The organism is Bacillus sp. FSL M8-0077, from assembly GCF_038050255.1.
In the GTDB taxonomy this organism is placed as follows: domain Bacteria; phylum Bacillota; class Bacilli; order Bacillales; family Bacillaceae; genus Bacillus; species Bacillus altitudinis.
Map to the genome: position 1 here is coordinate 1229478 of NZ_JBBPAF010000001.1, position 115343 is coordinate 1344820.

Annotated in this window: 135 protein-coding genes and 4 pseudogenes (2 of these 139 cut by a window edge); 114 read left to right on the plus strand and 25 right to left on the minus strand. The window is 39.4% G+C overall.

Features of this window, described 5'->3' with window-relative positions:
* On the minus strand, positions 1-57 hold the start of the coding sequence (locus NST57_RS06185; RefSeq protein ID WP_241218554.1) for a helix-turn-helix domain-containing protein. It extends 309 nt beyond the left edge of the window; only the first 57 of its 366 coding nucleotides appear in the window; it begins with the start codon at positions 55-57; the stop codon falls past the left edge of the window.
* Positions 58-224: 167 nt separating this feature from the next.
* On the opposite strand from NST57_RS06185, the gene NST57_RS06190 reads away from it, so the two are divergent.
* The 43 genes from NST57_RS06190 (at position 225) to NST57_RS06400 (ending at position 28200) form a co-directional block, all read left to right on the plus strand.
* Positions 225-422, plus strand: coding sequence for a helix-turn-helix domain-containing protein (locus NST57_RS06190; RefSeq protein WP_046343209.1), 198 nt, complete (start codon positions 225-227; stop codon positions 420-422).
* A gap of 45 nt (positions 423-467) precedes the next feature.
* Positions 468-662, plus strand: coding sequence for a helix-turn-helix domain-containing protein (locus tag NST57_RS06195; RefSeq protein WP_101677361.1), 195 nt, complete (start codon positions 468-470; stop codon positions 660-662).
* Between the two features lie 111 nt (positions 663-773).
* Positions 774-1016 carry a helix-turn-helix domain-containing protein gene (locus NST57_RS06200; RefSeq protein WP_223251388.1) on the plus strand — a complete coding sequence of 81 codons (243 nt, stop codon included), beginning with the start codon at positions 774-776 and terminating at the stop codon, positions 1014-1016.
* A gap of 2 nt (positions 1017-1018) precedes the next feature.
* Positions 1019-1288: a hypothetical protein gene (locus tag NST57_RS06205; RefSeq protein ID WP_101677360.1), complete on the plus strand. Its 270-nt coding sequence runs from the start codon at positions 1019-1021 to the stop codon at positions 1286-1288.
* On the plus strand, positions 1289-1459 hold the full coding sequence (locus NST57_RS06210; RefSeq protein WP_341298252.1) for a hypothetical protein: 171 nt from the start codon (positions 1289-1291) through the stop codon (positions 1457-1459).
* Positions 1460-1648: 189 nt separating this feature from the next.
* Positions 1649-1840 (plus strand): hypothetical protein, encoded by a 192-nt coding sequence (locus tag NST57_RS06215; protein WP_025092874.1) that lies wholly within the window; start codon positions 1649-1651, stop codon positions 1838-1840.
* A 32-nt stretch (positions 1841-1872) separates the two neighbouring features.
* Positions 1873-2094: a YqaI family protein gene (locus NST57_RS06220; protein ID WP_025092875.1), complete on the plus strand. Its 222-nt coding sequence runs from the start codon at positions 1873-1875 to the stop codon at positions 2092-2094.
* Positions 2095-2201: 107 nt separating this feature from the next.
* Positions 2202-3122, plus strand: coding sequence for a hypothetical protein (locus NST57_RS06225; RefSeq protein WP_321999392.1), 921 nt, complete (start codon positions 2202-2204; stop codon positions 3120-3122).
* The gene (locus NST57_RS06230) at positions 3082-3882 is read left to right on the plus strand and encodes a PD-(D/E)XK nuclease-like domain-containing protein (RefSeq protein WP_341299190.1); all 801 of its coding nucleotides are present in this window, start codon (positions 3082-3084) and stop codon (positions 3880-3882) included. The genes NST57_RS06225 and NST57_RS06230 overlap by 41 nt, the downstream gene beginning before the upstream one ends.
* 214 nt (positions 3883-4096) lie before the next feature.
* A complete protein-coding gene (locus NST57_RS06235; RefSeq protein WP_341298253.1) occupies positions 4097-4957 on the plus strand; it encodes a hypothetical protein in 861 nt (286 codons plus the stop codon).
* Positions 4958-4962: 5 nt separating this feature from the next.
* Positions 4963-5250 (plus strand): replicative helicase loader/inhibitor, encoded by a 288-nt coding sequence (locus NST57_RS06240; RefSeq protein ID WP_119124884.1) that lies wholly within the window; start codon positions 4963-4965, stop codon positions 5248-5250.
* Entirely contained in the window at positions 5222-6514 is a 1293-nt protein-coding gene (dnaB, locus tag NST57_RS06245) for a replicative DNA helicase (protein ID WP_341298254.1), read from the plus strand. Before NST57_RS06240 ends, dnaB begins: the two co-directional genes overlap by 29 nt.
* 14 nt (positions 6515-6528) lie before the next feature.
* Positions 6529-6723, plus strand: coding sequence for a hypothetical protein (locus NST57_RS06250; RefSeq protein ID WP_341298255.1), 195 nt, complete (start codon positions 6529-6531; stop codon positions 6721-6723).
* On the plus strand, positions 6720-7169 hold the full coding sequence (locus tag NST57_RS06255; protein WP_341298256.1) for a RusA family crossover junction endodeoxyribonuclease: 450 nt from the start codon (positions 6720-6722) through the stop codon (positions 7167-7169). Before NST57_RS06250 ends, NST57_RS06255 begins: the two co-directional genes overlap by 4 nt.
* Positions 7157-7828 (plus strand): hypothetical protein, encoded by a 672-nt coding sequence (locus NST57_RS06260; protein ID WP_341298257.1) that lies wholly within the window; start codon positions 7157-7159, stop codon positions 7826-7828. Before NST57_RS06255 ends, NST57_RS06260 begins: the two co-directional genes overlap by 13 nt.
* A gap of 131 nt (positions 7829-7959) precedes the next feature.
* Complete coding sequence (locus NST57_RS06265) at positions 7960-8244, plus strand: hypothetical protein (RefSeq protein WP_341298258.1); 285 nt, start codon at positions 7960-7962, stop codon at positions 8242-8244.
* Positions 8245-8315: 71 nt separating this feature from the next.
* Positions 8316-8516, plus strand: coding sequence for an XtrA/YqaO family protein (locus NST57_RS06270; protein WP_335365777.1), 201 nt, complete (start codon positions 8316-8318; stop codon positions 8514-8516).
* 50 nt (positions 8517-8566) lie between these two features.
* Positions 8567-9832: a putative phage abortive infection protein gene (locus NST57_RS06275; RefSeq protein WP_341298259.1), complete on the plus strand. Its 1266-nt coding sequence runs from the start codon at positions 8567-8569 to the stop codon at positions 9830-9832.
* Between the two features lie 21 nt (positions 9833-9853).
* A complete protein-coding gene (locus tag NST57_RS06280; protein ID WP_445818815.1) occupies positions 9854-10240 on the plus strand; it encodes an ArpU family phage packaging/lysis transcriptional regulator in 387 nt (128 codons plus the stop codon).
* 100 nt (positions 10241-10340) lie between these two features.
* Positions 10341-11309 (plus strand): HNH endonuclease signature motif containing protein, encoded by a 969-nt coding sequence (locus tag NST57_RS06285; protein WP_341298261.1) that lies wholly within the window; start codon positions 10341-10343, stop codon positions 11307-11309.
* Positions 11310-11320: 11 nt separating this feature from the next.
* Positions 11321-11806, plus strand: coding sequence for an SMI1/KNR4 family protein (locus NST57_RS06290; protein WP_341298262.1), 486 nt, complete (start codon positions 11321-11323; stop codon positions 11804-11806).
* Positions 11807-12286: 480 nt separating this feature from the next.
* Positions 12287-12469 carry a hypothetical protein gene (locus NST57_RS06295; RefSeq protein WP_341298263.1) on the plus strand — a complete coding sequence of 61 codons (183 nt, stop codon included), beginning with the start codon at positions 12287-12289 and terminating at the stop codon, positions 12467-12469.
* 91 nt (positions 12470-12560) lie between these two features.
* Complete coding sequence (locus tag NST57_RS06300) at positions 12561-12905, plus strand: structural protein (protein WP_341298264.1); 345 nt, start codon at positions 12561-12563, stop codon at positions 12903-12905.
* 228 nt (positions 12906-13133) lie between these two features.
* Positions 13134-14141 (plus strand): hypothetical protein, encoded by a 1008-nt coding sequence (locus NST57_RS06305; RefSeq protein ID WP_341298265.1) that lies wholly within the window; start codon positions 13134-13136, stop codon positions 14139-14141.
* Positions 14142-14310: 169 nt separating this feature from the next.
* Positions 14311-14709 (plus strand): hypothetical protein, encoded by a 399-nt coding sequence (locus NST57_RS06310; RefSeq protein WP_341298266.1) that lies wholly within the window; start codon positions 14311-14313, stop codon positions 14707-14709.
* A 172-nt stretch (positions 14710-14881) separates the two neighbouring features.
* Positions 14882-15208: a hypothetical protein gene (locus NST57_RS06315; RefSeq protein ID WP_341298267.1), complete on the plus strand. Its 327-nt coding sequence runs from the start codon at positions 14882-14884 to the stop codon at positions 15206-15208.
* An 83-nt stretch (positions 15209-15291) separates the two neighbouring features.
* Positions 15292-16035: a phage terminase small subunit gene (gene terS / locus NST57_RS06320; protein ID WP_341298268.1), complete on the plus strand. Its 744-nt coding sequence runs from the start codon at positions 15292-15294 to the stop codon at positions 16033-16035.
* Positions 16035-17330: a PBSX family phage terminase large subunit gene (locus NST57_RS06325; RefSeq protein WP_341298269.1), complete on the plus strand. Its 1296-nt coding sequence runs from the start codon at positions 16035-16037 to the stop codon at positions 17328-17330. The genes terS and NST57_RS06325 overlap by 1 nt, the downstream gene beginning before the upstream one ends.
* A complete protein-coding gene (locus NST57_RS06330; RefSeq protein WP_226803717.1) occupies positions 17330-18850 on the plus strand; it encodes a phage portal protein in 1521 nt (506 codons plus the stop codon). The genes NST57_RS06325 and NST57_RS06330 overlap by 1 nt, the downstream gene beginning before the upstream one ends.
* The gene (locus NST57_RS06335) at positions 18847-19761 is read left to right on the plus strand and encodes a phage minor head protein (RefSeq protein ID WP_226803716.1); all 915 of its coding nucleotides are present in this window, start codon (positions 18847-18849) and stop codon (positions 19759-19761) included. The genes NST57_RS06330 and NST57_RS06335 overlap by 4 nt, the downstream gene beginning before the upstream one ends.
* A gap of 90 nt (positions 19762-19851) precedes the next feature.
* Positions 19852-20931 carry a hypothetical protein gene (locus NST57_RS06340; protein WP_226803715.1) on the plus strand — a complete coding sequence of 360 codons (1080 nt, stop codon included), beginning with the start codon at positions 19852-19854 and terminating at the stop codon, positions 20929-20931.
* A 23-nt stretch (positions 20932-20954) separates the two neighbouring features.
* Positions 20955-21140, plus strand: coding sequence for a hypothetical protein (locus NST57_RS06345; RefSeq protein ID WP_135009293.1), 186 nt, complete (start codon positions 20955-20957; stop codon positions 21138-21140).
* Between the two features lie 5 nt (positions 21141-21145).
* Positions 21146-21931, plus strand: coding sequence for a hypothetical protein (locus NST57_RS06350; RefSeq protein ID WP_226803714.1), 786 nt, complete (start codon positions 21146-21148; stop codon positions 21929-21931).
* Positions 21932-21964: 33 nt separating this feature from the next.
* Complete coding sequence (locus NST57_RS06355; protein ID WP_226803713.1) at positions 21965-23125, plus strand: XkdF-like putative serine protease domain-containing protein; 1161 nt, start codon at positions 21965-21967, stop codon at positions 23123-23125.
* Between the two features lie 22 nt (positions 23126-23147).
* Positions 23148-24077 (plus strand): phage major capsid protein, encoded by a 930-nt coding sequence (locus NST57_RS06360; RefSeq protein ID WP_226803712.1) that lies wholly within the window; start codon positions 23148-23150, stop codon positions 24075-24077.
* A 5-nt stretch (positions 24078-24082) separates the two neighbouring features.
* On the plus strand, positions 24083-24484 hold the full coding sequence (locus NST57_RS06365; protein WP_226803711.1) for a YqbF domain-containing protein: 402 nt from the start codon (positions 24083-24085) through the stop codon (positions 24482-24484).
* A 5-nt stretch (positions 24485-24489) separates the two neighbouring features.
* Positions 24490-24882 (plus strand): protein YqbG, encoded by a 393-nt coding sequence (gene yqbG, locus NST57_RS06370; protein WP_224558622.1) that lies wholly within the window; start codon positions 24490-24492, stop codon positions 24880-24882.
* A complete protein-coding gene (locus NST57_RS06375; RefSeq protein ID WP_226803710.1) occupies positions 24879-25235 on the plus strand; it encodes a DUF3599 family protein in 357 nt (118 codons plus the stop codon). Before yqbG ends, NST57_RS06375 begins: the two co-directional genes overlap by 4 nt.
* Positions 25232-25738 (plus strand): HK97 gp10 family phage protein, encoded by a 507-nt coding sequence (locus tag NST57_RS06380; RefSeq protein WP_226803709.1) that lies wholly within the window; start codon positions 25232-25234, stop codon positions 25736-25738. Before NST57_RS06375 ends, NST57_RS06380 begins: the two co-directional genes overlap by 4 nt.
* A 4-nt stretch (positions 25739-25742) precedes the next feature.
* Positions 25743-26198 (plus strand): DUF6838 family protein, encoded by a 456-nt coding sequence (locus tag NST57_RS06385; RefSeq protein ID WP_341298270.1) that lies wholly within the window; start codon positions 25743-25745, stop codon positions 26196-26198.
* A complete protein-coding gene (locus tag NST57_RS06390) occupies positions 26191-26406 on the plus strand; it encodes a hypothetical protein (protein WP_341299191.1) in 216 nt (71 codons plus the stop codon). The genes NST57_RS06385 and NST57_RS06390 overlap by 8 nt, the downstream gene beginning before the upstream one ends.
* 2 nt (positions 26407-26408) lie before the next feature.
* Positions 26409-27755, plus strand: coding sequence for a phage tail sheath family protein (locus NST57_RS06395; RefSeq protein ID WP_226803707.1), 1347 nt, complete (start codon positions 26409-26411; stop codon positions 27753-27755).
* A gap of 1 nt (position 27756) precedes the next feature.
* Positions 27757-28200, plus strand: a complete 444-nt coding sequence (locus NST57_RS06400) for a phage tail tube protein (protein WP_106039776.1) — start codon at positions 27757-27759, stop codon at positions 28198-28200.
* A 337-nt stretch (positions 28201-28537) separates the two neighbouring features.
* Here the strand turns inward: NST57_RS06400 and NST57_RS06405 are convergent, their stop codons facing one another.
* Positions 28538-28627 carry a putative holin-like toxin gene (locus NST57_RS06405; RefSeq protein ID WP_074041930.1) on the minus strand — a complete coding sequence of 30 codons (90 nt, stop codon included), beginning with the start codon at positions 28625-28627 and terminating at the stop codon, positions 28538-28540.
* A gap of 150 nt (positions 28628-28777) precedes the next feature.
* Between NST57_RS06405 and NST57_RS06410 the strand changes: the two genes are divergently transcribed.
* The 18 genes from NST57_RS06410 to NST57_RS06495 all read left to right on the plus strand — a co-directional run bounded on the left by NST57_RS06410 (position 28778) and on the right by NST57_RS06495 (position 45306).
* Positions 28778-29227, plus strand: coding sequence for a phage tail assembly chaperone (locus NST57_RS06410; protein WP_106039777.1), 450 nt, complete (start codon positions 28778-28780; stop codon positions 29225-29227).
* Positions 29228-29250: 23 nt separating this feature from the next.
* Positions 29251-29403, plus strand: coding sequence for a hypothetical protein (locus NST57_RS06415; protein WP_226803705.1), 153 nt, complete (start codon positions 29251-29253; stop codon positions 29401-29403).
* A gap of 3 nt (positions 29404-29406) precedes the next feature.
* A complete protein-coding gene (locus tag NST57_RS06420; RefSeq protein ID WP_341298271.1) occupies positions 29407-34386 on the plus strand; it encodes a transglycosylase SLT domain-containing protein in 4980 nt (1659 codons plus the stop codon).
* Positions 34379-35041, plus strand: coding sequence for a LysM peptidoglycan-binding domain-containing protein (locus tag NST57_RS06425; protein ID WP_306011600.1), 663 nt, complete (start codon positions 34379-34381; stop codon positions 35039-35041). Before NST57_RS06420 ends, NST57_RS06425 begins: the two co-directional genes overlap by 8 nt.
* An 11-nt stretch (positions 35042-35052) precedes the next feature.
* A complete protein-coding gene (locus NST57_RS06430) occupies positions 35053-36150 on the plus strand; it encodes an XkdQ/YqbQ family protein (protein ID WP_306011601.1) in 1098 nt (365 codons plus the stop codon).
* The gene (locus NST57_RS06435) at positions 36147-36428 is read left to right on the plus strand and encodes a DUF2577 family protein (protein ID WP_306011602.1); all 282 of its coding nucleotides are present in this window, start codon (positions 36147-36149) and stop codon (positions 36426-36428) included. Before NST57_RS06430 ends, NST57_RS06435 begins: the two co-directional genes overlap by 4 nt.
* Positions 36428-36856, plus strand: coding sequence for a DUF2634 domain-containing protein (locus NST57_RS06440; RefSeq protein WP_341299192.1), 429 nt, complete (start codon positions 36428-36430; stop codon positions 36854-36856). Before NST57_RS06435 ends, NST57_RS06440 begins: the two co-directional genes overlap by 1 nt.
* Positions 36849-37892 (plus strand): baseplate J/gp47 family protein, encoded by a 1044-nt coding sequence (locus NST57_RS06445; protein ID WP_341298272.1) that lies wholly within the window; start codon positions 36849-36851, stop codon positions 37890-37892. Before NST57_RS06440 ends, NST57_RS06445 begins: the two co-directional genes overlap by 8 nt.
* Positions 37879-38802 carry a YmfQ family protein gene (locus tag NST57_RS06450; protein ID WP_341298273.1) on the plus strand — a complete coding sequence of 308 codons (924 nt, stop codon included), beginning with the start codon at positions 37879-37881 and terminating at the stop codon, positions 38800-38802. Before NST57_RS06445 ends, NST57_RS06450 begins: the two co-directional genes overlap by 14 nt.
* Before the next feature lie 12 nt (positions 38803-38814).
* A complete protein-coding gene (locus NST57_RS06455; protein ID WP_341298274.1) occupies positions 38815-39198 on the plus strand; it encodes a phage tail-collar fiber domain-containing protein in 384 nt (127 codons plus the stop codon).
* Positions 39199-39215: 17 nt separating this feature from the next.
* On the plus strand, positions 39216-40100 hold the full coding sequence (locus NST57_RS06460) for a hypothetical protein (protein WP_335356095.1): 885 nt from the start codon (positions 39216-39218) through the stop codon (positions 40098-40100).
* A 19-nt stretch (positions 40101-40119) separates the two neighbouring features.
* Positions 40120-40470, plus strand: coding sequence for an XkdW family protein (locus NST57_RS06465; RefSeq protein ID WP_335356094.1), 351 nt, complete (start codon positions 40120-40122; stop codon positions 40468-40470).
* Positions 40460-40651 (plus strand): XkdX family protein, encoded by a 192-nt coding sequence (locus NST57_RS06470; protein WP_335356093.1) that lies wholly within the window; start codon positions 40460-40462, stop codon positions 40649-40651. The genes NST57_RS06465 and NST57_RS06470 overlap by 11 nt, the downstream gene beginning before the upstream one ends.
* Before the next feature lie 60 nt (positions 40652-40711).
* Positions 40712-40924, plus strand: coding sequence for a BhlA/UviB family holin-like peptide (locus tag NST57_RS06475; protein WP_335356112.1), 213 nt, complete (start codon positions 40712-40714; stop codon positions 40922-40924).
* Between the two features lie 20 nt (positions 40925-40944).
* Positions 40945-41208: a phage holin gene (locus tag NST57_RS06480; protein WP_144483238.1), complete on the plus strand. Its 264-nt coding sequence runs from the start codon at positions 40945-40947 to the stop codon at positions 41206-41208.
* Between the two features lie 51 nt (positions 41209-41259).
* Positions 41260-42066: a peptidoglycan recognition protein family protein gene (locus NST57_RS06485; RefSeq protein WP_335356092.1), complete on the plus strand. Its 807-nt coding sequence runs from the start codon at positions 41260-41262 to the stop codon at positions 42064-42066.
* 167 nt (positions 42067-42233) lie between these two features.
* A complete protein-coding gene (locus tag NST57_RS06490; RefSeq protein ID WP_335356091.1) occupies positions 42234-42728 on the plus strand; it encodes a hypothetical protein in 495 nt (164 codons plus the stop codon).
* A 49-nt stretch (positions 42729-42777) separates the two neighbouring features.
* Entirely contained in the window at positions 42778-45306 is a 2529-nt protein-coding gene (locus tag NST57_RS06495; protein ID WP_341298275.1) for a P-loop NTPase fold protein, read from the plus strand.
* Positions 45307-45890: 584 nt separating this feature from the next.
* Here the strand turns inward: NST57_RS06495 and NST57_RS06500 are convergent.
* Complete coding sequence (locus NST57_RS06500) at positions 45891-47189, minus strand: hypothetical protein (protein WP_335356329.1); 1299 nt, start codon at positions 47187-47189, stop codon at positions 45891-45893.
* Between the two features lie 108 nt (positions 47190-47297).
* On the opposite strand from NST57_RS06500, the pseudogene NST57_RS20345 reads away from it, so the two are divergent.
* The 5 genes and pseudogenes from NST57_RS20345 to NST57_RS06525 all read left to right on the plus strand — a co-directional run.
* Positions 47298-47415 (plus strand): annotated as a pseudogene (locus NST57_RS20345) (SMI1/KNR4 family protein); the annotation flags it as partial.
* Positions 47416-47710: 295 nt separating this feature from the next.
* Positions 47711-49726, plus strand: a complete 2016-nt coding sequence (locus NST57_RS06505; RefSeq protein ID WP_341298276.1) for a hypothetical protein — start codon at positions 47711-47713, stop codon at positions 49724-49726.
* 233 nt (positions 49727-49959) lie between these two features.
* Positions 49960-50127 carry a hypothetical protein gene (locus tag NST57_RS06510; RefSeq protein ID WP_341298277.1) on the plus strand — a complete coding sequence of 56 codons (168 nt, stop codon included), beginning with the start codon at positions 49960-49962 and terminating at the stop codon, positions 50125-50127.
* A 553-nt stretch (positions 50128-50680) separates the two neighbouring features.
* Entirely contained in the window at positions 50681-50980 is a 300-nt protein-coding gene (locus tag NST57_RS06515; protein ID WP_341298278.1) for a hypothetical protein, read from the plus strand.
* A gap of 107 nt (positions 50981-51087) precedes the next feature.
* Positions 51088-51303 carry a hypothetical protein gene (locus tag NST57_RS06525; protein WP_341299193.1) on the plus strand — a complete coding sequence of 72 codons (216 nt, stop codon included), beginning with the start codon at positions 51088-51090 and terminating at the stop codon, positions 51301-51303.
* A gap of 106 nt (positions 51304-51409) precedes the next feature.
* Here NST57_RS06525 and NST57_RS06530 read toward each other — a convergent pair whose 3' ends face one another.
* Positions 51410-52354 (minus strand): acetyl-CoA carboxylase carboxyltransferase subunit alpha, encoded by a 945-nt coding sequence (locus NST57_RS06530; RefSeq protein ID WP_341298279.1) that lies wholly within the window; start codon positions 52352-52354, stop codon positions 51410-51412.
* Between the two features lie 32 nt (positions 52355-52386).
* Positions 52387-52833, minus strand: coding sequence for a MarR family winged helix-turn-helix transcriptional regulator (locus NST57_RS06535; RefSeq protein ID WP_046527485.1), 447 nt, complete (start codon positions 52831-52833; stop codon positions 52387-52389).
* 259 nt (positions 52834-53092) lie between these two features.
* Here NST57_RS06535 and NST57_RS06540 point away from each other — a divergent pair, with 259 nt between their 5' ends.
* From NST57_RS06540 to NST57_RS06555, 4 genes and pseudogenes are all read left to right on the plus strand, one after another.
* Positions 53093-53923: a sialate O-acetylesterase gene (locus NST57_RS06540; RefSeq protein WP_142154800.1), complete on the plus strand. Its 831-nt coding sequence runs from the start codon at positions 53093-53095 to the stop codon at positions 53921-53923.
* A 127-nt stretch (positions 53924-54050) separates the two neighbouring features.
* Positions 54051-54188, plus strand: a pseudogene (locus tag NST57_RS06545) (CatA-like O-acetyltransferase); the annotation flags it as partial.
* Between the two features lie 226 nt (positions 54189-54414).
* Positions 54415-55533: a Rap family tetratricopeptide repeat protein gene (locus NST57_RS06550; protein WP_341298280.1), complete on the plus strand. Its 1119-nt coding sequence runs from the start codon at positions 54415-54417 to the stop codon at positions 55531-55533.
* Entirely contained in the window at positions 55523-55684 is a 162-nt protein-coding gene (locus NST57_RS06555) for a RapH phosphatase inhibitor (protein WP_142154801.1), read from the plus strand. Before NST57_RS06550 ends, NST57_RS06555 begins: the two co-directional genes overlap by 11 nt.
* A 543-nt stretch (positions 55685-56227) precedes the next feature.
* Here the strand turns inward: NST57_RS06555 and NST57_RS06560 are convergent.
* Both NST57_RS06560 and NST57_RS06565 read right to left on the minus strand, forming a co-directional pair.
* Positions 56228-56416, minus strand: a complete 189-nt coding sequence (locus NST57_RS06560) for a hypothetical protein (protein WP_045035248.1) — start codon at positions 56414-56416, stop codon at positions 56228-56230.
* Positions 56417-56467: 51 nt separating this feature from the next.
* Positions 56468-56974 (minus strand): hypothetical protein, encoded by a 507-nt coding sequence (locus tag NST57_RS06565; protein ID WP_341298281.1) that lies wholly within the window; start codon positions 56972-56974, stop codon positions 56468-56470.
* Positions 56975-57380: 406 nt separating this feature from the next.
* On the opposite strand from NST57_RS06565, the gene catA reads away from it, so the two are divergent.
* The 4 genes and pseudogenes from catA (at position 57381) to NST57_RS06585 (ending at position 60469) form a co-directional block, all read left to right on the plus strand.
* Positions 57381-58043, plus strand: coding sequence for a type A chloramphenicol O-acetyltransferase (gene catA / locus NST57_RS06570; protein WP_341298282.1), 663 nt, complete (start codon positions 57381-57383; stop codon positions 58041-58043).
* Between the two features lie 206 nt (positions 58044-58249).
* A complete protein-coding gene (locus NST57_RS06575; protein ID WP_341298283.1) occupies positions 58250-59368 on the plus strand; it encodes a response regulator aspartate phosphatase in 1119 nt (372 codons plus the stop codon).
* A complete protein-coding gene (locus tag NST57_RS06580) occupies positions 59358-59531 on the plus strand; it encodes a hypothetical protein (RefSeq protein WP_012009624.1) in 174 nt (57 codons plus the stop codon). Before NST57_RS06575 ends, NST57_RS06580 begins: the two co-directional genes overlap by 11 nt.
* A gap of 108 nt (positions 59532-59639) precedes the next feature.
* A pseudogene (locus NST57_RS06585) lies at positions 59640-60469 on the plus strand (SMI1/KNR4 family protein).
* A gap of 41 nt (positions 60470-60510) precedes the next feature.
* Here the strand turns inward: NST57_RS06585 and NST57_RS06590 are convergent.
* From NST57_RS06590 to NST57_RS06605, 4 genes are all read right to left on the minus strand, one after another.
* On the minus strand, positions 60511-60759 hold the full coding sequence (locus tag NST57_RS06590; RefSeq protein WP_341298284.1) for a DUF2651 family protein: 249 nt from the start codon (positions 60757-60759) through the stop codon (positions 60511-60513).
* 19 nt (positions 60760-60778) lie between these two features.
* The gene (locus NST57_RS06595) at positions 60779-61963 is read right to left on the minus strand and encodes a hypothetical protein (protein ID WP_142154805.1); all 1185 of its coding nucleotides are present in this window, start codon (positions 61961-61963) and stop codon (positions 60779-60781) included.
* A gap of 113 nt (positions 61964-62076) precedes the next feature.
* Positions 62077-62640: a GNAT family N-acetyltransferase gene (locus NST57_RS06600; protein WP_341298285.1), complete on the minus strand. Its 564-nt coding sequence runs from the start codon at positions 62638-62640 to the stop codon at positions 62077-62079.
* Positions 62641-62656: 16 nt separating this feature from the next.
* A complete protein-coding gene (locus NST57_RS06605) occupies positions 62657-63562 on the minus strand; it encodes a LysR family transcriptional regulator (protein WP_341298286.1) in 906 nt (301 codons plus the stop codon).
* Positions 63563-63674: 112 nt separating this feature from the next.
* Here NST57_RS06605 and NST57_RS06610 point away from each other — a divergent pair, with 112 nt between their 5' ends.
* Entirely contained in the window at positions 63675-64829 is a 1155-nt protein-coding gene (locus tag NST57_RS06610; RefSeq protein ID WP_341298287.1) for an MFS transporter, read from the plus strand.
* Positions 64830-64943: 114 nt separating this feature from the next.
* On the opposite strand, the gene lpdA (NST57_RS06615) is transcribed toward NST57_RS06610, so the two are convergent.
* Entirely contained in the window at positions 64944-66338 is a 1395-nt protein-coding gene (lpdA, locus tag NST57_RS06615) for a dihydrolipoyl dehydrogenase (RefSeq protein ID WP_341298288.1), read from the minus strand.
* A gap of 184 nt (positions 66339-66522) precedes the next feature.
* Between lpdA (NST57_RS06615) and NST57_RS06620 the strand changes: the two genes are divergently transcribed.
* The 6 genes from NST57_RS06620 (at position 66523) to alr (ending at position 72087) form a co-directional block, all read left to right on the plus strand.
* Complete coding sequence (locus NST57_RS06620) at positions 66523-67101, plus strand: TetR/AcrR family transcriptional regulator (RefSeq protein ID WP_341298289.1); 579 nt, start codon at positions 66523-66525, stop codon at positions 67099-67101.
* A gap of 11 nt (positions 67102-67112) precedes the next feature.
* A complete protein-coding gene (locus NST57_RS06625; protein ID WP_073415605.1) occupies positions 67113-67532 on the plus strand; it encodes a GNAT family N-acetyltransferase in 420 nt (139 codons plus the stop codon).
* 128 nt (positions 67533-67660) lie between these two features.
* Positions 67661-68794 (plus strand): response regulator aspartate phosphatase, encoded by a 1134-nt coding sequence (locus NST57_RS06630; protein ID WP_073415607.1) that lies wholly within the window; start codon positions 67661-67663, stop codon positions 68792-68794.
* A 606-nt stretch (positions 68795-69400) separates the two neighbouring features.
* Positions 69401-69859 (plus strand): GyrI-like domain-containing protein, encoded by a 459-nt coding sequence (locus tag NST57_RS06635; protein WP_073415610.1) that lies wholly within the window; start codon positions 69401-69403, stop codon positions 69857-69859.
* A gap of 251 nt (positions 69860-70110) precedes the next feature.
* A complete protein-coding gene (locus NST57_RS06640) occupies positions 70111-70722 on the plus strand; it encodes a hypothetical protein (protein WP_073415612.1) in 612 nt (203 codons plus the stop codon).
* Between the two features lie 183 nt (positions 70723-70905).
* On the plus strand, positions 70906-72087 hold the full coding sequence (gene alr / locus NST57_RS06645) for an alanine racemase (protein ID WP_142154811.1): 1182 nt from the start codon (positions 70906-70908) through the stop codon (positions 72085-72087).
* 78 nt (positions 72088-72165) lie between these two features.
* Here the strand turns inward: alr and NST57_RS06650 are convergent, their stop codons facing one another.
* Positions 72166-73278 carry an NAD(P)-dependent alcohol dehydrogenase gene (locus NST57_RS06650; RefSeq protein WP_341298290.1) on the minus strand — a complete coding sequence of 371 codons (1113 nt, stop codon included), beginning with the start codon at positions 73276-73278 and terminating at the stop codon, positions 72166-72168.
* A gap of 212 nt (positions 73279-73490) precedes the next feature.
* Here NST57_RS06650 and NST57_RS06655 point away from each other — a divergent pair, with 212 nt between their 5' ends.
* The 4 genes from NST57_RS06655 to hag (NST57_RS06670) all read left to right on the plus strand — a co-directional run bounded on the left by NST57_RS06655 (position 73491) and on the right by hag (NST57_RS06670) (position 77916).
* Positions 73491-74105, plus strand: a complete 615-nt coding sequence (locus NST57_RS06655) for a TetR/AcrR family transcriptional regulator (protein ID WP_341298291.1) — start codon at positions 73491-73493, stop codon at positions 74103-74105.
* Positions 74106-74273: 168 nt separating this feature from the next.
* Positions 74274-75746: a Kelch repeat-containing protein gene (locus NST57_RS06660; RefSeq protein ID WP_341298292.1), complete on the plus strand. Its 1473-nt coding sequence runs from the start codon at positions 74274-74276 to the stop codon at positions 75744-75746.
* A 225-nt stretch (positions 75747-75971) separates the two neighbouring features.
* Entirely contained in the window at positions 75972-76805 is an 834-nt protein-coding gene (hag, locus tag NST57_RS06665; RefSeq protein ID WP_073414242.1) for a flagellin Hag, read from the plus strand.
* 289 nt (positions 76806-77094) lie between these two features.
* Entirely contained in the window at positions 77095-77916 is an 822-nt protein-coding gene (gene hag, locus NST57_RS06670) for a flagellin Hag (protein ID WP_025207195.1), read from the plus strand.
* 32 nt (positions 77917-77948) lie between these two features.
* Here hag (NST57_RS06670) and NST57_RS06675 read toward each other — a convergent pair whose 3' ends face one another.
* On the minus strand, positions 77949-79418 hold the full coding sequence (locus NST57_RS06675; protein WP_341298293.1) for an NAD(P)/FAD-dependent oxidoreductase: 1470 nt from the start codon (positions 79416-79418) through the stop codon (positions 77949-77951).
* A 221-nt stretch (positions 79419-79639) separates the two neighbouring features.
* On the opposite strand from NST57_RS06675, the gene NST57_RS06680 reads away from it, so the two are divergent.
* Positions 79640-80464: a methyl-accepting chemotaxis protein gene (locus NST57_RS06680; RefSeq protein WP_341298294.1), complete on the plus strand. Its 825-nt coding sequence runs from the start codon at positions 79640-79642 to the stop codon at positions 80462-80464.
* Between the two features lie 41 nt (positions 80465-80505).
* On the opposite strand, the gene NST57_RS06685 is transcribed toward NST57_RS06680, so the two are convergent.
* Positions 80506-80877: a DUF5412 domain-containing protein gene (locus NST57_RS06685; protein WP_341298295.1), complete on the minus strand. Its 372-nt coding sequence runs from the start codon at positions 80875-80877 to the stop codon at positions 80506-80508.
* A 244-nt stretch (positions 80878-81121) separates the two neighbouring features.
* Here NST57_RS06685 and NST57_RS06690 point away from each other — a divergent pair, with 244 nt between their 5' ends.
* Positions 81122-81745, plus strand: a complete 624-nt coding sequence (locus tag NST57_RS06690; protein ID WP_341298296.1) for a poly-gamma-glutamate hydrolase family protein — start codon at positions 81122-81124, stop codon at positions 81743-81745.
* Here NST57_RS06690 and NST57_RS06695 read toward each other — a convergent pair.
* Complete coding sequence (locus NST57_RS06695; protein WP_057079648.1) at positions 81736-82320, minus strand: ImmA/IrrE family metallo-endopeptidase; 585 nt, start codon at positions 82318-82320, stop codon at positions 81736-81738. The genes NST57_RS06690 and NST57_RS06695 overlap by 10 nt on opposite strands.
* A gap of 311 nt (positions 82321-82631) precedes the next feature.
* On the opposite strand from NST57_RS06695, the gene NST57_RS06700 reads away from it, so the two are divergent.
* Positions 82632-83531, plus strand: coding sequence for an N-acetylmuramoyl-L-alanine amidase (locus NST57_RS06700; RefSeq protein ID WP_035700416.1), 900 nt, complete (start codon positions 82632-82634; stop codon positions 83529-83531).
* On the opposite strand, the gene NST57_RS06705 is transcribed toward NST57_RS06700, so the two are convergent.
* The 6 genes and pseudogenes from NST57_RS06705 to NST57_RS06730 form a co-directional block, all read right to left on the minus strand.
* Complete coding sequence (locus NST57_RS06705) at positions 83520-83651, minus strand: hypothetical protein (protein ID WP_255201815.1); 132 nt, start codon at positions 83649-83651, stop codon at positions 83520-83522. The genes NST57_RS06700 and NST57_RS06705 overlap by 12 nt on opposite strands.
* Before the next feature lie 99 nt (positions 83652-83750).
* Positions 83751-83927 carry a type II toxin-antitoxin system SpoIISB family antitoxin gene (locus NST57_RS06710; protein ID WP_008346289.1) on the minus strand — a complete coding sequence of 59 codons (177 nt, stop codon included), beginning with the start codon at positions 83925-83927 and terminating at the stop codon, positions 83751-83753.
* Positions 83896-84666, minus strand: a complete 771-nt coding sequence (locus tag NST57_RS06715) for a type II toxin-antitoxin system SpoIISA family toxin (RefSeq protein WP_024719591.1) — start codon at positions 84664-84666, stop codon at positions 83896-83898. The genes NST57_RS06710 and NST57_RS06715 overlap by 32 nt, the downstream gene beginning before the upstream one ends.
* Before the next feature lie 343 nt (positions 84667-85009).
* Complete coding sequence (locus NST57_RS06720) at positions 85010-86008, minus strand: inorganic phosphate transporter (protein ID WP_142154819.1); 999 nt, start codon at positions 86006-86008, stop codon at positions 85010-85012.
* Between the two features lie 15 nt (positions 86009-86023).
* On the minus strand, positions 86024-86641 hold the full coding sequence (locus NST57_RS06725; protein WP_142154820.1) for a DUF47 family protein: 618 nt from the start codon (positions 86639-86641) through the stop codon (positions 86024-86026).
* A 206-nt stretch (positions 86642-86847) separates the two neighbouring features.
* Positions 86848-87162: pseudogene (locus tag NST57_RS06730) on the minus strand (ASCH domain-containing protein); the annotation flags it as partial.
* A gap of 81 nt (positions 87163-87243) precedes the next feature.
* On the opposite strand from NST57_RS06730, the gene NST57_RS06735 reads away from it, so the two are divergent.
* A protein-coding gene (locus NST57_RS06735) for an IS3 family transposase (RefSeq protein ID WP_341298297.1) occupies positions 87244-88406 on the plus strand; the annotation gives its coding sequence in 2 pieces (ribosomal slippage) (positions 87244-87520 and positions 87520-88406; 1164 coding nt in all).
* A 29-nt stretch (positions 88407-88435) separates the two neighbouring features.
* Here the strand turns inward: NST57_RS06735 and NST57_RS06740 are convergent.
* A complete protein-coding gene (locus tag NST57_RS06740) occupies positions 88436-88600 on the minus strand; it encodes a hypothetical protein (RefSeq protein ID WP_341298298.1) in 165 nt (54 codons plus the stop codon).
* A gap of 227 nt (positions 88601-88827) precedes the next feature.
* On the opposite strand from NST57_RS06740, the gene ggt reads away from it, so the two are divergent.
* The 18 genes from ggt to NST57_RS06830 all read left to right on the plus strand — a co-directional run bounded on the left by ggt (position 88828) and on the right by NST57_RS06830 (position 106163).
* On the plus strand, positions 88828-90582 hold the full coding sequence (gene ggt, locus NST57_RS06745) for a gamma-glutamyltransferase (RefSeq protein ID WP_142154822.1): 1755 nt from the start codon (positions 88828-88830) through the stop codon (positions 90580-90582).
* Positions 90583-90839: 257 nt separating this feature from the next.
* Complete coding sequence (locus tag NST57_RS06750; protein ID WP_341298299.1) at positions 90840-91871, plus strand: sulfate ABC transporter substrate-binding protein; 1032 nt, start codon at positions 90840-90842, stop codon at positions 91869-91871.
* Positions 91872-91882: 11 nt separating this feature from the next.
* Positions 91883-92728, plus strand: coding sequence for a sulfate ABC transporter permease subunit CysT (cysT, locus tag NST57_RS06755; RefSeq protein WP_142154824.1), 846 nt, complete (start codon positions 91883-91885; stop codon positions 92726-92728).
* Positions 92729-92733: 5 nt separating this feature from the next.
* Positions 92734-93603: a sulfate ABC transporter permease subunit CysW gene (gene cysW, locus NST57_RS06760; RefSeq protein ID WP_142156156.1), complete on the plus strand. Its 870-nt coding sequence runs from the start codon at positions 92734-92736 to the stop codon at positions 93601-93603.
* Positions 93604-93618: 15 nt separating this feature from the next.
* Positions 93619-94350, plus strand: a complete 732-nt coding sequence (locus NST57_RS06765) for a sulfate ABC transporter ATP-binding protein (RefSeq protein ID WP_200831214.1) — start codon at positions 93619-93621, stop codon at positions 94348-94350.
* 240 nt (positions 94351-94590) lie between these two features.
* Entirely contained in the window at positions 94591-95058 is a 468-nt protein-coding gene (locus NST57_RS06770; protein ID WP_008346265.1) for a PTS sugar transporter subunit IIA, read from the plus strand.
* A 50-nt stretch (positions 95059-95108) separates the two neighbouring features.
* Positions 95109-96482 carry a PTS galactitol transporter subunit IIC gene (locus NST57_RS06775; RefSeq protein ID WP_007498866.1) on the plus strand — a complete coding sequence of 458 codons (1374 nt, stop codon included), beginning with the start codon at positions 95109-95111 and terminating at the stop codon, positions 96480-96482.
* A 19-nt stretch (positions 96483-96501) separates the two neighbouring features.
* The gene (locus NST57_RS06780; protein WP_017367077.1) at positions 96502-96780 is read left to right on the plus strand and encodes a PTS sugar transporter subunit IIB; all 279 of its coding nucleotides are present in this window, start codon (positions 96502-96504) and stop codon (positions 96778-96780) included.
* Positions 96781-96844: 64 nt separating this feature from the next.
* Positions 96845-97291, plus strand: coding sequence for a hypothetical protein (locus NST57_RS06785; RefSeq protein WP_008346260.1), 447 nt, complete (start codon positions 96845-96847; stop codon positions 97289-97291).
* The gene (locus tag NST57_RS06790; RefSeq protein WP_341298300.1) at positions 97288-98319 is read left to right on the plus strand and encodes an alcohol dehydrogenase catalytic domain-containing protein; all 1032 of its coding nucleotides are present in this window, start codon (positions 97288-97290) and stop codon (positions 98317-98319) included. Before NST57_RS06785 ends, NST57_RS06790 begins: the two co-directional genes overlap by 4 nt.
* 180 nt (positions 98320-98499) lie before the next feature.
* Positions 98500-99483 carry a pyruvate dehydrogenase (acetyl-transferring) E1 component subunit alpha gene (gene pdhA / locus NST57_RS06795; protein ID WP_142154827.1) on the plus strand — a complete coding sequence of 328 codons (984 nt, stop codon included), beginning with the start codon at positions 98500-98502 and terminating at the stop codon, positions 99481-99483.
* Between the two features lie 31 nt (positions 99484-99514).
* Entirely contained in the window at positions 99515-100495 is a 981-nt protein-coding gene (locus NST57_RS06800; RefSeq protein ID WP_341299194.1) for an alpha-ketoacid dehydrogenase subunit beta, read from the plus strand.
* Positions 100496-100512: 17 nt separating this feature from the next.
* Positions 100513-101835, plus strand: a complete 1323-nt coding sequence (locus tag NST57_RS06805) for a dihydrolipoamide acetyltransferase family protein (RefSeq protein ID WP_341298301.1) — start codon at positions 100513-100515, stop codon at positions 101833-101835.
* Positions 101836-101847: 12 nt separating this feature from the next.
* Positions 101848-103230, plus strand: a complete 1383-nt coding sequence (gene lpdA, locus NST57_RS06810) for a dihydrolipoyl dehydrogenase (RefSeq protein ID WP_341298302.1) — start codon at positions 101848-101850, stop codon at positions 103228-103230.
* Positions 103231-103261: 31 nt separating this feature from the next.
* A complete protein-coding gene (locus tag NST57_RS06815) occupies positions 103262-103957 on the plus strand; it encodes an SDR family NAD(P)-dependent oxidoreductase (RefSeq protein WP_142154830.1) in 696 nt (231 codons plus the stop codon).
* The gene (locus NST57_RS06820; RefSeq protein WP_341299195.1) at positions 103935-104720 is read left to right on the plus strand and encodes an SDR family NAD(P)-dependent oxidoreductase; all 786 of its coding nucleotides are present in this window, start codon (positions 103935-103937) and stop codon (positions 104718-104720) included. The genes NST57_RS06815 and NST57_RS06820 overlap by 23 nt, the downstream gene beginning before the upstream one ends.
* A gap of 93 nt (positions 104721-104813) precedes the next feature.
* A complete protein-coding gene (locus NST57_RS06825; protein WP_017359143.1) occupies positions 104814-105770 on the plus strand; it encodes a sugar-binding transcriptional regulator in 957 nt (318 codons plus the stop codon).
* 63 nt (positions 105771-105833) lie between these two features.
* Positions 105834-106163 carry a bh protein gene (locus tag NST57_RS06830; protein WP_041092306.1) on the plus strand — a complete coding sequence of 110 codons (330 nt, stop codon included), beginning with the start codon at positions 105834-105836 and terminating at the stop codon, positions 106161-106163.
* 13 nt (positions 106164-106176) lie between these two features.
* Here NST57_RS06830 and NST57_RS06835 read toward each other — a convergent pair whose 3' ends face one another.
* A complete protein-coding gene (locus NST57_RS06835; RefSeq protein ID WP_142154831.1) occupies positions 106177-107502 on the minus strand; it encodes an amino acid permease in 1326 nt (441 codons plus the stop codon).
* Positions 107503-107831: 329 nt separating this feature from the next.
* Between NST57_RS06835 and NST57_RS06840 the strand changes: the two genes are divergently transcribed.
* Positions 107832-108782 carry a VOC family protein gene (locus tag NST57_RS06840; RefSeq protein ID WP_142154832.1) on the plus strand — a complete coding sequence of 317 codons (951 nt, stop codon included), beginning with the start codon at positions 107832-107834 and terminating at the stop codon, positions 108780-108782.
* A 237-nt stretch (positions 108783-109019) separates the two neighbouring features.
* Here the strand turns inward: NST57_RS06840 and NST57_RS06845 are convergent, their stop codons facing one another.
* Positions 109020-110339 carry a S1C family serine protease gene (locus NST57_RS06845; protein ID WP_341298303.1) on the minus strand — a complete coding sequence of 440 codons (1320 nt, stop codon included), beginning with the start codon at positions 110337-110339 and terminating at the stop codon, positions 109020-109022.
* 169 nt (positions 110340-110508) lie between these two features.
* Between NST57_RS06845 and proG the strand changes: the two genes are divergently transcribed.
* From proG to NST57_RS06875, 6 genes are all read left to right on the plus strand, one after another.
* The gene (proG, locus tag NST57_RS06850) at positions 110509-111333 is read left to right on the plus strand and encodes a pyrroline-5-carboxylate reductase ProG (RefSeq protein ID WP_341298304.1); all 825 of its coding nucleotides are present in this window, start codon (positions 110509-110511) and stop codon (positions 111331-111333) included.
* Between the two features lie 189 nt (positions 111334-111522).
* Complete coding sequence (locus tag NST57_RS06855; protein ID WP_142154835.1) at positions 111523-112347, plus strand: M55 family metallopeptidase; 825 nt, start codon at positions 111523-111525, stop codon at positions 112345-112347.
* A gap of 18 nt (positions 112348-112365) precedes the next feature.
* Complete coding sequence (locus NST57_RS06860; RefSeq protein WP_008346233.1) at positions 112366-113301, plus strand: ABC transporter permease; 936 nt, start codon at positions 112366-112368, stop codon at positions 113299-113301.
* Complete coding sequence (locus NST57_RS06865) at positions 113298-114260, plus strand: ABC transporter permease (RefSeq protein WP_142154836.1); 963 nt, start codon at positions 113298-113300, stop codon at positions 114258-114260. The genes NST57_RS06860 and NST57_RS06865 overlap by 4 nt, the downstream gene beginning before the upstream one ends.
* Before the next feature lie 7 nt (positions 114261-114267).
* Entirely contained in the window at positions 114268-115281 is a 1014-nt protein-coding gene (locus tag NST57_RS06870) for an oligopeptide/dipeptide ABC transporter ATP-binding protein (RefSeq protein ID WP_142154837.1), read from the plus strand.
* Positions 115278-115343, plus strand: partial view of a peptide ABC transporter substrate-binding protein gene (locus NST57_RS06875; RefSeq protein ID WP_341298305.1) — the beginning only. The gene runs 1554 nt beyond the window's last position; only the first 66 of its 1620 coding nucleotides appear in the window; the start codon lies at positions 115278-115280; its stop codon lies beyond the right edge, outside the window. The genes NST57_RS06870 and NST57_RS06875 overlap by 4 nt, the downstream gene beginning before the upstream one ends.

The window sequence follows — 115343 nt, forward strand, 5'->3', positions numbered from 1 at the left end:
TTGGTTCCACTGTTTTTGTTCTCTCAATTTAATTATTCTTTCGCCTACAGCCAGCATCTTTAATCACCAACTTTCTATATTAGCAATATAAATCTTAACATTTTTCCAATGTAGAAAAAAATAAATTGCTAAATTAGAAATAAAACAGTTGAAATTTCTTTTTTAGAAATGTATTATTAAATCAACAACAGGATTTCTAAAACAGAAATCGAGAGGAGGGAAATATGTTAGATTTAAAATTTGTCAAATCGAGACGTCATGTTAAACAAATTAATTTGCAACAAATGGCCAAGGCTCTAGGATTCAAAAATGCCTCAACATATATGAAATATGAGACAGGAGAATATGCCTTTAAAGCAAACCATCTCCCGATATTGGCTAAAGAATTAGACTGTGACATAAGGGATTTCTTCCGGAAATGAATTTCTAAAATAGAAATATAATTAAATGACTAGGAGAGATAAGATATGCCAACAAAATCAACTATGACTGTTCATGAAACAGCTGATTTTCTTGGGGTACATCACGACACTGTTTACACAATGGTTCGTGAAAGACAAATACCGTTCTTCCGAGTAAGAAAAAGAATTTTCTTTAAAAGAGAAGTTCTTGAAGAATGGCAATTAGCACAAATGGAATCCAATTTTCAGCCAGTTGAATGATTAATAATTTACCACCTTAGAATACAGCTGATTTTTAGGTTTTTCTGTTCCAATTCGCAACATGTTCTATATAGGAACAATAAGGGGGTGAGGAAGTTGAGGTTGGGGGTAGTGCTCCGACAAGCAAGGAAAAGAGCTGGGATGTCCCAAGAGAAGTTGGCTGAATTGTTAAGTCGCTCAAGGAGCTGCATATCAAAATTTGAGAATGATCAAAAGATGCTTGATGTTCCTACATATGTACGGTGGATGGAGGCGACAAATGCAAAAGAAGCCATGATCGCAACCTTATGTGGTGTCGATCCACTTGCGGTCACTCAGCAAATTACAGCCATCATGGCTTTGTTTGGAGGATGAAGATGAGAAAAGCGATTTTCAAGAGCATTGATCATGAAGGGATAACAGCTGAAATGATTTGTATTGAACAACTACAAAAAAGATTAATGAAGGCATTAGAGAGTGCGGATATAGATACGGCGTTAGCAGCTCACAAAGATATTGCGAAATCATTAAACCAAATTCAGCGTTACGAAAGCCAAGCTAAGGTTCATTTATTAAAACAGGCTGCGAGGATTACAAAAATCAAATATCCAAAATCACTAAAAAATAGATTGAGAGGATTGATCTAGATGAAGTATTTGTTCACAGCAAGTCGCTTAATGAAGGCGAAAGATATCGTGAAACAATGTCAGATGCGTCATACAGAGGAAGGGCTCATTTTATTAGCCGCTCTGGAATTACAGATCAGAACGGGAATAAAAAACAGAAAAAAGCAGCAAGCTCCGACACTTACTGCTTAAATCATTTCAAACCATGAATAACAAAATGATCGATCTCATTATAGCGTTATTTAGAGATCACGACAAGGCTTATACTTGTCGTCCGGCTTGCGGATGGGACAGTGCGCACCTACCCCCTCAAATCATGCTCCATCCGCGGTCGGACGATGCGAATAAGCATCAAATAATGTGTTAGGGAGGAAAGAAGTCTTGAGAACTAAACCAGTTATTAAACCTTTCAGTGAGAGACAGTCTGATCAGTTCTATCTATCACAAGTGAATGGATCAATTGTGATGACTAACAAAGGTAAGCCAATGTTCCAATTTCCTGATAAACAAGCCTTTGAGAAATTTCAACAACTAAAGGCTGATGCGATCCGCTCAAAATTAGAGATTTCTTGATGCTTACACCAAACAGAAGAGGAGGGAAGAAGATGAATATTGAGCATCCGATTATCACAGAGATTAATAGATATGGCTATCCAAAAGATATGGTGAGGCAAGAAGAACACTTTGGAATTGATTTTTATGGGTCAGAAATTTTGCTAGAAGATGACTATGTTGAGGATAAAAATTCGGGTGAACTGATCTTGAGAGAAAATCTAGAACGATATCTTGCAGAGGAGCTTGATTTTGAGTTTAAAACAGCAAAATAAAAGAGTCCACTCCCACAAGTGAACTCATCTAAATAACCAGACACAGAAAATGGTGTCAACCACTATTATAAGCAGGTTGGCACCTAAATTCAATGGGGGTTTCTTATATGAATGGATTGTCAAATGTTGATTACTCAAACTATATGGCGGCTTCACAGCCATCAGCAGGAACTTCAGTAACAACAGAAGCTATGGTTAGTCGGCAGGCACAAGAAGTACAAGCAGCTATGGTCATAGCAAAGAAGTTTCCAAGAGACGTTTATGCTGCCTTTGAACGAATTAAGAAAGCATGTGAGCGTAGGCTATTAGCTGAGAATGCTGTCTATGAATATCCACGAGGTGGCACAAAGGTATCAGGTCCTTCTATTCGTCTGGCTGAAGCTCTGGCACAGAATTGGGGGAACATTGATTACGGAATCATGGAACTTGAACAAAAAGCAGGAGAATCTTCTGTTATGGCTTATGCATGGGATCTTGAAACCAATACTCGTCAGACCAAAATATTTACGGTAAAGCATGAACGAAAAGCAAAAGGAACCATTACAAAGCTCAACGATCCAAGAGATATCTATGAACTGGTTGCAAACCAAGGTGCACGTCGAGTTCGTGCGTGCATTCTTGGAGTGATACCAGGAGACATTGTTGATGCCGCAGTTGATATGTGTCAAAGAACGCTAATTAGTGGTCATAAAGAGCCTTTAGAAGACCGCTTAAGGAAGGCATTAACAACATTTAAAGCTGATTTTGGTGTTACGAAGGAAATGGTCGAGGAATATGTCGGTAGCAAATTGGATGCATTTACTGAGCAGGATTACCTCAAAATAGGACGCATCTATACTTCACTTCGTGATGGAATGGCAAAGAAAGAGGACTATTTCAACGTCAAAACTTCAGGTGCTACTAATGCCACAAAATCCAAAATCGAAGAAGAGTTTCTAAAGCAGCAGGAGCAAAAAGAGAGTGATGCAAAGGCTGGTGAGCCAGCAAATGATGATCCCGACAATCAACAAGGAGAATTATTACTCTAACGAGATAGACCAAGTTTATATGTCAAATTCTCAATATAAGAGTTTCTTAGAGTGTGAGGCGGCTACAATGGCAAAACTCCACGGAGAATGGCAGCCGCCGTCCTCTGAGGCTCTTCTATTTGGACAATATGTTCATGCCTGGCTTGAAGGAGATCAGGCCTTTGATGAATTTAAGATGAACACACCTGCTCTATTTACACAAAAGGGCCAGCTTTATAAACAATATCAATTGGCTGATCTCATGATTGAAGCTATACAGAATGACGACTTGTGCATGTTTGTTCTTCAAGGAGATAAAGAAGTAATTATCACAGGTGAATTGTTCGGAATGCCCTGGAAAGGAAAACTCGATGTGTACAACCCTGCAGGTGGGCGCTTTGCTGATCTTAAAACGACTCGCTCTCTTAGGGAAAGGATATGGGATCAAGAGCTTGGCTATTGTTCATTTGTAGAAGCCTATGGATATATTGCTCAAATGGCCCTCTATGCGGAAATAGAAAGACAGGAAGCAGGACGTAGTGATTGGTTAGAGCCTTTGATTGTGGCCATATCAAAAGAAGATCCACCAGATAAAGCAGTTATCAATATTGATGAGTCAAGGATGGAAATTGAGTTAGAAGATATAGAAAAAAACATGGAGCGGATCGTTCAGGTTAAGCATGGCGGAGAAAGACCGAGAAGGTGTGAAAAGTGTAAGTATTGTCGTTCTACAAATCGTCTAAACCGCATCATCCATTTTTCTGAACTGGTAAACAGCTAATGAGGGAGAAGCTAATCATTAAAGTTCCTATTCCGTTTGTGTACCTGTCTTTATCTAAATCAAATCGTAATCAAGCTGCGTTATTTAGAGCGTATGTAAAGGGTTATATCCAAAGAAATGAACCAGGTCTTACTTTTATTAGGATCAGTGGAATGTACGCTCTATGTGAGGTTAAAAGGTCTTAATTTGACGTTGATGGAGAGGAGGAAGTTATTTGTCTACTGGATGGGTAAAGCTACACCGAAAAATATTAGAACACGAATTATGGAATGACGTGACTACTTTTAGACTGTTCACTTTATTAGTTATGAGAGCAAGTCATCAAGATGGCTTCAAAATGAATGGAGTTGTATTAAATAAGGGCCAGTACATAAGATCGTACTCAAAACTATGTGAGGACCTCGCTTATAAGGAAGGAAGAGGGCTAAAAAAGCTGTCTAAAAGTACAATTATGCGTTCAATTAAGAAACTTGTTACGAACAATATCATCACTGTTAGCGAAACGGAACTAGGAACACTATTCACCATTGTGAAATACGAGTTGTACCAAGAGTTTTCAAGTGATCACGAAACAGAACCCAGAACGGAAGAAGAACCTATCGCAGAACGAAGACGGAACGAAAGCGGTACGAAGTCGGAACTATATCAAGAATTAAAGAATTTAAGAATTAAAGAAGAAGAGGAAGAAGAAAAGAGAGCCTCAGTAGAAAATGATTTAACCCCTTTCCAGCAGATCGAAGAAAAGTACTTATCACGAAAAGGTGGGTTGATGTTAACACCAAAAGATTCAGCTGCCATTGAAAGGATTCTCAAGGAGCGAATCCCACTTGAAAACATATTGGTGTGGATCGACGAGGTATTTGATCTATATCAACCAAAGCATAGAGCAGACAGTATTAAATCATTTGCATACCTGGAATCAGCGATTCTTGATCGTTGGCATGCACAGCAGCACCAACCTCAGCCTCTTAAAAACAATGTTTCTGAATTTAAACCAAAGCAGCATAGGCAAAGTAATTTAGACGCACTAGCTCAATACGCAAAAGAAAATGGGATTAAATTTGGAGGAGGTTGATGAACATGGATCAAGAGCAAGCAATGTCTATCCTAACAAGGATTGCAGCTGCCTATCCAAGGTTTGAACTCACTACAGACGCGATCGGAAAAGAAAGAATTAAACTTTGGCTTGATCACCTAAAGGATCAACCCTATGAACAGGTTTTGAAAAAGATTGACCAGCACATTGCTGAAAAGAGATTCCCACCTGCTATCGCAGAGATCAAAATCAAACAACCAGAGCAAAATGAATTCTTAGCGAAACAGAAAGTGTGGGAACAAAATGCAAAATTTGCGAAACGTAGAGGCTGAACAGTTTTTATTAGGTTGTATCATCCTTGAGGGTGATCTGATTAAGGAAACGGCACTAGAGCCCAGACATTTTGCTGAAGAACGGCATAAGAGGATTTTCGAAGCGATGAGGGAAGTGGACAAGCTAGGTAAGCCTGTTGAATTGGCCAATATCGCTGCATCTATTGGAGACCTTTTAAATTCAATTGGAGGCTTTGAATACTTAACCAATCTTGCAAGTACTGTTCCCTCAAAACATGCTTTCGAGACCTATGAAACATTAATTTACGAGGCTTTTAGACTCAGAGATTTACAAAGTGCTGCTTTAGCTTTTGCCAATGCTCCATGCGATGAGGGGATTACTGAGCTTTATCAAAAGACCATTGAAGTGCAAGAAGTTGGAGTTAAAGCTACTCGGACGAAAATGGATGTTCTGACGGAGATATTCATGAGCATGGAAGAAGATCAAGGGGATCTTACAGGAGTCGACACCGGTCTTGCGGACTTGAACGCCATGACAGGTGGTTGGCAAAAAAGCGATTTGATTATTGTGGCTGCTCGTCCATCGATGGGAAAGACTGCTTTTGCTCTTAACCTAGGTTGTAATAACGCACTAAAGGGTGGAGTAACAGATATTTTTTCGCTTGAAATGTCAGATACACAGTTAACTCATCGAATGTTAAGCAGTCTTGGGAGAATTGAAGGCACCAAGTGGAGGAATCCAAAAAAGTACTTTAGCGATCAAGATTATGATAGAGCCAACAAAGCTATGGGTGAATACGAAAAATTAGATATCTACATTCATGACCAACCCACTCAAACAGTTGCAGATATACGGTCCCAGATCCGTAAAACAAAAAAGGATCACCCTGATCAAGATCATTTAGTGATCATTGATTATCTTCAGCTCATTACCCCGATCGGTAAGTTTGAGAGCAAAAACTATGAGGTTGGTGCCATCACCAAAGAGCTGAAGAATATGGCGAGAAGCTTTAATGTCCCAATCATTTTGCTATCACAGCTCTCACGTGGAGTTGAACAGCGGCAAGATAAACGTCCAATGATGTCTGATTTGCGTGATTCAGGAAGCATTGAACAAGACGCTGATATCGTTACGTTCCTCTATCGTGATGATTATTACAACAAAGATAGTGAGCAGAAAAATATAGTCGAAATCATTTTTGCTAAACAACGAAATGGTGAAGTGGGAACAATAAATGCTGCTTTTATGAAAGAGTACGGAAGGTTTGTAAACTTATCGCGGCAAATGGAAGCCGCTTTATGATACGGAGGATGAACATGTCAAATATTAATAGCAAACAGCGTCGTGAGTACCTTTTAAACGAATTAACTCGTATTGGGTATTTAGCTAGTTTGGACAAGAACCCTGAAAATTTATCACTCTATGAACTTGAAATGCTTGTCATTTCTCTCAAGAGTCAACGTGGCAGTAGGGTGTTAACATATAACGCCAGGATGGAGGCACCTGAATGAAGATAGCATTCACCGTCTACGGAGAGCCAGTTGCACAAGGGCGTCCAAGAGCTACTCATATGAATGGAATGACGAGATTATACGATCCCAAGAAGTCACGGGACTTTAAGCAATACGTGAAGTTGGCAGCAAGTGACCATCGTCCCGAGCAACTCCTTACAGGTCCGCTTGAATTGAGGGTTAAAGTTTACAAATCCCTACTAAAAAGCTTCAGCAAGAAAAAGGCCGCAGAAGCTGAAAGAGGCGAGCTGAGACCAGCTAAGAAGCCGGATGTTGATAACTACATTAAAGGGATAAAAGATGGCCTGAATAAAGTCATTTGGCAGGATGATAGCCAGATAGTCGATCTACATGTAAGCAAATTCTATAGCAGTTCACCGAGAATTGAAGTCGAAGTCTCAACTCTCACACCAACCCATGAGGAGGAACAAATATGTCTTTTGTAAATTTTGATGGAGCAGTCAAGAAAGTAAATCATAAGCCTAAAGGTGTTACAGAATTGGTCCTTGAAATCTCAACGAAGGATCTAGGAAACAGTATTCAAAACCTTGCTGAAATGATTGATAACGATGTGCGTGTTGAAATTGAGAGCGATGTTGTCCGCTATAACGTTCAAATCAATGCTCACACTGAGCGGCCTATTGTAAATTATCAAGTAGATCAAAGCGGCGTGGTTCACATTGCTGAGCCTGAGCCGGAACAGTTAGAGGCTGAATTGGGCTTACCAGCAGAAAAACCACAAATTGAAGAAAAGCCTATGGAAATTAAACGTGAAGTAGTGGATCGATTCATCCAAGAAGGTATGGCACCAGAGCAAGAAGGTTTCCCAGAGAATATGGCTGACATTGTGAAACGGCGCATTGAGGGTGAATCATACCGCAAATTGGCTTCAGAGCTTGAGATGTCATCCGGTGCTATCGTTGATCTAATCAATGATTACCGAGCTGCAGTGGCTCCACTCGCTGAAAAATGGTGGGATTGGAAAGAGGATCAAGCCAACGAAGCTGAACCGATGCAAAAAGATGATGATTTAGAATCCTCTCAAAGTGTGAAAGACGATTATGGCGGGAATGAACAAAAAGAAGAGGAAGACGGTGCTGCCTAAGATGGCACGCGAACGCTCAAAACGGTGGTTCTTGCTTATCGCAAAGAGGATGGACAACGTGTTCACCTCTATGAACCACTTAAAAAATATGAATTGCTTAGTCGGATCAGGAAAGGATGGAGGATTATCAGATGAAAAACAAATTCTTAGAAGGAGACTGGATCAAAGCATCAAGGAAAGGCAAAAGAGAACCACTTAACAAAGCAGGTTATGTACTTAAAGTATCTGAAGATGACATTTTAGTAAGGTTCCTTAGTGGTAATACCTTGGTTGTTCCAAAGTCTTGGGCTGAAAATTTGGATGAGGCGCTTACTGAAGAGGATCTGAAGGCTTTGATTGACCTGTCTTTAGATTTAAGGGACGAACACTTCTTTAGGATGTGTGTACGTGATTTGCAAGCTATTCAGGCCAAATAAAAAGAACCGAAGCACAAGGCCCCAGTTCTATTGAATCTGCACAATTCATTATAACATGGGAGGCCTTGTGCATGAACTTACCTATTGAAATTCTAACTACAAAGAAAATTGAAGAGCATATTGAGTTTGGCAAAGTAAAACTACTCATCCTAGACGGAGTTAACCACAAAGCCTACTTATCAGATATTCCTGATTACGGGAAGACTAGTATTCATTCAAAAGACGGCTTACCTATAAGGGTACAGTATGATTATGGATATAAAATAATGTGAACATTGTTATATTATGGATTACATGTTACGATTTATAGGATTTTTGGATGATGGGAGATAATTTAATGAAAGAATCGTTTAAATTTAAAGAAAACAAATGGACATTTTTTGGATGGAGTGTGATTGGACTAGCAATATTAGCCCCTACCTTTTTATTATTATTTAGGGATTCAATTGTAATAGATTTTAATAATTTAGGTCCAATAGGAGATTTTTTTGGTGGAACAACTGTTGGCTTATTAACATTAGCAAGTATGTTGTTTGTTATTTCCAGTATTTCGATGCAAAAGAAGCAATTGGGTATGCAACAAGAGGAACTTAAAATGCAGAGAGAAGAACTAGCTAAAACGAGAGAAGAGTTTGAGCTTACAAACAGGACATTAACTAAACAACAATTCGAGAGTACTTTTTTTAATATGATTAATCTACATCATAACTTACTGAAAGATTTAGAAGGAGGTCGTAAACATATAAGTGTAATGTATGAAAACCTTTATCCAGAATATAAATTTGCAGTAAGCAAGCATTGGGAAGGAAAACTACACTCACTAAGAAAGGTTGATCCGGATAGACTTTTTGATTTTTTAGAATCGATGTTTTGGTTTGACAAAAGTCATAATCTTTTTTTAGAAGAGTTTGAAAAAATGCTTAGAAATGATGTCCATAATACAATAACTTGGGATGATGAACTTATAAAAAATATGCAAAGAAGCTCTTTGGATGCTGTATGCAAAGACGAAAATTTTAAGAAAGAACTAGATATAAAACTTAAAAGAGATATAAACAGCCTAATAGAAAAGTATGCAAATGATCACCAAATACGTTTATTTTTTAAAGAAAGGCATAAAAACCTTTCTATATCAGCATATTCAAGACATGCTTTTAAGTTAGAGGAAATTTACAATGATTTAAAAGATGATTGGTCAATTTTTCTACTAAATAAAACTAGAGAGCAAACTTTACTGAACCCTTGGTTTTCCCTTAAAAGAAAGGCTTATGAAAAAATGTATAAAGAAATGGAGGAGGAAATAGGACATTATTATAGGAATCTTTATCGAATTATGAAGTTTATACACGATGAACAATTTAGCAATAATTCGAAAGAAAATGAACTAGAAAAAAAGAAATATAGAGGTATACTAAGAGCACAGCTTTCTTCAATGGAATTATTAATGTTGTTTTATAATGTTGTCTATTCAGAAAAAGGAGAGAAATTTAAAGATATCTTAAAGGGTACTAATTTTTTTGATGATCATTTAATAGAGTCTAATTTTCTATGGGCAAATGATAAAGAAGAGTTAGCCGCTTTAAAATAGATGTGATATGCGTGGTGAATAATCTTGACTGTTGAAGTACTTCACCTTTTACCAGAGGTAAATGAAAAGCAGGTCCGTCAGACATTAATAAATGAATTGAATCTTTATAAAGCATTAAAAGTTAAACAAGAGAACTTAGATGAGCAAAAAGCAAATGGCATCTTAACTTTGTTTCCAAGATTAAAAGATCAAAATGTTTGTTCGGAGCTCAAGGTGCGGCAAATAGAAAGAGCACTAGAGTACAGCTTGGATGAAATTGAACAAGACATTATTCGTATGAAGTACCTTAATTCACGAATGGTTAAAGATCTTGAGGTATGCGAAGAACTAGGATTAAAGAAAGATCGATATTACAAATTGAAAAAGCAAGCTACGTTTAAACTTTCGACAGCACTCGGAATTATATGAGTGCTGTTTTTGTATATATGGTATTTTAGGATCATTTATAAATAGATACATATATTGTATATTGGATTTGTTGTAAATAAATTGGAAAAGGAGTATCAGAATGAAGAAATTAGCTTATTCGATTTTCTTTATGGTTTTTCTGTTGGCGGCATGGTTATGGACAAGTGATGTTGAAGCTAGTCAATCAAAGGACGGTATCAAAACATACAAAGAGACACATGTACTAGAAGTTGACGAAAATGGACATGCAAAAGAAATACAGAGTAAATCTGATATTATTGATCAAGCAAGACAACAATTTAAAAACCAACCTCATGATCCACCTCAAAGAAATATGCCACAGGGTGACACCGTAGTGCTGCAACCATCCACCAAGAATAAGAATACTAATAAAACTCCAGACGCAAATACTAAAGTCGCAAACACAATTGTCATCGATACATTGTTTAAGTTAGATCAATCGAAAAAGTCAATTACTCATAGTTCTACAATTCGTAGCATGATAGGCAAATCGAAGCCGGTTATTGTAATTGTAGGTAGCACTCTATTTGTAGGAGATAATTATGCGGGGAAATATAACGCAATTTCAACTTATACTAAAGAATTTACAGGTTCTCAGATAAAAGTTGGTGCTACAAAATCTAAAACGTATAAGATGGTTGCAACGAAATTTGTGTACAAATCCGATATACTGACAGCCGGTTGGGTCGGAAGTGCCCCAGGTACTAAACAGAGTACAACTGAAACATATTTAGTTAATAAAAATGCTTATCAATATCCGCAAATTCATAATAGTCATAGTGGTAAATCATTGCCGGCACCAACAAAAGCAAATATGAAATGGTATAAGCCTGAAGATAGAGTTAAGAGAGATAAGGATATCCGTAATAAATATATCAGATGGTATATTGGTAAATACGGCGATCCTAAATGGAATTGGTCTGATTTAGACGTTCACCATGTTATTCCTTTAGAATATGGTGGAGATAATAAAATGGGTAATTTATATGGACTTACAAGAACGATACATCAACAAGATGTTTCTCCTTGGTGGAGAGGATATAGATAGAAGGTGAAAGATTGAGTAGGATCATGCAAATATTAGAAAAGCTTGAAAATCAATTAGATGAGAAGAACATCATCAAATTCTCGGTAGATGGTGAAGTCTATGAAAAGTGCTGTACCTTCAACGCCCCAGCCGATCAAGAAAATATAAAACAATTTGAAAAGAAACATCACGCATTGCCTGACGATCTCAAAGAGTTTTTATGTCTACATAATGGAGCAAGAATATTTGAAGACATAGTTTTTGGGAACAAGGTGGGTGGAGGATTACACGTTTTCAGTTTAGAAGAAATCGAATCCGAGTTGTCTAATGATTTTTTTGATCAGGTTGATGGAATAGCTATTGCCGCTCTTTTTGAAGGGTGCTACTTGATACTAAATAAGGAAAATCCCAACCTTTATCTATTTGAAGACGGTTTAGAGTATAGGCTGCTTGATGTAGATTTTGAAACTTTCCTTCAGAAGTATATTGATTCTGAAGGCGATGCGTTTTGGGAATAATAGAACCAAAGTGTCCATGTTTATGGGCACTTTTTTTATTTGCCTTGCCGAGAAAAAACCGAAAAAAAGCCGACAAAAAGGGGGATAAAAAGGGGACCTTTTTTCCTAAGTGGATCATCGTATGATAGAGACAAGCAAAACGAACGTGAATATTTTGTCCAGAAGGAAGAACCTGCGGACGCTGATCATTGAGCACTTTAAGTGCCTTGATTGGTGTCCGCTTTTTTTATTGGGAGACGCGTCTTTCCCTTATCAATGGCGTATCTGGATACGGAACAAAGGTGTTGAGGAATGTGGCCATGCGAGAGGGACATTCTGAGCCTGGATAGCAGCTGGTCTGCGGCGGCCGTATCGAGGACAGTTTTTCATTTTATTTGATGATTGACTGTACTTGGCATCCTCTCGGAGTGTAGTCATCATTTCAAAATCTATTTAAGCGAATAGCGTAAGGTGGTGCTTATTCGGCAAGGAGCGAGTGAAATGAAGATCAGAGATTCTTTATCTGTAGAAACAACGAAGCAATTAAATCGCATTGCTCCTGGTTCTAATCGAAAGAAGAAGAGCAATGCTGATCCGATAACAAAGCGAGATTGGGAAGAAATCATGGGAACGAGACGCGAAACGTATCAAAGACAAGGCGGCCGTATCCGCAGGAAACGATGATTTGATGGGAACAGTCGTCTTTTGGGTGTATGGCTGCACGTGCTTTGGTGAGGGATAGGAGCGCAAAAATATAAAAAGGGAGATGATAAGCATGGCATCAAAATTTGGTGTATCTGCTAATCCAAAAAAAGCGAATCATATTTTAGGAAAGGAGAAGGTTGTGGTTGTTGCGATCCAGAATCACAATGATTACATTTGTGGACCAAACCTTATTCCGCAACGTAAAGTTGATGGTAAATGGGTCACAATCAAAACGAATTCACCTAACCCGCTGAACCCAGCAGAGAAACAGTACGATGAATTCGACATCAAGGGATCACTTGATAACAAGAAAGGCACGTATCGATTTAGAGTTGATGTAGAACGTTACGACAAACATGGCAACTATGTTGAAACTGTTGGTACGTTCTACACATCTGAATTTTACGTTAGATAAACGTACTATCTTGTTCTAAATATTAAATAATCACCTCCGATATAAATTTAGAGGTGATTATTTAATCAAACAAAAAATTGGCTTTGATTTGATAATAGACCTGAAATCGTATTTGCAATAAGTTGAAATTCATACATAATTAGGACTGATAAATAATGCTGAACGATTGGGTGAGGGCTCAAGAATTAACAGTATTATTGGTTTAAATAAGATTTTAAGGAGATTAAAATGCTATATTATTTCACAGCCAGTGATAAAGCAGCACAAAAACATTTTTATGATACTATCCAAAATCCTTATCATATTAAACCCTTTTTGAATTTAATTGATGTGGATGTTGCAGAGAAACTAAAAGACCACGAGTTAGCAGAGTATGTTCATATGTGGGGTTCAACACCTGGAACAAGTAATATAAAGCGTTGGAGTAAGTTAAAAGAAGGTGATAAAGTTTTAGCTTATTCTAAGGGTATTTTCTATTATTATGGTACGATCTTTGCAAAAACTCGGAATTCAACATTGGCAGAGAAAGTATGGGGTAAAGACAAACATAATCAGACATATGAATATATTTATTTTATTAAAGATCTTAAGTCAGTAAATTTTGAAACGAAAAAATTTGCTCGATTTTTTGGTTATAAGCAGAATTTTACTCCACAAGGATTCAGTAATATTAGAGAAGATTTGCTTAATATAAAATTAAATAAATATCAAGATTTAGATGAATTGATTAATGACCTTAATAGCAACTTTTTACTTCCAGAAGAGGATGAACTGGTTGACAGTTATCAGGAAGCCTTAGATTCTAATTATTCTGATGTTATAGTTGAACCAGAAGATACTCCACATTCAAGAAAAAAACCTCAAAAAGTAAATGGAAAGCAAGTTTGGCCTAGAAATTCAAAGTTTGCTAAAGCAGCAATAAAAAAAGCTGATTTCAAATGTGAAATTGATAACTCTCATCAGACCTTCTTATCTGAAACGAGCAAAGAACCATTTATGGAAGCACATCATTTAGTTCCAATGCATATGCAACATGAATTTGAAGTTAGCTTAGATAGAACATGTAACATTGTTTCTTTATGCCCGACCTGTCATAGGAGAATTCATCATGCTAATTCGAAAGATAAGAAATTGCTCTTAGAGCATTTATTTAACTCAAGACAAGGTGAATTAAAGTTAGTTGGTATAAATATTGAACTTGATTATCTACTTAACTCTTATAACATCATTAGTTAGGGGTAATTTAAAAGAAGCTATACTTAAGTCATGCGCTGTTTTTAAAGGCAGGATGGGGATGAATAATTTTCCCTCGTCACCACAAATTAATATATTTTCACTTGCTCTTGAGAGCTGAAATAAAAAAACTCTCCCCTTCTGCCGATAAAAAGGAGGGAGGTGAATATTAATGTGGAAGACGAAATTATTTAAACAGATAGAACAAGAATATAGTTATATCGAATTGAACAGTGTTAATAAAGCATACGAATTTATAATAAAAAAGTTTAATGAAGAGTTGCTTAAACCAATAAATAGCATACATCCAGAATATGCTGATATCAACATAGTGGATGAAAATAAAACTGAGTTACATATTGGTGAAAAATTGTTAATTATTCGATCTAACAAGGAATTTAAAGTCATTGAATTCACATTTAATAACAATCGTATTAAAGTTTCATTTAAATCTGATAATTATGGAATTGTACAAAATATATCAGAAATTAAAGAACTTGATAATGATATGAAATATTTCAATAAGCACTATGTAGAAAAAGTATTTGAATATGTTTTTTCTGTAGCCTAAGGCATCCTCCGGGGTGCTTTTTTTGTTCCCTGTAAAATGCTTCCGATAAGTCTTTACACCAAGCATCGGCTTAAAGATAGAGTGCGGCGGCAGCAGTTTAGAGCGAATGAAAAAGTTTTGTATAAACAAAAAAGAAATAGCAATAATAAATTTTGAATAGGAGGTGTTAGAAATGGAATGCCAACCAAATAATGATCCTCAGCTTTTACGAGATAACGGAAATCAACCTATTATAAAACAGGTTGAAAATATATATCTACGATACCCTCATGAGCAAAATGATAAAGTGCCAGAGGCATGTAGACAAGCTGCTGAAGGAGAGGCAAAAAAATTAATTGATGCCTACAATACTTTTCTTACTCCAAAAGTGGGATTGCACCATGTGCATGTAACGAATTTCTCTGGCCAAACGCATACAACCGTGGATCCATGGACCAATATAAGTCATTGGGAATGGAAGGGAAGTTGTGAATTCGAAACATTTGTAACTTGTAACTAATTAAAACTAAGAAGAGCCTCTTTGAAGGTTCTTCTTTTTATTTTTACAAAACAACACAAAGAAAGGAGTGGCGGTGATGTGACATGGCAAGGGCAAGAAATCCGAATCGAGACAAAGCATTTCAGTTGTGGAAGGAAAGTGACGGAAGACGCTTATTAAAAGACATTGCAGAAGAATTAGGAGTCACTGCAAACACAATTAGAAAGTGGAAAGCGAACGACAAATGGGATGAAGAATTGAAAGGTAGCGCTCCGAGTGAGAAAAGGAGCGTTCCTATTCGTGGTGCTCCAAAAGGGAACAAAAACGCTGTAGGGAATAGCGGCGGTGCTCCTGCAAGAAATCAAAACGCAAAGACACACGGCTTTTACTCAAAGCACATGCCAGCTGAAGCGTTTGAGATCATGCAGGACATTCAAAAGTTTTCACCCGTTGATCTGCTGTGGGAACAAATACAGATTCAATTCATCGCTATTGTGCGAGCGCAGAAAATAATGTTTGTTGAAAACAAAGACGAAATGATCAAAGAGTTGAAAAAGAAAAAATCAGTCGTTTCAGATTCTACTGATATTGAGGAAGTAGAATACGAGTTTCAATTTGCTTGGGATCGTCATGCTACATTCCTAAACGCTCAATCTCGTGCAATGGCAGAGCTCAGGAGTTTGATAAAACAGTTTGAGGGGTTAGCGCATGAGAAAGACGAAAGACGGCTTAAATTGAAGCAGATGAGGCTTAATATTGATAGGACAAAAGCTGAAGTGGAACATCTTACAAATAATAAAGAAGATTCAACGTTTGAAATCATTATTAAGGATAAGGGGGATCGTTGATGGAAAAAGAAGTGAACCCCCACTTTAGAAAATTTCTTTTTGACTGGGATCAGAAGTTTCAATTCCTAGTGGGTGGTTACGGTTCATCTAAGAGCTATCACATTGCCCTGAAGCTCATTCTGAAGCTGCTAGATGAAAAGCGAACCGCTCTTGTGATTCGTGAAGTCTATGACACACATAGAGATTCCACTTTCTCTTTATTTGAAGAGATCGTGAATGACCTTGGACTCGATCATGTCATTCAGTGCCGGACATCACCGCTCATGCTTAAGTTTCACAACGGCAGCCGGATCATCTTCAAAGGGTTGGACAAGCCAGCCAAATTAAAGTCGATTAACAACATCTCGATCATATGGATTGAGGAATGTTCCGAGGTTAAGTATGAGGGATTCAAGGAGCTGCTTGGTCGTTTGCGTCATCCAACGCTGCAACTACACATGATCCTATCGACGAATCCTGTCGGGCAGGATAATTGGACATATCGTCACTTCTTTAAGGATGATCAGAACAATCGCTTCATCCTGGATGATGAAAGATTATACAAAGAGCGAACGATCGCTATCAACGATACGTACTATCATCATTCTACAGCTGAAGACAACTTATTCCTTCCGGTCAGCTATATTAAGCAGCTGGACGAACTAAAGGAATACGATCCCGACCTTTATCGAATAGCCCGAAAAGGTCATTTTGGCATTAACGGTATTCGTGTTCTTCCTCAATTCGAGGTACAGCCACATGAAGATGTGATGCTGGCCATCTCAAAGATCAATCGGCCTTTGCTTAGAGCGGGAATGGACTTTGGTTTCGTAGAGTCATATAACGCTTTGATCCGATTGGCCGTCGATCATGAGAAGAAATATCTATACATCTATTGGGAGTATTACGATCGTGGCAAGACTGATGATGTCACAGTTGAGGACTTGAAAGAGTTCGTCGAAACAAAAGAGCTGATCAAGGCTGATAATGAACAGAAGACAATCGCATATTTCCGCAAGATGGGATACAACATGGTGGCCGCTCATAAGTTCCAGGGATCACGCTTGCAGTACACCAAGAAGATCAAGCGGTTTAAGAAAATCATTTGTTCCGACTCATGCAAAAACACGATCTATGAACTTCAGCCGCTCACGTACAAGACAGACAAGCGCGGCAATATCATAGAGGACGAGTTTCTGATTGACCCTCATACTTTTTCAGCCATTTGGTATGCGTTAGATGATTATGAGGTAACGGACCTGAAAGAGAAACCAAAAGAGCGGACACGCCCGAACAGAGAAAGGAGGTCACGCTGATGAAAACGGTCAGAGCAACAGTGATGAAAGCAAATGTGTCTGAAACCACTAAGCAGATTTATGAGGATGGATTTAATTACGAGGCTGATGATGTGATCGAGCCGCCATACAATATCAAAGAGCTCAAACAAATGGCCGAGTATTCTACCATTCTTCAGCAATGCATCGATGCTTATAAAACGAATATTCTAGGTTTCGGCTTAGGAATCGAGTATACTTTCGATTTCAACGCAGAGAACGCACCGAAAGAAAAGAAAGCTGCAGCTGAGAAAGAATGGACCCAACTTGAAGAGTTCGCCAGATATATGAACTATGATGAGTCAGCCGAAGTGGTTCTTGGTTATGTAATAGAAGACCGAGAGAAAACAGGTAATGGATTTGTGGAAGTGCTTCGAGAAGGAACAGGAAAGCCTGCAGGCATTGAATATCTGGATGCACAATACTTACGTGTTTGTAAGCTGGGTGATCCCGTTGAGATCGACTTTAAATATACAGATCATGGTGAAGTTAAGACCATGAAAAGAATGAAGCGGTTCAGAAAGTATGTTCAGAAAATCAACACAAAAAAAGTTTTCTTCAAGGAGTACGGCGATCCAAGGACAATGAACGCTGCTACGGGAGAATATAGCGAAAAAACTCCCCCTGAACTTGTAGCAAGCGAAGTCATTCACTTCAAGATTGGCAGCGATACATATGGTGTTCCTCGTTGGATTGGTAACATCGTTAATATGTATGGAGCGCGCAAAGCTGAAGAGCTGAACTATCTGTACTTTAAACAAGGGCGGCATGTGCCGGCTGCAATTACTGTAGAGAATGGGATGCTTTCTGAATCCTCATATGAACAGCTTCAGGAATACATGAACGGCATTGAGGGTTCAGACAATGCACATAAGTTCCTGTTACTTGAAGTTGAAGGGATTCCAAAGAAGGATGAAATATCGAACGATGAAGAGCCGGCTAATGTAAAGGTGGATATAAAATCACTGGCCGAGATTCTCCAGGAGGATGCGCTGTTCCTTGAATATGATGAGAAAACGAGAAACAAGATACGTTCCTCATTCCGTCTGCCGCCAATCTACACAGGCGAATCACAGGACTATAACAAGGCGACAGCTGACACTGCTCGTAAGACAACTGAAGAGCAGGTATTTCAGCCGGAGAGAATGATCATCACTGGCAAGCTCAATACACTCTTCCTTCCTGATCTCGATCTCTGGCATGTGCGACTCATATTAAATGGTCCTGATTTTCGTGATCCGCTCGAAATTGCAAAGGTTCTTACACCGTTTATTCAAGCAGGAGCGGTTTCACCGAATGACCTGCGTGATCTGGCTGGCCGTATTCTTGGTAAGACACTTGAAGAATGGCCAGAGGAAGAATATCACCGACCAATTGAAGCGAAGCCAAAGGCATCAACTAGCTTGCTTGATACGATTCTTCAAAAGTCTGCGGGTTCCCAGGAAGATCTGATCCATCTCTTAAAAGATGTTAGGGATGAACTAGAGGAGATCCGCAAATGAGCAAGGTGGCTCAGCTGATAAAAAACATCAATACCTTTGTGCAAAAAGCGGAGGCAGATGAGGTCAAGGAACTCAAAGCGGCGGTGGCTGATTTCCCCGAACTGCAAGACATTCCCTCTTTGGTAGAAGAGTACGAGAAAACCACCGCAAAACTTCTCAGATTGCAACGCAGGACGTTTTTAAATGCTCTGAATGGTTTTATATCCAAGGACGATTCGGAAACGTTAGAATCAATTCTAGCGTTCTTTCAAAATGACTTGTTTGCAGCTGACGAATTTGGGGAGCTGTTTGGAAAAGAAACGGCCATATTTTTGACATTGACCGTCACGCAGCTGGCCGAGAAGATTATGCATTCCATTGATGCAGATATTCCGTTCAAGGTGTTATCTGAAAGAACCGCAGAGTGGATTGAATCGTGGTCGCAGGAGTTGGCTCAGCTGATGCAGCTGAATACTCATACAGCCATTGAGCAAACGCTGAAAGAAGGTATAAAAGAAGGCCGCTCTATTCAAGAAATTGAATTGGAGCTGAAGGACCTTCCTGAATTCAGCCGCAAGCGCGCACGTGTGACAGCTGTAACTGAGGTGTTGACCGCTTCTTCCGTCGCTCAACATGAATCCTATGTCCAATCCCCAGCGGTTACGGGGAAGAAGTGGAAGCACAGCGGCGGGAAAAAGAATCAGTCGAGAGAAAGTCACGTGCAGCTAGATGGAACTATCATCCCGCTTGATGAAGAGTTTGAGATACCAGGCAGCGGAGAGCGGTGCATGTTTCCGAGAGATACACAGCTCACGCCAAAAGAGCGAGTAAATTGTCATTGTGCGGTTGGTCCTGTGGTTGATCCTGTTATTCTAGGATTGTCAGCTGAGGAAAAAGAAGAGATTAGAATGAAAGCTCTCAAAAAATATTAACAGATTATTTAAATGGTTCTTTTTGGTTTATTTGTTGTATAATGTTGGCATGTGAAAATTGGATAATACTTTTTTGGAGGAGAATGTAAAATGCTAGACCTATTTACCTTAAAACATGCCATGAGAAAATCGAATAAACATGATTTAACGGAACTTGCAGCTCAGTATAGACCTGATAGAAGAATTGCTCCTAATGAAACTAGAATAGAATTAATTGAAGATTTAGCATCAAGAATTCCTGAAAGAGATAGGGAAGAAATTATTTATAATAAGTTTGGTATTCCTAAAACAAGATATGTCGGCTATATAGGGATTATTGAGGAGCGGAATTTTAGTGAAGATCAAATTAGAGAGAATATTGACGATTATAACATTACTCGTGATTACAACAATGAGATACCAGAATTTGAGGCACAGACAAAGTATCAGTTGGAATTAAAAAGATATGAAGATGAAGAGCTATCAATCTATTATAGAAGGATTGTTAAAAAGCCCGAATATGATTTTGAAGAAATGAGATCAAAGGTTATTACTTATCCAACCCATGTTAGAATCTTAATAAAAAGAGCATCTGGTATTGTCACTGTCTTCACTGGTGATAAAGATTTAGCTAATGAAGCACTAAGTGCTCTAACTATTGTGTTCCAAAAAACTATTAAGCCATTAGATTCTAACTTATCAGGAATAACCGATGCAGATAGAGGAAGTTTTTCAGTGCATACCGTAAAATTTTTAGATTATATATATCATGGTTTATCTCAGGTAGGAAGAGTTGGAGTAATAAATCATATTGAGTTGGAAACCAATAAAGGTGATGAAATTCCGCAAACAGTAACTGTGAAAGGAGGAAATGATTTAATTGATGATAGATCTGTTTGTGAATATCTATTTATATACGGTAGAGAGTTAGTGGGTATAAAATTAAACTTGTTTATAACCCTAAATGATGAAGAACACAAAGTCTCTGTTCAAATTGGTATTCGAAATGGAAAAACAAAGGTTGGAATAATTAAAGAAAAATTCACTATGCAACAAATTAAATATTTTTATGAAACAATTGAAAATAATATATTTATAAATATTAAAGAATATGGGTTAATCGATTTAGAAGGAACTAAAGAAATTCTAGAGAAAATTCGTAACAGGGCACCAAGGGAAATATTAGGATAGTTTGAACGAAAGGAGTGTAGGAAGTGGCTTTGAAATATGGAGAATTTGATTTGTTGGATGAGACTGTAAATAATATTTTGAATACAAATGCACTTCTAATTATCTTAAATAAAAAAGGATTCATAACTAGTGATGAATTTATTCAAGCTAAGGAAGAAGCAATAGCAGATTTTAAAAATGATTTTCCTACATTAACGAAAAAAAGGTAGCCATTATGGAAGAAGTGTTAGATTTTATTAAACAACCAATTGTAACAAGTATAATCACTAGTTCAATTGTTACATTGATCGTTCAAACTTTAATTAAAGAGTTTTTCGCGAATTCTTTTAGAAAGAGTTTTGAAAAATATAAAGAACAACTAACAATACATGCTGAGAATAGAAAATTAGATTTTGACAGAAAATTACATGATTTCAGTCTGTATTCTAATAGGAGACATGAGATATATCCTGAAATCTATAAAAGGATATTTGAAATTAACAAAACTCTTCAAACTTATGAAGAAAAAGTTAAACTAAATAACCAAACAATTAAACAACCAGAGGATATTTTAGTTTATTACGATATTATTGGTATAGATCTCACGCCTGAAACTGTTGAAAAAATTCAAAAAAAATGTGATGAAAAATGGGCTGTAGATATAGCAATTTGTTTATTGCAAGTAAGTAGGTTAGTTAAAAATCAGCTTGCTGTGGAATTGAGAAAATATATTGAGGATTCATACAATTTTTTCTCTCATAACATGCTATTTCTATCTGATAATGTTAATACGAAAATTGATTATTTATTTGATTTGTTTGCAGAAGAGTTTGATAAAAGACAAGCAAATGCTTCGGCAACACAGGTAGAAGCAATACAAATCATTGATGAGAAGATAATTGAGTTAAAAGAATCATTATCTTCAGAGTTAAAACGTGGGGATTATGTAGAGTCTGTTGAATCAGAAAAAAATGAAAGTTTGTTTAAAAAGTTTTTAAACAAATTTAAAAGGAGCTATTAAAGCTTCTTTTTTTTATGAAAGGAGGTGAATGAATTGCCACGAGAATTGATAAATGCAAAAATCACGCACGTTTCATACGTGGATAAGGCTGCTAATCAAAAGCAGTTCTTTTTTATGAAGTCAGAAAAACAGCCAGACTTTCAAAAAGAGATCAAGGTTATTGCGAAGGCTGATGATGTGCAGCGTCTTGTGTACGGTATTGTATACGAACCCAACGTAGCTGATGCACATGGGGATTACATGACACCAGAAGAAATTGAAAAAGCCGCTCATGGTTTCCTGAAGGATGCACGTGAGATCGATAAGCAACATGATTTCCAAGGCGGTGTTGGGGAAGTCGTTGAATCGTACATTGCTCCGTCTGACTTTGAAATGGGCGGTGAGGTTATCAAGAAAGGATCGTGGGTTCTTGTGACAAAGGCTTCCGATGAAATTTGGGAACAGATTCAAAAGGGCGAGATCACCGGATATTCAATGGCCGGAACAGCAGACATAGGAAAACAAGAGCGTGAGCCAGCTTCTGAAGAGAAGGGGCTTTTTTCTTTGCTCAAAAACTTCTTTTTATCAAAAGGAGAAGTAAAGAACCGATACGACAAAGGCCGCATGCGTCGTGAGTTTTGGGCGGCACAAGATGCATTAAATTCCGTTTTGTTTAAATGGGATTCTTACGACGATGAAGACTTGGAGACTGATCCTGACAAGGTTAGATCAGCACTGGAAGACTTTGTGGAAATCACACAAGAGATATTGCTTACTGATGACTTGGCTGGGATCCAAACTGATCGACCTGAAGCTGTCGCAAAAGCTGGCCGAAAGTTTTCAGCTGCTAATTTAACTGAATTGAAAAATGCAAGAGCCGCTATCGACAATCTGTTGAGTCAAGCGGAAGAGAAGAAGGAGGAAGAAGACGTGAACAAAGAAGATTTGCAAAAGATGCTAGATGACACAATTGCACCGGTTGTAAAGCGTCTGGATGACCTTGAAAAAGGCGAAGGCGAGCAGCAACCTGATCCGCAAGAAAAACAAATTGATGAAGAGGTCGCAAAAGAAATGGCCGCAGCTGTAGAAAAGGCATTGGCTCCAGTTGTTGAAAGAGTCGAAGCCCTTGAAAAAGCACGTCCGCAAGGTAATGGAGTAGTAGATCAACAACAAGACTTACAAAAATCTGAAACGGTATGGGGCGGCTTGCTTTAAGCCGAAAAAAGGAGGAACTAGAGTGAGAAATCAAGAGGTAATTAACAAAGCGGAAGTGACGCTTGGTACATTAAAGACAGGCGGTCTCATGAATCCAACGCAAGCATCTACATTTATTCGTATGGTGCAAAACACACCAACCCTGCTGCAAGATGCACGTGTCATTCCAATGGACAGCGATTCGCAAAAGATCGAAAAAATCGGTTTTGGCCAACGTATCTTGCGTGCAGGAGAAGAAGGCAAAGCGCTTGATGCAAAAGACCGTGTTGCGCCAACAACAAGCACTGTTCAGCTAACTGCAAAAGAAGTGATCGCTGAAGTAAACATCACATATGACACGCTTGAAAATAACATCGAGGGTGATAATTTACAGAATACCATCATGCAAATGTTGGCGGAACGAGCGGCAGTAGACATTGAAGAGTTGATCCTAAACGGTGATACAAAATCTGAGGATACTTACCTTGCTCAACTTGATGGTATCCGCAAACAAGCGGAATCTCATATCGTAGATGTAGCTGGTGAACCACTTACACGCCAAGTATTCAAACAAGGATACAAAGCTGTTCCATCTAAATATTTGCGTATTCCACAAGAATTCCGTTTTTATACGTCTCCTGGCCAAGAAGTCGAGTGGAAGGACAAAGTGGCAGATCGTCAAACGAATCTAGGGGATGCAGCTGTACAAGGTGGACTTTCTTCCGCATTCGGTGTGCCGGTCAAAGGTATTGCAAACATGCAGCCATATGGAATGGGAGAGGACGGCACAGATGTTTCGGACATTTTATTGACTCATCCAAAAAACATCATCCTTGGCTTCTCACGCAATATTCGCATTGAGGTTGAAAAGGATATCCGCAGACGTAAATTTATTATTGTCCTCACAGCGAAGCTCGACAGCAAATTTGAGGAAGAGGATGCTGTTGCTAAGATCATCAAGGTCAAGGAGTGATCGATATGTATACAGCTGAATTGATCAAGGGAAAGACATACTCTGTGATGGGGCATGTCTTTCATTTAAATCAGGAGAAAGAGATTGAGAAAAAGGTTTTTCAATATCTCGATGGCAATGACTTTTTCGCTTGTAAGGAAGTAAAACCTCCTGCTGATGATCTGAAAACAGATGATCAATCAAAAGAAGATGTAGAGCCTGCGAAAGAGGAAGAACCAAAAGAGGAAGAAGAACCGACATCAGAAGTAAAAATCTACACTGAAACAGAACTGAAGGGCATGAACAAAACTGAACAAGAAGCCATTGTTATTGATCTTGGCGGCGATCCGACTCAGCTCAAAGATAAGAGTGAAAGAATTGCCTTCATCCTTGAGCATCAACAGAAACAAGAAAAAACAGGAGAGTAAGGCTGATGCTGATCTCTCCTGAAGATGTTAGGGCATATACAGTCTTTGAATCTGTTAAAAACCGCTCAGATGAACTATTGGAAAGTGACATCATCGAGGCTGAAGCTGAGGTATTTAAGATCGTAGGTCATGATTTCACAAGTGAAAAATATCAGCCACTTCCTGAAAAGGCGAAGATCGCATTGATTAAAATGGCGCAGTTCTTCGCGTTGATCAACGGTGATGAATCAATCATCAAAGGGTATAAGTCAGAAAAGATTGGCGACTACTCTTACACACTGGCAGACGGGAACGCCGTTACAAAGCCAGATGTGTATAACCTGTTGATAGATTTCATTGAGCCAATTGATCCACCGGAAGATCCGGCAAGTGTAAGAATGAGGTTGAGATCGCTATGAGCTATCAATCGTTATTAACGGATCGATGCGATATATATCACTTGCAAACAGAGCAGCTGTCAAAAGATCGCTATGGAATACCTGTCCAAGATGCGCAGCCGCTCTTTTCATATCCTGATGAGCCTGATCAAGTTGCGCAGCCATGTTATTTTACGGAGAAAAACCAATCCATCACACAGCAGGAGCCAAACGCAACCATTCATCAATCGTACCTTGTTCATTTTCCCGTTACCGCCGATATTCGCCTAAATGACAAAGTGGTATGGGAAGGTGTGACATTGAAACTCCAAAAGCCCAGACGGATCAAAAGTCATCACATTGAGGTGGTAGCGATGAGGAGTGAAAGCCTATGAGGATTGATGGTCTTGATCAATTCATAGAGGACTTGAATGCGGCTGTTGATGGCGGCTTGCAAGCTGAATATGAAGAGTGGCTTGAAGGAATGGGCTATGAGTTCTTAGATATTGTTCAAGATGAAATTATCCGTACAAAAACGGTGGATGCTCGCCGTTTGCTCAACTCATTCCAAAAAGGCGACCAAGAAAACGTCTTTTCAATGAGTAGCGGTGGTCTCACCCTAGATGTTGGGACCAACTTGGAATACGCATCATACACAAACGATGGTCACTTTACGATTGATCCCTCCAAGAATCAGGACAGACGTTGGGTTCCTGGCAGGTGGGTAGGCGACCGCTTTGAATATGATCCAAACGCTGAAACAGGTATGCTCTTGAAATTTCAATGGGTTGAGGGGAGCGGCTATTGGGACAATGCGTTGGCTATCTTTGAACAGATGTTTGAACAATCATTGGACCGCAAGCTGCAGCAATGGATTGATCAACAATTCGGGCGGTGATTAGATGAATCAAGAAGTCGGCGCCATCATGAATTATTGTTATAAGCGGTTTCCTGTGAAAGTCTACGAAAAGGAAATTCCTGAACAATTTCAAGTCCCATCGATGTACTTTCCTGCCGCATGGGTCAATACAAGAAACGATACTGTTTCAACGTTTCTTAAAACCTACACGCTGCATATTAAAGTGTTTCACAAGGAATCGGGGCAGGCTCATGATGCAGCTGAATCGATTGTAGATGCCTTGTCAGCTGATCGGAATATCATTCAGATGGTCAGTGAAGAAGGTGAACCGCTTGATGATTATGTTCGCATTAAGAGGGCAGAAACTAGGAATGGTGATCAAGGTGTGGCAACAATTGTCCTCACATGGGATAGTGCCTATTGGTACAACCGAGACGCGCAGCCAAGCCTAGACGACATAAATTTTTCAGATGGGGTGATAAAAAGTGGCCATGAATAAAAGCGAGCTGGTGAAAGAAGAGAAAGCCGCTCCGGTTCTTCCTAAAGAAGCAGCATTTTCATTTGAAGCCTTGAAAGAGCACAGCAAGGAATTGTTTGGCGTAAAGCCTGAAATCCTTGAAGGTGCTCTTTTTTATATCAAAGATCAACCAATTACAAAAACAGAAGCAAAGAAGCAGATTGATGCTTTTTTGTCTAAGGAGGTTTAAGCATGAATGGAGGTACTTTTACACCAGGTACAGAGAAAAAGCGTCCTGGTATCTACTTCAATTTTAAAACCACAGCACAGCAACGTATCACGCTAGGTAATCGCGGCACCGTTGCACTTCCGATTACGATGAGTTGGGGAGAGCCTAAGACGTTCATCTCCATTTCAGGAATCGAGGACTTAAATAAAAAAGTCGGATTAAACATCGATGACAAGTCACTGCTTCTTTTCCGAGAAGCGAAGAAAAAAGCACAAACAGTTCTTTTATATCGATTGAATGAGGGCGAACCTGCAAAGGCTCAGATCAGCGAGGATTTTAACGTTCTTGCCAATTATGGCGGGCAAAAAGGTAATGAGGTCACGATCCAAGTCACTGAAAACGTATTGGACAGCTCCAAGCGTGATGTGGTGACTTACGTGGGTACAGACATTGTTGATAAACAGGTTGTCACTGATGTCAAAGAGCTGCAGCAAAATAAATACGTTCAATTTTCAGGTGAAGGTGAAGTGACAATCACAGCTGGCGTAACACTAAGCGGTGGAAAAAACGGTGTGCCAAGTGTGGCAGATTACACCGCATTCCTTGAAGCTGCTGAAACAGAATACTTTGACGTAATCGCGCTGCCTAATAACACTAGCGAGCAGTTAAAAGCGACATTTGTGGCCTTCGTCAAGCGGCTGCGTGATGACCAAGGGCGTAAGGTCCAAGGTGTTTTACCGAACTACGTAGCTGATCATGAAGGTATCATCAATGTCACAAGTGGGGTTCTGTTAGAAGACGGTACAAAAATCACACCAGCCAGAGCTACTGCGTGGGTTGCCGGTGCATCAGCAGGCGCAAACTTCAATCAGTCACTGACCTTTGTGGAATATGAAGGGGCTGTGGACACGTTAGAGCGTCTTGATAATGATCAAGTCGAATACCGTTTATCACAAGGTGAATTCTTGTTTACGTTTGATGCGCGTGATCGCACAGTGAGCGTTGAGAAGGACATCAACTCTCTAACAAGCTATACAACGGAGAAAAACAAGACATTCGGGAAAAACAAAATTATCCGAGTGCTCGATGCGATCAACAACGATCTCACTCGTGAATTGAAGAATCTGATTAAATTACGCAAAGCCAACGGAAATGACATTCCGGCATCTGATGATGGTTTGCAGCTGGTGAAAACACTCATCACGCAATATCTCACGCAGCTCCAAGATGGATCTGGAATCACTGGCTTTGACTCTGAGACCGACATCATGATCGCTTTAAATGAAGATCGTGACGGTTTCTTGATTGATCTAGCTGTTCAACCTGTTGATGCAGCTGAAAAATTCTATTTCAATGTAGAGGTGAAATAAGATGGCTTTTAAAGCGCAGAATACCATTTCAGGTAAGGAAGGACGCTTATTCCTCGATGGTGAGGAAATGGCGTTCATTAAAACGTTTGAAGCGAACGTGGAGAAAAACAAATCAGAGGTCAATGTCATGGGCCGTCGTATGACCGGTCACAAGACAACAGGAGCAAAAGGAACAGGAACGGCAACATTTTATAAAGTGACGTCCCGTTTCGTTCAATTAATGCTCAACTATGTGAAGAAAGGGGAAGATCCTTACTTTACAATGCAAGCAGTTTTGGATGACAAATCATCCACCCGCGGCACAGAGCGTGTCACATTGTTTGATGTGAACTTTGATTCTGCAAAGATCGCAGGGCTTGATGTGGATTCAGAAGCGTTAGAAGAAGAGGTTCCTTTCACGTTTGAGGACTTTGATCTTCCTGAAAAGCTGAAGGATTCTTTTTAATGGAATTGGCATATAGTAAAGGGTAGATCCTCTAAGACAGTGTAACTAGCTGCTCTTTAATTGAGTAACTGGTTATTGTGAATAAATTAGAATTTCACTGTATAGAATATTATCGAAGGACATTCTGGTTTTAAGTTTCTTGGGACAAATTTGATATAATTGAAAGTGCTTGATATACTGTTATCAAAGGATGTATTAGTTATACACCAATACACAAAAAAGCCAGGATGTTGGAGCATCCCGGCAATGTACAATGAGGCCCTCAAGGGGCTGGCTTATCAATCTGATAGTATTAAGGATAGACTTTCCCTTTTACCTACCACAGCTCAAGGGGAGTCTATTTTTTATTTATATACGTCAACAAAGCAAGGATAAACATCCCGAATAAAAGCATTAGGGAAATCGCTTGGAACGTTGACATGAGCATCACCCCCTTCCTATCGGGGATGAGCCAGACACCCTTGAGCAAGCCGTTCAATTGTACGAATTATATTATACATGAAAAGATTGGAAAGCACATTCAAAAAATGGATGTGCTTTTTTGCATTCAAAAAACAAATCAAAGGGAGTTTTTAACATGAGCGAAAAACAAACAAACAACGTATATGATCTTTCATTCTTTATGCCAGGACAAACAGCAGATGCGGAAGAAGTCAAATCCAATATCTCAAAGCGTTTCGTTGATAAAGAAGGTAAAGTGATTCCATTCGTATTCAAAGCGATCACAACAGAGCGCATCGATGAACTGGAGAAAGAAAACACGACTTTCAAAAATGTTAAAGGTCGTGGACGTGTGAAAGACTTGGATTCCCAACGTTTCTATGCACGTATCGCGGTTGAATCAACCATTTACCCAGACTTCAAATCAAAAGAATTGCGTGAGGCATACAACACACAAGATCCAGTCGAAGTGGCAAAGCGTGTCCTTTCTGTCGGCGGTGAATATGCGAACTGGTTAAACAAAGCCATTGAAGTCAACGGGTTTGAAGATGAAATTGAAGACTTAGAAACAGAAGCAAAAAACTAATAAAGGACGGGAACAAAGAGGCTGTGTATTTGTATTACTGCATGCATGAGCTTCATTATTCCCCGTCCCAGCTTTTAGAGGTTTATAAAGCGCAAAGGCCATTCAAGGCCTTTTTGTTTGGGTTAATAGCCCACAAACTTGAAGTGTTAGAAAAAGAATCAAAGAAAGGGGGATAAGACATGGCTCGTTTAACCGCTCGGTTTGAATTACAAGACCGGATCACGCGTAAATTGCGTTTGATCAGAGGAGATATGGAACGCCTTGATAGATTGCGCCGCAGATCAGAGCGTCCAATCACATTGAGAGTACGAGACAATGCGACAATCGCATTAAGACGTGTTCAGCGTTTCATATTGCGTGACCTTGCTCGAACTTATCAACTTACACTGGATGTAAATGATCTAGCCACGAAAGCATTGAGAAAGTTTAATGGCTTCTTACAACGTAAGATGCCGCGTACTCATAGCGTGTTGATGCGTATTAAAGATCAGGCAACACCAGGGCTTGTCAGATTACGTCGTTATATCAATCGCAATTTAGGCAAAGTTCAGCAATTTACCATAGCTGTATATGATCGGGCATCCGCAAGCATTAGGCGCATTGCATCATATGCAGCTCGTCAACTAGGTCGTGGATACAGCTATACCATTAGAGCCGTCGATATGGTCCGGCGTACAGTCAGCCGAATAGCGTCATATACTCGGAATACCCTCGGTACTGAATACAGAGTGGCGATTAATGCGATTGATCGTTTCACCGCCCCAGTACGTGGGGCTGTCTCATTTGCAAATACTCATTTGGGACGGACTTACACAACCACAATTAAGGTCCTTGATCTTATCACAAAGCCATTGAGAGGGATCGTGTCAGCTGTCACCAGTACACTTGGGTTGCTTGGAGTCGGTGCCGGTGCAACAGGTGGTATTGTCGTGCCGCTCAAAATGGTAGCGGATCGACAAAACATGACCACGGCTTTCGAAACACTGCTCGGCAGCAAAGGGAAAGCTAATGCACGTCTGGACGAACTGACAGTCTTTGCTGGTCAAACGCCATTTACTCGTGATGAAATTTTCGAGTCAAGTCGTGTCCTTCAAGTATTTACGGGCAACGCTTTATCAACTACAGAAGGCTTGAAGCTGGTTGGGGACGTTGCCGCAGGTGTTCAGCGACCATTTTCCGAAGTTGCGCTATGGATGGGGCGTTTATATGACGGCATTAAATCGGGGCGTCCTATCGGTGACGCAACGGCAGCGCTGCAAGAAATGGGGGCGATCTCTGGTGATGCCAGAGGTAAGCTCGAAAAACTTGCAAAGAGCGGCAAGGACATAAATAAAACTTGGCCGGAAGTAACGAAGGAATTTGGCAAATACAACGACATGATGATCAAAATGTCCGACAACCTGGCCAACTTATTCCTGGGTGTTAAATCATTCATCAATAACAGCATCCTTATGCCTTGGGGTAAAGGACTAGCAGCTGCGTTCCAACCTGCACTAGAAGCATTTAGAACGTGGCGTGGGGAATATTCCTTCGTGCTGACTGATTTATCAAACAAAGCTGAAAAAGCGGGTAAGAAATTCGCTAATAGCTTTCTTGATCCGACTAAGAGTGTTTTCGGATTTATTGGTGATCAGTTCAAAATTTTGTTCCCTGGAGAAAAACTCTCCAAGAAGCAAATGAAAGAGCTCAAGGTGAAATTTAAGGATAACCCCAAATTGCAGAAACACTTTGAACAGCTTGAGAAATATCGAGATATGAGCTTTGAGACAAGATGGAAGCTCGTCTTAGATAATACAAAAGACGTCTTTGGCGAATGGTGGGAAAAGACAGGAAAGCCTGGTCTTTTCAAAATGGCCGAGAATGTCGGTAAGACTTATGGTGGCATCATAAACGGTGTGATCAACGGTCTACTTGGTATTGATGACAAATCGACGGATGATTCTTTCGTAGACGCCGGGGCAAAGGCAGGAAAGATATTCATTGAATCATTTTTAGAAGCTCTTGATCCTGCACAATTAGGCATTCGTATCACTAAGAAGATCGGTGAGATCAACTTGAATGCTCTTACTGGGGAAGGCTCAATAGCTGGTGCTTTGATCGCCAATGCATTTGCGCTCGCATTCCTTGGAAAAGTGGCCACATTATTAAAGCCGCTTAAATCCATCCTTTCAGGAGCCTTTGCACTCTTCAAATGGGGCAAAGGTTTAAACGGAGGATTAGGACCAGGAACAAGCGGCGGTATAATTGGCGGAATTGGTGGAGCAAGACCACCAAGGAACCCAAGACCACCTGAATATCGTCAGCCTTGGATCAATAGAGGAGAGCCAGTAAGACCAACCACACCAAACCAAGGGCGTGGCGGTGGTGGATTATTGGGGAGTATCGGTAAAGGTGCAAAGAGCATCGGAAAGCGTATTCCTATTCTCGGCACTCTTATTGCAGCCACCGAATTAATCGGCATGAATAATGACAACAAAGGCGAAAAGATCGGTGGGTTTGCTGGTAATCTAGGCGGTGGTATCGGTGGAGCTGCACTTGGTACATTAATCGCGCCTGGAATTGGTACAGCTATCGGTGGAGTATTAGGCAGCATCTTTGGCGGTGATCTCGGCAATTGGATAGGAAAGATGTTCGACAACGGAACCATCCAAAAGAAATGGGATGAGATTGTCAAAGGTGCAGAAAATGCAGTCCAATGGATTAAAGAAACATGGAGCACTGTTTCCGGTTGGTTCAATGATAATGTTCTAACACCTATTACAACGTTCTTCAGTGACACATGGACATGGATCACTGAGAAATGGGGTCAGCTTTCCTCTTGGTTTATGAATAACGTGTGGCTGCCTATTTATAACTTTGCAGTTCCAATCATCAACTTTGTAGTTGGTGTTTTTGTCGTTGCGTGGGAAGTGATTAGTACCGTATGGGGAGCTGCTTCAACTTGGTTTATGGACAACGTATGGACTCCGTACGGACAAGTGGCGGTCGCTGCTATCACCCTTGTCTGGAACAAAATCACCGAATTATGGAACTGGATACAAATCACCTGGTCCGTTTTCTCAGCATGGTTCATGACTTACGTCTGGGAACCATTTGGATCAGTGGCAATTGAAGCCATTGTCTGGGTGTGGACTAAGTTGACGGAGTTCTGGAATTGGATTCAATTCGTATGGGGCACATTTGCGGTATGGTTTGATACCTTCGTATGGCAGCCTTACATCAATGTTGGATTGCCAGCTATCATGTTTATTTGGAACCTGTTTAAAAGCACGTGGAACTGGATTAAATCATCATGGGTGCTGCTTGCCGCTTGGTTTGACGAGTACGTGTGGCAGCCATATAAAAAATACGCTGAACCAGCGATTACCTTTGTGTCAACAAAATTTGGTGAAGCTTGGGAAACGATCAAGGGTATATGGGACGGAGTTAGTGGATGGTTTGAAAAATATGTATTTTCCCCGTTGCAAAATTTTGCAAAAACTTTAAAAGAGACATGGGATGGTATCTTTAGCGTTGTAGGAAATGTAGTCGGTAAAATTAAAGAAGTTAGTGGGAATGTTGCTAGTTTCTTTATTGGAAAAGGTGAAGAGAAAACAGGTTGGAAACCTATACCTAAAGAGAAGGAAAAGAAACCAGCAAATAACGCCACCGGTGGTTATATCACAAAGCCAACACTTTCATGGATCGGCGAGGCGGGGAAAGAGTTCGTTATCCCGACTGAAAACAACAAAGGACGAGGAAAGATGCTTCTTGCTCAGGCTGCTTCACATCTTGGAATGTCTGTTATGCCAAACGGTGCATCATCAACCTCTCCAGCAAGCTCATCATCTCCAATGAGACCGGCAGCCGCTTCATCAGTTTCGACTTCTGCAAGTGGAGCGATATCAATTGGAGACGCAGGCAACGCATCAAAATACGGGGAACAATTTAGCACTGACTTTGAAAAAGGGTTAAACAGCAAAGTCGTTTCACTTGAACAGTGGAAACAAGCTAATATCAAGCAGCCATTTACTCAAATTCAGGCAGCGACTCCGCAGTATGGAGAGCAAACTGTTACCGGCTTTGCTGCAGGTCAAAACATGACACCAACTGGCACAGGTCAATTCTTAGATCAAAATGTAAGACAACCTTTCTTGAATGCTCGCCAAGAGTCGCCTACATGGGGCGCTGGACTAATTGACGCATTTAACAGCGGTATGAGGTCAAAAGGAAGCGAAGTGACACAAGCAGCCAAGGAAATGGCCAAGAAAGTGGAACAAGCCTTCCGCGAAGAATTAGACATTCATTCTCCTTCACGTGTCATGATGAGTCTTGGAAAATTCGCATCAATCGGTGTCGTCAAAGGTCTTGATTCAGTTGACGTGAAGAAATTCGCAGAGAATCAAGCTGGTTCATTAATCGCTGCGTTTAGCGGAATGGGTGCATCTAACCTGAGTGTTCAACAATGGCTCATGGCTGCTCTAATGGCAACCGGCACATCAATGAGCTGGCTACCTGGTTTGATGACGATCGCTCAGCACGAATCAAATGGAAATCCGAGAGCAATAAACTTATGGGATTCCAACGCCAAAAAGGGAACACCATCTAAAGGCTTAATGCAAACCATTGGGCCGACATTTAACTCTAATAAAGGCAAGGGTATGAATGACATTTGGAACCCAATTCATAATGCTGTTGCGGCCATTAACTACATTAAGGGAAGATATGGATCAGTCTTCAACACGCCTGGATTAAGAAGTATCAGAAACGGTGGACCATATAAGGGTTATGCAAACGGCGGTCTAATCACACAAGAACAAATCGCTAGAGTCGGTGAAGGAAACAAGCGTGAATGGATTATACCGGAAGAACGCGGCATACGTGGCCGCTACTTGTTGGCGCAAGCTGCACAGGCACTTGGAATGGATGTTTATGATCCATCCAACACTGCATCATCTGAGCTTTCACAAGATCAGGTGCAAACAGTAACAGCTGGCACAATGAATGCACCGTCTGCTTCTGGTGGATCAAAACAAGTCATTATCAATTTTAACGGTGATCAGCACTTCCATAATGGACAAGATGAAGATTCATTGGTTGAAAAAATCAAACGATCATTAGTCGAAGAACTAGAAGTAGAGATCAACACAGGAACGAAGGGAGTCGTGATCGATGGCTAAATCAAAATATCAATTGTGGATTTCGCAAGGGAAGGACAAATTACGATTCCCTGTCCTTCCAGAGAAATTAGAACTCAATAACAACGTACAAAATGAATCTATCAAAGTATCAAAATTTGGCGAGCTCACATTCTTGGATGTACCAGGGGCTCGTCAAATTTCATTTACAGCCTTTTTTCCGAAGAAGTATACACCGATCGCTGAGTATAAAAGCATTCCATCACCAGAGAATGCGATAGCGAAAATTGAACGAATGATGCGTTCAAAGAAGCCTGTACGCTTTATCGTTACTGGAACCAAAATCAATATGCAATGCAGCGTAGAAAGCTTCAATCACAATGAAGGTACTTATGATGTGGGTGATCGTGAATTCACGCTGCAGCTGAAAGAATACAAAACCGCATCACCTAGAAAAATCAAACGGAAAGCCAAAAAGAGCAGCAAAAAACGCAGCTCAAAAGGCGCACCAAAAGTGTACACCGTTAAAAAGGGTGATACATTGTGGGACATTTCTGGCCGCTTCTATGGTGATAGTACAAAATGGCGCCGCATTTGGAATGCGAATAAAGCCGCGATGATCAAACGAAGTAGACGCAATATTAGACAACCGGGGCATTGGATTTTCCCTGGTCAAAAATTAAAAATACCACAATAGGGAGGCTGACATTGATTGAGCTTTTTGCCATCAGAAGCGGCACCATGTACGAGCTTGTGACAGAAAGTGTGACACTTCGGGGGCAAAGGTATCAGGCCCCCCGCTCAATACAAGCAACGATCGTTACAAAACAAGGAAGTCAAAAGTATTACAGCATCAAAGAGGGTGACACTGTTCTTTTCAAATGGAAAGGAAAAGAACTCTTTCGAGGAACGGTGTTTGCAAGAACGCCCAAAGATGAAAAGCTCACTTTTACTGCTTATGACATGCTTCAGTATTTGGTGAAGAACCAGGATGTATATGTCTTTGCAAACAAACGGGCTGATCAAATAATGAAGCGGCTTGGTCAAGATTTTCAGATCCCGATGACGTCGATTGCTAACACTGGCCATGTCATTAAATCACTTGTATTCAAAAACGATACAAGCCTTTATGACATCATCTTGCAGGCTCTAAGAGAAACAAAGAAACAAACAGGACGTAACTATCAGATTTATTCTTCTAAAGGCAAAATGGGGCTGAGAGCTTGGCCTGATCCGTCCGAAATATGGGTCATTGAATCAGGCGTGAATCTCATTGATTATCAGTACAGCACCTCGATTGAGGAAACAGCCACACGTGTGAAGATGAGAGCGACACATGTGGAAAAAATTAAGGTGCTGAAGAAGGAAAAAAAGAAATCTAAGACTACTGACAAAGATAAAGAAAAAGATAAGAAAACGACCAAACCTACGAAGCCGAAAACTGTTACGCAAAAGAAAGAGATTGAGATGCTGGCTGTGGCGAATGATAGTGCTGCTAGAAGTAAATACGGCATCTTGCAGCACGTCGAAAGAGTGTCAGGGGAAATCAATCAGGCACAGCTGCAAAAGAGGGCTGATGTTCGTCTCTCACAGAAAAAGGGCGTGAAAAAAGAACTCAAAAGTATTCAAGCTCTAGGCATTCCTAGATTACAAAGTGGTATGCCAGTACGTATCATCATCCCTGATATCGGCATAAAAAAAACGTACTGGATCGATCAAGACAGTCACGAATTCAAAGGGGTTAAACACACCATGACGATCGATGTCGTTGAAAAGAATACAATCCCAACGGGGAATCAGTCATGAAACTAAGTGAGGCAATTAAGCGATTGGCCGTCAATGCTGTGGATGCACAATCGCCAACAGAATTGGTACTTGGTGATGTGGTGTCTGTTTCCCCTCTTAGCGTTCGACTCAATGAGAATGACAAACTCATCATTCCTGAAGAACTTCTCATCTGGCCTGCCCGCCTAGACGAGGGAGAAGATGATGAGCTAGAAGAAGGCGATAGTGTCATGGTCCTTGCGATGACAGGCGGCCAAACGTTTTACATCTTAGATAAAGTAGTAGGAGGTGGTTCATGATGGCACTCTCTCCAGAAGAAGAAATTGAAGATTTTGAGGAGGATGAAGAGGATATTGTTGAACCTTCGACCACCTACAGAATCGACTTTGAAACTGGCCGTCTAACCAATGAAAAGATTAATGGCCTCGATGCCATTCGCCAATTCGTCTATATGGCTTTGCGAACAGAACGATATTCGCATGCTGTTTATAGCCATGACGTAGGATGCGAAGTGCAGGAAGCTGTGTCTGATGAAGAATCAACGGACGAATACAAGGAGATGGAAATCCCGCGGCTCATTGAAGAAGCTCTTTTAGTAGATGAAAGAATTGAAAGTGTGCAAGATTTTAAAATCACTAAAGAGGGGGCAGCCTTTAAGGTGATATTTGAAGTGGTGACAGATGAGGGAACCTTGGAGATCGAGGAGGTGATTGGCGAAGATGTTTGAAGAACAGTCTTATGAAGCCATTATGGAGCGAATGTTGGAACGTATACCTGATGACATAGATAAAAGAGAAAACAGCGTCATATGGAACGCATTGGCTCCTGCAGCTGCGGAACTTGCTCAATCTTATATATGGCTAGATCAGGTATTCGATCTTGTCTTTGCGGATACAGCGCAGGGAGAATTTTTAGATAGACGAGCTGCTGAAGTTGGAATCACTCGTAAAGCGGCCACAAGTGCTGTATGGTCCGTTGAAGTCTCACCTGAAGGTATCAGAATACCAACAGGATCAAGATTCTATATCGACAATCTGTACTTTCAATATCAAGACGGCACGCTGAGATGTGAAACAGCAGGTTCTATAGGGAACGGGAATTTTGCAGAGCTGCCGCTCCTATCGCTCGATAACATACCAGGACTAGAGTCTGTCATCTTTGAAGAATTGAAGATACCAGGGCAAGAGGAAGAAGACGATGAAGCGCTGTATGAACGGTACTTGATGAGGGCAAGGCGTGAAGCTGTCAGTGCCAATAAAGCACATTATAAAAAGTGGGCTGAAGAAGTTGAAGGAGTTGGCAGGGCAAAGGTTTTTCCTCTTTGGAATGGTGAAGGCACAGTAAAAGTTGTCATCACTGACGGGAATTTTGATGTGGCGACGGATCTGCTCGTCAATAAGGTCCAAGAGTACATTGATCCGGTTCCAGGGGAAGGGGAAGGCCAAGCACCAATCGGGGCTACTGCCACTATTGAAAGCGCCAAGTGGAAAGATGTTGAGGTGTCCGTATCTGTGGAGCTTAAAATGGATTACTCCATTGAGGATGCACAAGAGGAAATTGAAGAGAAGGTCAAAGCGCTTCTAAAATCACTTGCCTTTGAAGAAAATGTGATCAGAATGTCAGCGATCAATGACATTTTATATCATGCGGATAGTGTGTCTGATTATGCGGATGTATTGATCAACGGTGAGGCAAAGAACTTACCGCTTCAGGACATTGAGATTCCACGTCTAGGGCAGGTGATCGTCAATGAGCAAGTATGATGATATGAAAGCCTATTTACCTTCCTATCTAACGGAGATCACTGAATTTGATGAATTAATGAAATCAGAGGCTCCTGAGATGGAAAGGCTAGATGATTCTATTTTTGATATGACAGATCAACTGTTTCCGCTCACTGCCACATGGGGGCTGAATCGATGGGAAAGAATGCTAAAGGTGCAGCGTGAGTCGGGTGATTCTATCGAGTTGCGAAGGGCACGTATTTTGAATCTCATGTCTAACATTCCACCAATCACTTATGCTTCTTTAGAGAGGGCAGTCAACCGCTTCCTGAAGAATCCTAGCGCGTTGGTTCGTCTAACGACAGGCCGCTATCATTTCTCCCTTCGTGTTAATTTGGATGACCTGCAGAACACCAGATACATTGTGGAGACGCTTGAAAACTTAAAGCCTGCACACTTGGCTTACAAATTCACAAGCGTTCATCATACTGATGTTCATGAAATCAAAGACTATCATAACCGGCTCACACTGCGCAGCAGAGTGGGCTTTTTTGATCACATTCCCATCTTACTCAATGGTGAATTTTTATTAAATGGTACGTTTTATCTTAGCGGATCGCGCAATTCAACAGATATTCCAGTGCGCTTCAGGCAATCTTTAAAGATGGCCATGAAGCTCAAAAAAGAAATGAAAGTTTCTGGCCGTACAAGATATGTCATGGTAGGAGCCAAACACGAAACGGATCAACAAGCAGCTCTCACACTTCGATCACGCTTCAATCATGTTAGGAAAGAAAAAAGGAAAGTAACATTCCGCATGGCTGCTCATGTATCAAATGATCAGAGTGGCAGTGTCATTATCAAACAGAAATATTGGACGCTTGATGGATCGGTACCGCTAGACGGTTCAAAATATCTAGCTGCTACGTCCAAAAAAATAGATTTATAAAGGAGGATCATAATGGCTGATCAATTAACCGTTACAACGCTTTATGCTCGCCAACAAATGGCGAAGGCTAGAGCGGAGGGAACTAGGCTCACGAAAGTGGTCAAGATGGCTTTTGGAAATGGCGGAACGAAGGACGGTAAACCAATCTCCTTGGATGGCACAGAACAAGAATTAAAGAGTGAACTTGTTCAAAAGGACATTGATTCCTATAAATTTATGGAACCAGCCAAAATTCGCTACACCTGCACCATTGCTGAAGGAGAGTTTGCTGGAGAAGTCATCAACGAATTGGCTCTTGTTGATGAAGATGGAAAGTTTACGGCCATCCGTACCATGACAGACAAGCAAAAAGATGGTGACATTGAATTCATCTTTGAGATTGATGATATTTACTAGGAAAGGAGTGCTCATCGATGGATATTAAATCTCCTAAAGTGTTTGAAACAAGCGACAAAGCTCATGCGAATCTTTTCAATGACATGGTGAAGGTATTACTTGAAAATGATGCCGGGCTGTTAGAACAATTCGTTGGCCATATTGAAGATACTAAGCCGCATGCATCTGAAGCAGAGAAGAAGAAATGGAATGAATCGCAGATATATAAGATCACAGCTGATGACGGCAAATACTTGATATCTGTTCCAGCTGACAAAAATATTTATGATGCAATAAAAGACAAAGGGACCTGTACTTTCATTGCATCCCCTGGTGTAGAAGATTCCCCAGCACCCAGCAATGCCTATTTGAGAGGAATACAGACTGTTGGCCAAAACAATATCGGAACTGGTTTTGCGGTAGATACGTCAGGTAATGCGTATTACTTCTACTATAATTCTAGCCATATATCTATCACATGGAAACAAGTTTTAACAGTTGAGGATATGGTAAAGAGCACTTTTGTTGATACTTATGATCAAGATAATTCATCTGTTTCAGCCGCTGAAAATGTCGCAACAAAGCTTGTTTTTGGGGCGACACGAGCGGACGACCTAGCCGAGTACAATCGAACACGTTCTGAGATTACTTTAAAAAATAACGGACTATATCTAATCAGGCTTTATGTCACTAGCAATAATATTACAGTCGGATCAGATAATATCTTAGCTTGTTATGTCAATGGGTCAGAGTATCAAAGGTTTGGAAACTGGAATCCGGCAACATCATCAAGTACATGCGTGCTTTATTTATTACAAAAATTTAAAGCTGGAGATAAGGTAACTTTCTATATAACACCAAAAGGGACCAAAAAAACAGTATCAATAAACACAGCTTATGTAACGATGTCTCAATTGAGATAGGTGAGATAGGAGGGAAAAGATGAATAAGGCACTTGCGATTAAATATTTATACCCGAATGCGGAGCTAGGTGAGGATTTCTCTGTTAGAGATGATGGTGAAGGACAATTCATAGACACCTGGGCATTAGAAGAGCCTATCCCCTCTGATGAAGAGTTGGAGTCTGCTTGGCAAGAGTACCTCAAACTAGACAATGAACAGCCTATGACTCAGGTTGAAAAACAATTACTTCTTATTGGAGAACAGTTAGCGAAAGAAAAAATCGCTCGTCAGCAATCAGAGAAAATGAATGAAATGTTAGGGCAACAACTGGCCGAAATGCGAATAGAAATCCTTAAACTAAAAGGAGGTTTTACAACAAATGAATCTTAATTTCTGGGTGTTAGCGTTGTTTTATAAATGGGCCACAACTTCAATGGTTAAACAAGCAATGTCATTTGATGACTGTACTATTGAAGATCTAGAAGAGGGTGTTCAGGAGGAGTATGTTTCTCATGATCAATACAAAGAAATAACCGGTGAAGTATATAAAGGAACGCCAGAAGCCGAGTAGAAAGGCTTTTTATTTTGCCTTCTTTAAGGGGGTGATCAAGTGAGGGAGTAGGTGAGTATGGTGGAAATGGATTTGGCGCAATATTTGATGACACAAGGACCCTTTGCGGTTCTTTTTTGTTGGGTGTTGTTTTATGTTCTCAACACAACAAAAGAAAGAGAAAGTAAACTCAACGAGCAAATAGATGCTCAAAACCAAGTGTTAGAAAAATTCAGTGAGAAATATGATGTTGTCATAGAAAAACTAGATCGCATTGAATTAAACCAAAAATAAAAAGAAAAGAGGATTTGAATATGAAAAACTTCGACAAAGGCACGGTGATCCGCACGGTGCTTCTATTTATGGCACTGATCAACCAAGCGTTAATTCTATTTGGCAAGCCAATCTTGCCGATCAGCGAGGATCAAGTCACTTCGTTGGCTGAGACATTGTACCTTGCTGGCTCAATGATCTTTACAATCGTAACAACCCTTGCTGCATGGTTCAAAAACAACTATGTGACTGACAAAGGCAAGTTACAAAAAGAAATTTTAAAAGAAAAAGGATTAACGAAGTAAGGAGCTGCCATGAGGTGGCTCTTTTTAATACATCAAAAGGAGACGATGAAAGTGGTTAAAATCATTAAAGATTTTATTCCAAAGGGTAACCGCAACAGACCAGGAAATAGGATGAAGCCTTTATATATTACGGTTCATAACACAGCTAACACAGCAAAAGGGGCAAACGCAGCGAGTCATGCATCGTTTGTGAAACGATCTAGTACAGGTGTAAGCTGGCACTACACGGTGGATGAAAATTGTATCTATCAGCATTTGCCACTAAACGAAAACGGATGGCATGCAGGAGATGGACGAGGAACCGGAAACATGAAGTCGATCGGCATTGAAATTTGTGAAAATGCAGACGGCAATTTTGAGAAGGCAGTCGAGAACGTTCAATGGTTAATTTGTCAGCTGATGCAGGATCAGGGTATTCCGCTGGCCAACGTTGTACCGCATAAGCGCTGGAGCGGAAAGAATTGCCCTCGAAAGTTGCTGAATCGTTGGGACAGCTTCAAGGCGGGTATTGCAACCGCTCATACGAGTAAAAAGGCAACAGCGAAGCCGACGAAAGCGACACCTGTCAAAAATACAAAGCCAAAAGCGAGTAAACCTAAAAAATCATTTAACTTACCATCTGGCATTATTAAAGTAACCAAGCCTTTGACAAAGGGTGCTGGAGTAAAAGCATTGCAGGAAGCTCTGGCTGCTGTGTATTATTACCCGGACAAAGGCGCAAAAAATAACGGTATTGACGGATACTATGGTCCAAAGACAGCGAATGCGGTTAAACGATTCCAACTTATGCATGGACTTAGCGCTGACGGTATATATGGTCCAAAGACTAAAGCGACTCTTCAAAAAGCATTCAAATAAAACGTGTCTTACTGATGCCACCTATAATTGAATTCATAATACCGTTATGGTCAGGTGTAAAATCCAATTTATTGAAAAAAAGTTTCGGAAAGAAACATTTTGTTTCTTTTTCGAGTGTTCTTGGATATAATATAATTTAACTATGTGCTTTGGGAGGGGTAATGCAAATGAATACACAATATTTATCAGTTCACTTAATTCATGAATTTGTAGTGGATCGTCCACCTTCTGTTCAAAGCCTTGATGATCGTATTATAGCTCAAAAAGTTGTTTATCTTGCTAATCAATTTGGTATACATTGTGGAGATTATCAGTTTACTTGGTATAAGAAAGGTCCTTATTCTCCATCATTAACTAAAGTTCTTTACAATGAAAAAGAGCAAATAAACCAATTTGATTATTCTCAATACAAAATTAGAGAAGATATCCAAAGGACTTTAACTCCTCTAAAGGATGCTATAAAATTTAACTCTTTAAACTTATCTGAAGCAGACTGGGTTGAACTCTTGGCGTCTGTTCACTATTTATATGAAGAGTATTCATATTTAGGTGTTCAAACTGTTATGGATAGACTGGTGTTAGAAAAACCAAAATATACAAAAGAACAAGGATTTCAGGCATTGGATATACTTGCTAAAATTGGAATAATTCAATATCATTAGATTAAGACATTAGTCTTAATCTTTTTTTATTTTGGAGGCACTGAGTTGAATGACTTTGAATGATTCGATAAAGAAATGGAATGAATTTTCTGAAGAAGCAGATTTCCAAGATAATTTAATACAAAGTGAAACTGATATCAGGTGTAAAATTATAGATCATTTACTAACTAAAGTTCTTTTTTGGAAGGAAAGAAATATACAAAGAGAGCCAAAAATAAAAGCAGGTTTTATCGATTATTTTTGTAAGACGGAAAATAATAATTTTGTTTTGGAAGCTAAGAGTAATAAGGTTGATTTTAATCTTCCAAAACATAGTAAGTTACAACGTTACAGTTCTTCTGCAATAAAGAAAACTAAGCCAGATTTATGGAATGCCATTGATCAGGCAAGAGCTTATGCTAAAGAGAAGGAATCGTCACTATGCGTTATTAGCAATGGTCTAAATTTAATTTTTTGTACAACTTATCCTGCCGATCGGGCTTATGATACACTTGCACTGTCAGGTGTAGACGCATTTAATAAGAATTTTCACCATATTTATGAACTGATTAGCCCTTATAAAAATGGTTTTAATAATATTGAGGAAATTTTAGAATTAAAAGTATATAGACAAGCTCCTCTTTTTAGAAAATCCATCGCAGATGAGGCATACAGAAATGATAATGTTGGAAACAATCCATTGTCAGCTCCTCTGACAACTATACTTACAACTTATTTTTCTGATATAAGTCATGATAAGCAACTTTTGAAGCAACTATATTGTAATAATGTAAAATTAGATTCCTATGGTAATGATTTGAAAAATTTCATAAAGGGCAGAATACCGTTACTAGGTCTTCCTTTCGAATCTAATCACTCATTAGAGGTATCGGATGAATCAGCTGGAGGGTTTCACAATGATATATTTAGGAGGATGCAAGAAAAAAAGCATCTAAAGCAAGGGCATGTATTTGTTTTATTTGGTAATTTAGGAGCTGGTAAAAGTACCTTTATCCATAGATTCTATAATCATTTTCTGAAAGGTTATACAAGTAAAATAGTTTGGTGTCAGGTTGATTTTCGTTCTTTTTATAATACTGACGAAGATATTCAAAAGAAGATTGAAGATAAAATACTTCAAGATTTAGAAAAATCATTAGAAGATATTGACCAAATTGATATATATGATTATGATTTTTTGGTAGATCTTTATAAAAGTGATATTGATAAAAAAACTAGAGGTGCATGGAAGTATTTAACAGAGGTCGCAAAAAACGAAAACATTAGTAAATTGATTGATGAATTACAAAATGACAGAAAATCACATATCGAGAAAATTATATCTTATTTGGTGGAAAAAGATTATGAATTGTTCTTAGTTCTTGACAATCTAGATCAACAGACCACTGAAGTACAAGAAAAGGCTAGCTTTTATGGATTGGCTAAAAGTACAGAGTTAAGAATTACAACTATCCTATCTTTAAGAGATGAAACATATTGGTCAATGAAAACAAAGCCTCCGATGGACGCTTATGGAAACATAACTGCTTATCAGATTGTACCTCCAAGTGTAAGAGAAGTACTAATGAAACGGATCAATTACGTTAAAGAAATTACAGGTAATGAAGAAGTGCATTTTGACTTCTACAATGTATCGGTTAGGCTGAAATATAAAGATTTACTCAATTTGTTGTCACAGACATTAAGAAGAGAAGAAGTTGAAGATTTATTAGTGTACCTTTCAAGCGGAAATTTGAGATACTCATTAGAGTTATTTAGAGATATTGTTACATCTGGTCATAGTAAACTTGTACAATTACTTAATTATAAATATGAAGAAGAGAAACCTCAAAATCAAACTATTCCTTTTAACAGATTGGTGAGAAGTGTAGGTCTCTCAACAGGGCTATATTATGATACTCATAAATCAAAATTGTTAAATCTATTTCAGAGCAATACTTTTGATGGTTTTGGTAGTCACTTTATAAACATAAGGATTCTCGACATATTAATGTCATATAAAGATAAACAAATAAGATTAGGAACAGTCAAAGGTTTCGTGCCATTGGAGGATATTTTAAAGGATCTGTCCATTTATTGCAATAATATGGACTCTCTGAAGGCGCTGCTGTCTCCAATGTTAGAAAGACATATAATCGAAAGTGATATTGGTGCTAGAAGAATGGGAGAGGACAACTTCTTAGATAAAATTAGTTTAGTACGTATTGCTCCTCCTGCTCAATTTCATTTAGAAACTTTATTAAAGAGTCATGAATATTTAGAAATGATTTTATATGATACTAAATTTGAAGATGAAGATGTATTTAACAAAATTTATTACAACTTTAAAATAATTAATCATAAAAATACTGATTTTAAAGTGAAATGGGATCTGAGATTTAAAAGTGTTGAGCTATTCCTTAAGTACTTAAAGGACAGAGAAGATGAAGATTTTAAATATTTAGGTGAAGATCATAAACACAAATTTAAAAAAATAAGTTCTGAATTAATAAGTAACTATAGTGAAACAAAAAGAAAAATTATGTCTACAAATTCTTTACAAGCTGCAAAAAAACAACAAAGTTTTGCTGTTAAATGAATTGATTTTATACTCAAAATTTTTAGATTACAAGCTAAATTACGGCATGTGAAGAACGGAAAGATACAAAGGGTAACTTCAGATTTGGAAGTAGCCCTTTTAGTTCTGTATTCGGGCGATTGGATAAAGAAAATATGGCTAAACTAAAATTGAAGAGGACAGAATCTCTAAAATAGTACAAAATCTAAATGGTTTCTGAGGAAAGGTAGTTCTGGTGGAGTTTATGGAATTGATATTCTAGGCTATGATTTTGGAGACACATCAGTTGTTGAATATACCAACGAATTTTAAGAACACTATAACTTAACCAAAAGACTTGTTGTAATAGAGGATGTTGAATACTTTGCATTATTGCTAGATACGTAGGACAGAGTAATTGGTTACCAAGAAGTTATTGCGGATAATTCCATTGAATTTTTCTTCGATAAGCTCCAAACGATGAAAGAAAACTAGTACGAGGATAAAGAGTGGGGAGAAGCTAAGCTTACTCAAAAATTTTGGGTTTAAGCTGGTTACGAGCAAAAGAGCTTGAGGGAATCCCAAGCTCTTTAGTATTTAATGATGTTAAAATTTACAAGCATATTTTATGTTTCTAGGGAGTCAATACCAACAAGTGCTTCAGAGTAGGTTATTCCATGAATTGACTGACTTTTTATAGTCATCAAACTAGGCATCGGATCTTTGCCAGTGATAATTCTGTATCTTTTTCTAAACCCTTCGTCATCGATTGCACCTGTTACATAAGATTCTTGTAATTTTTTTATTAATCGCTCTTGTCTCTCTGCTTCAATTTTTAGCCGTGCTTGTAGTGTATCTATCTTCTTTTGTGTAATACAAGGCTGATTTGTTACAGCTAGATCCTTAAAGTACATTGCTGTTTGTTCATTACAATTGACAGCTAATGTCATTGATGCCGGGATATCTAATTTAAACCTACCCGTATAGGAAATTGTTTGTTCAAAGTGTATGTTTTGTTTAATGTCTATCGTCATATATGAAGCATTGATTGAAACATTCCAACCCCAACTGAAAACGCCAGTAACATTCACTTCTTCAATGTTTGGAACCGGTTCGAATTTAAAAAAATCTCCTTGTGTATCAAGTGATGTGAATAGTGTTTTTCCAAGTTCGAAAATTTGTCGTCCGTATGTTTCTGTATCTAGGGAGCCTTCTGTAAACTCCAATTTCAAAATTTTATCTCTTTCCATTTCTATTATGGTTTGTTGGAAATCTAAGCTTGCTACTGTAAACCAACCGACGCTTCCTCTACCTGAAAACTTTTGTTTAATATAACTCCAGACTTGGCTAAGATCAGCTGATGCTTTAACAATCCAAGGATCGCCTAGAAATTCAGCTTTAGCCTCCATAGTTATAGCAAAAGAAGGATTTGGATTAATTCCTGATTCAGATTCTGTTGCTACATAAGAGGCAAATACTGAATTTTGTGGACATCCGAGTTGATAATGAAACGCTGTACCAAATTGAATTGTATCTGGGAAGTTTTTGTCCCCTCCTTCGATCATAAGCGCTTTTTCGAAATAGGGTTTTACGCGAACATCAGTTAATAATATTGGTTGTAATTTTGGATCAGCAATTTCATAATCTTTCTTTATTTGATCAATAATTTGAGTCCTTTGTTCACTTGTAAGGTCGATGGTTGCTTTTCCAGAAAGAGTCGCACCAATGCTGTCAAAGTATTTTTCGCCTACTCTTGCATAATAAGCTTCACCTATCCCCCAGTATGTCACATTAAATTCAGCAAGATTTTCATTTAGTTTACATACAGCATTTTGCGGATAGTAATGAAAAACAGAACTGTCCTGATCATCTTGATAAGCCACAACACCTCTTACTGAGGTGGCAGCACTAATTTTTGGTGCCATATTTTATATTCCTCCTATAGTTTGATTAGTAATACAAGTATTACGATTCCATATCTACTCAGACTTATTCTACTTTTAATAAATTTCTAAATATTAGAGTTATTTTTGGTGAAATCGTTTTGGGAAATAGACGAGGAAAGTTACTATACGTTAAAAAAGACAACGAAGCAGAAATAACTAAAGCTGAAAAAAACTTGGAGTCACTTTGCCAGATACATATAAAAAATCTCATTTTAAAAACAGATTGGTGAGTATACGGTTTTTACCATCAAGTAATTCTTGAGGCGGGCAGATAATATGTTGGGAAGTGCTAATATAAAAAATTTGAAATTAGATGAAATCATCATTCTTAAAGGATATAATGGGTATTGATGTAAAAAACACGTTGGTGATAGATCTACTGAATTATACTCAACTTTCACTAGTATGAATATAAATATTAAAGAGACGAATTTTATTATTAGGTTTTTCATCTTCAACTTTCTGTAAATTTGAAATATTAAGAGTTTGGAGTGTGTTCAATGTTATTTTGGGACTTCTATGAAATAGAAAATCTATCGAAAAAACAAGATGGCTTTTTATTATTTATTCGAAATTTCATGAAAAATCATTCACTAGAGAAAACTCTAGAGGTTTTAAGAATCTCTGGAATTTGCTTTAATCCCTATAATATAAATGATGTAAACAATGATTTTTTTAGTCAAGTTATAACAGAAATTGAAATACACTTTAGTGAAAGTAATGATAAAACGACTATTAAACATTTTAAAAATAATATAGACACTTTAAAAAATGTTTTTCAAGAATTTAATTCCGAGAGAAAGTTAAGAAATTTAGATAAGTTGAAAGCCAATAGAAGGTTAGCCTCATTTATTATTTCTGTGGAAATGCTATTAGGTTCAATTATTGAGGAGGAAAAAGTAGGTAAAGAACAAGTATATCCTGATTTTGGTTATTTCGATTACTACAAACGACATTATAATACCAAAAAATACAAACAAGTATTATCTAATGTTGGCGATAGTATAGTCGAGTATGCCAGTAATATATATAAATTTTTGTTATATGAAAATGGTGATTTAGATAAACTGGAAACTTTAAAAATGAGTGATATTAAATTAGCTGGAAATCACATTGAACTATTTGACAAGTTTTCAGCTTTATTAAATGTGGAACAAATATGGCGTTTTACTGGAGCGAGTATTACTGAGCAAAACAATCAATTTAAAATAAATTTGGATAATGAACAATTTTTAAAGGGTGTTGAAACAGCAAAAATACGATTTGATAGTCAAAAAATTAAGTGGTTTATGGGTTTTAATAAATTAGTGATTGAAAGGCCAATCAATCCCGATTCAATAAAATTAGCTCCACAAGAATACTTGTCTAAAGAGGAAGTGTATTCTTCAATTGCATTAAGTGAATATCTAAACATCCGAATTATGAATATAAAATGTTTAGATATAACTATTGCTGAGTGGATTCGAGCCTATACTTTAATCATAATGGAAGCAAAAAAAGAGTTGAATGAAAGGCTAAGTAAACGAGTAGTACCACCAACTAATTTAAATAATTGGATTATTTATAAACAAAAATCAGAGTGGATTAGATTGTTTTCTTCAAAAGGGATATCAGAAGAAAATAGTGAGTCTATTATTAATAAACTTACTTTTAGTAAAGATTCGAGGGATCTGTTAGATTGCCCATTTATAGAACATTCAGATTCTTTAGGTGTTATTCCATCAATTTCAAGTGTTATAGACCCTTCTTTATCGATCATTTCTTTATTGACAAAAAATGGTTCTGATGTCTCGTTTAAGGGAGCGGGATTTGAAAATGACGTACTAGCTGACTTAAAAAAGGTAGGTTTAAAAGCATCAATGATAAAAATAATGGATAAAGGAGAAGAGTATCAGTGTGATGCAGCATTCACATTAGAAAATAATCTTTTTCTTATAGAGGCTAAGGCGTTTAGTCAATCCACTTCACTAAAAGATTACTATAATTTACAATTGAAGCTAATAGGACCAAATGAACGATTGGGCAAAAAAAATAATGAAAAAAGTGCAGTAGAACAATTGTCGCGAATTGCTGATTTTTATAAGAATCATATGGATTTAGTTAAAACAAAAATGGGGATTTCAAACGATTGGGTTTGTGAAAAGGTTTATAAAGTCGTGCTAACTACTGCAATGCTAGGAGAACCAATATTTATTAACGACACCCATATTGTTGATTACTCATCTTTTAAAAGGTTCTTAGATAGGAATCCATTAAGGATTATGTTAGGAGAAAAAGAGTATGTTTTTAAGATGAAAGACTATAAAGGGGAAATTACATCTGAAAAGCTTTTGAATTTCTTAAGAAATCCTGCTCCAATAAATTTGCAACACCTTAGACTTTCAACTGAAAATAGAGTTATTAGGTTAAACCATAAGGAACTACTTTATCCAAATTTTATAGATAATTTAGGACATTTTATATTATTAAATCAAAGGGAAAAAGAAGAGATTGAACGTATTCTTGAAGAAGAGTAGTAATAGAACAACAAACATAATTTTATATAGTATGTTTCAAGTTAATTAAAATGCGAAAAATAAGAACAAATGTTCATTTTGTGATTCCATTTAAATTATAATAATAATCAGATTGACCCCTTCATGAACCTGGCTGAAACTCAGTCAGGTCTTTTTTATATCTACTTGTGAACTCGTTTTCTTTTTATATAGGGACAGTTAATGCTGCGTAATCTTGCAGGAGGTGATTTGAGATGGAAGTCAAAATCATTGAAGGGCCAAATGTTGATAAGCGTCTTAATGATTGTTACCACTATTTGATTAAGTGTTGGAGAAAGGAGTTGAAACGTGATAATAATTTACACGAGGGGATTTCTCAAGGTGTAACCAATAAAATGACAGAGGATGGACAGCACGATTAAAGCAAGAGCTGAACTACAAAGTTATGTGCAGATAAGGTTTCTCATTAGATATATTAAATTAAAAACAGACCTTTAAGGGTCTGTTTTTTTATGGGGACGGATTGGGGACGAACCCTTTCAGTTTTCTTCAGAAATGCACATTTTTTATCAGAAAGGCTCATCATAGAACCTTATTAAATCAGTCTTTTTCAGGGAAGGTCTGTTTGCTTCGGATGAGGTCATTCACCTTGACAGGGTAGAGGTCGCTGGTTTGAGCCCAGTCGGAATCATCGTTTAAACCCTTGCCTAGCAAGGGTTTTTTTGTTTTGTGGGTAATGAATATTTGTTCAGTTTTTATCCATCAGGTTGTTTCTAAGTATTCTTAGGACCAAAACGATGAAAGTGTTCTGCAAAGTGGATCGTTACGTCTGTTAAGGTTTAAGTCAGCAATTAAAGGTACTATATCGACAGGAGAAAGTTAATTCCAGCCGAAAATCGGGATTTTTGTTTAAAGTCGGTATATAATTGAGCAATAATAAAACCACTAGGTAAAAAACAGTAGGAGATGATATCGATGGAGAGTTTTCCGTCCATTCGGATGAGAAGAAATCGAAACAATGACTGGAGCCGCAGATTGGTCGCCGAAAATCGATTGTCGGCTGATGATTTTATTTGGCCAGTTTTTGTTCGGGAACAACCGGGAGAGGAAGAAATTGTTTCGCTGCCAGGGCAGTTGCGAGTCGGACTAGATCGTCTTATTGAGCACGTGGGACAGGCAGTAGAATTGGGAATTCCAGCAGTTGCGCTATTTCCTGTTATCGATCCAGAAAAAAAGATGCTGATGGGAGTGAGGCGACAAATCCGGATAATTTGATTTGTCGGGCTGCCCGCGAGCTTAAGAGGGCATTTCCGGAACTGGGATTAATCGGTGATGTTGCATTAGATCCTTACACCACTCATGGGCAAGATGGAATTTTACGTATGAAATCTGAATTTAAAGTTCCTACTTTTGCCTACCAGGTTAGTGGAGAATATTCAATGTTGATGGCAGCTATTCAGAATGGCTGGCTTGATGCAAATGTTGTAATTGAAGAATCATTAATGGCGTTCAAACGCGCCGGATGCGATGGTATTTTGACATATTTTGCTTTAGATATGGCGCAGCGATTGAGAGATGGAGAATCTCAAAACATATAGGCAAAATGAAAACAGACCCTGCATGGTCTGTTTTTTATGAGGAGGATTTGAGAACCTTCAGAAAAAGTATTGATGGAAGATAATCCGATACGGATTTTAAATATTTTCATTTATAATTCTCTATTTGTCTATACTTTTCATATCGCTGTTGTATAAGCTCTTCCGAGGATAATCGTATCAATTTTTTTAGAGATGATTCAATCACAGATTCAATCAATTTTGCCTGTGATTTTATATCATTTTGTGCTCCACCCTTAATTTCAGGAATGATTTCATCAATAATTCCTAAATGCTTTAAATCTTTTGCTGAAATTTTCATATGTTCAGCAGCTTCTGGAGCATACTTAGCGTCCTTCCATAGGATAGATGCTGCTCCTTCTGGCGAAATGACCGAGTACCATGAATACTCTAACATATGGATATGGTTACCGACACTAATGCCAAGAGCTCCACCACTTGATGCCTCTCCAATTACAATACAAACAATTGGCACTTTAAGTGTAGCCATTTCCAATAGATTTCGAGCTATCGCTTCAGAAATTCCACGTTCTTCAGACCCTTTGCCTGGATAGGCGCCAATTGTATCAATAAATGTAATAATAGGGCGATTAAATTTATCAGCTTGTTTCATCAGTCTTAGCGCTTTTCTATATCCTTCTGGATGTGACATTCCAAAATTTCTTTCTATATTTTCCTTTGTACTTCTCCCTCTTTGATGACCAATAACCGTAACGGGCATTCCTTTAAATTTTGCAATACCACCTATCATTGCTTTATCATCACCATATAATCGATCACCATGAAGTTCGAAAAAGTTTGTAAACAATAAAGGTATATAATCCAATGTCGTGGGCCGGTTACGTAGCCTTGCAATTTGAACTCGTTGAAAAGGTGTAAGATTAGAATAAATTTCATCTTGCATTTTATTTAAACGTTTTTCTAATTCTTGAATTTCTGATGATAAATCTACATTATGTTCTTTCATCATTTTCTTTAATTCATCAAATTTCTCTTTTAGTTCAATAATAGGACGTTCAAAATCCAAACTCATTTTATCCTCCAAAGGGTATGATTTACCTCACTCTAATCAAAAGACTTAGAAATAGAATCAATAAATAATTCAAAACCATCCACAACTATTTTTTGTTCTGATTCTGATAAATTACTGAGGATACGTTGATAAAATGTAAGGGATTGTTCTCTTAAGCGATTAACAGTAATGTGACCTTTTTCTGTGAGGTGCAGAAAAAGTTCTCTTCTGTTTTTTTCATTTACTTCACGATAAACAAGTCCCTTTTTTACTAACTTATCTACCAATCTACTTACAGTTGAAGTCTCTAATCTAAGTTTATTGGATAGTTGCCAAACAGTTAATTTTTCCATCTCTAGTTCCTCTAACGCCATCATTTGAGAGGTTGGTAGAGGTTTTTCAAATGGTCCATTGGGCAAATTTTGAGATTCAAAAACCCCAGTTATTATAATCATTTTCTTAATATCTGATCTTAGTTTTAAGGCATCTTCTCTTTTCAAAAAGGTCACCCTCCTACAATTCATGTATGATACATAAATTGTATTATACATGAATATGTTTTTTGCACAAGTTTAACGTAAGCCAATATGACAACATGGGCAAGAGATTTCTTCTTGTTAAAATGGTTTAAGTGGATTGATCCATAGTCGATCCACCTGATTGATAGATGCATCAGGATCTTACCCTAAGTAATTGCTGTTTACTATTCTTTCAACAAAAATAGGAAAATATGAAAAATAAAGAGAGGGGGAGAAAAATATGAAGTCATTTTTACTAATTGGACAATCAAATATGGCGGGGCGCGGCTTTAAGCATGAAGTGCCTCCGATTTATAATGATAGAATCATGATGCTGCGAAACGGTAGATGGCAAATGATGACTGAACCCGTTCATTTTGATAGACCGGTAGCTGGCGTAGGACTAGCGGCTTCTTTTGCGGAGGCTTGGTGTAAAGATCATGAGAGAGAGAAGATTGGTCTTATCCCATGTGCCGAAGGTGGCAGTACCATTGATGAGTGGTCACGAGATGGGGCATTATTTCGTCATGCAATAAATGAAGCTAAATTTGCAAGGGAAGATAGCGAATTGGCAGGGATATTATGGCATCAAGGAGAAAGTGACAGCCAAGATGGGAAATACAAAGAATACGATGAAAAAATACGAAGATTATTTCATGAACTGAGAACTGAATTATCTGTACCTAACATTCCGCTTGTGATAGGTGGTTTGGGCGATTTCTTAGGAAAGACAGCATTTGGCGCAGGATGTGTGGAATATCAACTGGTCAATGAGGAACTACAAAAATATGCACATGATCATGAAAATTGTTATTATGTTACTGCGAAAGGTCTTATACCTAACCCGGATGGAATTCACTTCAATGCGATGTCCCAGAGAATATTTGGTATAAGATACTATGAAGCATTTCGAAAAAAAGAACATATACATGAACCATTACCAAATGAACATGAGTTAGTGAATGAATGTCATAATAGAATGAATACCTCAGCGGAGAAAACATATATAGCACTAGAAAAATTCACGTTGGGCAAGATGACTTACGAAGAGTTGCTGCAGGCTTTAACGTAGGCAAAGCTCATGGTAGACTTTGAATAGACAGAAACATGATATATCTTTTGAAAGGATGATTGTGGTGGTAAAAACAGATAAAGCTTCCTCCTGAATACAGTAAATCACATTCAGGAGGAGATATAAAATGTTTAAACAGATAGTCGAAAGTTATCCATGAAAAGAGCACTTTCCTCATTATATGACGGTAACCCGATGCTCATATAGCTTGGTGATCAATCTAGACATCACAAAATTGTATGCAATATTAAAAGAAAAAAGGCTAGATTCAATGCAAATTACCTGCAGACAAAAGGTATTCTCATGGAAATCTAGAAGATGAAAGCAGACTGAAATGAGTCTGCCTTTTTGTTTTGTGAGGATAAAGACATGTGCCAAAGGTTTATTGATGTACAATGGTTCTTTTTGCGGTTTCTTTTCGGTGTCTTGTAAATTTTTGTATGTCATAATAAATGTAATATAAGGAAATATTGTAGAAGGGGAGTAAGGGGATGGAGAAAGTTCATTCTTCACATGTAGGTGTGAAAATCAATGAATGGTATAAAATGATTCGGCAATTCAGTGTACCTGATGCAGAGATTTTGAAAGCTGAGGTCGAACGAGAAATTGAACGAATGGAAGAAGACCAGGATTTACTGATTTACTATCAATTGATGTGCTTTCGTCATCAGCTTATGCTTGATTATATTAAACCCTCAGAGCAGCGCTCTTTATCTATTGCAGACTTAGTTGATAAAATAGAAAACTCAAATCATAAATTATCCGGCATGCTGCAGTATTACAACGCTTTTTTTCGTGGGATGTACGAGTTCAGTATAAAAGAATATGTACAGGCTATCCAATACTATAAAATGGCGGAGAAACATCTTACGCTAGTTATAGATGATATTGAACAAGCCGAGTTTCACTTCAAGGTGGCTGAAGCCTACTATATTATGAAACAAACCCATGTTTCCATGCATCATATTTTAAAAGCTCTGGAAATCTACGATCAATATGATCTGTATAAAGTAAGAAAAATTCAATGTTTGTTTGTCATAGCAGGAAATTATGATGATTTGGCTCGACACGATAAATCAATTCCTCATCTAAAGAATGCAATTAAAATAGCAGAGGAAATTGGTGATCAAAAAATCCTAACTAAAGCCTTTTTGAATATTGGCCATACATTTGATAGAGACGGTCAATGGGATGAGGCTATCAATTATTTTGAGAAGGCTATTCAAAAGGCAAATGATGATTCTGAGCTTCTTATCAAATTGTATTTTGCGATTAGCTGTACGCAATTTAAAGCAGGAAGACTTAAAGAAGGAGAAGCATCTTTAAAACAAGGAACTAATATACTTGAGGAAGCCCCTAATAAGCTTTATGAAAATCTATTTAACTTCTTAGAAGCGGTTTATGTTAATAATATAAATGAGGAGCAGCTGGCCGAGGTGTTTCAGTATTTCGAGCAGAAACAGCTTTTCGCTTACGCTGAGGCATGCTATATAGTGTATGCAGATGAGTATGGGAAAAAAGGTCAATTTGAAGAAGCAACAGCTGCTTATCAAAAGGTATTAGAAACACAACTCAAAATTCAGAGAGGGGATTGTTTGTATGAGTTTTAAGAAGGGTTTTACGATGATTGCTCTTACTGTGGTTGCAGCTGCAGGAGTGTACACTATTGCAACTGATCGAAACACAACATCGATACAAATACAAAAAATCGATCGAAACACGACTATGATCGATCGAAACACAACTTCTCAAAACGTATAGGCAAAATGAAAACAGACCCTGCATGGTCTGTTTTTTATGGAGACGGATTGGGGACCAACCCTTTCAGTTTTGTTCAGAAATGAAAATTTTTAATCAGAAAGGCTCATCATAGAATCTTATTAAATCAGTCTTTTTCAGAGAACTTACGTTTGCTTTGGATAAGACCATTCATCTTGACAGGATAGAGGTCGCTGGTTCGAGCCCAGTCGGAATCATAGATGTTGATACAGAGCCACTCTCGAGATAATCGAGAGTGGTTTTGTATTTTTAAAACCAAAAAGGTAACATTACCAAAATAAAAACCACACTGAAAATATAGTGTGGTTAATTTAAAATGACGTCCATTTGATCAGCTATCTGTTGGCTTGTTGAAGGTAGTACATGAGCATATGTTTGAAGCGTTACTTTTATACTTTTGTATCCTAGTCTTTCACTCATTGCTTTTACAGGTGCACCATTTAACAATAAATTTTTTATATGTGGTGGTTCGTCGACCTGTTTTTCTTAAACAGGGAGCTACATAAAGTGGCTCCCTGCACAGAATCAATCTTTCTTTTTTTTGTAGTCTTTTACTAAGCTTGAAACAGTTAAACCCATTACACCGAAAGCTACTACATAAAATAAAATATTTGTTACAGGTGTATCAATTTTCCCTAAAATCAAGACAACAGCTATAATAGCGATGGGTAAAGTAATTAACAAACTTTTGGATGCTTTATTTTCCTGTGTCATTAACCAAGAACCTCCTTTTTGTTTCAGCATTTAGGTATGTTTTAGTACATTTTAAAAAACGAACAACATTATGGTTTTAGCAACCCACCATGCTGCATTTTCACTTCCAGTAACTTTAAGAGCACCTAAATAAATACCATGTTCAAGAGTGCCTGTATAATGCTCAATAGTTATTAGAATTGTTTCTAACCCTGTAACACCGCCTATCATTACTTTCAGTTTTGTAGGTAATTGATCATAAGCTTCTTTTATTGCTTTTATAGCCCATGTGAATTTACCGTGTGTAATAGCTTCTCCATTTGTTTTTGATTGAGCTCCTTTAATTGCTTTTTTGAACTTTTCTGTTTCTACGTCATTTAAATTCCAATACTGTGTTATCTCATCTATTGTAGGCTCTTTTGCTTGATCAAAAGAAGATTTTACAAATGAATAAGAATAGAACTGTTCTTTCTCAAAAGCTTTAGATGCATTTGCTTCTGCAAAAGGTGAGAGTATAAAAACAGAAATTCCTGCAACCATTGATAATATTAAACCTTTGGAAGTACTTGATTTTCCCATAATAAGCTCCTGCTTTGGAATATTTTTTAGATTAATCTTTCAACTTAATTAATAATTCAATAATTGTTTTAGTTGTTAGAAATATTCTTCCTTCTCTAAATAATGTTATCATTTGTAAATAAATGAAGTAAATAGGTTATTTGTTATTGGATAGAATGGTACAATATACATATTAATTACGAAAAGACATGACTAACAAAGAATAAATTAGTCAAAATCACTTAAGAAGAGTTGCTGAAGGCTTTATCGTAGGCAAAGCTTATGGTAGCCATTGAATGAAAACGTTATAACTTAGAGTAGTGGTAGACAGAAACATAACCTACCGGTTGAAAGGATGATTGTGGTGGTGAAAACAGATAAAGTCTCCTCCTGAATACATGAAATAACATTCAGGAGGAGATAAAAAATGTTTAAACAAATAGATGAAAATTATCCGAGAAAAAAGCACTTTCATCATTATATGACGGTAACCCGATGCACATATAGTCTGGTGATCGATCTAGACATCACAAAATTGTATGCAATATTAAAAGAAAAAAGGCTAAAAGTATATCCTGTGCAAATTTATTTGTTAGCAAGAGCTGTGCAAAAAATACCGGAATTTCGGATGGATCAAGTGAACGGTGCACTTGGTAACTGGGAGATTCTCCATCCTAGTTATACGATTTTAAATAAAGAAACAAAGACGTTTTCAAGTATTTGGACGCCTTATGACGAAAACTTTGCTCGGTTTTATAAAAACTGTGTAGCGGACATGGACACTTACAGCAAAAGTAACAACCTATTTCCGAAACCTCATATGCCAGAAAACATGTTCAATATTTCAAGTCTGCCGTGGATTGATTTTACTTCTTTTAACCTTAATGTATCTACAGATGCAGCTTATTTACTACCAATATTTACGTTAGGTCAATTTAAGATGAAAGAAGGAAAAATCATCTTGCCAGTTGCGATTCAAGTCCATCATGCTGTTTGTGATGGCTATCATGTCGGTCAATATGTGGAATATATGAGGAGGCTTATTGAACATTGTGAAGAGTGGTTAAATGATTCAATGCAAATTACCTGAAGACAAAAGGTGTTCTCATGAAAATCTAGAAGATGAAGGCAGACTGAAATGAGTCTGCCTTTTTGTTTTGTGATGAGAATGAAAATGTTCCAAAGGTTTACTAAGGCTATATTTGTTCTTTTTGCGGTTTCTTTTCGGTGCTTTGTAAATTCTTGTATGTGATAATAAATGTCATATAAGGGAGTTCAGTGGAAGGGGGATAAGGGATGGAGATAGTTCTTTCTTCACATGTAGGTGTGAAAATCAATGAATGGTATAAAATGATTCGGCAATTCAGTGTACCTGATGCAGAGATTTTGAAAGCTGAGGTCGAACGAGAAATTGAACGAATGGAAGAGGATCAAGATCTGCTCATTTATTATCAATTGATGTGTTTTCGCCATCAGCTTATGCTCGATTATATTAAACCGTCAGAAAAACGATCGCCTTCTGTTTCTGAATTGGTTGATAAAATTGAGAATTCTAATCATCAACTTTCCGGTATGTTGCAATATTACAATGCTTTTTTTAGAGGAATGCATGAATTTAGTAAGAAAGAATATGTACAGGCTATTCAATATTACAAGATCGCTGAAAGGCAGCTTGCACTGGTTGTCGATGATATTGAGCAAGCGGAGTTTCACTTCAAGGTGGCTGAAGCCTACTATATTATGAAACAAACGCATGTGTCTATGCATCACATCATAAAGGCGCTAGATATTTATAAAGAACATGAGCAGTATAAAGTTCGCCAAATTCAAAGTCTAATTGTCATTGCAGGAAATTATGATGATTTCATGAGATATGAAAAATCGTTGCAACATTTAAAGACCGCTTATTCAATAGCTGTGTGCGCAAACGATCAACGTTTAGTAGCAAAAACATTATTAAATATTGGTAATACATATGATAGGCAATCAAAGTATACAGAGGCAATAAAGCATTATAAAGAAGTGTTAGATGTTATTTCTTCGGAAAAAAGTGACATAAGGCCAATCACTCTATTTAGTTTGTGTTGGTCGTTGTACAAGTCTAATCAAACTGATGAAGCGGATATGCTCGTTGAAGATGGACTTATATATTCCTCAAAGGTAAATGATTCGCTAAGTGGCTTGTTATTTAAAGCATTAAAAGCTATTTATATGGATACTAATGAACAAGCTTTGAAAGAAGTGTTTGATGTTTTTGAAGAAAAGAAACTACATGTCTATGTGGAAGCATTTGCTCAAAGTGTCGGGTTATTTTATGAAAAAAAAGGGGACTTTGAAAAAGCTGCCGAATATTACAGAAAGGCTCTTAAGGCTCAAAATGATATTCAAAAAGGAGAGTGTCTGTATGATTATTAAAAAATTACTAATCATTTTATCCATTGTATTGTTAAGTGTTTCAACAGCAGAAACTTTAAAAATCATTGAAACGAAATCAATTCGGAATACAACAATGGAGGAACAAAAATCAAATCGAAACACGACTATGATTGATCGAAATACAACTTCTGAAAACGTATAGACAAGATTAAAACAGACTTTATGGGTCTGTTTTTTTATGAAGTAGAATGAGCATATGAACAGTTGGTCAATGTTATACTTATCTCAATAAATACGAGGAGGCACCACTTTGAAATCATTCTGGGAGAAAGAAGAAGAGAGTCCTTTCACATTAGAAAAGATAGATGAGGAAAAAATTCGTGAAGCAGAGGCGAGACTTGGTGTCACTTTACCTGAAACATATAAAAGCTCATTTTAGAATGGAATGGTGGTTTTACAGTTTGTAATGCTTTTCCAACCGAAAGGCCGAATTCATGGGCAGAGGATCATGTTCAATTCGACCATCTAAGAGGAATCGCTAAAGATGATGGAATTATGAATAGTGTTCAGTTAAGTGATGAATTGGAGCTGCCAGAGGGACTTATTTTCATCAGCGGGGAAGAAGATACATGGATCGCCATGGATTATCGAGAAACGAAGGAACATCCTCCTATTCACTATTTCGATTTAGAGCTGGAAGTAGATTTTAAGCTGGCAGATACTTTCGATGAATTTGTTGAGAAGTTATATACAGCTGAAGATGTGATGGTCGAAGTAGTAGAGATTGAGGAGGAAGCTTCGGATTTATATATCAGTAAAGAAGAGCTTGAACACATTTTTGAGAGAGGAGACCTTCGTCAGCAGAATCTCTTCAAAATGGCGCATTATCCGATGGAAGACATTGAAGAGATCGCATGGTTTTTCTTGCGCATGAAACAGTGCATTCAACAGATAAAAGATCAACATGTCTTGTATGAAACAGCTACTGTTATTCACTCCAACCTTCTGTTAAACCCAGATATGCCAAGGAATGACCGTATCAATAAAGAGCTGCAAGAAATTGCTGAAATTCTAGAAAATAGTGGAGATCCGAATACCGCCTTTTTGGGAGAGGACATTCATCCAGTGAAAAAACGATAGTGAAAGATGAAAAGCCCTTTCTAGGGTTTTTCGAATGTAGTTTATGATCTCTTTTTATTTAAAATTTTCATAATGAATAATGCTATATATGAAGTAATGAATGAGCCTAAAGTGTAAACAACAGCCCAGCCAAAGAAAGAGACATTAAAAAGTGTAAATGTCAGAATGAGCAAAATGATAAAGCTCACAACTGGCATGAAATAAACCTTTTGTACAAACAATGTGACGCTTAATGAAGCGATCAAAATACTTAATGGAAGCAAGCCGAATGCGAATTCTAAATGAGTCATCTTCATTCTCCCTTTAGAATCACCTATTAAATATTTTGAGAACATCATTTCTATTTTGTTCTAACATGAAAAAGTCATATTCAGAAACATGATTCTTATCCAAAATTTTGTCGAGACCTTTTATCTTTAAAGAATTCAATCTTTCTCCCTTTTGGTATGAATAAGAAGATATTTCATATTCTCCGGTCTTTTTTTGGTTTAATGAGTATATATGATCAGAATTTAAATGAACGAACTTAACTTCAAGTCCTTCTTCTTGTTCTAAGGAAAAGGAACCTTCTGATTTCATTGTTTTTGTGTTAAATGTATAAATCTTAGAATGTGCAGTGAAATGATATAAAATATCGTCTTTTATATAGAAGTGCTTTTCATTTGGTGGTATTAGTTGATCTTCACTTTCATAACTACCAAGTAAATAGGTCCCCCTTAATTTGTTCTTTTCTATATCAAATACGGCTACTTTAAAAGACACATCTTTAGAATCTTCAGGAGTGTGATAGAGGACAAAATAAGCTAATTTGTCCTTAATGATGATATTTGAATAAACTTCCCAGTCTTCGTTGATGGGCTTAACATGACCACCTTTTTTAAGAGTCGGTCTGTTCTGTAAATTCAATTCATGAAATGTAGAATGATCAGTGTCCATATCTTGATTGATCACGTAAATTTTATCATCATCGTTTCCTGTACTAACAAAGTATCCATTTAAAATCTGCTCTTGAAATTTTTTACTGCTTCCCCATCTGATTAAACTTTGATAATCCTTTTCTCCAAAACCTTGGTTGTTTAATGTATAAAATATTTTTTTGTTTTTTAAATATCCATTAGCTTGGCCATAGCCAGTATGTACTTTATTTTTAAACTTAAAATGGGCAGTTTTTTTTCCAAGAATATTTATTTCAGAAGGGTTCTCTTTCATTAACATCTGTTCACCTTGAGCAATAGAACCTAATTCAATTGCGCCACCTTTTGAGGTAGTTATTTCCCCTTTTTTATTTATATATACTGTGTAGCTCCCTTCACGCTGATAATCAATTGATGCTGAAAGGTAGATAGTAGCTAATTTGTCATTTAGAAATGAAGGTTTGGATTCAGATACAGCTGTAGCATCTTCTTTGATGAATAAATGTTTAAGTGAATAATAGGAAGAAAACAAAACAAAAGCAATAAGAACGGTAATAACTAATTTTTTCTTGAATCTCATCGTCAAACAACCTTTCTAATTAGGACTGTATCATGAAAAAAATTTACTCAACTTTAGAGAGGATGTAGGCCCTTGGAGCGCTTATTTAGGTATTTTGAATAGGAAATAAATGTTTAATGACGCTTGGCGGCCCACTCGGATTGAAGAATGGCATATTGATACTCATCGACCCAATGTCCTTTTGACATATAATTTTGTAGCAAATGTCCTTCGCGCCTCATGTCTAAACGTTCTAGCACTCGAATGGATTTTTCGTTGCGCACATCAGTAAAGGCAATGATTTTATGCTTGTTCAGTGTAGTGAAAATATATTCGATCATTGAATTCAAGGCTTCGTGAATATAGCCCTTTCCTTGAAAGTCAGGCGCGAGTGTAAATCCTATTTCAACGATTCTAGGCTCGCTGTCAAGTGTATGAATGGCGCAATCTCCTATCAGCTGATTGGATTCAGATAAGGCAATCACGTATTGAAACCACGTCCCTGGTTGATTAGGTTGTTGCGTCATTTGGTGTTGAACAAATGATTCAGCGTCTTCGTGCGTGTAGTTTTCCCATGATTGAAATGTGGCAATAGAGGGATTTGATCGGTATTGATAAAATGCTTCAATATCCTGCTGATCAAACTGACGAATCACAACCCGGTTTGTTCTTGTAAATATGCTGTTTGCATTCTTCATGTGTTACCCTCACTTTTTAGTTTGTTCTTGATTTAAAAAAGTCTATTAGCCATTCAGATAGCTGTTTTTGCGCTTTGGTCACAAATCGATCGGCATAATACGTTAATTCAAGATGCCGAACAGGAGCAGGAGCAGAAATAGGGATAGAGACAATATTAGGCCATGCTGAATGTTGCTTTAATAGCCCTCTTGGCTGGATGGTGGCGCCGATCCCGGCTTCAACCAACTGCAATAATGAAGTGGCAGACCCAACATCCATGACCGTGTCCAATTCAAAACCGTGTTCTTTACATACGTCATCGACCAAATCTCTTCCTAGGTAGCCTTTTGGATACATGACCAGTGCATGCTTTGTCAGCTCTTTTAGCGTCACTTCACGCCTTTTTGCCAGTTCACTGTCTGAATGAACAAACAATTCGTAGGGCTCATCGCCAAGTGGAATTTGAATCAGGCGTTTATCCGCAGGCCCGTGCAGCCCAATTCCGATATCGACTTTATGTGAGAGCACCTCGTCACGAACAAAGATGGTCGAAAAAGCCTTTAGGTTGATCTCTGGATACAGCTTTTTAAATTCTACAAAAAGCGGAACAAGCTGAAAGTCAAGATCAGAGGGGAGGACGGCAAGTCGAACGGTACCTCGCTGTTCAGATAACAGTTCTTTCATGGCATTTTTTGCATCTCGTTCAGCCTGAAGCATTTTCATGCCATATTGATAAAGAAGCGTACCAGCTTCAGTTGCAACTACCTTTTTACCGATTCTGTCAAAGAGCGGCATCCCAACTTCAGCTTCAAGCAGTTGAATCTGTTGGCTTAATGTAGGCTGTGATATACCTAGTTGCTCTGCAGCCTTTGTGAAATGTAAATGATTGAAAACAGCCATAAAATAGGTAATGTGACGAGTATCCATATGCCATCCTTTCATTGATGATAGTATTTTCCTATCATCATAATACGAATTATTGTATTGATCAATGAATGAAGCGAATTTATACTCATAGTAACCTCAACAAGATGAGAGAGGAAGAAGAGTATTGATGAAAAAAGTATTTTATTTAGCCGCTTTATTTTTAGCTGCCTTAAACTTGCGCCCAATCATTACATCCGTAGCTTCTATGATGAGCATGATTCAATCAGACTTTGGCGTTAGTGCACTGACGGCAAGTCTTTTAACCACTTTGCCGGTCTTGTGTATGGGAGTGTTTGCACCTGTAGCAACGAAACTAAGTCGCCGGTTTGGATTAGAGAGAACTCTTTTTTTCTCGATTTTTCTTATCACAATTGCGACTGGACTGCGTGGTACAAGTCAAACGGTTACCATCCTTCTCATGACTGCTTTTGCAGGAGGAGTTGGAATTAGTTTTGCCGGACCATTGTTGTCTAGTTTTATTAAAAAGTATTTCCCGAAAAGTCCTGGGATTGTCAGTGTGTACTCTATATCGATGACAGTTGGAGCTGCACTTGCTTCGGGCTTGACCATTCCCATTTACCTTCGCAGTGAGCATAACCTTCCACTTGCCTTATCCTGCTGGGCAGTTTTAGGCGTTATTGCACTGATCTTATGGCTCGGTCTAGCTCGTCAAAACCAACAAGCGGATCTTGCAGACGTGCCGCTGAGATTACCGCTGCGAAACAAAAAAGCCATTCAATTCACCTTGTTCTTTGGCTTTATGTCTAGCATGTTCTATTCGTTAACAGCGTGGATTTCACCCATTGCGCTTGATTTTGGGAATAGTCCGCAGTATGCCGCCATGCTGCTTACGATATTTACACTCATTCAGATTCCAGTGGCATTACTCGTTCCAAACATCGTCAATCGTCTAGGAAAGCCGAAATTATTTCTGATCTTATGCAGTTTGTCAGAGCTGATTGGCCTCATATTCCTTCTACTGCCAATGCCGATCCTGCCAGCTGTTATTTTTCTAGGGATTGGAGCAGGTGGATTATTTCCTTTGGCGCTTATGCTGCCTATTATTGAAACGCGTACACCAGAAGAAGCCGGTACATGGTCAGCGATGTCACAGATGGGCGGGTACATCATGGGAGGATTTGGTCCATTTTTAATCGGTTTGATTTTCGATATCAGCGGACATTTTCAAGCTGCTATTGTCGCAATGCTCGCCATCGTGGTGCTGATGATTGGTGTTCAGTTATCGATGAAGTTAGGGAAAAAACGTGAGGTATCCAATTAAAGGTCAATATACCGCTGCTTTTATATCATGACTCAATTGAAATCGCCATAGCCTATTCCTAAGTAGGCTATGGCGATTATTTTGCTCAACCTTTAAAAGATGCACCTGAATGAATTATCGTGAAAGATATTTTTCAACTTTACGAGTGGCCATTTCTGCAGCCTCCATGATCATTTCACCTAATGTTGGGTGAGGATGAATCGTCATGGCTAAATCTTCTACTGTAGCACCAATTTCAATAGAGAGAGAAAGTTCTGATATAAGAGTAGATGCCTCTGCACCTACGATTTGTGCTCCTAAAATAAGGCCAGATTCAGCATGGGCCACAATCTTCACAAATCCTTCTGGTTCTTTTAATGCCAGCGCTCGACCATTAATAGAGAACATTGTTTTTCCAATAACAGTCGGAATGGATCTTTGTTTGCAATCCGTTTCGCTCAGTCCAACACTCGTCAATTCTGGGCTGGAAAACACAACAAGTGGGATCGCTTTATAATCGATCATCGAAGGTTTACCAGCGATTGCCTCTGCTGCCACCTTCGCTTCATAGGAAGCTTTATGAGCCAGAGCAGGAACCTCGGTGATATCACCAATCGCATATATGTGCGGAATGGAAGTTCTGCATTGTTCATCAATTTCAATACGTCCGTGAGGGGGAAAAGACAACCCGATAGAATCAAGACCTAATGTTCCATCTGTATTCGGTTTTCTTCCGACAGTAATCAGTGCATATTCCGCTTGCACCGTGTAACTTTCTTTCTGTTTCTCATAATGAAGATCAATTCCGCTCATATGCTGATCGGCACCTATGACGTTTGCTCCTGTAATCACGGTGATGTCATCTTCTTTCAATTGTCGAACAACAGGAGAGACAAGTTCACTTTCAAAACCAGGCAATACTTGATTGCCGCCTTCTAGAATGGTGACTTTTGATCCAAACCTTGCAAACATCTGTCCGAGTTCAACACCAATATATCCACCCCCAACTACGACAAGGCTTTTAGGGATTTCGGGAAGGGATAGTGCTTCAGTGGAAGACAATATACGACCTCCGAAAGGGAGTGATTTAATTTCAATTGGACGAGAGCCGGTTGCTAATATAAGGTGTTTGAAGTTGATTCGTTTTTCACCTTTTTCGGCATGTTGAATCACCGCTGTATGCTGATCGAACAAGCTTGCATCGCCTTCCAAAATGGTAACTCCCGCTGACTTTAACAAAAATTGGACGCCTCCAGCTTGTTTTTCCACAACCGCTTTTTTGAACGCTTGAGCTTCATTGAAAGAACCGCCATCTTGAAAACCACCCCATTGTGTGCGGAGTTTGAACCGCTCTGCTTCTGCTATTAGCGCTTTAGAAGGGATACAGCCTACATGGGTGCATACGCCACCTAATTGATCACGTTCTACAATCGCTGTCTTCATGCCGAGATGAGCTGAACGTAATGCCGCCACGTAGCCTCCCGGACCTGATCCAATCACTAATGTATCTACTGTTTCAAAATGAATCATTTCTTGCACCTCCAATTTCAAAATATGATGATCATAATATATTATAGTCATCATATTTTAGCGAAGTCAATCCCATCTGAGTGAGGAAAGATAGATTTCAGTCAATTGACACATGATAATATGATGAATATAATATTTTGATAAATATACTTAGACGAGTTAAAAGGAAGGAGGGGGAAAGAGGATGCCTTATCCGAAAGGTCATAAGTCAAAAGTGAGAGAGCAGATCATCGCAAGTGCTGCACGAGCATTTCGAACAAATGGCGTCCGTAGTATCAGTTTGCCATATATTATGAAAGGGGCAGGTCTAACTCATGGAGGGTTTTACGCTCACTTTAAGAACAAGGATCAGTTGGTGATAGAGACTTTTCATTTTGCTATTACTGATACGATCAAGCTGCTGCAAAGTGTTGCAGACAAGAAGGCAGATCAGCCCCGAATTCAGACGATCATTGACTTTTATTTAAGTTCCGTTCACCGTGATCAGACGGAAGTCGGCTGTATACTGCCTGCACTGGCAGGGGAGATTGCTCAATTATCGCAAGAGGTACGGAAAGCTTATACCGATGAATTGAAACGGTTTATGGCGTTTATAGCCGATACGGGAAACATAGATCTCTCTACCAGTTACGCACTAGTAAGCAGCATGATTGGTACAATTGCTCTTGCGCGTGCTGTCAATGACTCGCAGTTCAGTGATCAATTGTTATTTGCAGGCAGAACACAGGCAAAACACATTTTAGAGTGGAATGAACAAACATAGGGGATGTTGCGATGTTGATTAGAGAAGCAAGCATAGAAGATTATCCACAATTAAGACAAATCTATTTAGAATCCCGACGTCAGAGCTTTCACTGGCTCAATACAGAAGAAATCAATCTGCAAGATTTTGATCAAGATACGCAGGAAGAGCAAATTTTCTTAGCTGAGGAGAACAATAAAATCCTTGGATTCATCTCATTATATGTACCAGATCGTTTTATTCATCTCTTGTTTGTACATCCAGAAGCTGCTGGTCAAGGGGCTGGCGATCTGCTGCTGAAACATGCGATCAAAGTGCTCGGAACACCAGTCACCCTCAAATGTGTCTCCGAAAATCACAAAGCTTTGTCTTTTTATCAAAACAGAGGCTGGAAGGCTGTAGTAGAGGAAGGGGAGCCTGGGGCGAAGTACTGGGTCCTTATTTATGAATAGAAGTCATGTTATCTATCATTCACACGGCCCTTTATAGGGCTTTTTTGCGGTTTATTTTCGGTGTCGAATGATTCATAAAATGATAATATATGTCATTATAGGGAAAATAGAGGAAGGGGTAAGAGCTGATGGAGAAAGTGCTTTCTTCTCACGTCGGTTTGAAAATCAATGAATGGTATTATCATATTCAACGATTTAATGTACCGGACGCCGAAGCATATAAAGAAGAAATCAAATCAATGATTGATCATATGGAAGAGAATCAAGATTTATTATTGTATTTCTCACTCATGGAGTTCAGACATAAATTAATGCTAGATTACTTGAATCCTTTAGAAAATGGGAAAGAACGAGCGAACTTCAGGGAACTTGCAGTGAAGATAAAAAAAGATCAAGAGAAATTAACAGGATTGCTTGAGTATTACTTTAATTTTTTCTATGGGATGTATGAATTTGAAAACTATGAATACCTCAATGCGATTACCTTCTATAAGCGAGCAGAAAAAAAGCTGTCTCTTGTCAGCGACGATATTGAACGTGCCGAGTTCAATTACAAGATGGCGGAAATCTATTACCACATGAAACAAACCCACATGTCCATGCACCATATCGCACAGGCGATAGAATGTTACCGAGAAAAAGATACATACACAGTCAGAGAAATCCAGTGTTCTTTTGTCATTGGATTAAACTATATTGATATGGGCTGCCCCGAAAAAGCCATTCCACATTTTGAACGTGCGCTTGAACAAGCTGCCGATCACTCAACAAAAAGACTAAAAGGGTCAGCGCTCTATAATTTAGGGTTGAGTTATTTCCATCATGGTGACCTAGCGCAAGCAATTGTTCACTTTAATGACTCGATTCGAGCATTTAAAGAGCAGGGGTACGAGCATTTAAATCGAATTTTAGACCCTCTCGTTATGTTATCAAAATCCTATTTTAAAAAGAACGAACAGGATCTAGGTACGTATGCATTACATAACGGTATAGAACTATCTGAAAAGCTGAAAGATCATGTGTTGTTACGTATCTTTACGTTTTTAAAATCACTATACGTTGACAACAATTTTGAACAACTAGAAAAAATTTCAGAATGGTTAGAGATGAAGTCCATGTATCCTGACCTTGAAGACTTAGCAAAAGATGCTGCAAAATATTATAATGAGATGGGAGATAAAGACAATGCGATGCATTTCTATGAAAAAATTCTTTATTTCCAAACTCAAGTAAAGCGGGGGGACTGTCAGTATGAAATTTAAAACGTTATCAGTAGTATGCGCAGTGATCAGTGTCATCAGTATTGTTAGCTATTTTACATCTGAAGTGACAGCAAGTCATGATGTAGCTAGGAGAGGTCATACGGCAAGTATCGGTTATACTGCTTAAATAAAAAGCCCCTTAAGGGCTTTTTATTTTAAGACGGTATATATGCTATGAATATATTGAGGAGGAAGTAAAGTGACAATGTTAAAATCAACATTATTTCGAAGGGTTTTCAGTATATTTTTTGTTTTAACCTTTATGATTAGCCTCTTCAATATGGCTGTGTTTCCAGGGACGCCAGCGTCTTATTATGTTGGCCTGGTTTGTAAAATGTTATTTATCAGTATGTTAAATGGTATGTTTTTCGGAATAATAATCTATTTGACTGTCAGTTTTCTTAAAGTCATTTCTTCAAAGGAAAACCAATAACAAGTGAGCGGCTAAAATCCGTTCTTTTTTTATGATTAAAAATTGGACATCGTATCAATGAGAATATGAGATTCCATTATTTTTAATATCCTAATGCATTATATTTTAAAGGGTGTTACCGTTGGATGTAAGGAATGATTGGCCAATCTTCCAATAAGAGTTGGAGGGGAATCATGAATTACAAAATTGAAATGTTAACGAATATGAAAATGGTGTATATGAGAAATATAGGACCGTATGGCAGTAAAGAGAACGTGGAGATGATGAAGAAATTTAAAAAATGGATCAACGAACATCAATTCAATGATGAATTAAAGAAACATGGCATATACGGTGTCCCTCAAGATGATCCTGCCAGAACTTTATCTGAAAATTGCAGATATGACCTCATGTTCATGACAAATAGAGATTTCTCCAAAGATCAACTGGTTCAGACTGGTCATGTTGAAGGAGGAAAGTATGCTGTGTTCACGGTGACACATACAGCCGAAAAAGTGAATTTGTTTTGGAGACAATTACCTCAAATGATCCAACACAATCAATTGAACATACGCCAGGCACCTATTATGGAGAGATATAGAGAAGAAGAAGGCGAAGATAAGGTGTGTGAATTCTTACTTCCTATCTTTTAAACATTTTATCTAACTTCAATGAAAACAGACCTCTTGTGGTCTGTTTTCATGAATATAGAATCTACACGTTTAAATAATTTAGGACTCGTTCCTTTAAATAACGATATTGATCCTTATTCGTATCTTGAAATGCTTCTTCTCGATTTGAAGGTACGTCCAAATAAAAGATTTCTTCTGAAGCACTTAATCCAGATGCTATACTATGGCTAAACCAATATGACAATGAAAGGTCATGTCAGGAGGAGCATGGTGTGATATTCATCATAGGAATTGTAATTGCTTTTATTGTTGCTATTTTAGGCTTTACTGTTTTCGTAGATGTAGGTAATGGGTTGGGAACGGCTTTTAGCATCATTGGGGGAATGGTCATTTTATTCATAGCGGGAAGGCTGCAAAGACAAAAAGAAAAGAATGATCCAAACATCTTATTAGATAAGATGATGATGCTCTTTCACGAAGACGGGTTTCAGTCCTCAACATACATCTTTTCGCAAAATGTTGATAAAGGATTTGCGATTGATGACGAGCGAAAGAAAATGCGCTTTATTACATATCAACCTGGCGGCTCATCTCAGAAATTCAGGTTTGAAGTCACTGAACTTTCCTTGCAAGAGTTGAAACAAGTTGACATGTTAGAAGATGGTATACCGATTGAACATTCTACTGAGAGTGATAATAATGAAGAGATTTCTACACTTCAATTAAGATTAACGATGAATGATCAAGAAGCATCAACGATCACGATCACCTTCCTGCAATTTGATGTGCCAGTTCGTAAGAGCACCGCTGAATATTTGATTGAACGAGAAAATTTGGAGGAAATTTATCATCAAATTGATTCAATGATGAAATCTGTATATTAACTAAATTCCTGTTCATTAAGAAGAAATCACAGTTTGATTGTGGTTTCTTTTTTTATCTCAATCAAGTTAAAGCCAGTCCAGTCATTGTAGTTGAATGTTTTTCTCAAAAATGAATAAAGATAGACTAGACATGAAAACGAACATTGATATTGAAATGACTCATGTGATGAGGAGGAAGCATACATGCAAAAGCTTTGCAGAGAAGTCTGGATTGAAGTCAATCTTGATGCGATTAAAAGAAATATCGAAGCCATTCAAGCGCATATTCCAAAGAAGAGTAAGATCATGGCTGTCGTGAAGGCGAATGCTTATGGACACGGTTCAGTGGAGGTAGCGCGGCAGGCACTAGAAAGCGGTGCGACGGAGCTTGCAGTTGCTAGTTTGGAAGAAGGCATTGTATTGCGGAGAGCAAAAATTGAAGCACCGATTCTTGTGCTTGGATTTACACCGCTCGACTGTGTGAAAAGGGCCGCAGCCTGGAGAATTGATCTATCTGGCCTTCGTGAAGATTGGATTGCTCAAGCAAATGAGATCTTAGCTGAAGAAGAAAGCCAGCGCCGGCTTGGGATTCATGTCAATGTTGACACAGGGATGGGGCGATTAGGTGTACGGACAAAGGAAGAGCTGTTAGCGGTGGTGAGGGCGCTTGAAAAGAGTGAAAACCTGAGGTGGGATGGAATATTTACGCATTTCTCCACTGCGGATGAGCCTGACCCTGATTTCACGTTGCTGCAGCACAGCATCTTCATTGATTTTCTTCGGTTTTTGAAAGAAGAAGGGATCAAACTGCCGACCGTACATATGAACAATACAGCTGCTTCGATTGCGTTTCCTGAATTTAGTGCCGATATGATCCGGCTTGGTATCGGACTTTATGGACTGTATCCATCGCAATATATTCAAAGCTTAGACGCTGTTCAATTGGAACCGGCACTAAGCTTAAAGGCAAGAATTGCTTTTGTAAAAGAAATGGTCACAAAACCTAGGACGGTCAGCTATGGGGCAACCTATGTGGCAAAGCCTGATGAAGTCATTGCGACCATACCGATTGGTTATGCAGATGGGTACTCACGTGCTTTATCCAATCGAGGGTTTATGCTTTTCCGCGGAAAACGAATGCCAATTGCGGGCCGAGTCACAATGGATATGACGATGATCAGTTTAGGGGAAATGAAAGCAAAGCAAGGTGAGGAAGTCGTCATTTATGGCCGTCAAAAGGGCGGAGAAATTTCTGTTGATGAAATTGCTGAAATGCTTAATACGATTAACTATGAAGTCATTGCAACATTAAGCCGCCGTGTTCCAAGGTTCTATCGTCGAGGCGGGAAGATTATTAAAATATCGACGCCGGTGATGTATGTGTGAAGGTAAGGACAGCATGAAAGTCCAAAAATCCCCCTTTATATGGAAAGGGGGATTTTGAGTTTCATGTCTCATTACGACTTAAGCTCGATACTCTTTATCTAAAATAAGAATTGGTTTAATCGTAGATCCATTTTTAGAATCTTCAAAGGCTTGTTCAATCTCTTCTAATTCGTAGAATTTTGCTAGTTTCTCAACTGGGAATTGTCCATTTTTAAAGAACTTGACTAGTTTAGGAATGAATAGTTGAGGAACGGCATCTCCTTCTATCACACCTTTTAACGTGAGCGCATTGAGCATGAGATCATTTGTCACATTAAACGTTAAATCGCGCTTTCCTACTGCTACTGTTGCACAAGTTCCTTTGACACGCAGGCAGTGAAGGGCAGCTAGCGTGACTTCTGGTACTCCAGTTGTTTCAAATGAGTAATGTGCCCCTTTTCCTTCTGTGATCTCCTTAACTTTTTCAGTTGGATTCTCATATTTACTGTTGATGACATGTGTTGCACCTAATTCTTTTGCTAGCTCAAGGCGGCTATCATGGATATCAACGGCAATAATCGGATCACAGCCTGTAATTTTTGCTGCCATTAACCCACTTAAACCAACAGCACCTGTACCGAACACAACAAAGCTTGTACCTGGAGCTGGAGCAAGTGAATTTAAGACAGTACCGCTCCCAGTCATTAAGCCGCAGCCGAATGGTCCTAAATAACGTAAATCAGTTTCTTTGTCTACTTTCACCACATTTTTCTCATCAACTGTTGCATATGTACCAAATGACGATTGACCAAAAAATTGTGATACATCTTGATGATCATGTGTATGGATAGGCGTTTCATTATGTTTATTACGACCAGAAAAATTCAGTGGAATCATGTTTTCACATCCACCAGCGTTCCCGTCAAGACAATTATGGCAATGACCGCAATAAGCGAAACCTAGTACAACGTGGTCTCCTTCTTGAACGGTTGTGACATTAGAACCTGCTTTTACGACAATACCAGAGCCTTCATGTCCTAATAAAGCAGGACGTGGGACAGGAAGCGTGCCATCTAATACAGTGGCATCCGTATGACAAACGCCAGATGCAACAATTTTAACAAGCACTTCATCTGCTTTTGGATCATCTAGTAATAATGTTTGTTTCTCGAAATCTTTTTCATTTGTTGTGACCATCGCTTGAATTTCCATATCATGTGCCCTCACTTTTTATATAGTATGATATTCTAAAGAAGTTAGATCAAATGTCACAAAAAATTCATTTCTTTATGACTAAGTTGATTGTAGGACGAAAGATTTTCCGTTTCAATCAGCAAAAAATCTTTTTTGTATAGGTTTTCAACACAAATGAAATTATGTATCTCTAATCAACATTTTTTAAAAAGTGTCTAAAGGAGGGGCCCATGATCAAAAAAGAGGATCGCCGTGTTGAGCGAACAAAAGAAACACTTCGTCAAACATTCAAAATACTAGTAAAAGAAAAAGGATATTCGCACGTAAAAGTGAAGGATATTGTGGAAAAGGCAAACTATAATCGGACAACGTTTTATGTGCATTATGAAAGTAAAGATGAATTAGCAGCAGATGTTATTCACCGGGAAATGGTCGATTTCGAATATGAATTTTGTAAGCCGACTCGTGAAAATCCACTGTTGGATTTAACTCGCATGAAACCAGAAGGCACTGATGTATTTCAATATATCGTTGAAAATCGCGACTATTATGATTTATTAGTGATGGAAGACCGAATTCCATACATACAAGAACAATTGCTTAAGAAAATACAATATATTTTCCAAAATAGAATGTCGTTTGTGAGTGATCAGTATGCAGAAATCAACGACAGTTATTTTGTCCAGTATCGCTCATACGGCATCTTTGGTTTTATCATTGAATGGATCAGAAATGACTACAATGCATCTCCCTCAGAAATGGCACGACGTATTATCAATTTATTATATATTCAATCCTCACTCATGATTCAGTTGAAAGATGAAGAAGCGATTATGAAAAGGTAATGCTTAGCTGATAGTTATGATAGATCTATTGGTAGGTATAATAGGTGACTTTAGATGTTAATTCATTTGATTTTATAAAAATATTAAATTAAAAACCTTTTAAAATTGTAAACTTTGTAAAAAATATAACGATAAAAGGAGGGAATATAAAGAGTTGGAGGAATAAAAATGAAAAAAAGGTTTTTATTATTCATTACGGTACTTTTATTAATGAGTACTCTTAGTCCATTCAAAGCGCATGCGACAAATTCAACTGGTTGGACGAAACGAGCTGATTTACCAGAAGAACGTATTAATGCTGGTGTGGGAGTCGTTGATGGGAAGATTTATGTGTTTGGTGGAGCAAGTGAAAAAAATACATTAAACAACCAAACATTTATGTATGATCCTAAAAAGGATGCTTGGGAAGAGAAAGCTAGTATGCCAAGGTTTAGAACAGGGGGTACTTATGCTACAGTAGGTAACAAAATCTATTTAATAGGTGGAATTAATGAAGAAACAAAAGTTGCTTATAATACAATAGATATATATGATACAAAACTAGATCAATGGGCAGATGAGCCGATTCAGATACCTAGGGAACCTGTTTTTTCAGCATATAGAAAGGGCACTCTTCAAGCAGTTGCGGTAAATGAGAATATATATATTGTATCATCAAAGAACGCCTATAAGAATAATGTCTATCGCTACAATACAACTACTGGTGAATGGGAGAGTCTGAATTCATCAGTTTTACCTCCTCGAAATGGGAGAGCTATATCTGCAATTGATGGGAAAGTCTATGTTGCAGGTGGAGAAAATTCGATAGGGCATAGTAGTGAAAAGTCTTTGTTTCAGTACGAAATTGCAACAGATAAATGGAGTACATTAAAAGGCGGCGACTTAACTTCTTATACAGTGGAACCGGCCTATGAAACGTATAATGGGAAATTTTTTGTAATTGGTGGACAACTTTCTGGTGACCGTTCAAGTAAATTATTAAATGAAGTTCAGATTTTTAATCCAAAAGATGGCCAATTTAAAAATTCAGCATATGAATTGCCAGAAGGAAGAGTATCGGCTGTTACAGCAATTGTTAATGATCAATTATATGTCATTGGCGGACGTGACTACTCGTATTCTATGAATAATCTTTCTGTAAAAAGTGATTACAGATCAGTGATTTCTATCCCATTAAAAGACTTACAAATGACTGAAGATGAAGCAAAGTCAGATGATGGGACGACAGAAGAACCGAAAGACCAAGATGGAACAAAACCCGGTGATGATTCAACAGAAGAACCGAAAGATCAGGATGGAACAAAGCCAGGTGATGGTACAACAGAAGAACCGAAAGATCAGGACGGAACAAAGCCAGGTGATGATACAACAGAAGAGCCGAAAGACCAAGATGGAACAAAACCAGGCGAAGAAACTGCGAAAGGTATACTTTCTATTACCATGATCAATGGGTTACAAAAGGATTATCTGCTCTCAATGAAAGAAATCAACGATTTTCTTAATTGGTATAAAGAAAGAAGCTTTGGAATCGGAATGAACTTTTATGAGATCAATGATGAACACAATAAAGGACCTTTCACAAGTAAGAAAGATTATGTGGTGTACCAAAATATATTAATGTTTGATATCAAGCAATATTGATAAAATGAAAGCTGCTGATAATAGATTAGCAGCTTTTTATATTTTGCATTATTGTTAAAATTAGGATGAACATCATAAAAAAACAATATATTTTTTTAAAAATCTGCTAAACATCCCATAACCACGTCCGATAATAGAATTGTCAGGGTTGATAAGCCCTAGAATAAAGGACTTTTTTCAGACAAGGACGTCTGTCAGGTCCCACATACATGGAGGTAATAGGAAATGAGAATTAACCACAATATCGCAGCACTTAACACATTAAACCGTTTGTCTGCAAACAACGGTGCGAGCCAAAAGAACATGGAGAAACTTTCTTCTGGTCTTAAAATCAACCGTGCAGGAGATGACGCAGCAGGTCTTGCAATCTCTGAAAAAATGCGTGGACAAATCCGCGGATTAGAAATGGCATCTAAAAACGCACAAGACGGTATCTCTCTTATCCAAACAGCTGAAGGTGCATTGACTGAAACTCACTCAATCCTTCAACGTGTTCGTGAACTAACAGTTCAAGCAGGTAACACTGGTACTCAAGATGCAACAACAGATCTTAAAGCTATCCAAGATGAAATTGATAACCTTCTTGATGAGGTAGATGGAATTTCTGAACGTACTGCATTCAATGGTAAAAAATTACTTGATGGTACGGCTACAACTGGATTCACTTTCCAAATCGGTGCTAATAAGTCTCAACAATTAGATGTAACTATTGGAGATATGAGTACTGATGGTCTTGCAATGTTGAAAGCAGATTATGTTGTTACTGTAGCTACTAAAGCTAACACTGATGCTCTTTTAGATAAAGTTGATGCAGCAATCAATACTGTATCTTCTGAGCGTGGTAAACTTGGTGCAGTCCAAAACCGTCTAGAGCACACAATCAACAACCTTGGTGCTTCTGGTGAAAACTTAACAGCTGCTGAGTCTCGTATCCGTGACGTTGACATGGCGAAAGAAATGAGTGAGTTCACAAAGAACAACATTCTTTCTCAAGCTTCTCAAGCAATGCTTGCACAAGCGAACCAACAGCCACAAAATGTACTTCAATTACTACGTTAATGAAAGGCCCCTTGATGGGGCTTTTTTTTATGCTGTTTTTTCCTTCGCATTTTCTCCAGTCTTATGATTCTTAAATCCCTCTGATAAATCATGAAAAATGACCTCTAAATTTGGCATACTCTAGCGAAACGATCATAATGAATAAGACTTTTTACTTATTTATTCCTTTTTTGTTAAACATATTCCATTAAAGTTCGATAAATGGATTGTAAGGCTTACAAAAAAATTCTAATTTAGAACTTTTGGACATGGATGTCTAATTGGTTCAAACACATGGAGGTCATTTAATATGAGAATTAACCACAATATCGCAGCACTTAACACACTGAACCGTTTGTCTGCAAACAATGGGGCAGGACAAAAGAACATGGAGAAGCTTTCTTCTGGACTTCGTATCAACCGTGCAGGAGATGACGCAGCGGGTCTTGCAATCTCTGAAAAAATGCGTGGACAAATCCGCGGATTAGAAATGGCATCTAAAAACGCACAAGATGGTATTTCTCTTATTCAAACAGCTGAAGGTGCATTAACTGAAACTCATGCGATTCTTCAACGTATGCGTGAATTGACAGTTCAAGCAGGTAACGTTGGTACACAGCAGACTGAAGATTTAACGGCGATTCAAGAAGAACTTACTGCTTTGGTTGATGAAATTGATGGGATTTCTCAGCGTACAGCATTTAACGGAAAGAATCTATTAGATGGTAGTGTAGAGGATGGATTCCAGTTCCAAATTGGAGCAAACATTGAGCAAAATATCAACGTAAAGATCGGCAAAATGGACGCTGAAACATTGACTGTCAAAGATATTAAAGTGAATGAAGATGGTTTTGACTTTGACGTTGAAGTAGCAAAAATCGACGCTGCAATCGGTGCGGTATCTAAACAACGTTCAGCACTTGGAGCGGTCCAAAACCGTCTAGAGCACACAATCAACAACCTTGGTGCTTCTGCTGAAAACTTAACAGCTGCTGAGTCTCGTATCCGTGACGTTGATATGGCGAAAGAAATGAGTGAGTTCACTAAGAACAACATTCTTTCTCAAGCTTCTCAAGCAATGCTTGCACAAGCGAACCAACAGCCGCAAAACGTACTTCAGTTATTACGTTAATTAAAAGCCCCCGTTGAGGGGCTTTTTTTATGTTAGTTTGATTTTAGCAATTGATGTAATTGAAAGTCTGGAACAGCTTCATAGAAGAAAGCTCGATTTAATTCCTCATTCTTTTGATCCCACCTATGCCACCAGTGGCCGACATCACCAGTGGAGTCAGCTTGAATCATGTCTTGCAGCTGCTCTAGGTTGATGATTTTTCTCGGTTCTATTAAGAATGAATGCATACGATGATACGCCTCAAGGTATTTAGTTTGTTTTGTTTGAACGGCATATTGTACATAATAATTTAAAAATTCTTGTACAAATGTCAGATGGGGAATGGGGGTTCCTTTTAACTCGACGCCTTCCCATGCCATATCCGCAATTGCACAAAGCCACCAGCCAAGCTCATTGGCGTGCTGCATTTGTTGTAAGGTATGCTGTTCAAAAGAAATAAGCTCATCTTCTTGTGCTTGTTTGAGCATACGCTCAAGTGTTTGTGCCTCAAGAGCTGCCTTTGTCATTCCCTGACCATGTATTGGATCTAATGTGCACAAGGCATCACCCATGACCAATAATCCGCTTGGCCAATCTTCCATTTGTTCATAGTGGTTTCTGACACAAGCCGGAACTCTAAATCCTTTTGGTTTCGTATAGGGAATTAAATGAGTGATGGCTTCTGCTATAGAGGGATTGGTCAGCCTAGCGGTCTCTACATCAAACTGATCAGCGTCCGTTGTTGGATAATGAGAGCCGCCAGCTGCAGAGAGAAGAACAGCTGCTAAATCATGATCTACTCGTTCAAACAGTCCTGTTGGAATTTTCTTATTTGGCTGTCCAACGATGACCATTGGTTCCAGATTCGGTGCCTCAGGTGGTATTTGGTAGTATCTTGTGCTATAACCAAGAGACACGATTAGCTCATCTGTCTGCGGCAAGGTTCGTCCTGCGCTTTTCAGCCATTTTGGCAATTTAGACATTCTTCCAGACGTATCGATCACTAAGTCTGCTTTCAATTCGTGAATGATTCCAGGCTTTATCCTCCGATCTTTGACCTGTAATCCACTTACTTGAGTCGTTTCTTCCTTAAATTGAAGAGAGATCGCTTCATGTTTTTCTAAAAAATGAACACGTTCCTCACGTAACATTCTTTGCATCAGCACCCACTCTAGCATGGCACGTCGTGTGACAGCTGTTTCTTCAGTATCGGTGAGTACTAACTCACCATCTTTTGTCACAAATCGAGATGTCTGATGCCATGTGTTGTACCCGCCCAATTCTAGTAATTCTTTTGTATAACCTGGAAATAGACGTTCCACTATTTGTTTGCCTAGTGGCAGCATTCTATGTGGATGAAAGGCTTGAGGCGTGCCAAGACGATTCTCAGGAGCGTCTGGCAATTCGTCCTTTTCAATGATCAATACTTCAAAGTAGAAACTTGATAAAACTTTTGCAGCGAGCATTCCCGTTATTCCGCCTCCGATGACGATCGCCCGCTCATACTTCATGAGTTGTGTCACAACATGCGCCTCCAGTGAATATACAAAATGGTTACATGACCATTTCATCATATGTTGATTTTCTAAGTATAGCAAATTCTCGTTTTTTTGAATATAGAAAGGAAATGGCATACTTTTTACTCGTAAATATGAAAAAAAACTTCAATCATGATCATTATTTTAAAAAATAATAATCAAATTTAAGAGGAATGACCGATAAATACATTAAGGGGGTAGAGAAGATGGATATACTACAGAGTATTGTAACCGCAGCACCTTATATGATGAAGATTTTAAAAAATGAAGTGACGATGGGTGTCATTGATCGAGAAAAATTCTTGCTGTATTTGCCATCAAAAGATGTGGATTTTCAAATACGGACAGGAGATCCCATTAAACCAGATGATCAGAATATGAAAAATGCGCTTAGAGGCGAAACATCAAGTACATTTGTACCTGAATCGGTGTATGGGACGCCTTTAAATGCAATGGGATTGCCGATTTTCGATGAAAATCAACAAGTCATTGGTGCAATCGCTTTAGGTTTTCCACTTAAAAATCAAATAGAACTTGAGGCGTATATGGAGTCATTGAACGACATCATTCAAAGTATTCAAGAAAAAGTGCATGTGGTGGCGGCTCATTCAGAAGAGCTCTCTGCGACAAGTGAGGAAATGACATTCCAAACACAGCAAACACTTGAAAGCTCGAAAAAAACTTCAGATATTACAAAAATGATCAAAGGTATCTCTAAACAAACGAGTTTGCTAGGATTGAATGCTTCAATTGAAGCGGCCAGGGCAGGAAAAGAGGGAGCGGGTTTTAGTGTTGTAGCGAGCGAGGTTCAAAAGCTCTCAAGCGAAACCTCACGTGCGACAGAAAACATAGAAAGTTCATTACAAGGGATTTCCTCTAATATACATACATTACTTGAGAGTATGGGCCATATGAAAGGGTCATCTTCAGAACAAGCTTTATTAGTGACGGAGTTTAGTGAAATTGTAGATAGGTTGACGACGGTTAGCAAAGAAATGAAAGAATTTATGCAAAAGGTGATGTCAACGTAAAAAACGAATCCAAAAAGGGTTCGTTTTTTTTTGCTGGCTCGTTATTTTCTATTTTTCTGATCAAAGCGATAATCGTATGTTTCACCTTTGACCACATTTAAAAACTCATGTCCAATTTGTACGAGCTGTGCATTTTCCCATTTGATCAGAGGATCTTTATCAGGGTACTTCCAGTAGATTGTTTTCTTGTGATGGGTGAGTTTGTTTTCAATTTCTGCTCTGACCGCATTCTCTTTTAGCTTTCCTCCGCTATGTCGATACGTGTTAATGGTATAGGTTCCATCAGGTGATGATATCGAGCGGATGAATGTTCCGTGAGACACGCCTTGAAGAGAGAAGCATTTCCAGTAAATAATTCCGGCGAAGCTAAGACATAAGATGGCAAGGGTGATGGTGGTTTTCTTTTTAAACATGAATTCCTCCAAGTGTAGATCGCAATATTCTAATATATGAGTGAGATTACAAAAAGATTCATATAGTCCAAAAGTTCTATTCGTTTCAATTATCGGTCATTTTTTCTCAACATTCAACAGTTAGCCCGTAAAGATAAGGAAAATTTAAGGATGTATTCAGATCATACAGGTCATTCGAAAACACTTTACAAAAGAATTTGCGATCAGTAGACTTATGCTCATATAGAGAAATGGGGCAGATGGAATGAATCAAATCATAGATACGTATCAAAATTATGAAGAGCTTTCCGCTCATGAAAGAAAAGGGATCGACTATCAAATTCTTCATCAGCGGAAAGGGGATCAGCTTCTCGTCCTGTCACCTCATGCAGGAGGGATTGAATCTGGCGTGAGCGAGCTGGCCCATGAATTAGCAACCGATTATTCTATGTATTTATTCGAGGGCCTTAAAGTGAAAGGCAATCATGTTCTTCACATTACGAGCACACGTTTTGATGAGCCGATTTGTCTTTCTCAAGTGCATACACATCATTATACGTTTGCACTCCACGGCTATGGAGAGACAGACGTCCTACAAACTTTAGTTGGTGGTACCGACAGGGAAAAAGCTGCTGAAACAGTGAAGCGTCTCACACAAAATGGCTTCCATGCCTTACTTTTATCTGAATCGGATCAATTTGCTGGAACACATCCTCAAAATATTAATAATCAGTGCCTCACAGGAAAAAGTGTTCAAATTGAAATTAGCCAAGCTCAGAGAAGAGCTTTCTTTCAAGACTTTAGGCGGAGCCGTAGGCGTGATACACAAACCGAGCAATTTTATCAATACACAAATGTACTGAAACAAGTGTTAAGCCTTTATGAATAAACTTCTGACGTCACGTGTGCTGACGCTTTTGTTTGATACGTAGCTTCATTTTCTGCGACCTTGCCGGCTCTCATTAAATAAGAAGTAAATTCTTTTTGAAATTGAATGCCGGCTCTTCGCTGTTCAAATAGAGCAAGCCGTTTTTCAGCAAAAGCCCGAGTGACATGAAATGTTTGAGCAATATGCAAAATGGCTTGCTGCCTAAGGTTTGGGAGCGTCATTTGTAGCAGCATAAAAGTTGGAACACAAAAGTGATACATGAATTGTTTTGCTTGAAACTCTTGCAGTTCTCGAAAGAGCTTGTGCATGTTAAAGTGGTTGCCTGTATGCTTCAGCACATGACAAAGCTCGTGGGCGAAATCCTGCCACTGTTCTTCTGACGATAAGGCTCTGTTTAAAATAATACTGTAAAGGCCTTGATGTTTGATCATCATGCTGCCAGTATCCTCGTAGTGTACCCATACATGAAATTCTGCTGCGATTCTATGCATGTCTACATAGGCAGGACCGCTTATTTGCAGTTGAGTGTATAACCGTTTAATATCTTCTTCTAAATGGGTTAAAAAATAAGTCATTTCAAAACCTCCATACAAACGTATGTTCTATTTTTGCCGTAAAAGAAAAGTCCATATAGGACTAAATGGCTAATAAAGCTATCGCTTACTTTTTATATCGGCTTATTTTTAACAATTTTAACATAAAATCAAAGAAAATTGGAAGTTTTTCCTGTTTTTTATTCTGTTTTTTTATTTTTTACAAAGATAAAACGGCGATTGAATTCAAATTTTACCATAGTCTTATGACGAAAACAAACAAATTTGTCTTACGTTTGCCACCGATTGATGAGCAAGATCAAACATCAATTTAACAAAAAGGAGTGCAAAACATGGTACAAATTTATCAAGATTTTATTCCAGTTGGAAACGGAAATCGGCCAGGATATGCTATGACGCCGCTTTATGTAACTGTGCATAACACAGCCAATACATCTAAGGGAGCTGACGCAAAAAGTCATGCGGCATATGTCAAACGCTCAACAACAGAGGTAAGCTGGCACTTCACAGTGGATGACAGAGAAATTTTTCAGCATCTCCCTTTAAATGAAAATGGGTGGCATGCAGGGGATGGGCATGGAGATGGCAACCGAAAATCGATTGGCATTGAAATTTGTGAAAACGAAGATGGAAACTTTCAACAAGCTGTCAAACATGCCCAGTGGCTTATTCAGAAGCTTTTAAAAGAACATGGCATTCCATTAGCAAATGTGGTGACGCATCAGCATTGGTCAGGAAAAACATGTCCACGTCTGCTGCTAGCTACATGGGATGAATTTAAAAGAGGAATTGAGACTGCAGGTGATCCGGAAACGGTTATCACATATGTGGTGAAAAGCGGGGATACGCTAACGAGTATTGCCAAAGCCCATGGTGTCACAGTGAGTGATTTACAGACATGGAATCAGATTAGTGACCCGAACATGATTCGAGTTGGACAAGTTCTCAAAATTTATCATGCAGAAGAAAAGCTCAGTTATGAACTGCCGGATGGGGTGTTAAAGGTGACATCACCTCTGACAAAGGGGGAGCATGTACGTCTCGTCCAAAAAGCGCTTGCTGCTGTGTATTTTTATCCTGACAAAACAGCTGCAGATAAGGGCATTGATGGCGTTTATGGGGAAAAAACAGCCAATGCCGTCGCGCGATTTCAACTGATGAATGGTCTAACAAGTGATGGAGTATACGGTCCTAAAACAAAAGTGAAGCTGCTTCAACTATTAAATCAGTGAGTCTTTCTTTTTGGCCGCTTGAATGACGGCTTCACTTTTTTCATGTAATCGGCAGATATAAGGGGATGGCTTAAATTCAGCAAACTGAACATACCTCAATTGTTTAAGTTTCTTTTTCATATTGGCACCTCAATCGTTGCAGCAGTTGGTTTTATTGTATGCAAGTAGATGTAAAAACGGAAGTAGGACGCGGATGAAGTTCCGCGTCCTTTAGTGTAATCAAGCTTTTTTATTTTTATACTCATCTAGGAGCTGTTCATTCTTTTTGAAAATACGCTCCGTATGGGGACTTACCTTGTAATCAGCCATACTAATATGTCGTTTTTTCTTTAAAATCTTAAAAGGGTTTTTCTTGCGATTGTTATTATCCCCTTGAAGTGCGTGTTCCATCTTCATCACCTTCCTCTTCGTCAGGCAAGATTAGGTCATAAATCGTTGTTAGTGAAGTCATTAATAAATAGTCGAATTCAGTGACAATTTCCTCAGAGGTCAGCTTAATCACAAAGTGTGCATCCGCTACTGAAAACGGGATGAGAACCAATTTGCCGAAATCATCGTAATATACTTCCTGCCTGTCAAGCTTTGCTTGAATGAGCGCTCTCTGATCAAGTGTCCGCAGCAGGTCATCTTTTTGCTCCTGCGTATCATAAGGACAAAGAACGGCTTGAATATTCATTTTTTCTGCAAAAGAATAGATCAGTCGTTCAATTCCCTCTATATAAGCTTCTATACTTCCATAATATACATGGATCGGTTCGTTTTTCAATAGGTATTGGTACGTTTTTAGTTTATTGAGGTAAGAATGAAGTAGGTCGTTATTTTGTTCTAGGAGTTGATGGGTGTCGGTTTCAAGTTCATGATTTCCGAGTTTTTTAATATAGGAGCTGAGGAAAATAAAGGCATCAGTTAATGCGAAAAAAACAGCAATAATCAGGTAGTGCATCCAATCGGTGAAGATTGAAGAAGGATCATTTGTCCAGTACACTACAGCACCCGCTACATAAATCCAATACCACGTTTTACGAATCGCAAACATCTTTTCTTTTACTTTTTGTTCAAAGCGCCATACCGCAAATACATATACAGCAAGAGCACCTAGCAATAACCAAACAGTCAATTGAAAAAATAATAGCATGTTCTTCTCTCCCATAGACAGATGGATACTTATTTATTTCTATGGATATGATTGGAAACCCTGCTTCATGAAAAAATGGCTTGCAGAAAAAGAGCATTTGAGGATGCAAACAAATAAAAAAAGACCTGTTAGACAGGTCTCAGCGTGTAGACAAACCCTCGCATTCTTTGTCAGTCCTGCGCGCTGGTACTCACGAATGACAAATTCGCTCCGTGCTAGTACTCGTCCTTCCTAGACTGCAAAGGTTTTCTATCACACTGAAAAGAAGACAAAGGGCTAAAATAAAGTTCATTTTAGCCCTTTGTCAACAATCTGAAAAGACCTGTTAGACAGGTCTTTGATATTAGAGAATCGCATTTAACACAAAGTATATAAGTGCCCCTAGAGTTCCCGAAATCGGTAATGTGATCACCCAAGTGACAAGCATACGTTTTGCCGTACCCCAGTTGACTCCTTTTACTCTATGTGCAGAACCTACACCTAGAATAGAAGATGAAATCACGTGAGTGGTACTAACAGGTAAGTGAATAAATGTCGCACCGAAGATAATAGCTGCCCCCGTTAAATCGGCAGATACTCCGTTTACTGGACGAATTTTCATAATTTTGCCGCCGACTGTTTTAATAATCTTCCAGCCGCCAATAGACGTACCTAGTCCCATTGCAAGCGCACAAGAGAATTGTACCCAGAAAGGAATGTCGTCTGTTGTATGCAAATTACCTGCAATTAAAGCCATCGTAATAATTCCCATCGCTTTTTGCGCATCGTTTGTTCCGTGGGTATACGATTGTAGTGCAGCAGTTAAAATTTGAACACGACGGAATTGTTTATTTGTTTTGGCAAGATTGTTGTTTCTAAATATAAATTTGACAATGGTATACACGATATATCCCAATACGAATGCTAGGATAGGTGAAAGCAGTAGTGCTTGAATGATTTTAATGAACCCCGAATAGTTTAAAGCGCCAAAACCAGCAGAGGCAATAACAGCTCCTGCAATTGATCCGATCAGTGCATGCGATGAACTACTCGGAATCCCGTAATACCAAGTAAGCAAGTTCCAAGTAATAGCCGCAATTAATGCAGCCAAAATGACGACAGAACCGTTTTGAAGTGTGAAAGGATCTGCGATGTCTTTTGTAATGGACTTTGCCACACCTGTAAATGTCATTGCTCCTAAGAAGTTCATGAACGCTGCCATAATAATAGCATGTCTAGGCTTTAACGCCTTTGTTGAAACCGAAGTGGCAATGGCATTTGCTGTATCGTGGAATCCGTTGATGAAATCAAAAGCAAGTGCACAAATGACAATAAATATGGTAAGGATGAGTAATGTGTCCATGTTTAACTAACCCCGTTACGCATTCTTCATAATGATTGTTTCTAGATTGTTGGCAACACCTTGACAGGAATCAGCAATTTCTTCAAGTGTTTCGTAAATTTCTTTGTATTGAATGACCTTAATTGGATCTGTTTCTTTTCCAAACAAGTTCTTTAGTGATTTGCGGTGAAGATTGTCACAATTATGCTCAATCTCTTTAATTTTGATTGCGTGCGGATGAATATCTTTCAAGCGATTATCAGCCAGTAATTCAATAGTCGTTAAAATTTCTTTGGCACATTCTCTGATGTAGTGGCTGAATTTGTCGATATGTTCGTCAGAGCTTGTAATTGAATAAATTTCTAAAGTTGCTGAAAAATGCTCAATTCCGTCTAAAACATCGTCGAGGCTATTCGTCAATTGAAGAATGTCTTCACGTTCAATCGGTGTAATAAAGGCTTTATTCAGCTCTTTAATCATGGTATGAACATGATTATCACCTTTTGTCTCATATTCCTTCAATGTGTCAGAAAATTCTTTCAGAGTGGTTTGATTTGTTACTTTATAGCTAACAAAATACTCAGCAGTTTCATCTAAATTTTTAGCAATTTCCGTTAACAAGACGGAAAACTTGTCTTTTTTCCTTTTTAACATGTAAAAACCCTCCATTGTATAAATGAGACAATGCACACATCAAATAATTATATATTCTTTTGTCGAAAAAAAACAGGTGTAGTCGAAAATTTCTTCACTTTTTCTATTTGATCTTATTCTGACCTAAAGATGTGATCTCAACTCACCTTTTTCAGAAAGGAGAAAAGAAAGCAAAAAAGCGGACCATTTTTGGCACCGCTTAAAGATTAAGAAGCTGAATAAACAAGCTTAAATCGCTCACAAACAAGAAGCATATCTTTCTTAAATTTTAATCCGTACGGTTTAAGTGCTTCTGTGAAGAATGCTTCATGTTCTTTGTACCAATAGTCATATGAAAGATCGCCTTCACCTTCAGCTCTTGCAAATGATTCAGGAACCTCATTCATTGGCATGATATCTACTTGCATGATCTCTATGATGGCTTTTGGTTCCTCCTGGCTGTCCAAAATGACCGCATATTGACCGGGTTTTGGAAGCGGCTCTTGTTCTTTTTCGTAAAAAAGGCATCCAGAACAAGTAGACTAACCTAGTCAAATGGGACATAAAAAAACACCCTTCAAGTGATACACTTAAACTAAGTGATAATTTGGAGGGTATTTTTTATGAAAAAAAACAGATATTCAGCTGAAATAAAATGGGCAGTTGTGAAAGATAAATTAAGCGGGCAGTTTACCAATCAACAAATTATGGATAAATATCATATAAAGAATGTATCTCAGATTAAAACATGGATGAAGTGGTATCGAGAAAATCAGTTACATCGATTCGATCAGCCAATTGGAAAACAATATAGCTTCGGACATGGACCTGACAATGTATCCAAAGAGGAAAAAGTAAATAGGCAGATTGAACACCTTAAGATGGAGAATGAAATTCTAAAAAAGTATTTGGAGATCGTAGAGGAGTTGAAAAAGGAGTAGCCTTGTATTTGATCGAGAGATTACGGAAGAACTATACAGTAACGTCTGTCTTAAGTATTTTGCAGATCGCCAGATCGACCTATTATCGCTGGGTATCCGAAGGAATACGTGAAAAATCACAAGTGGAGAAGGCTGTTATTTCCTTATGTACCGAAACGTCGTTCCGGTACGGCCACCGTAAGATCCGAAAGCTGCTTCAGCGCCAATATGATATCAAACGAAACCGAAATACTGTACAGCGCATCATGCAAAAACACCATCTTCAATGTCGTGTGAAGCGTAAAAGGAAATGGAAATCACAAGGGGAATCTGTCATCATTGCCCCAAATATATTAAATCGGAACTTCACCGCAATACACCCGAATTTAAAATGGGTAACCGATATTACTTATATTCAGTATGGACCGAGAACGCTCTATCTTTCGACCATGATGGATTTATACAACAACGAAGTTGTTGCCTATACCCTAGATGATCACCAACAGACATCACTCATATTGGACACACTGAGGGCAGCTTTAGAGAAAAGGAATTCACCTAAAGATGTACTTGTGCATTCAGATCAAGGAAGTGTATACAGTTCGTATGCATATCAAAAGGAGCTAGGGGTAAGGAACCTCACAAGCAGTATGTCTAGACGAGGCAACTGTTGGGATAACGCAGTGATTGAATCATTCCATTCTAGCTTAAAATCAGAGGAATTTATGTTTACAAAGTTCAACTCTATATCAGAAAAAGATGTCAGGCAACGAATCGATCGTTACATCAAGTATTATAATGAAGAGCGTATCCAAGAAAAATTAGGCTACCACGCACCAAAAACATTTGGTAGCATGTCAGCCTAATAAGGGTGTTTTATTCGTGTCTCATTCTGCTATGTCAGTCTACAAGTGGCTGTTTTTTTCCCTTGTTGTACAAGGTCAAGCAACTGATCTGGATCTGCGCCAAATGCCCAAGCAGAAACAGAGGCGTGATCAGGAGTTTTTCCTGATTTTTCTTCCCAATAAGATTCCCAAAATAATGTGCTTTTGTGGTTCATCCTTTTTCCCCCTTTGTTATGAGTTTATTATATCGTGAAGTTTCCTACTTGAAAAACGTATGTCTTTATTACTACAAGATGTGCATGTCATATGTTTTGAAAACATGTGTTTTGTTTGGCAGATATAGGATGATAGAATGAAAAATTTTGAAATTTTAGAATAATCTATTGTATTCTGGTCAAGAAGTCGGTAAGGTCAAAGTAAGAATATGGAAGGGGTGTTGTTCATGAAACACATTTCTCTAACTGTTTTATCCATATGTCTGTTTGTTTTCTCGTTTTTCCTGCCGGTCAGCCAAGTCACTGCAAACGAAACTCATGGGAATAAAGTAGCTGTTGGCAAAGATGGTATGGTGGCTACTGCACATCCGCTTGCATCGGAGATTGGTGCTGACGTATTGAAAAAAGGTGGGAACGCAGTGGATGCTGCTGTTGCCATTCAGTACGCACTTAACGTAACAGAGCCAATGATGTCTGGAATTGGCGGCGGAGGATTTATGATGGTTTATGATGGGAAGACAAAAGAAACATCCATCATCGATAGCAGAGAGCGAGCACCACAGGGCGCAACACCTGACATGTTTTTAACAGATGATGGGAAAGTGATTCCGTTTGCTGAGCGATCTACACATGGAAATGCGGTAGGTGTTCCAGGGACTGTAAAAGGTCTCGAAGCTGCATTAGATAAGTGGGGTACTCGTTCTATGAAGGAATTGATTGAGCCTTCCATTCAACTTGCAGAGGATGGATTTGAAATTGATTCTGTCTTGGCAAAAGCGATTGATGATCATCAAGCAAAATTGAAAAAAACAGCCGCAGCGCCAATTTTTCTTCCAAATGATCAGCCGCTCGAAGAAGGAGATCTGCTTGTCCAGCCAGGTCTTGCAAAAACATTTAAACTCATTGCGAAAAAAGGAAGTAAAGCATTTTATGAAGGAAAAGTAGCAAAGGCACTTGCAAATACAGTTCAAGATTTTGGCGGGACGATGACTTCAAAAGATATCAAACGTTATGAAGTCAAGACTGACAAGCCAATCTGGGGAGACTATAAAGGTTATCAGCTTGCAAGCATGCCTCCACCAAGCTCAGGCGGGGTGTTTATGCTACAAATACTCAAAATACTTGATCATTTTAACCTGTCTCAGTATGACCCCAAATCATTTGAAAAATATCAGCTGCTTGCTGAAACAATGCACCTCTCCTATGCTGACAGAGCCGCATATGCCGGCGACCCCGAATTCGTAGATGTTCCACTAAAAGGACTACTAGACGATGATTACATTTCAGAAAGAGCCTCTCTCATTCAATTAGATCAAATGAATCGCAGCCCGAAAGAAGGAGATCCTTGGGCATATGAGGATGAAAAAAATCCATCCCCAATTGTTCCTCAGCCAGAAGATAAAACCATTGGTGAGACGACCCATTTTACTGTTGCAGATCAGTGGGGAAATGTTGTGTCATTTACCACTACCATTGAACAGTTATTTGGTACTGGGATTCTTGTTCCAGAGTATGGATTTTTCTTAAATAATGAACTGACTGATTTTGATGCAAGACCTGGCGGGGCAAATGAAGTCCAGCCCAATAAACGTCCGTTATCAAGTATGACCCCGACAATCATTTTTAAAGATGGAGAGCCTGTCATGACTGTTGGATCTCCTGGTGGAACGACGATCATTGCTTCTGTTTCACAGACCATCCTCAATTTACTTGAATATGACATGGAGCTTCAGGATGCGGTAGAAGAGCCAAGAATCTACACAAACAGCTTAACTTCCTACCGTTATGAAGTAGGTGTCCCTCTAGATGTAAGAACAAAGTTAAATGATATGGGTCACCAGTTTGGCAGTTCACCTATTGATATAGGAAATGTGCAAGCTTTACTGATTGATCGAAAAGCAGGGACATTTACTGGAGTAGCTGATTCAACGAGAAACGGCACTGCTGTTGGTGTTAATCTAAAAGTAGCTGCAAATCAATAGCATTTCCCGGGAAAAGAAGCGCCTCATCAAGATGGCGTTTCTTTTTTGTATTTATAAAAAACATAGTTGACACCTGTGAATAGTTTGAATAATATATAGACTAACATCAATCATACATAGCTGATCGGACAACCGAAGGCTCTTGGCATTGACGTACAGGATTTTTTTGTACTTCAATCGCTGAGGGCCTTTTTTGCGTATAGAACTGAAAACGGCAAGGTTGGTGTCACTATTCCATGTGAAAGGGAGCGGATAACGTGAAAAAATGGATATGGATTTCTATTGCGATCACACTTTTCATCATCACAAGTACTGCATGCTCAAATGCGAATGAAGCCTCAAATCAAAAGGGAAAGGTTGAGCTGTTGAATGTGTCATACGATCCTACACGTGAATTATATCAGGAATACAATCAAGCCTTTCAGACTTATTGGAAAGACAAAACCGGTGAAGATGTGACGATACAGCAGTCTCATGGAGGGTCAGGTAAGCAGGGGAGATCGATTATTGATGGACTCGAAGCAGATGTGGCTACACTTGCTCTTGGGTATGACATTGATGCCATTGCAGATCGAGGGCTGCTTTCAAAGGATTGGCAAAAAGAATTTCCGAATCAGTCCACACCTTATACGTCTACTATTGTGTTTCTTGTGAAGAAAGGGAACCCCAAAAAGATTAAAGACTGGGATGACCTGATTCAGCCAGGTGTATCTATCATCACACCAAATCCAAAAACGTCAGGCGGTGCAAGATGGAATTATTTAGCCGCATGGGCATATGCCGATAAAACCTTTCATGGGGATGAAGAAAAAACGAAGAATTTTGTGAAAAAGTTATATGAACATGTCGAGGTGCTCGATTCAGGTGCCCGTGGCGCCACAACAACTTTTGTCGAGCGAGGTCTTGGTGATGTGTTAATTGCTTGGGAAAATGAAGCCTATTTGACACTGCATGAATTAGGCAAAGACAAATTTGAGATTGTCAGTCCTTCCATTAGCATTCTAGCAGAGCCGCCCGTGGCCGTTGTCGACCAAAATGTGAAACGAAAAGGAACAGAGAAAGTGGCAAAGGCTTATTTGGATTATTTGTATTCTAAAAAAGGACAGGAAATTGCGGTGAAAAACTATTATCGACCAAGAAATCAAGAAGTGTTAAACAAATTTAAAGACCAATTCAAAGAGATTGAGATGGTGACCATTGATCATGCATTTGGCGGATGGCGAAAGGCGCAAAAAAGATTTTTTGATGATGGCGGATTATTTGATCAAATATATAGCGGACAAAAATAGGGGGCGACGTGATGAAGAAAGGCTATGTTGCCGCCAATAAAAGAAAACGTGTATTGCCTGGATTCGGGCTGAGTCTCGGAGTGACACTTGTTTATGTCAGTGCGATTGTCGTGATTCCTTTATCTATGGTATTTATTTGGACGGCTTCATTAGGAGCAGAAGGGATTTGGAACGTTTTTAGTGATGCACGGGTGCTAAAGTCGCTGCAGCTTACGGTTACGACTTCTTTTGCAGCTGCACTCATCAATGCAGGTTTCGGTGTACTGATCGCATGGGTTCTCACGAGGTACTCGTTTCCAGGAAAGAACATCTTGGATGCCCTCATTGATTTACCGTTTGCTCTTCCAACGGCAGTGGCCGGCATTGCTTTGACGACTCTTTATTCTCCGAATGGGTGGATTGGGCAATTTATGCATGTGAAGGTGGCATACACCCCGCTCGGGATTATTTTGGCACTGATTTTTATCGGCATTCCATTTGTCATAAGGACGGTTCAACCGGTCATTGAGGGGCTTGAGCAGGAGGTGGAAGAAGCCGCAGCCATACTTGGTGCTACAAGAAAACAGACCTTTTTTCATGTACTGCTTCCTGCCTTGTTTCCAGCGGTGATGACTGGATTTTCTCTTGCATTTGCAAGAGCACTCGGTGAATATGGCTCCGTTGTGTTTATAGCGGGAAATATTCCGTTTAAAACAGAGATTACACCACTAATGATCATGTCTAAGCTTGAGCAGTACGATTATCAAGGTGCCGCAGCCATTGCCTGTTTCATGCTGCTCTTATCATTTGTCATTTTGTTATTGATTCACGGATTGCAATGGTTTGTCGAGCGAAAAAAACAAGTGGAAGTGAGGTGAGACGATTGGAAAGGGAGCTTCGTAAAGAGCACCGCATCAAGTACAGGAGTCCTGTCACGGAATCAAAAGCGGTGAAGCGTATGTTGATTAGTGTGGTGTATGCTTTTTTGATTTTGTTTTTACTCATACCGCTGATTGCTGTGTTTTCAAAGGCTTTTGAGAAAGGCTGGAGTTCTTACCTTCTTGGCATCTCACATCCAGACACGCTTGCGGCAATTAAATTGACTGTTTTCATTGTGATGATCACATTGCCGCTTCAAATGATTTTTGGGATCAGTGCTGCTTGGCTCATCACAAAATTTCATTTCCCGGGAAAACGTTTGTTAACGACTGTCATTGATCTTCCGTTTGCGGTGTCACCTGTCATTGCAGGACTTGTATTTGTACTTTTATTTGGCTCAAATGGACTTTTAGGACCGTGGCTTTTAGCAAATGGATGGAAAGTGATTTACTCTGTACCGGGGATGATTCTTGCGACCATCTTTGTGACATTTCCTTTTGTTGCGAGAGAGTTAATTCCGTTTATGCAAAATGAAGGCATTCATGAGGAAGAAGCATCGCTTACGCTTGGTGCCAGTGGGTGGAAGACCTTTTTCCTTGTGACACTTCCAAATATAAAATGGGCCCTTTTTTACGGCACTATTTTAGCAGGGGCAAGGGCGATTGGTGAATTTGGTGCAGTGTCGGTTGTATCCGGTCATATCCGCGGAATGACGAATACGATGCCGCTTCATATAGAAATTCTATACAATGAGTATCAATTCCAAGCGGCTTTTGCTGTGGCCTCTCTCATGGCGTTTGTAGCGGTCATCACATTAATGATCAAGCAGATCATTCAGCAAATGGATCATAGGCTTGGCAAGCGTTCAAAATAAATGGAGGGATCAGCCTTGGGGATTACAGTGAAACAAATATCAAAGCAATTTGGGCAGACGACGGTTTTGCAAAACGTGAATTTGACGATCGGAAATGGGGAATTGATTTCTTTGCTTGGACCATCTGGGTCAGGTAAGACGACTTTATTAAGAATTATTGCAGGGCTTGATGATGCAAATACAGGGCAGATCTTATTTGGAGAACAGGATTATACTGATATTCCAGTGCGAAAGCGTCAAATTGGTTTTGTCTTTCAGCAATATGCGCTTTTTCGGAATATGACGGTATTTGATAATGTGGCTTATGGACTGAAGATGAAACCTAGAGGAGAAAGGCTGCCTAAAAAAGACATCAAAGAGCGGGTGCATGAGCTGCTGAAAGTCGTTCAATTAACGCAGTATGAACACCGTTATCCAGAGCAGCTGTCAGGTGGACAAAAGCAGCGTGTAGCACTCGCGCGTGCTCTTGCTGTTAAACCGAAAGCTCTTCTGTTAGATGAACCTTTTGGTGCACTAGATTCAAAGGTGAGGAAAGAATTAAGACATTGGCTGAAAAAAGTACATGAAGAATTTCAAATGACGACCATCTTTGTGACGCATGATCAAGAAGAAGCGTTTGATATCGCTGATCGTGTTGTGGTGATGAATGAAGGCAGAATCGAAAAAATTGGTACAAAAAAAGAAATGACAGAGCAGACAGACAACCTTTTTGTGTCTGAATTTTTAGATGTAGGAAGCCATATTTAACAAGAAGTTGAGGAGATTTTATGAAAGAGATGCGGCAAAAAGCTGCATCTTTTTTTATAAAAAGTTTCCTGGGAACATTGACTTATAATTTCGAATATTATAATATCTTTACAAAGGTAACAGTATTGAACATTTTAAAAAACGCATATTTATAAACGCTTTATAAAAGGTTCTGTTTTAAAATGTTCATTCTTTTTGTTACATGTGTTCATATTTATACCAAATGAAAGGGGTGGTTGTTTGAACAGCTTGTTTGAGTTAGATCAACAGCTGATTGAGCTGCAATACGAAGCATCTTCAAGTGAGGAGGTGACTGCCTATTTAGCAGAAAGGTTAGAAACTGGAGGATATATTAAATCGAGCTTTTTACCAGCAGTGCTTGAAAGAGAAAAAACATATCCGACCGGTCTTCCTCTTGCGACTTTTGGGGTAGCCATTCCCCATACAGATCCTGAACATGTAAACAAACCGGCGATCAGTGTAGCGACATTAAAGGAACCTGTTATTTTTCATAAGATGGGAAGCCCTCATGAGACAGTTCAAGCCAAAATTGTGTTCGTTCTGGCAATCTCTGAACCTAGTAAGCAGCTCGTGATGTTAGAGAAACTGATGACGCTTTTCAGAAAAGAAGAAGTAATGACAAGTTTATCTCACATGACATCGTATGAAGAAGCCGTTGATGTACTTCAAAAAGAATTAAACCAATAGTTATTCACGACATAATGTAAGCGCTTTATCTAAAATCAGGAGGTGGATGTATGATCAAGCAAGCCGTCGATTTTATCTTAGACTTAGGGCCAACAATTATGCTCCCAATTATTATGACGTTATTCGGTATGATTTTAAGGCAAGGATTTAAAAAATCCTTCCGTGCAGGTATTACCATCGGAATTGGATTTGTCGGGGTCAATCTTGTCATTAATTTACTCGTAAGTGGTCTTGGACCAGCAGCCAAAGCCATGGTCAATTCCCTTGGATTAAAGCTTGATATTTTAGATGTCGGCTGGCCGATTGGAGCCGCCATTTCATTTGGTACACCTGTTGCCCCTTTGATGATTCCTCTTGTGCTCTTGTTAAATGTCATTTTGCTGTCTGTTAACTTTACGAAAACATTGAATGTGGATATTTGGAATTTCTGGCATTTGATTTTCGCTGCATCTGTTACTTACTATGCTTATCATAATATGTTCTTAGCCCTTGCCGTTGGCTTAATCGTTTCTGCGATTACACTAAAACTCGCCGATTGGACGGCACCGACGATTGAACACCATTTCGGATTAAAAGGCGTATCGATGGCTCATGCTGAAACGGTCAACTTCGCACCGCTGATGTATGCGTCAAATCGCGTGATTGATAAAATCCCTGGTTTAAACAAAATTCATGCGGATCCAGAAACTTTAAAAAAACGTTTTGGCATCTTTGGCGAACCGCTTGTGATGGGTCTTATACTTGGTATCATTATTGGTCTTCTTGGCGGCTATGATGCAAAAGGTGTCATGACCCTTGGGATTCAAATGGCTGCAGTTCTTGTGTTAATGCCAAGAATGGTTGCTTTATTAATGGAAGGACTTATTCCAATCTCTGAGGGTGCTCGTTCTTATATTCAAAAGCGTTTTCCTGGAAAAAATGTCTATATTGGTTTAGATACAGCGATTGTCATTGGCCATCCAGCGAATATGGCTGTAGCCCTTCTGATGGTGCCAATCACCATTTTGCTCGCTGTCGTCCTTCCTTACAATGGTATGCTGCCGTTTGCAGACTTATCGGTACTGCCATTTACAGTGGTATGGGCAGTAGCAGCTGCTCGTGGAAATATTATTCGCGGCCTCATTAACAGTATTTTTACTTTAATGATTGTCTTCTTCATTGCAACGAACCTTGCACCACTCGCCACAACAATGGGGAAAGCAGTTGGTTTCGACTTCCCAGAAGGGGCAAATATGATCTCTGGTATCGATCTTGGTTCACACGTCATTCCTTGGATCATGGTGAGACTTCTTGATCCGAGCAATCCTTACTTCATTGCAGCGATTGTCTGTGCACTGGCATATGCGCTTCTTTGGTACTGGGTGCGAAATGATATTAAAAAGCAGTATGCAAAAGAAATGGGCTTAGATCAGAAAGATCAATAAACGAGCTGGAGGGATTCTTATGGCAAAAAAAATATTAGTATCTTGCGGAACGGCAGTTGCTACGTCAACGGTTGTGGCAAAAAAGGTAGAAGAGACATTAAAGGAAAAAGGATACGATGTCATCGTTGAACAGTGTAAGGCATCTGAGGTTCCACAGAAAGCGGAGGGTGCTGATTTAATTGTGACGACAACGCCTGTTAGTGATACAAAAGGAACGCCTGTGATTCAAACGTTATCCTTTTTAACAGGATTTGGCATTGAGGATGATATTGAAAAGATTATCGATCATATTAAGTGAACGATGGTTGTGCGTGGAGGAGCTGCGAAAGCTCCTTCCATGTCATTTGAAAGGAGGAGCTCTCATGCAGCAGCATGCTTATAGCCGAACGTCTGCCATGTTTTCTATTTTTCTTCCGGCCTTGTTAATATGTGTGTTTTTTCTCTGGTCTCTGTATACGTTGATGTCGGCAGGACCTGAGCCATTAGCTGTGTTAGGCGTGTATACGCTGCCTATCCTTATGCTTTCTAGCATCACAGGCCTGAATCAGCCAACGAATATCATGATTAGTGAAGATGAGCTGAAAATAGGTGCTTTTGGCAGGTGGCACACATATGCCGTGTCCGATATTAAAGGAAAATTGTTTTTAAAGCCATATCCTCATATCGGGAAAGTATATGTCAGAGTTGGACCTGCGCGAATATTTGGCGGACGCTACTGGATTTCAAGTGAGATGAGTGAGTACAAACAGCTTGTTCAATCCTTGCAGAGTCTTGCGACATGTGATGAAAAGGAGGATGCGGCTAAATGAAATCAGCTGTCTTTTATTCTTCAGAGGACATTCGTTACGAGGAGCGGAAGCGGCCAGTCATTGGTGATGATGAAGTATTATTAAAAATGCGTGCCTGCGGCTTATGCGGGACGGATATTTATAAAGCGACACATGAGACGGTACCTCCTGGCACAGTGCTAGGGCATGAAATCGCTGGTGACATTATCGAAACAGGCCGTCACGTCACACATGTTCAAACAGGAGACAGGGTGTATGTAGCGCATCATGTCCCTTGTTTTACTTGTGACTTTTGTCAAAGAGGATTTTATACAATGTGCCCGCAATTTTCAGCCACAAATGTAGAGCCGGGCGGTTTTTCGGAATATATTCGTGTTCCTGCTTTACATGTGAAGCATACAATGGGCAAGCTCCCACATGGCGTCTCATATGAACAAGGAGCGATGGTCGAACCGGTTGCCTGCTGTCTTCACGGCTTTGAAAGGGCGCCCGTTCATCCTGGAGATTCGGTCTTGATTCTTGGAGCGGGGCAAATTGGCTGCATTCAATTACAGCTTGCCAAATATTATTTGGCTGGAAAAGTGATGATCACAGACGTAAATGAGAACAGGCTCCTTCAAGCAAGAAATCTTGGTGCGGACGTCGCTTTTCATCCAGCATCTGAGCCAGTAGAAAACCGGGTCATGAAAGAAACAGATGGAAAGGGAGCGGACCTCGTCATTATTTCTGTGGGGAGCAGTGCGCTTTTAAAAGAAGCATTTCAAGTGGTTGCAAGGGGCGGAACGATTTTGGTCTTTGCCCACTTTTCGAAAGGGGATGTCTCCATTCCAGCAGAACGTTTTTTCCATGATGAAGTGAAAGTAGTCGGAGCTTATTCCTCGCATCCATATCATTATCGTGAAGCGCTAGAGCTCTTAAAAGCAAAGGTCGTTCATACAGAAAAAATGGTGACGCATCGATATCCATTAAGTCAGCTTCGTCAGGCGATAGAATGCGCTAGGCATCCAGAAGGTGAAAGCGTCAAAATCATGATGTATTCAGATGAATGAGAATGTACGAGATGGAGAGAAAGAGAAGGTCTTTGGAAAAGGGCTTTGCCTTTCTCTTTTTTTCTGAAAAAAGATGAAAACGCTTAAAAAATAAACGGAAATGCTTGACTTCAATGAGAGTTAAACGTATGATAATTACAAATGTTACACATAAGAACAAATGTAAAGGAGAGAGAAGAAATGCAAAAACAAATCACTTTGCCTGAACAGATTAGTCATGAGAAATTAGCAGATTTATATAAACAAATGTGGTTAGTTAGATATTTTGATGAAAAGGTCGATCAATTCTTTGCTAAAGGATTAATCCATGGAACGACCCATTTATGTGTTGGACAGGAAGCATCGGCTGTTGGATCTATTGCTGTGTTAAAGGATGAAGATAAGATTGTCAGTACACACCGCGGACATGGTCACTGTATTGCAAAAGGTGCAGAGGTCAATAAAATGATGGCTGAACTGTTCGGACGTGAAACAGGTTACTGCAAAGGAAAAGGCGGTTCCATGCATATTGCCGACTTAGAAAAAGGAAACCTTGGGGCAAATGGAATTGTTGGTGGCGGTATTCCGCTTGCAACTGGTGCGGCGCTCACGTCCAAGATGAAAAAGGAAGGTTTTGTGGTCCTTTGTTTCTTCGGAGACGGTGCCACAAATGAAGGCAGCTTCCATGAAGCGCTGAATCTTGCTTCCATTTGGGATTTACCTGTTGTGTTTATTTGTGAAAACAACCAATACGGCATGTCTGGTCCTGTGAAAGAAATGATCAACATTGAAGACATCTCAACAAGAGCAGAAAGCTACGGAATGCCAGGTAAAACGGTTGATGGAAATGACATGGTTGAGATCATGAATACAGTAGATGAAGCGGTAAGCCGTGCAAGAGCTGGAGAAGGGCCATCACTCATTGAAATGAAAACGTATCGCTGGAAAGGCCACTCAAAGAGTGATGCGAAAAAATACCGTACACGTGAAGAAGAGACAGAATGGAGACAAAAAGACGGAATTAAACGCTTTAAGTCACTCTTAATGGAGCTAGATGTTCTAACAGAAGAGCAGGCTACTCGTTTACAAGAAGAAGCAAAGCAGGAAATCGAGGCATCTGTTGAATTTGCGAAAAATAGTAAAGAACCATCAATCGACACACTATTAGAGGATGTATACGCCTAATTAGGAGGGGAATCACGTGACAAACACGACAGTGAGAGAGATTTCATATTTAGAAGCCGTTCGAGAAGCAATGAGTCAGGAAATGAGAAAAAATCAAGATGTCTTCATTTTAGGTGAAGATATCGGCGTATACGGTGGCGCATTTGGTGTCACGCGCGGAATGATCGAGGAATTCGGTCCAGAACGCGTCCGCAATACGCCGATTTCAGAGGCTGCCATCGCAGGAGGCGCAGTCGGAGCGGCTTTGACAGGGATGCGTCCGATTTTAGAACTACAATTCTCTGACTTTATTACAATTGCAATGGATCAGCTTGTAAACCAAGCAGCGAAAACACGTTACATGTTTGGCGGAAAAGGGAAGGTGCCGCTTGTTGTCAGAACACCAGCAGGTTCTGGGACAGGTGCCGCAGCGCAGCACTCCCAAAGCTTAGAAGCGTGGATGGCTCATATTCCTGGACTAAAGGTGGTTCAGCCTTCAACAGCTTATGATGCAAAAGGACTTTTAAAAGCAGCAATGGATGATGACAACCCTGTCATTTTCTATGAACACAAGCTTTTATATAAAACAATTGGTGAAGTACCAGAAGAGCAGTACTCGATTCCTTTAGGGAAAGCGGATGTGAAGAGAAACGGAAAGGACGTCACAATTGTCGCAACAGCCATTATGGTGCACAAAGCGCTCGAAGCAGCGAAGGAACTAGAAGCGGAAGGAATCGATGTCGAGATCATTGATCCGAGAACGCTCGTCCCCTTAGATGAAGAAACCATTATTGAATCTGTGAAAAAAACAGGCAAATGTATCGTTGTGCATGAGGCAGTGAAACGAGGCGGCTACGGCGGAGAGATTGCCAGTATGATAGCGGAAAGTGAAGCCTTCGACTATTTAGATGCGCCTATTAAACGACTTGGCGGTCTTGCCGTCCCAATACCGTACAACCCAACGCTGGAAAAAGCAGTCATTCCACAAGTGCCAGATATTATTGAAGCAGCAAAAGAGCTCGTGCGCTCTTAAGTAAAGGGGAGAAGATCATGCCAAAAGAGATATTTATGCCGAAGCTAAGCAGTACGATGGAGATCGGTACCTTGCTTCAATGGTTTAAAGAAGAAGGAGATTCGGTTGAAATCGGTGAGCCTCTATTTGAGATTATGACAGACAAAATCAATATCGAGGTTGAAGCCTATGATGATGGCGTTTTTCTAAAGAAATATTACGAAGCAGATGATCAAATTCCAGTCAATGCTGTCATTGGATATATCGGAGAGGCAAATGAGCAGGTACCGAGCGAGCCGCCAGCGCAGTCAGATGAAGCATCTTCTGAAGACAGCGGAACATCATCACCATCTGAACCATCTGTTTCGACTGAAGTTGAAACAGCGGTGGGTGAGAAAGTACGCGCAACACCTGCAGCGAGAAAAACGGCAAAAGATCACCAAGTAGCCATTCACGAAGTATCTGGTACAGGACCAAAAGGCAGAATTCAAAAACGGGATGTCGAAGCGGCCCTTCATACGAGCGAGGAAGGTCAGCGCATATCACCACTTGCAGGAAAGGTGGCTGCTCGTGAAGGAATCGACTTAGCGAATGTTGCTGGTTCTGGCGCCCACGGAAAAATCATGAAGAGTGATGTGACAGCAGCAGGCGCACAAAAAGCAGACGCTGCTCCAGTGAGAACACAAAAACTAGCCGGGATGAGAAAAGTGATTGCAGATCGCATGTCACAAAGTGCCTTTACAGCGCCGCACGTCACATTAACAAGTGAAATTGATATGACAAAAGCAAAAGAAGTGCGCAAACAGCTGCTCCCAACGATTGAAAAAGAGACAGGCTACAGATTGTCATTTACAGAAATCATCATCCATGCGGTCAGCAGTGTCCTCACACGCCACCCGCAAATCAATATGACGTTTGAACAAAATGAGCTCCATTTCCATGAGGATGTTCACATTGGCCTCGCGGTTGCTGTGAAAGACGGCTTAATGGTTCCGGTCATTTCTCATGCAAATCAAAAAGGGCTGAAACAGCTCACAAAAGAAGCAAAAGAAATTGGTCGAAATGCACGCGATCAAAAGCTGCTGCCAGACCAGTTGAAAGGGTCTACATTTACCATTAGTAACTTAGGAATGTATGCCATTGATACGTTTACCCCAATTATTAATCAGCCGGAAGTGGCGATTTTAGGTGTTGGACGCATTCAAGAAAAACCTGTAGTGATCGATGGAGAAATTCAGGTGCGGCCAATGATGGGTGTCAGCTTATCATTTGATCATCGAGTGGTAGATGGTGCACCAGCAGCAGCCTTTTTAACAGACCTTAAAAAAGTGCTTGAACAACCATTTGAATTGCTAATGTAGGAGATGAATCGGATGACAAAAACGTATGATCTGACAGTCATTGGCGGAGGGCCTGGCGGGTACACTGCCGCCCTTCAAGCCGCTGAACGTGGACACAAGGTTGCATTGATTGAAGAGGATTTTCTAGGGGGGACTTGTTTAAATCGAGGCTGTATCCCTTCAAAGACACTGCTCAAACATGCAGAAGTCATTGAATCAATTGAGAAAGCAAAAAGCTGGGGAATCGAAACAGGTGAGATGATTCTTTCCTTCGATAAAATGAGAAAACGTAAAGATGATGTCATTGAAAAACTCAGAGGCGGAATCGCCTTCTTATTAAAGCAAGGAAAGATTGATGTATATAACGGCAGAGGGACAGCTGTGACAAAAAATCGCATTGACATTGAAAAACAAGATGGGTCAGAAACGATTGAAACAAAAGAGCTGATCATTGCCACTGGCTCATCACCTGCTATTCCGCCTATTCCAGGGCTCAAAGAGATTCAATTTGACACAAGTGATACGATCTTTGACATCCCAGATATTCCTGCATCTGTCGTCATTATTGGTGGAGGTGTGATTGGTCTTGAGCTGGCCTGTATCTTCCATAGTCTCCAATCAAAAGTCACCATTATAGAAGCCGCTCCGTCGATTATTCCGCAGGAAGATGAAGAAGCGTCGAAATTACTAGAAAAAGAATTGAAGAAAAAAGGCATCCATATCGCAAAGAAAACGACTGTGACAGAGGTAACAGAAAGTGAAGGAGTCAAAGCGATTCATGCGACAGACGATAAAGGAGAGACGCACATCTTTACGGCTGAAAGACTGCTAGTTTGTGTCGGAAGAAGACCAAATGTTTCTGCTGTCAGTCAGCTGGATCTTCAGCTGGATGGTCCTTTTATTAAAGTAAACGACGAGATGAAGACAAGTGCTGAAGGTGTATATGCAATTGGAGATGTAGCTGGCGGCTATCAGCTCGCTCATGCGGCGATGGCAGAGGCAGCCGTTGCGGTCAGCAATATATGCGGCGAACCTGAAAGAATGAATCACGACATCGTTCCTAGATGTATTTATACATTACCAGAGGTAGCGAGTGTTGGACTGACTGAGAAAGAGGCAAAAGCCAAAGGGCTGAACGTGCGGACAGAGCGATTTGATTTAGCTGCAAGCGGAAAAGCTTTGGCAGCAGGTGTTCAAACAGGTTTTATTAAACTCGTGTACGATACCGTATATGGTGAAGTCATTGGCGCTACAATGGTTGGTCCGCATGTAACGGAGATGATATCAGAGGCTTCTTCATTTATGTATTTAGAAGGAACAGCTGAAGAGATGGCCAAAATGATTCATCCGCATCCAACCATCTCAGAAGGCTTTTATGAAGCAGCTCTTAATATCGTAAGTAAGCTGAGAAAATAAATGCCAAACAAGGGATAGGGAGGAGATCCGTGTGCACGTCCAGCTTCATCAGAAAGTGGCACTTGTGACAGATAGCACAGATGGATTTGGAGAAGCCATCTGCCTGGCATTGGCCCAGGCAGGTGCACATGTTTTTATACACGCTTTTCGTGATGAATTAAAAGCAAAGTCGATAAGCGAAAACATTGAAAAATTAGGCGGCCAATCGACTGTTGTCATCAATCCGCTTGAGACACCGCGTGATGCCACGCTTATGCTAAGACAAGTCATCGATACATGCGGCAAGCTTGATATTTTAGTCAATCAAGCCGAGCAAACAGCAGATGGGGAGATTGATGACGTAAGTCCTGAGATATGGGTCGATGAAGTGGAAAGGTCCGTAAATACAGTCTTTCTTTCCAGTCAAGCCGCTGTGTGGCATATGGTGGATCAGAAGCAGGGCTGCATCATTAATATTTCCTCATCAGGCAGCATAACAGGTGATGGCGGGATCTCACATGCTACATCAAATAGTATGTTGAATGCCATGACAAAAGGATTAGCGCGCGAATTTAAAGACAAAGGCATCCGTGTATTGGCACTACTTCCGCCGCCTCTCCATTTGCTTCCTGACAAAGAGCAAATCAAGGAGACGGTGGCTCATATGACGGTTTTCTTGAGTACATCGTACGGCGCATTTACAGATGGAGCAGCGATTATGCTCGATGGGGGTGAGAGCGCTGGCTAATCAACAAAAACCAGTTCTCATCGTAGGTGGCGCCCAAGGGATCGGCAAAGAAATTGCTCAGCGTTTTTTAAAAGAAGGGCATCGTGTAGCTGTATCAGATATAGATGAACAGGGACTTTCGCTTTTAAAACAACAGCATCCTCAGCTGCTGACGTTCCAAGCTGACGTTTCATCGTGGGAAAGTGTTCAGCAGATGACGTCAGTAGCTGAAAGGGAGCTGGGTGGCATTGGGCATCTTGTCTATTCAGCAGGAATGACGAAATCCCTTCCTTTTTTAGAGGTTGATTTTTCACTTTGGAAAAAGACACTGGCTGTGAATCTATATGGTCTTTTCTACTGCATCAAAGCATTAGCACCCTATTTATGTGAGCGGAAAGAAGGCAGTGTTGTCATCATTGGATCAGGATCTGCGATAACAGGCTCTGGCGGCGGCATCCAGTATTACGCGTCAAAAGCCGGGGCATTTGGTCTCATGCGTTCGCTTGTAAAGGAATTGGGTTCCCATCATGTCCGCATCAATGTCATTGCACCACGCGTCATTGAATCTCAGATGCTTGATACGCTCTATCCAACTGAGTTTGAGAAAAGTCAGCTTCGATCACTCATTCCTATCGGGAGATTAGGAAAACCAGAAGATATTGCTGGAGTCACTTTATTTCTCGCAAGTGACGAGGGAAGCTATTTGCACGGACAGATACTCTTATTAGACGGCGGAAGAACGTATCAGCCTAAATATAGCAAGGGAAAAAGAGCGGAAAGTTGATCGCTCTTTTTGTCATTTTCATAACAATTGTTCCAATTAGAAACGAATGTTTGGTATACTGGTAATCATAGTATATTAAAAGGATGATGTCACATGCTGAATTGGGAAGAAAGACGACAGCTCGTCAAGGTTGCTCATCTTTATTATACAGACGGGTGGACGCAGCAGGAGATTGCAAAAAAACTCAATGTCTCAAGACCAGTCATTTCAAAGCTCTTACAAAAAGCAAAAGATGTGGGAATCGTTGAAGTGTACATTAAAGACGAAAGTATTCATACAGTAGAACTTGAAAAGCAGCTAGAAACGACCTTTCAATTAACGGATGCTGTCGTTGTCCCAAGTGTCGGGACAATGTCTGAGATGGTCAAACGGGCAGTCGGTCAAGCGGGCGCCTATTATCTTTCTAAAAACATGAAAGGCGCTGAGAAAATCGGTATTTCATGGGGAACCACACTTGCCGAGCTCGTGAAGGAATATCCATTTGAACGAAGAAACGATGTCAAAGTCATTCCTTTAGAGGGCGGAATGGGCAGGCAGGCAGTCGACATTCACGCGAATCAGCTGGCATATGAGCTGGCAAAGAAGATGAATGGTACGTGCTCCTATTTATATGCACCTGCGATCTTAGAAACAGAAGAATTAAAAGAGCGGCTGATGGCGATGCAGGACATAGAAGCTGTGCTTGAAGAAGGCAGAAATGTTGATATTGCCCTGATCGGTATTGGGAATCCGCATAAAGGCTCTACATTGAAAACAGTCGGTTATTTAAAAGAAGAGGATTTGTCTGGTTTAAGGCAATCAGGAGCTGTTGGTGATATTGGTTTTCGTTTCTTTGATGGTGAAGGGAAACCAGTCCAAGATGAGCTGAACCAAAAGGTGATTGGATTATCGTTAGAACAATTAAAGAACGTGAAAAAAGTCATCGCAGTTGTGGAAGGAACTCATAAAGCTGAAAGTATTTTAGGGGCTTTAAATGGCGGCTTTATTCAGGTGCTCGTCACCGACGAATTGACTGCGGCAGCTATTTTAAAGGAAGCATCCGTCCAATAAACAGCTGACAGCCATCGAATTGTATAAAAAGAGCAACATCAAACGAGAAAGGAGCTGTGTATCTTGAAGAAAACCGAAATGGAAGCAAATCTACACTGTACTCGGTGCCAAGAAGAGACCCTCCACAGCATCGTTTATGTAAATGATCAGATGAAAAGCGTTGAGTGTACAGAGTGTCATCAGAAGATCAGTGTGAAAGTCGACATCATGAAGGAATTTTACAAAGAAGTATATGAAAAAATTGCCACAAAGCCGAAGCGGATGACGCAGGAGTATAAGGCGAATCTGAATGGATTTATTTCAAGACTCCCAATCCGGGTTTTAAGTAAGCCATACCGGCTGATGAGATATTTAAACGAATCTTATAAGGTCATTAAGCAATATAAAAAATAAAGCAGAGGCTGTCTTAGCGCTCTGCTTTATTTTGTGTTTTTTTCATATAGTAATAAATCGGCAGTCCGGCAATGCCGATCAGCATGGAGATCAGGCAGCTTTGCCAATCGGTGATCATGGTGCTGATTAAGACAAAGAAAGAGCCGATAATTGCAATGATCGGTGTGAGCGGGTAAAGTGGTACGCTATAAGCGCGCTTCATTCCCCTGTTTTGTTTTCTTAGCTTAAAGACAGCGAAAAAGGCCATCACATAAAAGATGTAAATCATAAAAATCGAAACCTCTGACAGCTTCTCGGGATTGCTGACGATCATAAAGACAACGGCAATCAAAATCTGTACAAATACAGCGATCCAAGGTGTTTGAAAGGTAGGGTGAATGCGTGAAATGGCTTTGGCAAACGGAATTTGTTTTCGTTCTGCCATCGCAAAAATGACACGCGGGAACGAAAGAACCTTTCCATTCAAACAGCCAAAGATACTAATGATGATTCCGATACTAATAATTTTACCGCCAATGGGACCAAAGAGCATTGTAGCAGCTGTGCTTGTTGCATTTTCACCTAGTTGAACGATTTGATCAGCTGGCAACACGTGCAAAAGGGCAATGTTAATAAAGAGATAACAAGCTGTGACAATTAAAATACCGCCTGCCATCGCGCGAGGAAGTAGTTTCTCTGGATTTTTCATTTCACCGCCAAGCGCTGCAAGCAAAATCCAGCCATCATAGGCGAATAATGTCGCCAAAATCGCTGCACCGAAGTTCATCTGAGCGATACTCTCATTGACGGCTGTGAAGATATGTTCATTTCCCTTCCATAAGCCAAACACAATAATCGCTGCAATTGGAACAAGCTTTCCAATCGTAGTCAGTCCTTGGACAAAACCGCCGTATTTCGTTCCCATGATGTTGATCACACATAAAAAAAGAACGGTGATAATGCCAATCGTTGTAGCCCATAAAGAAGAAAGGGAAAATAAATTAGCTAATAATGAACCAAAATAAAGACCAAGAGCACCAATAATTGCTGGCCCGTAAATAATAATTTGCACCCAGCCGCATAAGTAGCCCCAAAATTCACCGTACACTTCTTCAAGATAGGCATATAAACCGCCAGTACGCGGGATTTGTGTACCAATTTCAGCGACTGTCAGTCCGCCTGCAAGGGTTAAGATCCCGCCTAACAGCCAAGCGAATAAGGCGATGCCTGAGCTACCTGAATAAGAAAGGACGTTGCCAGGCTTCATAAAAACGCCAGATCCAATAATTGTTCCGATGACAAGAGATAGGGCAAAAAATAAGCCGATGTCTTGTTTTAACGCTGGTTGTTCTTTGTTCATTACACACGACCTCCTGCATCACTTTCGTACGTTACTGTGACATGTATTTTGTTCATTGTAATACGATTTTAGGAAAACAAGAATTAAAAAAATTTTCTGATTTTCGTATTTGTATTTAAAAGTGTTCGTTTATTGGAGATATTAGGATGAATGTTACCTTAAAAACGAACAATAAAAGAATATTTTTGATTTAATGTTAATTTAATAGGCGAAAGCCGAACGTCCAATAAAGATGCAGCCGAATGGTTGACTTTTCTTCTAAAATGGCCTATTTTATTCATAAGGATATTATCTTGAATTCGAGATATTTTATAATAGGAGTGAACATAATGAAAATAAATGGGATTCACCACGTATCAGCACTAACAGCAAATGCTCAGAAAAACGTTGATTTCTACCGCCAAATTCTTGGCTTAAAACTGGTGAAGAAAACAGTCAATCAAGATGATCCATCGATGTATCATCTATTTTATGGAGATGAGGTTGCCTCACCTGGAACAGAACTGACGTTTTTTGAAATACCGATGCTCGCTCGCCGGCTGGACGGAACAAATGCAATCTCGCGCACAGGTCTGATTGTCACTTCAGAAGAGGCACTCGCCTTTTGGGAAAAGCGCTTTGAAGAAAAAGGTGTAAAGAAAGAAATAGCTTCTTTAAGAGGCGGCAGACCTGCCTTGAAATTTACAGATCCAGAAGGACAGCAGTTATTTTTGACTGTAGAACCAAGCGTGCAAGATGGAGCGAAGCCGCCAGTGCATGATGAGATTCCTGCTGATTTTGCGATCAGAGGCTTGGGACCAGTAGAATTAACAGTCGCAGAAGCAGATAAAACGATCAGTGTGTTAACGAGCATTCTTGGTTTCACAGAAAAAGCACGAGAACAATCAAATGATGGTGAAATCGTGACGATTTTTGAATCAGGACAAGGCGGAGCTGGCACAGAGATTCATGTCATTGAAAAAGCAGAAGGACCTGTTGAGCGATCTGGCAGAGGGAGTGTTCATCACGTAGCCTTTCGTGTAGCGGACGCAGAAGAGCTTGAAAAATGGCATGATAAAATAGCCAAAGCTGGTTTCACCAACTCTGGTGTCGTAGAACGTTTTTATTTTAAAGCCCTATATTTTAGAGAACCAAACGGCATTTTGTTTGAAATCTCAACAGACGGTCCTGGATTTACAGTGGATGAAAGCGTGGATGAGCTCGGTGATCAATTAGCACTTCCGCCGTTTTTAGAGCACAAACGAGCAGAAATTGAACAAAGATTAGCCCCAATCAAATGAACATGAAAAAAGCAGCTCATGAAAATTGAGCTGCTCAGCGTGTAGACAAACCCTCGCATTCGGTGTCAGTCCTGTGTGCTGGTGCTCACGAATATCAAATTCGCTCCAGTACTCGTCCTTCCTAGACTGCAAAGGTTTTCTATCACGCTGAAAGGAAGACAAAGGGCTAAAATCAATTCATTTTAGCCCTTTGTCAACAATCTGAAGCAGCTCATAAAAATTGAGCTGCTTTTTTCGTTAAGAGCTGACTTGCTTTGATTCAGATTGTGTTAATGTCACTTGTTTTGTTTCTTCTTTTCCATTACGAACGAGTGTGATGCTGACGGTATCTCCTACTTTTGCATTCGTGTAAAGTTCGTGGCGTAATTCACTGCCGGTTGTCACTTTTTTACCATTAATAGCGGTGATGATATCTTCTGCCTTTAATCCAGCTTTTGCAGCAGGGGAGCCAGCGGCGACTTCTTTTACGTATACGCCTTTATCCAACTGACTGCTTGTCAGTCCAAGCGTTTCCTTCTGATAAGCATCTGGTACTTGTTCGAGATCCAGCATGCTGATACCGATATAAGGTCGTTCGATTTTTCCTTTTGTGAGTAGCTGCTCAGCAATTGGTTTGACATCATTGATTGGGAGAGCAAACCCGATACCTTCCACACCTGTTTCAGAAATTTTCATACTGGTGATCCCCACAACCTTTCCGTCTGTTGTTAAAAGCGGTCCACCGCTGTTGCCGGGGTTAATGGCGGCATCTGTTTGAATGACATTAATACTGCTTTCGCCAGCTGAGGTATCCATAGAAACTGTTCGATCGACACCGCTGACAATTCCTTGCGTGACTGTTCTTGATAAATCTTCACCAAGCGGGTTTCCGATCGCGATGACGGTTTCTCCTGCACGAAGAGATGAGGAGTCTCCAAGTTCAGCGACTTTTGTAACGCCACTGCTGCTAATTTCCACGACGGCAAGATCAGTCAGCGGGTCAGAACCGACCACTTCACCTTCCACCGTCTTGCCATTATGCAAGGAGACTGTTAATTTACTTGCTCCTTCAATCACATGGTTATTTGTTAATACATAGGCTTTACTGCCGGATTTTTTGAAAATAACCCCTGATCCGGTACCGCTTTCTTGCTCTTGACTGCTGCTGTTTTGATTTTGCTGTGATTCATCAAACGGTGTGTTCATATCGCCAAAATCTGTGGTTGTTTGACTTTGAGTTTGATAGTTTGTAATGCCGACAATGGCTGGTGATACGTTTTCAACCATACTGGAAATACTGCTGGTCGAATTGGATGTTTGTGACGCTGTTGTTTTTGACGAATTTGTACTTGTATCATTTGTCGATACAGCTGCTGTTTTCGTTGACGAATCAGTTGAACTATTTTCTGAATGCTGAGCATATGGAGTCAGAACGTAAACACCTAACGCTAACGTACCGCCTACAATCCCGCTGACAAATGGCTTCAACCAGCCACTTGGCTTCTTCTGCTTTTTTTTCGGCTGTTCAATCGTTTGTAATTCATAAGAAGTGTGTTTTTCATCTTTGTGTTGTGTCATCAAGATCACTCTCTTTCATCGATTTTTACATGTATGTGTTCAAGGTGTTTGACTGTATGTGGTGGATACTGACTTTATCGTAAGAAAAAAGTGTGGGATAAAAATGAAAACATTGTGGGAAATTGTTAAAATAAGTAGTGAATCTAAGCAAAATAGAGGAGATTAAACTTTGGAGACTATTGGAATCATTGGATATGGAAGCATGGCAGATATGATGGTACAAAAATGGCTGGACAAAGGAGTACTTCTTGCCAGTCAGTTTATGATCCATACAAGAAGTGAAACGGATCGGCTGCAACAGCTGAAAGAGAAGAACCAGCATGTAAACATTTGTTCGTTAGATGACATCTCTGCATCATGTGATGTCGTGTTTGTTTGTGTACCACCGCTTGCTGTACTTGATGTCTTAGATCAGCTGAGCCCCGCAAAGAAATCTCTCCATATTGTATCAGTGGCAGCGGCTGTCACGTTAGACAAATTAATGCAGCATACGAATCAGCCGGTTTCTAGATACATTCCCACTTTGACATCAGCCGTAGGCACGGGTGTATCTCTTGTGGCGCATGGGGAAAAGGCCGGACAGGAGGCGCAAGAACGGCTCCACCGCCTGCTTTCAGCTTTTAGTATCGTCAGGGAAGTGGAGGAGGACCGGTTTGATGCGGCGAGTAATTTGACAAGTTCTTCCCCGGGCTTTATTGCAGCGATCTTTGAAGAAATGGCGAGAGCAGCTGTACGGAATAGTGAGCTTTCTTTAGAAGAAGCCTATGAATTTTTAACGTATGCACTGCTAGGAACAGGTCAGGTTCTTGTTGAACGCGGACTGACATTTGCTGAAACGGTGAACAGGGTCGCAACAAAAGGCGGGATTACAGGAGAGGGTGCTGCAGTCATTCAGCAGCAGGCACCGCAAATGTTCGATGACTTGTTTACACAAACGATGAAAAAATATGCGCAGCTAAAATCGCAAATCCATGAAGCAGACAAACACCACTAAAGACATAGCTAGTGGTGTTTTTTCTGTAAAATAAATCCTTTCGCATCAATGCTTTTGACCTGTATTACCTGAGTCTAATTTCCTTATTTTCAGACATTGTATTGAAAAATCAATCAAGTTCTCATATAATTTTTTAGAAAATTTAGAAAAATATACACAAATTTTAAGTTTAATTAAAGGGGGATGGGGATGAAGCTCTATTTATCAGTCGATATGGAGGGAATTACTGGTCTAGCTGATCATACATTTGTTGATAGCCGCCAGCACAATTATGAGCGCGGGAGAAAAATCATGACAGGTGAAGTGAACGCCTGTGTAGAAGCTCTTCTTACACATGGGGCGACCGATATTTTAGTGAATGATAGCCATTCTAAAATGAATAATCTGTTGATTGAAGAATTGCATGAGGAAGCATCTCTCATATCAGGTGATGTAAAGCCTTATTCAATGGTTCAAGGATTAGATCAAACGTATGATGCCGCTGTTTTTTTAGGCTATCATGCAAGGGCATCAATGAAAGGTGTGATGTCTCACAGTATGATTTTTGGTGTCAGACATTTTTACATAAATGATCATCCGATTGGTGAAATGGGCTTTAATGCGTATGTCGCAGGCTATTATGGTGTTCCGGTCATTCTTGTATGCGGAGACGATCAAGCGGCACTTGAAGCAGAAAAGTTAATGCCTGGCGTGAAAACAGTGGCGGTGAAAGAAACCATTTCAAGATCTGCTGTGAAATGCTTAACACCAGCGAAAGTGAGCACCCTCATCTCGCAGCAAGTGGAAGCTGCCATGAAAAAAATTCATCAAATGAAGCCGCTCACGCCTCCTGAGCAGCCAGTGCTGAAAATCGAGTTTGCCAATTATGGACAAGCCGAATGGGCGAATTTAATGCCGGGTACGGCCATCATCGAAGGGACAACAACGGTGACGTACCAAGCAGAGAATATATTAGAAGCCTACCAAGCCATGCTTGTCATGACAGAGCTTGCCGCACGTACAACATTTTGTTAAGCGAGGGGGAGACAGCAGATGGCCAGCTTTTTGCTCAAGCGTTTGATTGCCATGATTGCCACGATTTTAACCATCACAACTTTAACGTTTATTTTAATGAAGGTCATCCCAGGATCGCCCTTCAATGAAGAACGAAATACAAACGAAACTGTTCAGCGAAACCTCGAAAGCTACTATCACTTAGACGAACCACTCTATGTTCAATATATGATCTATTTAAAATCCATCGTTACTTTTGATTTTGGTCCTTCCATTAAAAAGCCTTCTGAAAGTGTCAATGATTTATTGGCGAGAGGTTTTCCAGTCTCATTAGAACTTGGTCTTATCTCTATTTTGATTGCTGTCATCTCCGGTATCTTGCTCGGAATCATGGCTGCCCTCCGGCATAATGGCTTGATTGATTATATCGCCATGACGATTGCTGTTTTCGGTATATCCATACCAAACTTTATCTTTGCTACCTTATTAATTCAGCAGCTTGCTGTGAATGTAAAGCTCTTTCCTACAGCGATGTGGACAAGTCCAATGCATATGGTGCTTCCTACCATTGCACTGGCGGTAGGTCCAATGGCGATCATTGCCCGGTTAACGAGATCGAGCATGATTGAAGTGCTGTCGCAGGACTATATTCGAACTGCAAAAGCGAAAGGACTTTCCCCTTATAAAATTGTGTTTAAACATGCCCTGCGGAATGCACTTTTACCTGTTGTCACGATCCTTGGCACACTTGTCGCAAGTATTTTAACAGGCAGTTTTGTGATTGAAAAAATCTTTGCGATCCCTGGAATGGGAAAATACTTTGTCGAGAGTATTAATAACCGTGACTATCCTGTCATCATGGGAACCACTGTTTTTTACAGCATCATCTTAATTACCCTTCTTTTCATTGTAGATGTGACATATCGTCTGCTTGATCCAAGGATCCAGCTGCATCAGAAAGGAGGAAAGGCATGAGTATACACCTTCAGCATGATCAAACGAATCAAGCGCATGAAGTGCCAGATGAATGGTTTGCTCCTAAAGAGCAAAAGAAATCTGAAGTCCATGCCATTAAAAGACCCTCACTTTCGTATTGGGCAGATACTTGGCGACGGTTAAAACAAAATAAACTCGCTATGTTTAGTTTATCGGTGCTGATTTTTCTTTTTGTCATGGCTGTATTAGGTCCACTCCTTGCGCCAAACAGTGTGACAGAACAGCGGCTTTCTATGCAAAACTTGCCGCCGTCAGCTGCTCACTGGTTTGGAACAGATGAGCTTGGACGTGATGTGTTTACACGTACTTGGTACGGCGCACGCATTTCATTATTTGTGGGCGTGATGGCCGCTCTCATTGATTTTGCAATCGGTGTCATCTATGGCGGTATTGCAGGATATAAAGGCGGGAAGTATGACCATGTCATGATGCGGATCGTCGAGGTGCTTTACGGTCTGCCGTATTTACTCGTCGTCATTTTATTGATGGTTCTGATGGGGCCAGGGCTTGTCACTATTATTGTGGCGCTCACTGTCACAGGCTGGATCGGGATGGCAAGAATCGTGAGAGGTCAAGTCCTTCAGCTGAAAAGCCAAGAATATGTCCTTGCCTCGAAAACCTTTGGCGCAAAAAGTTTGCGCATCATCCGCAGAAATTTACTGCCGAATACGATGGGACCGATTATTGTCCAGATGACGCTAACTGTACCGACAGCGATTTTTGCTGAAGCATTCTTAAGTTTTCTCGGTTTAGGCATTCAAGCGCCGTTTGCAAGCTGGGGTGTGATGGCCAATGATGCCTTGCCGACAGTGCTGTCAGACAATGGTCACTGGTGGCGTTTATTCTTTCCGGCATTTTTTATTTCGCTGACGATGTTTTGCTTTAATAATTTAGGTGATGGCTTGCAAGATGCGCTTGATCCGAAGATGAAGAGGTGATGGCGTGATGAAAAAAATGCTTCGGATTATCGATCTGCATGTTAGCTTTCGGACATATGGCGGTTCTGTTCAAGCGGTACGCGGGGTGAATGTGGATGTGTATGAAAAAGAAACCCTCGCCATTGTCGGAGAATCAGGCTGCGGAAAAAGTGTGACGTCTCAAAGTATCATGAGGCTTCTCCCTGCATACAGCGCACAAGTCGATCAAGGGGAAATTTGGTTTCGTGATCGCAACTTGCTGTCATTATCTGAAAAAGACATGCGCAGCATACGTGGTGTCGATATCTCCATGATTTTTCAAGATCCTATGACGGCACTCAACCCGACGCTGACAATTGGAGATCAGCTGATGGAGGCTGCAAAAGTGCATCAGAATCTGACAAAAAAAGAAGTGAAAGAAGAGGCGCTTCGTATGCTTGATTTGGTGGGGATTCCGCAGCCGAAAGAGAGGCTGAAGCAATATCCGCATCAATTCAGCGGCGGCATGAGGCAGCGGCTCATGATTGCAATGGCTCTTATTTGTGAGCCGAAGGTGCTGATTGCAGATGAACCGACAACTGCACTAGATGTCACCATACAGGCGCAAATTTTAGAACTATTTAAAGAGATTCAGAAAAAAACAGGCGTGACGATTATTTTAATCACACATGACCTAGGGGTTGTAGCACAAGTCGCTGATCGAGTGGCCGTCATGTACGGGGGGAAAATCGTCGAAGTCGGGACAAGGCGAGATATCTTTTACAGTCCACAGCATCCCTATACAAAAGGGCTGCTGCAATCCGTTCCAAGGCTGGATATGAAAGATGAACTCATTCCTATTGAAGGAAGCCCGCCTGATTTATTTGCCCCGCCAAAAGGATGTCCATATACCGATCGATGCCCGTCTGCGATGAAAGTGTGTGATCATATCATGCCGCATGAAACGCAGCGTTCACCTACACATGCAGTACATTGCTGGCTCCAAGATGAACGAGCGAAGCAAATGGTTTTAACTTCAACACAAAGGGGGAGTTTTTCATGAGAAAAACAGGTTGGATTCTCAGTATGTGCTTTATCGCAGTGATGCTGCTTGCAGGATGTACA

Bases quoted from the DNA above. Each gene is read 5' to 3' on its own strand.
- NST57_RS06720 (WP_142154819.1), bottom strand. From the start codon at position 86,008: ATGGACACATTACTCATCCTTACCATATTTATTGTCATTTGTGCACTT.
- NST57_RS06550 (WP_341298280.1), top strand. From the start codon at position 54,415: ATGGAGAAAGTTCATTCTTCACATGTAGGTGTGAAAATCAATGAATGG.
- NST57_RS06865 (WP_142154836.1), top strand. From the start codon at position 113,298: ATGAGTATACACCTTCAGCATGATCAAACGAATCAAGCGCATGAAGTG.
- NST57_RS06685 (WP_341298295.1), bottom strand. From the start codon at position 80,877: ATGTTTAAAAAGAAAACCACCATCACCCTTGCCATCTTATGTCTTAGC.
- NST57_RS06455 (WP_341298274.1), top strand. From the start codon at position 38,815: ATGGCTGATCAATTAACCGTTACAACGCTTTATGCTCGCCAACAAATG.
- NST57_RS06790 (WP_341298300.1), top strand. From the start codon at position 97,288: ATGAAATCAGCTGTCTTTTATTCTTCAGAGGACATTCGTTACGAGGAG.
- NST57_RS06715 (WP_024719591.1), bottom strand. From the start codon at position 84,666: ATGCTATTATTTTTTCAATTGACTGTTTGGTTATTGCTAGGTGCTCTT.
- NST57_RS06530 (WP_341298279.1), bottom strand. From the start codon at position 52,354: ATGAGTTTGGATTTTGAACGTCCTATTATTGAACTAAAAGAGAAATTT.
- NST57_RS06330 (WP_226803717.1), top strand. From the start codon at position 17,330: ATGAAAACGGTCAGAGCAACAGTGATGAAAGCAAATGTGTCTGAAACC.
- NST57_RS06870 (WP_142154837.1), top strand. From the start codon at position 114,268: ATGAAAAAAATGCTTCGGATTATCGATCTGCATGTTAGCTTTCGGACA.
- NST57_RS06710 (WP_008346289.1), bottom strand. From the start codon at position 83,927: ATGAAGATGGAACACGCACTTCAAGGGGATAATAACAATCGCAAGAAA.
- NST57_RS06625 (WP_073415605.1), top strand. From the start codon at position 67,113: ATGTTGATTAGAGAAGCAAGCATAGAAGATTATCCACAATTAAGACAA.
- NST57_RS06445 (WP_341298272.1), top strand. From the start codon at position 36,849: ATGTTTGAAGAACAGTCTTATGAAGCCATTATGGAGCGAATGTTGGAA.
- NST57_RS06420 (WP_341298271.1), top strand. From the start codon at position 29,407: ATGGCTCGTTTAACCGCTCGGTTTGAATTACAAGACCGGATCACGCGT.
- pdhA (WP_142154827.1), top strand. From the start codon at position 98,500: ATGCAAAAACAAATCACTTTGCCTGAACAGATTAGTCATGAGAAATTA.
- NST57_RS06295 (WP_341298263.1), top strand. From the start codon at position 12,287: ATGAAGATCAGAGATTCTTTATCTGTAGAAACAACGAAGCAATTAAAT.
- NST57_RS06315 (WP_341298267.1), top strand. From the start codon at position 14,882: ATGGAATGCCAACCAAATAATGATCCTCAGCTTTTACGAGATAACGGA.
- NST57_RS06365 (WP_226803711.1), top strand. From the start codon at position 24,083: ATGTATACAGCTGAATTGATCAAGGGAAAGACATACTCTGTGATGGGG.
- NST57_RS06255 (WP_341298256.1), top strand. From the start codon at position 6,720: ATGAAGATAGCATTCACCGTCTACGGAGAGCCAGTTGCACAAGGGCGT.
- NST57_RS06805 (WP_341298301.1), top strand. From the start codon at position 100,513: ATGCCAAAAGAGATATTTATGCCGAAGCTAAGCAGTACGATGGAGATC.
- NST57_RS06410 (WP_106039777.1), top strand. From the start codon at position 28,778: ATGAGCGAAAAACAAACAAACAACGTATATGATCTTTCATTCTTTATG.
- NST57_RS06820 (WP_341299195.1), top strand. From the start codon at position 103,935: ATGGGGGTGAGAGCGCTGGCTAATCAACAAAAACCAGTTCTCATCGTA.
- alr (WP_142154811.1), top strand. From the start codon at position 70,906: ATGCAAAAGCTTTGCAGAGAAGTCTGGATTGAAGTCAATCTTGATGCG.
- yqbG (WP_224558622.1), top strand. From the start codon at position 24,490: ATGCTGATCTCTCCTGAAGATGTTAGGGCATATACAGTCTTTGAATCT.
- NST57_RS06385 (WP_341298270.1), top strand. From the start codon at position 25,743: ATGAATCAAGAAGTCGGCGCCATCATGAATTATTGTTATAAGCGGTTT.
- NST57_RS06240 (WP_119124884.1), top strand. From the start codon at position 4,963: ATGGATCAAGAGCAAGCAATGTCTATCCTAACAAGGATTGCAGCTGCC.
- NST57_RS06210 (WP_341298252.1), top strand. From the start codon at position 1,289: ATGAAGTATTTGTTCACAGCAAGTCGCTTAATGAAGGCGAAAGATATC.
- NST57_RS06610 (WP_341298287.1), top strand. From the start codon at position 63,675: ATGAAAAAAGTATTTTATTTAGCCGCTTTATTTTTAGCTGCCTTAAAC.
- NST57_RS06580 (WP_012009624.1), top strand. From the start codon at position 59,358: ATGATTATTAAAAAATTACTAATCATTTTATCCATTGTATTGTTAAGT.
- NST57_RS06225 (WP_321999392.1), top strand. From the start codon at position 2,202: ATGAATGGATTGTCAAATGTTGATTACTCAAACTATATGGCGGCTTCA.
- NST57_RS06840 (WP_142154832.1), top strand. From the start codon at position 107,832: ATGAAAATAAATGGGATTCACCACGTATCAGCACTAACAGCAAATGCT.
- NST57_RS06270 (WP_335365777.1), top strand. From the start codon at position 8,316: ATGAACTTACCTATTGAAATTCTAACTACAAAGAAAATTGAAGAGCAT.
- NST57_RS06555 (WP_142154801.1), top strand. From the start codon at position 55,523: ATGAGTTTTAAGAAGGGTTTTACGATGATTGCTCTTACTGTGGTTGCA.
- lpdA (WP_341298302.1), top strand. From the start codon at position 101,848: ATGACAAAAACGTATGATCTGACAGTCATTGGCGGAGGGCCTGGCGGG.
- cysT (WP_142154824.1), top strand. From the start codon at position 91,883: ATGAAGAAAGGCTATGTTGCCGCCAATAAAAGAAAACGTGTATTGCCT.
- NST57_RS06775 (WP_007498866.1), top strand. From the start codon at position 95,109: ATGATCAAGCAAGCCGTCGATTTTATCTTAGACTTAGGGCCAACAATT.
- NST57_RS06405 (WP_074041930.1), bottom strand. From the start codon at position 28,627: ATGCTCATGTCAACGTTCCAAGCGATTTCCCTAATGCTTTTATTCGGG.
- NST57_RS06490 (WP_335356091.1), top strand. From the start codon at position 42,234: ATGAATACACAATATTTATCAGTTCACTTAATTCATGAATTTGTAGTG.
- NST57_RS06855 (WP_142154835.1), top strand. From the start codon at position 111,523: ATGAAGCTCTATTTATCAGTCGATATGGAGGGAATTACTGGTCTAGCT.
- terS (WP_341298268.1), top strand. From the start codon at position 15,292: ATGGCAAGGGCAAGAAATCCGAATCGAGACAAAGCATTTCAGTTGTGG.
- NST57_RS06560 (WP_045035248.1), bottom strand. From the start codon at position 56,416: ATGACACAGGAAAATAAAGCATCCAAAAGTTTGTTAATTACTTTACCC.
- NST57_RS06300 (WP_341298264.1), top strand. From the start codon at position 12,561: ATGGCATCAAAATTTGGTGTATCTGCTAATCCAAAAAAAGCGAATCAT.
- NST57_RS06400 (WP_106039776.1), top strand. From the start codon at position 27,757: ATGGCTTTTAAAGCGCAGAATACCATTTCAGGTAAGGAAGGACGCTTA.
- NST57_RS06495 (WP_341298275.1), top strand. From the start codon at position 42,778: ATGACTTTGAATGATTCGATAAAGAAATGGAATGAATTTTCTGAAGAA.
- NST57_RS06590 (WP_341298284.1), bottom strand. From the start codon at position 60,759: ATGACTCATTTAGAATTCGCATTCGGCTTGCTTCCATTAAGTATTTTG.
- NST57_RS06460 (WP_335356095.1), top strand. From the start codon at position 39,216: ATGGATATTAAATCTCCTAAAGTGTTTGAAACAAGCGACAAAGCTCAT.
- NST57_RS06780 (WP_017367077.1), top strand. From the start codon at position 96,502: ATGGCAAAAAAAATATTAGTATCTTGCGGAACGGCAGTTGCTACGTCA.
- NST57_RS06740 (WP_341298298.1), bottom strand. From the start codon at position 88,600: ATGAACCACAAAAGCACATTATTTTGGGAATCTTATTGGGAAGAAAAA.
- NST57_RS06480 (WP_144483238.1), top strand. From the start codon at position 40,945: ATGAAAAACTTCGACAAAGGCACGGTGATCCGCACGGTGCTTCTATTT.
- NST57_RS06575 (WP_341298283.1), top strand. From the start codon at position 58,250: ATGGAGATAGTTCTTTCTTCACATGTAGGTGTGAAAATCAATGAATGG.
- NST57_RS06655 (WP_341298291.1), top strand. From the start codon at position 73,491: ATGATCAAAAAAGAGGATCGCCGTGTTGAGCGAACAAAAGAAACACTT.
- NST57_RS06275 (WP_341298259.1), top strand. From the start codon at position 8,567: ATGGGAGATAATTTAATGAAAGAATCGTTTAAATTTAAAGAAAACAAA.
- NST57_RS06540 (WP_142154800.1), top strand. From the start codon at position 53,093: ATGAAGTCATTTTTACTAATTGGACAATCAAATATGGCGGGGCGCGGC.
- NST57_RS06380 (WP_226803709.1), top strand. From the start codon at position 25,232: ATGAGGATTGATGGTCTTGATCAATTCATAGAGGACTTGAATGCGGCT.
- ggt (WP_142154822.1), top strand. From the start codon at position 88,828: ATGAAACACATTTCTCTAACTGTTTTATCCATATGTCTGTTTGTTTTC.
- hag (WP_025207195.1), top strand. From the start codon at position 77,095: ATGAGAATTAACCACAATATCGCAGCACTTAACACACTGAACCGTTTG.
- NST57_RS06440 (WP_341299192.1), top strand. From the start codon at position 36,428: ATGGCACTCTCTCCAGAAGAAGAAATTGAAGATTTTGAGGAGGATGAA.
- NST57_RS06690 (WP_341298296.1), top strand. From the start codon at position 81,122: ATGAATCAAATCATAGATACGTATCAAAATTATGAAGAGCTTTCCGCT.
- NST57_RS06505 (WP_341298276.1), top strand. From the start codon at position 47,711: ATGTTATTTTGGGACTTCTATGAAATAGAAAATCTATCGAAAAAACAA.
- NST57_RS06205 (WP_101677360.1), top strand. From the start codon at position 1,019: ATGAGAAAAGCGATTTTCAAGAGCATTGATCATGAAGGGATAACAGCT.
- NST57_RS06845 (WP_341298303.1), bottom strand. From the start codon at position 110,339: ATGACACAACACAAAGATGAAAAACACACTTCTTATGAATTACAAACG.
- NST57_RS06595 (WP_142154805.1), bottom strand. From the start codon at position 61,963: ATGAGATTCAAGAAAAAATTAGTTATTACCGTTCTTATTGCTTTTGTT.
- NST57_RS06285 (WP_341298261.1), top strand. From the start codon at position 10,341: ATGAAGAAATTAGCTTATTCGATTTTCTTTATGGTTTTTCTGTTGGCG.
- NST57_RS06700 (WP_035700416.1), top strand. From the start codon at position 82,632: ATGGTACAAATTTATCAAGATTTTATTCCAGTTGGAAACGGAAATCGG.
- NST57_RS06390 (WP_341299191.1), top strand. From the start codon at position 26,191: ATGAATAAAAGCGAGCTGGTGAAAGAAGAGAAAGCCGCTCCGGTTCTT.
- dnaB (WP_341298254.1), top strand. From the start codon at position 5,222: ATGCAAAATTTGCGAAACGTAGAGGCTGAACAGTTTTTATTAGGTTGT.
- NST57_RS06195 (WP_101677361.1), top strand. From the start codon at position 468: ATGCCAACAAAATCAACTATGACTGTTCATGAAACAGCTGATTTTCTT.
- NST57_RS06500 (WP_335356329.1), bottom strand. From the start codon at position 47,189: ATGGCACCAAAAATTAGTGCTGCCACCTCAGTAAGAGGTGTTGTGGCT.
- NST57_RS06265 (WP_341298258.1), top strand. From the start codon at position 7,960: ATGAAAAACAAATTCTTAGAAGGAGACTGGATCAAAGCATCAAGGAAA.
- NST57_RS06510 (WP_341298277.1), top strand. From the start codon at position 49,960: ATGGAAGTCAAAATCATTGAAGGGCCAAATGTTGATAAGCGTCTTAAT.
- lpdA (WP_341298288.1), bottom strand. From the start codon at position 66,338: ATGATTCATTTTGAAACAGTAGATACATTAGTGATTGGATCAGGTCCG.
- NST57_RS06600 (WP_341298285.1), bottom strand. From the start codon at position 62,640: ATGAAGAATGCAAACAGCATATTTACAAGAACAAACCGGGTTGTGATT.
- hag (WP_073414242.1), top strand. From the start codon at position 75,972: ATGAGAATTAACCACAATATCGCAGCACTTAACACATTAAACCGTTTG.
- NST57_RS06250 (WP_341298255.1), top strand. From the start codon at position 6,529: ATGTCAAATATTAATAGCAAACAGCGTCGTGAGTACCTTTTAAACGAA.
- NST57_RS06650 (WP_341298290.1), bottom strand. From the start codon at position 73,278: ATGGAAATTCAAGCGATGGTCACAACAAATGAAAAAGATTTCGAGAAA.
- NST57_RS06260 (WP_341298257.1), top strand. From the start codon at position 7,157: ATGTCTTTTGTAAATTTTGATGGAGCAGTCAAGAAAGTAAATCATAAG.
- NST57_RS06305 (WP_341298265.1), top strand. From the start codon at position 13,134: ATGCTATATTATTTCACAGCCAGTGATAAAGCAGCACAAAAACATTTT.
- NST57_RS06515 (WP_341298278.1), top strand. From the start codon at position 50,681: ATGGAGAGTTTTCCGTCCATTCGGATGAGAAGAAATCGAAACAATGAC.
- NST57_RS06860 (WP_008346233.1), top strand. From the start codon at position 112,366: ATGGCCAGCTTTTTGCTCAAGCGTTTGATTGCCATGATTGCCACGATT.
- NST57_RS06350 (WP_226803714.1), top strand. From the start codon at position 21,146: ATGGAAGAAGTGTTAGATTTTATTAAACAACCAATTGTAACAAGTATA.
- NST57_RS06835 (WP_142154831.1), bottom strand. From the start codon at position 107,502: ATGAACAAAGAACAACCAGCGTTAAAACAAGACATCGGCTTATTTTTT.
- NST57_RS06220 (WP_025092875.1), top strand. From the start codon at position 1,873: ATGAATATTGAGCATCCGATTATCACAGAGATTAATAGATATGGCTAT.
- NST57_RS06630 (WP_073415607.1), top strand. From the start codon at position 67,661: ATGGAGAAAGTGCTTTCTTCTCACGTCGGTTTGAAAATCAATGAATGG.
- NST57_RS06635 (WP_073415610.1), top strand. From the start codon at position 69,401: ATGAATTACAAAATTGAAATGTTAACGAATATGAAAATGGTGTATATG.
- NST57_RS06425 (WP_306011600.1), top strand. From the start codon at position 34,379: ATGGCTAAATCAAAATATCAATTGTGGATTTCGCAAGGGAAGGACAAA.
- NST57_RS06680 (WP_341298294.1), top strand. From the start codon at position 79,640: ATGGATATACTACAGAGTATTGTAACCGCAGCACCTTATATGATGAAG.
- NST57_RS06375 (WP_226803710.1), top strand. From the start codon at position 24,879: ATGAGCTATCAATCGTTATTAACGGATCGATGCGATATATATCACTTG.
- NST57_RS06785 (WP_008346260.1), top strand. From the start codon at position 96,845: ATGCAGCAGCATGCTTATAGCCGAACGTCTGCCATGTTTTCTATTTTT.
- NST57_RS06230 (WP_341299190.1), top strand. From the start codon at position 3,082: ATGATGATCCCGACAATCAACAAGGAGAATTATTACTCTAACGAGATA.
- NST57_RS06660 (WP_341298292.1), top strand. From the start codon at position 74,274: ATGAAAAAAAGGTTTTTATTATTCATTACGGTACTTTTATTAATGAGT.
- NST57_RS06450 (WP_341298273.1), top strand. From the start codon at position 37,879: ATGAGCAAGTATGATGATATGAAAGCCTATTTACCTTCCTATCTAACG.
- NST57_RS06565 (WP_341298281.1), bottom strand. From the start codon at position 56,974: ATGGGAAAATCAAGTACTTCCAAAGGTTTAATATTATCAATGGTTGCA.
- NST57_RS06465 (WP_335356094.1), top strand. From the start codon at position 40,120: ATGAATAAGGCACTTGCGATTAAATATTTATACCCGAATGCGGAGCTA.
- NST57_RS06335 (WP_226803716.1), top strand. From the start codon at position 18,847: ATGAGCAAGGTGGCTCAGCTGATAAAAAACATCAATACCTTTGTGCAA.
- NST57_RS06725 (WP_142154820.1), bottom strand. From the start codon at position 86,641: ATGTTAAAAAGGAAAAAAGACAAGTTTTCCGTCTTGTTAACGGAAATT.
- NST57_RS06310 (WP_341298266.1), top strand. From the start codon at position 14,311: ATGTGGAAGACGAAATTATTTAAACAGATAGAACAAGAATATAGTTAT.
- NST57_RS06435 (WP_306011602.1), top strand. From the start codon at position 36,147: ATGAAACTAAGTGAGGCAATTAAGCGATTGGCCGTCAATGCTGTGGAT.
- NST57_RS06525 (WP_341299193.1), top strand. From the start codon at position 51,088: ATGAAATCTGAATTTAAAGTTCCTACTTTTGCCTACCAGGTTAGTGGA.
- NST57_RS06470 (WP_335356093.1), top strand. From the start codon at position 40,460: ATGAATCTTAATTTCTGGGTGTTAGCGTTGTTTTATAAATGGGCCACA.
- NST57_RS06605 (WP_341298286.1), bottom strand. From the start codon at position 63,562: ATGAAAGGATGGCATATGGATACTCGTCACATTACCTATTTTATGGCT.
- NST57_RS06340 (WP_226803715.1), top strand. From the start codon at position 19,852: ATGCTAGACCTATTTACCTTAAAACATGCCATGAGAAAATCGAATAAA.
- NST57_RS06695 (WP_057079648.1), bottom strand. From the start codon at position 82,320: ATGACTTATTTTTTAACCCATTTAGAAGAAGATATTAAACGGTTATAC.
- NST57_RS06705 (WP_255201815.1), bottom strand. From the start codon at position 83,651: ATGAAAAAGAAACTTAAACAATTGAGGTATGTTCAGTTTGCTGAATTT.
- NST57_RS06825 (WP_017359143.1), top strand. From the start codon at position 104,814: ATGCTGAATTGGGAAGAAAGACGACAGCTCGTCAAGGTTGCTCATCTT.
- NST57_RS06620 (WP_341298289.1), top strand. From the start codon at position 66,523: ATGCCTTATCCGAAAGGTCATAAGTCAAAAGTGAGAGAGCAGATCATC.
- NST57_RS06190 (WP_046343209.1), top strand. From the start codon at position 225: ATGTTAGATTTAAAATTTGTCAAATCGAGACGTCATGTTAAACAAATT.
- catA (WP_341298282.1), top strand. From the start codon at position 57,381: ATGTTTAAACAAATAGATGAAAATTATCCGAGAAAAAAGCACTTTCAT.
- NST57_RS06395 (WP_226803707.1), top strand. From the start codon at position 26,409: ATGAATGGAGGTACTTTTACACCAGGTACAGAGAAAAAGCGTCCTGGT.
- NST57_RS06325 (WP_341298269.1), top strand. From the start codon at position 16,035: ATGGAAAAAGAAGTGAACCCCCACTTTAGAAAATTTCTTTTTGACTGG.